The sequence below is a fragment of the Halolamina pelagica genome, from assembly GCF_001307315.1.
GTDB classification, from domain to species: domain Archaea; phylum Halobacteriota; class Halobacteria; order Halobacteriales; family Haloferacaceae; genus Halolamina; species Halolamina pelagica_B.
Map to the genome: position 1 here is coordinate 1343415 of NZ_LGUC01000001.1, position 111954 is coordinate 1455368.

Below are 111954 nucleotides of genomic sequence, written 5' to 3' on the forward strand. Positions count from 1 at the left end.
ACCCCGCTCGCCCGTTGACCGACACCGATGGAGCTGTTCGGCCGGCAGGTCGGCGGGGTCTGGCGACGTGCGGCGAGCCTCGGCTGGCCCGTCGCCGTCCAGCAGACGTTCACGACGCTGATGCGGACCGTCGACATCATCGTCACCGGGCTGTTCTCCCCGGCCGCCGTCGCCGCCGTCGGGCTGGCCGACCTCTACGCACAGCTCCCGCTTCGGGTTGGGCTCGGACTGGGCGCTGGCGCGATCACGCTCTCGAGTCAGGACACCGGCCGTGACGCCGAGGTGAGCCGAGACCGCGCGATCACGCTCGCGCTCGGACTCGGTGCGCTCTGTGGCGTGCCGTTGGTCGCCGCCGGCCTGCTGTTCGGGGGCCACTCATCGCGCTGTTGGGAGCCGAACCCGACGTCGTGCGGCTGGGCGGGCTCTATCTCACGCTCGTCTTCGGCGTCGCGCCGATGCGCATCGTCGGCCTCGTCGGCGCACGGGCGCTGCAGGGGGCGGGCGATACCCGAACGCCGATGCTGCTCAACGGTAGTGTCAACCTCCTGAACGCGCTGCTCACCGTCAGCCTCGGCCTCGGCCTCGGCCCGTTCCCCAGACTGGCCATCGTCGGTGTCGGCCTCGCGACGGCGATCAGCCGGACGATCGAGGCGGGGGTGGTGATCCTCGCGATCTGGACGCCGCGTGTCCCGCTCTCGCTCGACCCGACGTGGGACCCGACGATCGCCAAACAGGTGGTCTCGGTCAGCCTCCCGACGTTCGCGGAGGGATGAGCAGCTCGCTCGCCAACTTCCCGTTCAACTCGCTCATCCTGCTGTTCGGGACGGAAGCGAACGCGGCCTACCACATCGCCCGCCGGGTGTACCAGCAGTTGGCGGGGCCGTTCTACCGCTCGGCGAGCACGGTGACGAGCATCATCGTCGGCCAGACGCTGGGCGACGGCGCGGCGCGCGACGCCCACGACAACGCCGTCGCAGTGGTGGCGCTCGCGTTCGGCCTGCTGACGGCGGCGGGCGTGGTGATGTTCCTCGGCGCCGAGCGCCTCGTCGCGCTGTTCACGGACGACCCCACGACGCGTCGCCACGCCGTCGCGTTCACGCGCGTGTACGCCGTCTCGATGCCGCTGTTCGGGCTGTTCTTCCCCTTCTCGGGGGCGTTGCGGGGCGCCGGCGACACCCGGACGCCGTTCTACGCCCGGTTGGTCGGCGCGTTCGTGTTCATGCTCGGCGGCTCTTACCTGCTCGCGGTGCCGCTCGACTACGGGCTGGTGGGCGTCTACGCGGGGATGGTGCTCTCCTACGCCTGCATGGCGGCGATCGTCGTCGTGGGGTTCTATCGCGGGGGCTGGGCGGCGACGGCGGCGTCGATGATCGCGGAACGAGAAGAGAGCGAGAGCGTCGACGACTGACCTGTGCAGCTAGAGTGCGTCGAGGACGTTCAGGTAGCCGCTGCCGTAGTACTCCTTCCCGTACTCGTCGGGCACGTCGGCAGCGTCCTCGAGCGCCGAGCGGACCTCGTTGGCGTTGTAGTCGGGATTGTTACTCTTGACCAGCGCGGCGGCGCCGGCGACGTTCGGGGCAGCCATCGAGGTGCCGGCTTTCCAGCCGTAGCCGGGAGCGGTCTGGACTTCGCCGTCTTCGACGGATTCGATTTCCGTTACCGTGCTGAACACGAGGTCGTAGGCGTAGGCGGGGACGCCGCCGACTGGGTCCGTCAGGGTTGGATCGAAGTTGCCACCCGGCGCCGCGAGGTCGACAGCGTTGGTCCCGTAGTTGGTGTAGCGGGCCGGCGTCTCCGCCGGTTCGTTTACCGAGCCACCGAGGAGTTCGTTGGCGAACCCGATGGGGCCCGTTGCGGCGACGGACATGACGCCAGCGGCCTCGTTGGGGAGGCTGATCAGGCCGCCGTCGTGTTGGAGATCCGTGGCGTCGTTGCCGGCGGAAGCCACGACCAGCGTCCCCTCCTTCTCCGCGTAGTTCATCGTCTTGTTCAGGACGCCACCGTAGAAGCTCCCGTTGCCCTGCCGGGGGATCGGGTAGGCGCCCAACGAGAGGTTCGCGACGTCGCATTCCTTCTGTACCGCCTCCACAACTGCGGCGACGATGCTTCCGAACGACCCGCTAGTGCCGCCGAATTCCGAGAACACGCGGAAGTCGAGCAGGTCCGTCTCCGGAGCGGTGCCGGCGACGCCGGCCGGGCTCTCGATGGCCGCGGCGGCGATGCCCGCGACGTGGGTGCCGTGGTCGCCGCCGCCGGGGACGCCGGCACCGAGGCCGTCACCGGTGAAGTCCTTCGAGTCTTCGACGTTCACGTCCAGGTCGGGGTGGCTGGCGTCGACGCCGCTATCGATGATGGCGAGCCGGGTGCCTTCGCCCTTGGTCGTCTCGTGGGCTGTGGGCACATCGAGGTCCTGCTTGTCCCACTGGTAGGCGTAAAACGCGTCGTCGAGTGCGTCACTGTCCTGCGGTTCGGTCTCCGCCACCGGGTCACCGACTTGGAGTTCGATGTCCGGTTCGAACGACTTCACCGCCTTGTCCCGCTTGAGCTGCTCCTCGCTGCCCCGCACGACCGCGTAGCCGATCTCCGGCAGGTCGTAGAGCAGTTCGGCTCCGATCGACTTCTTGCCGCGGCGCTTCACGATGAACCGCTCCGTCGACTCCGCGGCGACGACGCCGCCGAACGCCGAGAGCCCCAGGGCCGCACCGGTGAGTTTCGCGAACTGTCGCCGACCGACTGGTGTTCCTGTCGTATCGTCAGTCATTGTGGGTTGCTCACACGACGTGAGTCACCAATTACCAATCTACGCGGGAGGTAAAAACTACTGAAACGTGAAAGAACGCAAAAACCGTGGAAACCGGCTGGGCCTCAGTAGAACTCGCGGACGAGGTCCGTCGCGTTCTCGGGAGCGCCGTCCGGGATGTCGGTCATGTCCTCGGTGACGCCGTGAGCCTCGTGGTACGGCACGGAGTCCTCGTTCTGGTAGAGGATCCCCTGATACTCGTTGCCGTCCATGATGCGGTCGGTGGCCGCGTCCCTGTCGGAGGGGTCGTGGTCGGTCTCCGCCAGGTCGGTGAGGTTGTCGCGGAAGTAGTCGTACGTGTCCGTGTCGTTGAACGTGACACACGGCGAGAACACGTTGACGAAGCCGAACCCGTCGTGTTCGATTGCCTCCTGGACCAGCTCCGCGTGGCGCTGGGAGTCCGACGCGAACGACTGGGCGATGAACGTCCCGCCAGCCGAGAGCGCGAGCGCGAGGGGGTTGACCGGCGGCTGCTTCGGCCCGTCGGGCGTCGTCGACGTCTCGAAGTCCTCGCGCGAGGTCGGCGAGGCCTGCCCCTTGGTGAGGCCGTAGATGCGGTTGTCCATCACGACGTAGCTCATGTCGACGTTCCGGCGCACCGCGTGGATGAAGTGGCCCGAACCGATCGAGTAGCCGTCGCCGTCGCCGCCCGCGACCATCACTTCGAGGTCGGGGTTGGCCATCTTCACGCCCGTGCCCACGGGCAGCGCGCGGCCGTGGACGCCGTGGAGCGCGTAGCTGTGCATGTACGTGCCGATCTTGCCCGAACAGCCGATGCCGGCGACGACGAACGTGTTGTCGGGGTCGTTGCCCGTGTTCGCCAGCGCCTTCATCATGCCGTTCATCGTCCCGAAGTCACCGCAGCCGGGACACCAGGTGGGCTGCTTGTCAGATTTGAAGTCGATGAATCGAGTCTCGCTGCTCATTGGAGCACCTCCGTGATCTCTTCGGCGAGCTCGTCCGCTTTGAACCCGACGCCGTTGTACTTGTTCACCCGGTCCACGCGCTCGAGCGTGTCGTGCTCCAGCACGTCCGCGAACTGCCCCGTTGCGTTACACTCGACGACGACGACCTGCTCCGCCTCCTCGACCGCGTCGGTCAGGTCCGGGCGCGGGAACAGGTACGGCACCGACAGGAACTGGAAGTCGGGGCGTCCTCGTCCATCAGGTCCATCGCCTCGACGATGGTCCCCTCGTTGGACCCCCACGAGACGACGAGGTTGTCCGAATCGGGGTTCCCGAACTCTCGGGGGCTCCAGTCCTCCCGCTCTTTTGCGGTCTCAACCTTCCGCTGGCGCTTCTGGACCTGCTCGACGCGGATCTCGGTGTCCTCGGTCCGTCGGCCGAGCTCGTTGTGCTCGAGGCCGGTGGACATGTGCGCGCCGTCGGTCGTCCCCGGCAGCGCGCGCGGGCTGATGCCGTCCTCGGTGGCGGCGTGGGCCCGGAAGCGACCCTCGTCGTCGAGCCACTCGTCGATCTCGTCCTCGTCGACGATCTTCCCGCGGTCGATCTCGACGTCGTCCATGTCGAACGCTTCCGGCGGGAACGTCTGCTCGGTGACCGCCATCTCGAGATCGGCGATCAGGTACACTGGCGTCTGGTACTTCTCGGCGAGGTTGAACGCCTCGACGGTCTTCCAGAACGCCTCCGAGATCGTCGTCGGCGCGACGACGAACCGCGGGATCTCGCCGTGGCCACCGAACAGCGCCATGTTGAGGTCGCCCTGCTCCTGCTTGGTCGGCATCCCCGTCGAGGGGCCCGAGCGCATCACGTCACAGATGACCAGCGGCGTCTCGCTCTGGGCCACGAGGCCGAACGTCTCGGCCATCAGGTCGATCCCGGGGCCGGAAGTCGCGGTCATCGACCGCGCACCCGCGCGGGCCGCACCCAGCGCCATGTTGATCGCCGAGAGCTCGTCCTCGGCCTGCACGACGTGGCCGCCGTAGCGCTCCAGTCGCCCGGTCAGGTACTCCATCACGTCGGTCGCAGGGGTGATGGGGTAGCCCGAGTAGAAGCGACAGCCGGCGGCGAGCGCGCCCATACCGATGGCTTCGTCTCCGTTGATGAGGACGTAGTCCTCGTCGGTGGTCTCGAGCTCGTACTCGAACTCGGTGCTCTCGGCCTCGTAGTTCTCCGCGACGAACTCGGCGCCGAGTTCGGCCGCCGTTTTGTTGTTCTCGACGATCGACTGGCCCTTGTCGCTGAAGCGTTTCTCCAGCGAGGAGCCCAGGTGCTCGATCGGGAAGTCCGTGACCTCACACGCGGCGCCGAGGGCGACGATGTTGCGCATGATGGCGCCGCCGGCCTCCTCGGCCAGCGACTTGAGCGGCACGTCCATCCCGACCATCCCGTCGGGGATCTCGAGATCGGCCATCGACGTTCGCTCGCCGTCGTAGATGATCACCGACCCCTCGTGGAGCTCGTCGATGTTCTCATCGACGGTGCGCTGGGTCAGCGCGATCAGGACGTCGAGGCGATCGACGGTACTCTCGACCTGATCGATCGACGTTCGTACTTTGTACGCCGTGTACCCGCCGCGGATACGGGAGGCGAAATCTTTCGACGTGAACACGTGTCGACCGGCCCGGGAGAGTGCTCTCGCGAATATCTTCCCGGTCGAGTCGATGCCATCGCCGGCCTCACCGCCGATGGCCCAGTTGAAGTCCGCAGGCATGCTGGGGGAACTACCCCCGGCGCCCGCAAAAGCCTTCTGAAGCGCTGGGTCAAACGGTCAGTTACGACCGGCGAAAACCGGCAAAAGGTGACCGTACGTGTCGATTGTCGCCTCGTCGGAAGGGAAGCGGCTTTCCCCGCCGAGGTGGAACCTCGCGGCATGGACGCCACTGTCGTCGACCGCGAGTCGGTCGGCCCCGACACGTTCACGCTGACGTTCGAGACGCCGGCGGGGTTCGAGGGGCTCGCCGGCCAGTTCGTTCGACTCTCCGCGGAGATCGACGGCGAGAGCTACGCGCGGTTCTACACGCTCTCCTCGCCCGACACCGAGGACACCTTCGAGATCACCGTCGAAGTCGGCGAGGAGGGCGGCCCGTTCAGCGACTACCTCGCGGAGCTCTCGGCCGGCGACGAGGTCGCCGTCGCCGGACCGTACGGCGACGAGTACTACGACGGCGAGACGCGCGCGGTCGTGCTCGCGGGCGGGCCGGGCGTGGGCGCCGCCGTCGCGATCTCCGAGGCCGCGATCGCCAACGACGCCGAAGCCGCCGTCGTCTACCAGTACGACGGCGAGCCGGCACACACGGACCGACTCGACGCGCTCGTCGACGCGGGCGCCGACGTGACCATGCTCGATGCGGGCGACGACGCGTTCGCTGGCGCGGTCGAGGACGCACTGACGACCGCGGCGGGCGAAGGCGTGTTCGTCTACGGCTTCGCGGCGTTCGTGGAGACGGCGACCGACGCCATCGAAGCCGCCGGCGGCGACCCGGACGGGGCAAACGTCGAATCGTTCGGGTAGCTCGGGGTCGGGACCGAACCAAAGTATTCACTATCGGGCGTCTACAACCCCGGTGTATGGATAACGAGGACGCCCTTTCTCGCCGCTCGTTCCTCCGAGCAGGCACCGTCGGCGCCGCGACGGCGGCAGCAGCCGGGACCGCGACGGCACAGGAGGGGACCGAAACGGCAACCCCAACCGGCACGTCCAACGGCACGGCCACCGGGACGTCGACGGGTAACGAGACCGCGACCGGAACGAGCACCGGTGGCGGCGGCGGTGGCGGCACGACCCACACCGTCGACATGACCGACGACCTGATCTTCGATCCCGATGAGATCACGGTCGCAGTCGGCGACACGATCGTCTGGGAGAACGTCGGCTCGGTCGGCCACAGCGTGACCGCCTACGAGGACAACATCCCGGACGGCGCCGAGTTCTGGGCGTCGGGCGGGTTCGACAACGAACAGGCCGCGCGTGACAGCTACCCGAGCAGGGGACGTCCCGGGCGGGGAGAGCTACCAGCACACGTTCGAGACCCTCGGCACGCACGAGTACTTCTGTATCCCCCACGAGAGCGTGGGGATGGTCGCGTCGGTCGAGGTCGTCGAGGAACTCGAAGAGACCGAGGCCGCCGGCGGCGGCGGCCCCGCGGTGCCCGACAGTGCGAAGACCCTCGGCGTCGGCGCCGCGTTCGCGATGGTCGCGACGCTGCTGATCGCCTTTTTCTTCCTGAAGTACGGCGGCGACAACCCCGGCCACGAGGCCGAGTAGGCTACAGCAGGCCGACGCCGCCGAGGCTCTCGTAGCAGTCCAGATACGTGTCGAGCACGGCGTCGTGATCGAACTGTCCGAAGGCGTCGTTGTACTCGCGACGCGGCACGTTTCCGGCCTCGGTGATCACGTCGGCCAGCCCCTCGGGGCTCGTCACGCGTCGCCCACGGTCGACTCCCTCGACGAGTTCGTGTGCGCTGGAGTCGGCCTGGTACTCGACGACGCCGAGACAGCCACACGCCAGCGCTCGGAGCAGTTCGGTCGCGAACACCTCAGTGGACGCTGTCTGGGCGAACACGTGTGCGCCCTTGTAGATACTGACGCGCTCGCGCTCGGAGAGCGAGCCGGTGAACGTGATCCGGTCGTCGATCCGGAGGTCACGCGCGGCGGCCTCGATCGACTCGCGCTCGGGGCCGTCGCCGATTATCGCCGCAGACCAGTCCCGTCGGCGCCGCTCGGCGAGGGCGAGTAACAGCGTACTGACGTTCGCGTGCTCGTCCAGCCGCCGGGCGTACACCACGTCGAACCGGTCGTCGGTCGGCGCCTCACGGATCAGGTCCACGTCGATGCTCTCCGGGACGATCCGGACCGAGCCGTCGTCGGCGCCGTGTTCGCGGACGCGCGTCCGAACCAGTTCGGAGGGGGTCGTCACCAGATCCGCCCCCGAGGCGACGCGGGACTCGCTCCCGGGATCGCTCGGTCCGTCACCGAACCAGTCGACCAGGACGGGCGTCCGGAGCATCGTCCCGACTTTCTCGGCGACGGCGACGTGCCGTGGCGGGCCGTGGACAGCGTGAACCACGTCGGGGCCGGTGCGCCACAACGCCGCCGGGAGCTTCGCGGCGAAGGCGCCGGCTGCGGGCTTGCTGGTCACCCGGCGGTACTCGATCCCCTCGTGTTCGAACGTCGGGACGGCCTCGCCGCCCCACCACTGCGCGCAGAGATACGTCACGTCGTGGCCTCGATCCGCCAGCATGCGCGCGGTTCGCTGCGCTCGCTCCAGCCCCCGCCGATCGACGTGGTGGGCGGTCTCCATGGAGACGAACGCGACGTGCACGCCGAGTGGTTGCTTCCCGGGGGTAAAAACTGCCCCGACTCAGTTCGCGAGGGGTCCCCTTGTAGCGGCTAGTCACCGGTAGCTAAGTAAGGGGGACCCGATAGTACGGGTAATGGCAAACACGACTTCGAACACCGACGGCGCCAACGGCACCACGGCGGAAGAGAAGTACTACGCCAACCGCCTCCTGCTCATCACCCTGCTGTGGCTCGTGCTGGTGCTGGGCGCCGGCGTAGTGATGATCTACTTCCTGTAACAATCAGCCGTTGCCGGCGCACGGAGGCGCCGGCGGGTGTTCGCGGCGTTGAGTACAACACGACGACGGCAGAGTGTTCGAAGTCGAGACACGGAGGTCTCGACGGAACTTGGCGGTCCCGGTTACGACACGACCGCGGCGGAGTAACAGTTGCCGGCGCACGGAGGCGCCGGCGGGTGTTCGCCGCGTCGGTTACAGCATCCCCTGCGCTTCCAGCCCCGCCATCACGTCGTCGACGAGCGACTCGACGTCCTCGTAGGGGAACTCCTGTTCGCCACCGAGCTTCGCGGCCAGCTCCATCGCCGTGAACGACACGTCGCCGGCCTCGAACTTCGTGCTCGGCCCCTGGGGGAGCGCAGGCACGAGATCCATCTGGCTGTCGACCGGGAAGTCGGCGCCCTCGAAGGCGTCGGTGAGCTGTGCACGGAGTTCGGTTTCGGTTTCTTCGTCGGCCATACACCCCAATGCCGCCGAAGGCCGGATAAGCGTTTCCGAAACGTGGGAGAACGTCTCGTCCGTTCCCGACCCCTGGCGAGAAAACCCGCGTGGCTAGCCGGAACCGCCCGGTTTTAGGTCGCTGGGTCGGAGTTTCCGCCATGGCGTTCGAGTTCGACTTCGACCTGCTGCGAGAGTTGACCGAGACCAGCGGCGTCCCCGGGTACGAGGACCGCGTGCGCGAACTCGCGCGCGACGAACTGGCGGCGAACACCGACCACGTCCGCACCGACGCCATGGGGAACGTCGTGGGGACGATCGAGGGCGATTCGGACTACTCCGTCGCCGTCGCCGCCCACATGGACGAGATCGGCTTCATGGTCAAACACATCGACGACGACGGCTTCCTCAAACTCGACGCGCTCGGGGGCTGGGACGCCCGCGTGCTTCGCGCCCAGCGCGTGACTGTTCACGGCGAGGAGGACATCACCGGCGTGTTCGGCTCGGTCCCGCCGCACACGCTCGACGATGCAGAGAGCGGCGAGGAGGAGGTCGGCGACCGCGTCGTCGATCTCGGCCGCGACGCCGAGGAAGTCGAGGAACTGGTGAGCGTCGGCGACGTGGTCACGATGAACCAGTCGACGATCGAGATGGGCGATTCAGTCACGGGGAAGGCGCTCGACGACCGCGTCTGTCTGTTCGCGATGCTCGAAGCGGCCCGTGAGATCGAGGACCCCGACGTGACGATCCACTTCTGTGCGACCGTCCAGGAGGAGGTCGGCATCCGCGGCGCGACCGCACTCGGCGTCGACGTGGCCCCGACCTCGCGATCGCGCTCGACGTGACCGTCGCGAGCGACATCCCGGGCGTCAGCGAGGAGGACCACGTCACCGCGCTGGGCGACGGGACGGCGATCAAACTGAAAGACAGTTCGGTCATCACGACTCCGAAAGTTCACAAGCGCCTCCGTTCGGTCGCCGAAGATGCGGGAATCGAGCACCAACTGGAGGTACTCCCCGCCGGCGGCACCGACACCGCCGGGTTCCAGAACACCAACGGCGCGATCCCCGTGGGCGCGATCTCGATCCCGACGCGCTATCTCCACACGGTGACCGAGACGGCCAACGGCGACGACATCCGCGCCACGATCGATCTCCTGGCCGCGTTCCTCGAGAGTGAGGACGGCGAGCACGACTACTCGCTGTAACCGACTGCGGCAGGAGCCCTGTTCCAGCCTCCGTGCTGGAACGCCGAAACTGTTGCCGGAGTCGTGTGTAACACCAGCGGCACGAGACTTGTTCCAGCCGCCGAGGTGGACGCTTCCGCACGCGCTTTGGCGCCGACGGACCGCGGTTCCTACTGGGTGGGATTTTCCGACACCCACTCCTAAGAGGAAACCCCTTTCCTAGGCAGGGTCGAACCAGTACCAACTCGACCGAGAGAAAACTGATGAAGGAGTACGAGTACGTCTGTCAGGAATGCGGACAGCAGATCGAGGTCAACGGACCGATGCGTGAGGCCATCCTCGAAAACGGCTGTCCGGTCTGCTCTGCGTCCGCGCAGTCCGCCCACTTTTCGGGCCAGTAATCAGGCGTCGCGATCGACTTCCGTTCGCCGACCCGTCAGGTTCGTCGTCTCGAACTCGTACAGTCGGATGTCGAGGTCGTCTTTGGGCTCGCCCCAGATCTCGAACAGCGGTCGTTTTGCCTCGCCGTACTGCTCGATCTGGTCGACGGAGAGCTCGTTCGGATCGATCTCGGTGAGCGTTCCCTCGGCGACGACGCTCCGGTACACTTCCTCGCCCTCGTCGCCGTAGACGACGAAGCGAGCTGTCGCACTGGTGTCCAGAAACCGGCGTTTCTCGCTCTCTGGCGTCGACACTAATCGGAAGAAGAACGAACCTGTCTCAGCACCGTAACCGTACGAGACCGGCGCCGCGTACGGGTCGTCGCCCTCCGCGAGCGAAAGCACTCCCGTCTCGTTCTCGCCGAGAAACGCGTCCGTCTCCTCACGCGTCATCTCGGTCTCTCGGGCGAGTGGCATCCTTACACCGACTCAACGGAGCGTCCGGTTAATCCATTACGATTGGCGTAGCTGAGCCGGTCGCCCCGGCGCCGCTAGCAATCGTCGAACACGTCGCCGAACAGCTTGCGCTGGGCGGCGGTGAGATGTTCGGCGAACGTCGACTGGGAGATACCCAGTTGCTCGGCGAGTTCGGTGGCGTTGGCGGCTCTGGGGCGCTCGAAGTAGCCTTCGCGGTACGCGGTCCGGAGAACCTCCTGCTGCCGGTCCGTGAGCTTCCCACAGTTGACGAACCGCCGATCCTCGGGGGTTCCGGACAACGGCGGCTGCAGGAGCTGCTGTACGTCCATCGAGGGGAAGCGGTCACGCAGCGCGGCGGTCACCTCCTGGAGCTGCTCGAACGTCTCGGCGTGGAAGACGACGGTGAGCTCTCCCTCGCTAACGAGGTAGCGGTGGACCGGACAGTCGAACTGACCCAGACACGTACACGGACAGTCGTCGGCGTGCTCGACCCGGTACACGTCGGCGCTGCCGTAGGAGAACACCGGCTCGGCGTTCGCGACCGGTTCGGACAGCGCCTGGTCTGCAGACGGGTTCGCAGTGGCGTCCCCCCGGTCTCAGCTGTATCCGATTCGCCCGCCGGTGAAACGTCGACGAGAAACTCCGTCACGGGCGTCCCGGTTTTCGAGACGCTCGTGGCGACGCTGTCGATCTCCTTGTCGGCCGCCGCCGAGAACTCGGCGACTGAACAGCCTGCCGGGCAATCGAACGTCACGGTGGCCCGGATACCGGTGCTCATCTCTGTCAGTTTCGTATCGTACTCGGACCCTCTTGAGTGCGGTGGTCGTCGCGACCTGCGTCGTTAGCTTATAAACCTCCCACGATATCGGTGCCCCACGCTTGTGGGGAAGCAGGTCCCAGAGTAGGGTATGAGCTACGCCGTATCCGCCTCACAGAATCAGCGCCCAGGGAGCGACGCTGAGGAAGTCGTTCGATCCGAAAGCGAGATCACCGATCTGCTCGCCGCGCTCGACGATCCCGACTGCCGATCGGTGCTCGAGGTCACCGGCGACGAACCGCTGTCGGCGAAAGATATCGTCGACCGCTGTGACATCCCGTCGTCGACGGCCTACCGAAAGATCGAGCGACTGGTCGACCTCGGCCTGCTGGAAGAGGGCATCCGGATCCGGAGCTCCGGCAAACACGCGAGCGAGTACCGCCGCTGTATCGACGGCGTCGAGCTCTCCATCGGCGACGACGGAACCGAACTCCGCGTGGTCGGCTGCGATCAGTAACGCTATCGGTTTCGTATCGCGGTTAGTAGTTTATTCACTTCCTCCATCGGCGCCGTTGCCTCCCGGTACCCGAACCCTTCATAATCGTTCCGGCGAAACTCTGGACTATGTACGACGAGGAGGATCTCGCGGAGATACGCGAATCCCGTGAAGAGTGGGACGCAGAAACGCTCGACCCGACCCTCGACGCTTACGGTGAGCGCAAGGATCGGTTCGCGACGGTCTCGAACCTCGAGGTCGATCGACTGTACGACCCGACCGACGTGGCGGACCTGGATTACGAGGAGGATCTGGGCAACCCCGGCGAGTTCCCGTTCACGCGTGGGCCGTACCCCACGATGTACCGCGGGCGAACGTGGACCATGCGCCAGTTCGCCGGCTTCGGCTCCGCCGAAGACACGAACGAGCGGTTCCACTACCTGATCGAGGAGGGGCAGACCGGCCTTTCGACGGCGTTCGACATGCCCTCGCTCATGGGGATCGACTCCGACGACCCCATGGCGCTCGGGGAGGTGGGGAAGGAGGGCGTCGCCGTGGACACGTTGCGGGACATGGAGATCCTGTTCGACGGGATCGACATCGGCGAGGTGTCCACGTCGTTCACGATCAACCCCTCGGCCCCGGTGATCTACGCGATGTACCTCGCCCTGGCCGACCAGCAGGACGTTCCCCGTGAGAAGGTCCGTGGTACCCTCCAGAACGACATGCTGAAGGAGTTCATCGCGCAGAAGGAGTGGGTGATTCCCCCCGAGCCGTCGCTCGATATCGTCACCGACACGATCGAGTTCGCGGCCGCGGAGACGCCGAAGTTCAGCCCGGTGTCCATCTCCGGCTACCACATCCGCGAGGCGGGCTCGACGGCCGTCCAGGAGCTCGCCTTCACCCTGGCCGACGGGTTCGCGTACGTCGAGGACTGCCTCGACCGCGGCATGGAGGTCGACGAGTTCGCGCCCCAGCTCAGCTTCTTCTTCAACTCTCACAACTCCATCTTCGAGGAGGTGGCGAAGTTCCGCGCCGCGCGGCGCATCTACGCCCGTGTGATGGACGAGTGGTACGACGCCGAGGCCGACCAGTCCAAACAACTGAAGTTCCACACCCAGACAGCTGGGCAGTCACTGACAGCCCAGCAGCCCCTGAACAACATCGTCCGCGTGACGATCCAGGCGCTTGCGGGCGTCTTCGGCGGGACCCAGAGCCTTCACACCAACTCCTACGACGAGGCGCTTGCCCTGCCGAGCGAGGAGGCGGTCCGGGTCGCCCTTCGGACCCAGCAGATCATCGCCGAGGAGTCCGGCGCCGCCGACAGCGTCGACCCGCTCGCGGGCTCGTTCATGGTCGAGAGCCTCACCGACGAAGTGGAGGAGGAGGCCATGGAGTACATCGAGACGATCAAGGAGATGGGCGACGGCTCGGTCCGTGACGGCGTCCTGAAAGGGATCGACGAGGGCTTCTTCCACCGCGAGATTCAGGAGTCCTCCTACGAGTACCAGGAGCGCGTCGAGGACGAGGAGGAGGTCGTCGTCGGCGTCAACAAGTACGTCTCCGAGGAGGACACCTCGCCGGAGGTGCTCAAAGTCGACGAGGAAGTCGCCGAGCACCAGCGTGAGCGACTCGCCAACGTGAAAGAGGAGCGCGACGACGACGCCGTCGAGGCGGCGCTCGAGGACCTCCAGGACGCGGTCGACAACGACGAGAACGTGATGCCGTACATCATCACCGCCGTCAAGGCGTACGCGACGATGGGCGAGATCATGGACGTGTTCGAGGCCGAGTACGGCGAGTACCGCGAGAAGATCGGGCTCGCCTGATCGGCCAGTATTCACCCGGTTTTCCGCCGCCGGAGGTGGGTTTATGTCCGCGCCGACACACAGTAGTTGTGACTATGTCGGACGATGACACAGAACTCGAAGCGCGGCTCGAAGCACAGGACAGCTTCGAGCCACCGGAATCGTTCGTCGAGCAGGCAAACGTCTCCGATCCCGGAATCTACGAGCAGTTCGACGAGAACTGGCCCGAGTGCTGGGATGGAGCGGCGGACCTCCTCGACTGGGAGACCGAGTACGACCAGACGTTCGACGGCTCGAACCCGCCGTTTTTCGAATGGTTCACCGGCGGCGAACTCAACGCCTCGGCCAACTGTGTCGACCGCCACCTCGAGGACCGCGGCGACGAGGTAGCCATCGAGTGGGTCGGCGAGCCCACCGACGAGGCGAACCGAACGTACACCTACGAACAGCTTCATCGCGAGGTGAACGAGGCCGCCGCGGCGCTGCGGGAGATGGGTGTCGGCGAGGACGACGTCGTCACGATGTACATGCCGATGATCCCGGAGCTCGCGATCGCCATGCTCGCCTGCGCCCGCATCGGCGCGCCCCACTCCGTCGTCTTCGCCGGATTCTCCGCGGACGCGCTCGCGACGCGGATGAACGCCGCGGACTCGGAGTACCTGCTCACCTGCGACGGCTACTACCGCCGGGGCGACCCGCTCGACCACCTCACGAAGGCCAACGAGGGGCTCGATGGCGTCGAACACGACACCGAGACGCTGGTCGTCAATCGACTGCCGGAGGCGGACTCGTTCGATCACGACCTCGACGACTCGCAGACGCTCTGGGCCGACGCCGTCTACGCCCAGAAGGGCGCCGAGGTCGAACCGGTCGCCCGGGACGCCGAGGACATGCTGTTCCTCATGTACACCTCCGGCACCACGGGCCAGCCGAAGGGGGTCAAACACACGACCGGCGGCTATCTCTCCTGGGCGGCGTGGACCTCCCACGCCGTACTGGACATCAAGCCCGAGGACACGTACTTCTGCTCGGCGGACATCGGCTGGATCACCGGCCACTCCTACATCGTCTACGGCCCGCTCGCGCTCGGGACGACGACGATGATGTACGAGGGGACGCCGGATTATCCGGAGCGCGATCGCCTCTGGGAGATCGTCGAGGAGTACGAGGCGACACAGCTCTACACCGCGCCCACCGCGATCCGGGCGTTCATGAAGTGGGGAACGGAGTACCCCGATGCCCACGACCTCTCGAGCCTGCGGCTGCTGGGGACGGTCGGCGAGCCGATCAATCCGCGAGCCTGGAAGTGGTACTACAAGCACATCGGCGACGAGTCCTGTCCGGTCGTCGACACCTGGTGGCAGACCGAGACTGGCGGGATGATGGTCACCACGCTCCCGGGCGTCAAAGAGATGAAGCCGGGGTCGGCGGGCCCGGCGCTCCCGGGCGTTGACGCCGAGATCCTCGACACGACCGGCGAGAAAGTTGATGCTGGACGCGCGGGCTATCTCACGATCCAGAAGCCGTGGCCCGGAATGCTCCGAACGCTGTACCAGAACGACGAGCGATTCGTCAACGAGTACTGGCGGGAGTATTCGGACACCGACAGCGACGACTGGCGGGACTGGACGTACTTCCCCGAAGACGGGGCGAAGATCGACGAGGACGGCTACATCACGGTGCTCGGCCGCGTCGACGACGTGCTCAACGTTTCGGGTCACCGGCTCGGGACGATGGAGATCGAGTCGGCGATCGTCGGCGTCGATGGCGTCGCCGAAGCCGCGGTCGTCGGCGGTGACCACGAGATGAAGGGTGAGGCCGTCTACGCCTACGTCATCACCGAGGACGGCTACGACGAGACCGAGGCGCTCCGCGACGCCATCGTCGCCGGCGTCGAGGACGCCATCGGCCCGATCGCCCGCCCCGAGCAGGTGATCTTCACGCCCGAACTCCCCAAAACCCGCTCCGGCAAGATCATGCGCCGGCTGCTCGAGGACATCGCGAACGGCGAAGAACTCGGCGACACCTCGACACTCCGTAACCCCGACGTGGTCGCGTCGATTCAGGAGCAAGTCGGCGAGTAAACCGTATCGCGCAATACGGAATCCTCTGCTAACCGAATTTTCCGCCGGAAACCAGAACCGCTTTACATGTTTAGGCTGGCCTAATTCGTATGCCCACCGAGTCCGAGGAGCCAGCGTTCGACCACGAGGTCGTGATCGTCGGTGGGGGCCCCGCCGGCTGTTCGGCGGGCGTGTTCACTGCACGCGCCGGCCTCGACACCGTCGTCTTCGACCGTGGTCGGTCCTCGATCCAGCGGTGTGCCCACATCGAGAACTACCTCGGCTTCCCGTCGGGCATCGACATCGGGACGTTCTACGACCTGATGCACGACCACGTCGAGGAGGCAGGCTGTACGCTCGTCCCCGATCTCGTGGAATCGGTCGAGCACGCCGCCGACACCGCGGGGTTCGTCGTTCGACCCCAGTCCGGAGAGCCAGTGACGGCCCGGCGTGTGATCGCCGCCACGCGCTATGACGCCGGCGAGTATCTCCGTGGGCTCGACGACGACGACGCGATGTTCGTGACCCGGGAGTACGAGGGGAGACCCGAAAGCACCTCGACAAGGAGTACGCCGAGGAGGACGGCTCGACGCCCGTCGACGGCCTGTTCGTCGCGTCCCCCACGCCGCGACCAGCGCGCAGGCGATCGCGGCCGCTGGCCGCGGCGCCAGGGTCGGCGTCACCGTCGTCGAGGCAGCACGCCGCGCCCGGGGTACCCAGACAACGTCGCAGCGTACTACGACTGGCGGCGCCGTGAGCGCGACCGCACCGGCGAGTGGGAAGATCGCGACCGCTGGCGGGAGTTCTACGAGGGACGCTTCCCGGACGACCACGACCTCTCGGCGGAGCGGGTCGCCGAGATCCGCGAGCGGGAGATCGACCGCCGGCTCGACCAGTACATCACCGACGAGGCGGCCGAGCGACGGGCGAGGGCGGGCCAGCGCCGGCTCCTGAGGCACATCGACGACGACCTCGTGCTCGAAGCGGCCCGCGAGCTCGAGGGCTACCGATAGGCGTCGAACTCCGTCCCCGGAGGAGGAAGTAGCCCGTCCCGGCGACGCCGATGGCGGCGGCGATGGTGAACGCGAGCTCCGGACTCACGAAGTCCCAGAGATAGCCGCCGAGGGCCGCGCTCGGGATGACGACGGTGTTCCGAACGAGATAGTACGTGCCCGTTACGCGCCCGCCGGCGCCCCGTTCGGCCGGGCCGACGATGAGCGCCTTGTGCGCGGGTAGCCCTGCGAACCGCAGCCCCGAGAACGCGAACAGCAGCACCATCGCCCACTGGAGCGACAGCGCTGGCGCGAGCAGGTCCGGACCGTAGATCAGCACGATCGGGAACGTCCCGTAGACGAGAAAGCCCAGGGCGACGATCGGCTTGAGCCCGACGCGCTCAGCGAGTTTCGCGGCCGGCGCCATCGTCGCCAGCGCGACCAGCATCTCGACGCCCAGCAGGTAGCCGAAGAAGGCTGCCGGGGAGAGGTCGACCGTGTAGGCGGCACCCGCCAGCCCGACGGTGGCGTCGAACCCGACTTCGTAGAACTGCGTGACCACCAGCACGAAGAACACGTACACCATCCCGTTGGCGAACCGGACGAGCGTGTCGCCGACGAGCAGCGGCCGGAGTTCGCCCGGCATCTCCCGGAGGTCGGCGCGGACCTGTTCGAGGCCCGCAAACGAACTCCCCATGCTGTCACCACTGGCGTCGTAGAGGACGTGCTGGACGACCGTCCCGACGGCGCCGAAGACGACGGCCACGGCGAGCACGTACTGGAAGCTCACCGTGAACTGGGGGTGGAGCCCGATCAACAGCGCCGCGAGCACCGGGCCGGCGAAGAAGGCGGTCCGGCGGAACGTCTCCGTGCTCGCGAACCCGGCGGCGAGCTTCGACGGCTCGGTCGCCTGCTTCACGACGGCGAAGGTGGCGCCGAGGCCGAACGACTTCCAGGCCTGGGCGAACAGCAGGCCGACGAAGATCCAGAGCCAGGGCTGGATCGTGACGCCGGCGACTTCGAACGTGCCGACGCTGGGTGCGAGCAACCAGATGCCGAACCCGAGCGTCGAGAGCAGACCGAACAGGGTGAGCGCGTACCGCGAGCCGAGGCGGTCCGAGACAGCGCCGCCGGGGTACGGGTACACCGCCGAGATGACGTTACCGACGGTGCCGTACAGGCCGATGACGAACCCCGAAGCCCCGAGTGCGGCCATGTACTCGGGAGGTAGCGACTGGTCATCTGGAAGCCGAGGCTGAACGCGAACATCGCCAACGAGAGCACCAGCACGTCCCGCTCCAGCGCGAAGAACTGCCTGAACTGATCACGGACCGTCGGGTCGTCCTCGCCTGTGGCCATCGAGTCGCCGTTGTACCGACGCCGAGGAATAGCTGCTGCTTAGAACACCGTCTGGACCACCGCGAGCCCCGCCGTGGCCACCGTCAGTAGCGCGACGAGCACGACGAGTACCGGCCGGAACCCCGTCTCCCGGAGCTCGGCGACACGGATCTCCAAGCCCAGGCCGGCGAACGCCACCAGGAACAGCCAGTCCGCCGCGTTCGCGAGCGAGTCGATGTTGCCGGCGTCGAGCAGGCCGAGATTGGCGACCGCGACGACGGCGACGAAGCCGACGACGAACTTCGGGAACGGGGTCCAGAGCTGGGCCAGCGTACCGCGGTCGGCGTTCGGCCCACCCCCGCGGTGGCGTGCGTAGATCGCCGCGTAGGCGACGGCGACGACGCCGATGGCGGCGTTGCGCGTCAGCTTCACCAGCACCGCCCACTCGCCGGCGGTTTTCGAGACCGCGAAGCCGGCGGCGGCCACAGGGCCGGTGCTGAACATCGTGAGGCCGGCCCAGACCCCGAACACGCGATCCGGGAGGCCAATCCCGGCGGCCACGGCGGGGTAGGCGACCAGCGTCAGCGCGTCGAACAGCAGGATCGTGGTCGCGGCGTAGGCAACCGCCGTCTCGTCGGCGTCGATGCTCTCGGCGACGGCGACGACCGCGGAGACGCCACAGATCCCGGATCCCGCAGCGAGCAGCGACGCCGTTTCCCCCTCGATCCGGAACGCGACCCTGGCCAGCGCCTCGACGAGCAGGATCGTCGCCGCCACGATCCCGCCGACGAGCAGCAGGACCCGCGGCCCCGCCGCCACCACGCGATCGAGCGCGACGCTCGCACCCGTGACCACGATCCCGGTTTTGAGCCAGAGCTTGTGCGTGCCAACACCCGCACGGGCGAGCCCGGGGATGCCGGCCGTGTTCCCTACGGCGGCGCCGAGCAAGATCGCCACGACCAGATGGTTTAGCGGGAAGACGGCCCCCAGAAGGCGGGCGACGAGGCCGAGCCCGAGCAGCAGCGCGAGTCCGGGAAGGAGCGGTCGGGACACGGTCACCACGGGATTGGAAGCCCGAGCCGGACGGCAGCAACGAGCAGGAGCCCCAGCAGGACGGCCTGCCAGCCCTCGCCGAGATCCATCCAGCGGCGCGCCAGGTCGTCGGCGTCGATCACTGTTCCAGGGGATGTGGGAGAGGTAGATACGGTTTGTGTCTGCGGCCGGAGCCGCCGGATGGACACGCGCTCGCCGGTCACCCGCCGTAGACGGCGTCCCAGCGCATCGCCCGCCGGCGGTTCCCGCAGTCGTCACAGACGAACTCGTCCATGGTGCCGACGTTCACGTCGAGGCTGCCACAGACGCTGCAGTACCAGCCGTAGTGTTCCGTTCGCTCCTCGTCGAGGTAGGTCGGGTGGAACGGCCCCTCGGAGCCGCGTTCGCTCTCGTCGTAGGCGATCACCACCGTCTCCCCGTCGCCGGTCTGTCGGCGCTCGGTCCGATCGTCGGACGCTGCCGGGCCACGGTCGCCGACGAGGGTCACCTCGGCGACTCGGTCGCCCGCGAGGCGCACGTGTCGCGTGTGTGCGGGATCGTACCCGTACTGTTCGTAGAACGCGACGCCCGCCTCGTTCGCCTCGATCACGCGGGCCTCGATCCGTTCGGCGCCGGCGTCGTGCAGTGCGGACTCGATCCGGTCGAGCAACTGATCGGCGGTCCCCTCGCTCCGCCGGTCTGGCCGGACGTGGAGCCACTCGATCTGGCCGACACGGGGCGAGTCGCCGGCGACGAACGCCTGGACGAAGCCGACGATCTCGCCGTCGTCCTCGGCGACGATCACGATCGTGTGGTCGTCGGCGAGCTCCTCGGCGATCGTGCCCGGCGAGGACTCCTCCGTTCCGTACCACGATTCGACCGCCATCTGACGGCTCTCGCTGTCGAGCACGTCGTCGTAGGAGGCGGCGAGCGAGCGGTTCGCCACGTCCCTGATGCCGGGGATATCGGTCTCACGTGCGGCTCGCAGGTGCATACCGACCTGTTCGTCGTGCGTGATGTTCAATCTATGCCCGGGTGAGGCGGCGGGCCGCCGCTACGCGGTCGCCGTGGTCTCGGCTGGGTCGGCTTTCGGCAGTTCGACGACGAACACCGCCCCTCGCGGGTCGTTGTCCTCGACGCGAACGTCGCCACCGAACTGCTGGGTTAATGTGTGGACGAGGTAGAGCCCGATCCCGGATCCGGGGCTGTCGAGCCCCTTCTCCCCCTTGCCGAAGATCCGCTCTTTTTCGTCGTCGGGCACGCCCGGGCCGTTGTCGGCGACCCGCACCCGGACGGTATCGGCGTCCTCGATGGCCTCGACGGTGACTTCCGGCGAGTCCGAGTCGTTGTGCCGGACGGCGTTCTCGAGCAGGTTCCGGAACACCGAGGAGAGCATCTCGTTGCCCTGCACCGACACGGTCGGGATATCGCCGTCGAGGCGGCATTCGGCGTCGGGGTGGGTCTCGCGGACGGCCTCCAGTTCCGTCTCGAGGTGGCGTCGGAGATCAGTCGCCCCCAGGTCCGGGGTCTGTTCGCCCGAGAGCGACTCGACGAACTCGCGGGCGGTTTCGGTGAGCTCGATCACGTGTTCGGATTTCCGAAGCACACGGTCCAGCGCCTCCTGTCCGGAGTCGTCGACGTGGGGCGGCAGCGTCTCGGCCCAGCCACGGATCACGGCCATGTCGTTCCGGATGTCGTGGCGGACGACGCGGTTCAGCGCCTCGAGCTGTTCGGTTTTCTCTTCGAGACGCCGACGATACGCCTCCTGTTCGGTCACGTCGGCGATCGTCACCAACTGTCCAGTCGTGACGCCGCCGGTGGTGAACGGGGAGACAGACAGCTGGTAGTAGTGCCGTTCGTCTTCCGGGCCGGTCGCGAACACCCCCGGATCGTCGAGTCGAGCAGCGAACTCGGGATCGACGGTGTCGACGGGTTGGCCGATCGAGTTCTGGAGCGCCGGGAACAGCGTGGCCGCGGCCTGGTTGAAGTCCCGCACGCGCTCATCGCGGTCGAGGAAGACGGCGGGGGCGTCGCTCCCCCGGTGAGCTGGACGGCCTCGAACCGACGCACGTAGACGAACAGCGTCCCGACGGCGAAGACGGCGACGCCAGGCGGCTCGTACATCAGCGGGAGCAGCCAGTCGATCTGGTCGCCGAAGATGGTCACGACCGCCGGCACGCCCGTCACGGTCGCGAGCGTGATCAGCGGCCGGCTGTCGGTTCCGGTGTGGTAGAACCGCTCGAGCAGCATGAAGAAGCCGACGGCGATGACTGCGTAGGACAGCCCCAGCGTGACCCAGTAGAGGATGCCGTGCTGGATCGCGAGGTGGGGGAACGGATCTGTGGTCCACGCGGTCGTGAAGTAGAGATTGTGGAGCGGGTTCGTCAGTTTCAGGAGGACGAACAGGAGGAACACGCCGACCATGCTCCAGCGGTACGGCGCCTGCCGCGGGCGGCGACCGGTGTAGGCGGCACAGAAGTACGTCCACGCCGCGACGGCGACGAACGCGAAGATGAACCCGATGGTGTAGGAGGTCAATCGCAGGCTGTCGGTCGGGGCGACCAGATAGCCGACGTAGCCAAGCGACCACAGCACCACCGCAAGCAGGAGGGCGACGAGCCCCTGTCGCGTGCCCGGGTGCTTGATCCGGAACGCTCGCGGGAGGCTCAGCAGACACGCGACACCGGAGACGCCGAAGAGGGCGACGTGGGCCAGAAGGAGCGGGTCCATCGCGAGTGTGTGTCACTCATTCGCGCTCGGCATAACTGCTTTGGAACCACTGGCGGCAGGTGTCACGGCGCGCCGTCGACGCGGCTACTTCCGGACGATGATGCGGAGTTCGTCCTCGTCGGCGAGTTCGTGCTCCAGTCCGACCTGCTGGTCGTCGTGCTTCGCCGAATCCCCGCGCACGCGGGCGAAGCGGAACCGGTTCAAGAACTCGTCGCCGCCGATGTCGAGGCAGGCGTCCTCGACGGTGGACTCGGGCGGCAGGACCAACGGTTCCTCGTAGTCGACGCCGCGGCCGGGCTTGTCCATGTAGACGCGGATCAGGCCCAGCTCCTCCCAGATCTCCTCTTTGAGGCCGTCAAGCCCCTTCTCCTCGACGGCGGAGATGAAGATCGCGTCCTCGGGGTCGATGTCGTGCTCCCGGAGGTCGTCTTTGACGGTGGGGAGGTAGCCGGGGTCGATCAGGTCGGCTTTGTTGACCGTCACGATCGAGGGGAGGTAGACGCGGTTGTCCATGATCGCGTCGATGAGTTCGTCGATGGAGGGGTCGCCGCGGACGGTCACCTCGGCGTTGACGTAGCCGTGCTCGCGGAGCACGTCCTTGATCGTCTCCTCGTCCATGCTCACCGAGTCGCTGGTGGTGACCTGGAGGCCGCCAGTGTGCGATTTGGTGATCGAGACGCTCGCGGGCTCGGTGTCGAGCCGGATCTTGTTCTTGTACAGCTCCTCGGAGAGTCGTTCGTACTGGTCGATCTCGAACACCGAGAGCACGAACACGACCAGATCCGCCGTCCGGACGACCGAGAGCACCTCCTGGCCGCCGCCGCGGCCGCTGGCGGCGCCCTCGATCAGCCCCGGCACGTCGAGGATCTGGATGTTCGCGCCGCGGTGTTTCAGCATCCCGGGGTTCACGTCGAGCGTGGTGAACTCGTACTCGCCGGTCTTCGACTCGGCGTTGGTCAGGGCGTTGATCAGCGTCGACTTGCCGACGCTGGGGAACCCGACGAGGGCGACGGTGGCGTCGCCGGTCTTCTCGACGGCGTAGCCGTGGCCGCCGCCGGAGGAGGACTGGTTCTCCAGCTTCTCCTTTTTCTCCGCGAGCTTCGCCTTCAGCCGCCCGATGTGTGCCTCCGTGGACTTGTTGTAGGGCGTCTCGGCGATCTCCTCGCGGAGTTCTTCGATCTCCTCCTCGAGTCCCATCGGGCGAAAATCCGCCGTGGGCGTCGTTAAAGCTGTTCCTTCAAGGCCAGTCACGGCGAGCGACCGGCGGCGACCTCCGTGTCGCCGCGATGGAGCTTGACGCCGTGACTGTGCAGAGCCCATCACGGCGCGTGACCTGTGGCGACCTCCGTGTCGCCGCGACGGAGCTTGACGCCGTGACTGTGCAGAGCCACCCACGGCGCGTGACCTGCGGCGGCCTCCGTGCCGCCACCACGACGCTCGACGCCGTGACTGTGCAGAGCCACCCTCGTCCCGTGCCCGGCCGTCGACGCCACGGTGCCACCACCAAGCTCCGTACTCTGCCCAGCCAATCACGGCAGGAAACCGCCGTCTCCGGTAGCCTTTTCGCTCCGTCGAACCCAACCACGAACGTATGAGCCACACGCTGGATCACGTGATGATGCGGGTCGAGGACCTGGAGGAGTCGCTGGAGTGGTACACCACCCACCTCGACTACGAGGAGAAAGGTCGCTGGGAGGCCGACACCTTCACCAACGTCTTCCTCGGGCCCGAGGACGTCCACGAGGACGGCGCGCTGCTGGAGCTCACCTACAACCACGACGGGCGCTCCTACGAGATGGGCGACGCCTGGGGCCACATCGCCGTCCGCGTCGAGGACGTGAACGAGGCGTACTACGAGCTGATGGACGAGGGCGTCGAAGACTACCGCCGGCCCGAGGACAACCCCGGCTACGCGTTCGTCAAGGACCCCGACGGCCACGAGATCGAGATCGTCGAGCGCGACCACGGCGCCCGCTGGAGCATCGATCACACGATGATTCGCGTCGAGGACGCCGACGCCTCGCTCGGCTGGTGGACCCGAAAGATGGGGTACGAGACGACCGGGCGGTGGGAGGCCGACACGTTCGCGAACTACTTCCTCGCGCCCGAGGACGCCGCCGAGGAGGCGATGGCCGTCGAGCTCACGTACAACTACGACGGGCGCACGTACGACCTCGGCGACGCTTGGGGCACCTGGCGGTGGAGTGCGAGGACCTCGAGGAGTTCTGGGGCACGCTGATGACCCGGGAGGCCGAGGAATACCGCGATCCCGAATCGTGTGACTACAACTACGCCTTCACGAAGACCTTCGACGGCCACGAAGTCGAAGTCGTGACGGAGTAAGCGAACTCCCGGGCCTGCCGTTCAGGAACTGTCGTCTAGTTCTTCGAGTACGTCCTCCGGGGATCGACCGACGTGGTCGAGCATCTCCCCGTCGAACGTGACGAGTTCGGCGTCGGCACCGTCGGCAAGCGACGCGATGATCGCGTCCATCGGGTAGTGAAGTGTTTCGTTCTGTCTCTCGTTGGCGTTCATCACGTCGGACGCGTCTGGGATGGTGATCTCCGCATCGTAGACGATCTCGTCTATCGCGTCGTTCGCCGCGTTCAGGTCGGCGGATTTCTTTTTCGTCAGTACTGTCCTGATCTCCATCAGATTCAGTAGTGACGTATGGAGTTCGTACTCGTCAGTACGGTTGAGCAGACGTGTCGCGAACTCGCCGCGGCCTGGTTCGTCCGTCAACGCCGCGACGAACACATTAGTATCCAGAAACAGCCGCATTAGGACTCCCGGATCTCCCGAACGGCGTCGACGGAGTCGACATCCAGTTCTGCGAACCGACCGCGCAGCCGTGTTCCGAGTGGCTCATCCCGCGGCTCGTCGGGGTCTCGCCCGCTGATGAAGGGTTCCACGCGTCCAGCGATGATTCCCATACCTCCCTTTAGCAGCGTTTCCGCATAAGGGTTCGGCCCCTCCGCACTCGCTATGTCGGTCCACGAAGTTGCCAAACGAGGGGTCCCCTTCTCGTTCACAAGGGCCTTCGACGGCCACGAAGTCGAAGTCGTGACGGAGTAGCGGTCGCTCGTTCCCTATCTTTGGTTCTTCGTGCGTGGTCACGCGGGCGAGCGCTGCATCGGCGTCGACGACCCGCTCTCCCGACGGCACGGATAAAGGAGGGGGTGGACCGGCAGAAAGTACTTAACCGGGGTGTCGGGCGAGGACGGCTCTCGCGGCCGTTCCCGGGGTTGTGACGGTGTAACACGCCACTCGACTACCCACAAGACATTTATAACGAGGTGCGTATGTTTCAGACACCCCTACCCATGGTGGCAACAGCGAGTATCGCCGTTCACTTCGGCGTGGAAGTTGGCGCCGCCGCTTGCAGTGCAGAACCCTAACACAACAATGACAGACAACTCAGACAAGATCCGCAGCATCGTTCTGGCTGCGCTGATGGTGTTCAGCGTCTTCGCTGGCACCGTTGCGTTCGCCGGGACTGCTGCTGCGGCTAATTCAGGTTCGTTTACTCCTGCCTCTGACGAGGCAAACGCGGACACGAACCTAGATGCATCGTTCACCGTAAGTAGTGAAGACCCGGACAGTATGCAGCAGTTCCGGATCACGTTCACCGGAGCTAATAACTTTGACAACGGATTCGCGTCTGACATCTCCTCGTCGGACGTGACCGTGGATGTTGCCGGGACATCTGAAAGCGTCTCCACAGTTTCGCGAAGTAACAACGGAAAGACGCTGACCTTCTCGCTCTCGGACTCGGTGAGTCCGAGCGCGGGTGACACCATCACGTTCACGGTCCAGAACTCCCAGTTCCAGAACCCAAGTGGCACGGGTACTTACACTGGTGAGATTGTTGTCGAGCCTCAGAGCACGGCAACTTCGACTGAAGCTGACCTGAACATCAATACGGCTTCCACGGGCGTGCTGGAAGCAACGCACTACAACAACGACACTACGACGGATAACGTTGATCCGATCGTTGAGGTCGCGTTCGACACTGCGCCCAAAGAAACCCCGGCTGCTGAAGACTTCACGGTCAATCTTGCAAACGGTTCGACGCTGACCGTTTCCGGTGCAAGTGCCCCGCAGACAAACCGTGTTGAGCTTCAGGTTGATCGCCTGGTTTCTAACGTAGATAACGTTACTGTTGACAGTTCCCTAGTCACGGGTAGCGACGACGTGACTGTTGACGCCACCAACGCGCCGGTGACCGTCGATGCCTCGAACCAGAACTCTGATCCGGGGAATACCTCTGCGTACCTCGGATCGAACGTTGCTGTCAAGGCATACTCGACTGACGCGACCTTCGACTTCAGTGGGGAATACACCTCACGGTTCGCGTCCGGCACGGGCAGTCAGGTCTTCGTGATCGATACGGACGACCTCAGCAATGGTCTCATTCAGGTAGACACGCAGGACGATGGCTCGATCAACGCGAATATCGAGCTTAGTAGCCTGGGTCTGACCGTCGATGCTGATGATGTCAACGATGAAACTAACATCACCGGAACTGTCCAGGCCGACGACTTCGACCGCCCGGTCGATGTCGAACTGCTTGACAGTGACGATGATGTCGTCGCGACCGACGAGGTCCGACTCGGATCGGCCGGTAACGCCGACTTCGACCTCGGTACGCAAGACGCCGGTAACTACTCTGTCGTCGCGACTGACGTGAACACGGGCGTCGAGACGACGACCGACGTGAACGTCTCCGCGGCTGCTGAAGGTGCCGTCTCCTTCGCCGAGAACACCTACAGCGTCCCGCAGGGTGACGTAGTGAACATCACCCTCGACGTGACGGGTACAACCGACGGTTCGCTGGTCATCGGTCAGAACAGCCAGTCGGGCTACCAGGCCAACGTGACCTTCGTTGACGAGGACGAGGATGGCGAGGTCGTCGTCCAGTTCAACACGTACACGGCTGGTGACACTTCCGAGACGATCGTGACTGCTGCGGGTGAGGACAGCGCGACGCTGGCTTCCGGCAGCACCGAACTGGCCTCTGGCGACCTGCTCGCTCAGGGTGGCTACGATCTTGCCACCGTTCAGGGCCACTACACGAACGGCACGGACGTCTTCGAGAACGATGAGTCCTCGTTCAGTTCGCTCTCGATCGGCGAGCGCTCGACCGACAGCATGCAGCTGTGGACGGCGCCCGCTTCGACCGGGGCTGACTCGCTCCTCGACGACGTGACGCAGGACTCCACGATCGCTTCGGGCGACTGGGTCGTTCACCAGGTCTCGGCGACTGGCCTCGAAGGCCTCGTCGAGTCCCAGGGTGACCTCGAGACTGCGATCACCAACGACGTGCTCAACGTCACGGTCAACCAGACCGAGGAGACTACGCGCCAGAACCGCGACCCCAAGCAGCTCGACATTGGGACGGCTCTGGCTGACGACGAGATCGCACTGATCGCCGACGCGGAGAACGACTCCTACTACATCGCGCTCGACACGAGCACTGACGCGTTCAAGCGCGGTGGCGAGACCGGCTACTCGGCTGACGCCGACGAAGAGTACACGGCCAACTTCACGGTCAAAGACGAGAAGCTCGTTGGTGAGGACCACGAGTCCGTGGAAGCGACCTTCGAGGTCGTTGAAGGTACGGCCTCCCTCGACTCGACGCCGGTCGAAGTCGAAGCCGCGACGAACCAGACGATCTCGGGTACGTCCACGCTCGCGCCGGGCACCGAGATTCAGGTGACCGTCCAGAGTACGGAGGACACCTCGCCGCGGTTCTACAACAACCCGACCGCCACGGTCCAGGCTGACGGTAGTTGGAACATCACGATGGACTTCGACGAGCAGTCCGTCAACGACACCTTCAGCGTGAGTGCAGGCAGCTACTTCGACGCTGACGGTATGGTCGTCGAGAGCACGACCGAGGCGACGCCGACGGCTACGGCGACGCCGGAGCCGACTGAGACGGCAACGCCGGAGCCGACTGAGACGGCAACGCCGGAGCCGACGGAGACCGACGCTCCGGAAACGGACGAGCCGACTGAGACGCCCGAGGACGACACCACCACGACGACGACGCCCGGCTTCGGCGTCGCTGTCGCGCTGGTCGCACTCCTCGCCGCTGCGCTGCTGGCCGGTCGCCGAGAGTAACTGACTCTCGCGACTCCCAGTAGCTAACCACCGGCTTCGCGCCGGTATTCCCGCTTTCACTTCTTTCGAACGCGACACCGGATAGCGACGGCTCTCCGCCGTCGATGTGTCCAACGGCAAGGGATTTACCCGCGGACCGACTCCCTCCGGTATGGCCGGTATCGCAGACGCTGTCCCGCCGTGGCTGCTGAACGTGACCGACGTACTCGCGTGGGTCGTCATCGGCGCGTTCGTCCTCGGCGCGGTGCTGGAACTCACCGCCCGCCGGGGCGACGCCCCCGACGGGTCGCTCGCGGCCGTCGTCGGCGCCGGACGCCGCCGCCTCGAGCACGCGCGTCGCGTCTCCACCGGTGCGTGGGGGCTGTTCGCGCTGTTCTGGCTGCTGCTTTTCCCACACTTCGCGTTCGTCCACAAGAGCTACGTCGAGGGCGTGCTGGCGCTGATCGCCGTCCCCGCAAGCCTCTATGCGGGCTACCTGCTCTGGCAGGGCCGGGACACCCTGTTCGTGCTCTCGCGGGCGACCGCGATCATGGGGCTGATCTACCTCCCCTTCGAGACGATTCCGGCCGTCGAGATCGCCGGGCTCCGGATCCCCGCGCCGCGGCAGGTGCTGATCGAGATCGTTACGACCCAGACGGGCTGGCTGATGGACTTCTTCGGCGCCCACCCCGAACTCATCACGGGCCCACAGGGGTACCAGAACACCTACGAGTTCGTCGCCAGCGACGGGCAGATCCTCCACTTCTCCGTCGTGCTCGCGTGTACGGGGCTGGGCAGCATCGCCATCTTCGCTGGGCTCATCGCCGCCGTCCGCGCGCCGCTGCGCCGGAAACTCCGCGCGCTGAGCGTCGCCGTCCCAGTGATCTACGGGCTGAACCTCGTCCGTACCACGTTCATCGGGATCACCTTCGGTCAGCAGCTCCTCCACGTCTACCCTGATCTCGTGTTGACGATGTTCGGGGCACTGACCCCTACCGCGTCTCCTGGTACGTCTCGGACCGCATCATCAGCCAACTGCTGGCGGTGATGGCGCTGGTCGGCGTCACCTACCTCGTGGTCCGCGAGCTCCCGGAGATCCTCACGATCATCGAGGACGTGCTGTACATGGTGACCAACGAGGAGTACGACCTCTCGAACACGCTGGATCTGCCCCGCAGCCAGGCGGCGTCACAGCTGCAGGGGTCCGGCGACGACTGACGAGCGACTTAGCTGTCGGCCAGCAGCTCCGCCGGCGCGCCGGCCAGCGCTTCGAGCGCCTCAGCTTCCAGGTGGTGCGGCTCGGCCGGTACGACGAGCAGGTGGAGCGGCCCGCCGAACGCTCGTGTCGCGAGTTCCGAGAGCCGATCGGCCGCGACGACCGGCTCCGGGCTCCCCGCCCGGGCGACGACGACCCCGAGTTCGTCGGCCCAGTTCTCCCCGAGCAGGTCGGCGGCGTAGTCGCCGGTCATGTAGCGCTCGTCCTCGCCGAGCCCCGCGGCGTCGGCCGTGGGGTCATCGACTTTGATGTCGAGGTACACAAGCGTATGCAGGTCCCGCTCACGGTTCGCCTCGATCGTCTCGATCACGCTGTCGGGCACGTCGCCGCCGCCGTGTGCGCCCGGGAACGGCAGCGTCGTCGCCTTCCCGAACCGGTAGTTCTGCAGCCCCGTGAGCCCCGCCGCCGCCGACTGGGCGGAGACGCCGTGGATCACGCGGGTCTCGATCCCGCGCTCGTGGGCACGCAGGCGCAGATCCACGTGTGTCGTCGAGATCATCGTGTCCCCCGCGGTGAGGAAGGCGACGTGGTCGTCCTCGGCGGCGTCGAGGATCGGCCCCGGATCGCGCTCGACGCCCGCGCGGTCGCGCACGTCGATCTCGATGTCGTGGAACGCCTCCAACTCCGCGACGGTCGTCCCGACGAGGCGGCTGGTGTAGAACTCCGCGAACGCGCGATCGGCCGCAGCGAGCGCCTCGCGACCCTCGACGGTGATCGACCGCTCGTCGTAGAGTCCCAGTCCGATGAAGGTAAGCATGCTCGGGTCTGGGGCAGCGCGACCCAAAGCGGTGTCCATCGGCGGGCGCGTGACACGGCGGCAAGGAATACGTGCCTCGGGGTTTCAGGGTGTGTATGAGCGACACAGACCCCGTCGAGGAGGGCGCCGCCGACGGGCGGGACCTCTACGACATCGCGACGTGGGAGCCACGGACCCTCCTCGATCGAACGGCCGTCCGCCTCCACAGCGCGCTCGCGGGGGGCGCGCGGCTTTCGATCGTCCTGCTCGCGGCGTTCGTGTTCCTGCTCCAGATCGGCGGCGTCGTTTGGCTGGCGAGCCAGAACCCGACCGTCGGCCTGGTCGCCCTGCTGTCGGCGATCCCCGCGTTCGTGCTCGTCGCGTTCGTCTGGCGCCAGGACGTGGTCGAGAAAGAGCCACTCGACACGCTGGCGGTCACGTTCGTGCTCTCGGTGCTGTTCGCCAGCTTCGCGGCGACGGCGAACACGCTGCTTCAGGACACGTTCCGGATGATCCCGTTGGTGGGGCTCGGGCTGTTCTACTTCCTCGTCGTCGCGCCGGTCGAGGAGACGGTGAAGTGGCTCGCGGTCCGCCTACACGGCTACCGGCGGCCGGAGTTCGACGCCGTGATCGACGGCGCGGTGTACGGCGCCGTCGCCGGCCTGGGCTTTGCGACCATCGAGAACACGCTGTACGTCGTCCAGGGGTTCCTGCGGGCACAGGAGGCCGGCGCCACCCAGGCGGTCGGCGCCGCGATCGGCACGGCGACCTCGCGAGCGCTCGCGGGGCCGGGTCACGTCATCTACTCCGCGTGGGCGGGCTACTACCTCGGCTTGGCGAAGTTCAATCGCGAGCACCGCGGGCCGATCGTCGTGAAGGGGCTGTTGATCGCGGTGGTGCTCCACGGCGCCTACAACACGACGGTCACCTACGTTCCGGCGCTGTTCTCGCCCCCGAGCTGGTGGTACCTGCTCTTCGTCGTCGCCTTCGACGGGACGCTCTTCTACCTCCTCTACCGGAAGCTGGGGCGCTACCGCGACAACTACGCCGCCGTCGATGGCGAGGCACGGGCCCAGAAATCCGCAGACGGGGAGATACAGGGCCAGGAACCCGGCGATGGAGAGACAGGCCCCCTTGACTCCGACGACGGGGAAGCAGTCGACACCGAGGCGGACGGGCAGCCGGTTGACGAGCAGACCGACGACAACGACGCTCCCCAATCCGACGACCGGGGCCCGGTCTGGGACGCGCCGAGCCGGACTGACGGCCTCGAAGCGTCCGACCGAGATCGCGAGGATCCGGACCGCGAGCGCTGACTACTCGACGCGATCGACCCGCGGGTCGACCAGCGCGTAATAGGCGTCCTGGAGGAAGTTCACCCCGACGACGAGCGCGACCGGAAGGAGGACCACGCCGAAGATCAGGCCGGGGATTCGGCTCCCCACGGCGTCGATCGTCAGCGTCCCGAAGCCTGGCGTGCGGGTGACCCACTCGACGGCGTACATCCCGACCAGCACGATCCCGAGCATCTCCGAGGAGAGCACCGTCAGCAGGCGGGCCGCGGAGTGAGGGAACACGTGCCGGCAGATCCCCAGCAGGCCGACGCCTTTCGCGCGAGCGGTCTTGACGAACGGCTCGCCGGCGTACTGCTCCAGATCCGTCCCGGCCGCCCGCAGCTGGATCGCGAACAGGTAGAACGTCATCGTGAGGAACGGCCACAGCGCCGCCCGGAGGTTCCGCGTCGAGAACGGGCCCTCACGGGTGTCGTACCCCAATTCGACGAGCTGGCCGGCCAGCCGGAACACGAACACCGGGAGGTAGAGGTGGACGAGGTACGCCAACAGGAACACCGGGGTCGCGACCGCGGCCGCACCCAGCAGCGTCGTCTTCTTGGTGAGATCGCGGCGCTCGACGGCGACGGCGAGCAGTTGGATGACCGTCCCGGCGACGATAGCGATGATCGCCGCCGGAAGCAGGTAGATGAGGGTGACCACGATCGAGTCGACCAGCAGCGAGGTGATGGAGGCGGTCTCCCCGGTTGTCTCCACCTGCCCCAGATCGAGCGTGAGCAGGCGGACGGCCCACTCGCTGAACTGTGCGAACAGTGGCTCGGCCTGTGCGGCGAAGCGTGGCTCCGAGTACGTCGAGACGAACGACCGCGGGACGTACCCCATCGGGGTGGCGTTGGGGTTCTTCGTGAACGCCATCGCCAGGAAGGCGACGACGAAGGCGATCACCATCGAGAGCACCGCACGCCCCCGCGTCGGAGGAGTGTGAGGGCGTTATCCATCGGTGTGGCGTCGACGGGAGTCGGCTCGATGTGTGGGCATCGGGAGGGGGGACCGCTGCGGGCGGGGCATCTGTTCCGTGTTGGAAACACCCAAGCTATTAGTCGTGTCGGCTCACGACGAATTAGACACCGCTTCGATGAGTGACGAGCCCTCCACGGACACTGATCGGTTCGAGAGCATCGACTGGGGCAAGTTCGACGCCGCCGACTCGACAGTCGGCATCCCCCGGTGGCTGCCGGCGACGGCCGCCCTGCTGATCGTCGCGTTCGCCTACGACTACTTCACCGCCGAGGGGATCCCCCTCGCGATCACCGGCCTCGACTGGCTGTTGATCGCGGGGCTGTTCGTCCTCGGCTCGCTGGTCGTGATCCCGGTGAGCCAGAGCCCCGAGCAGATCGGCACCTACTGGGCGCAGTTCCGCCAGGACCGCCTCGCCGTCGCCGCGGTGGGGTATCTCGCGCTGTTTTTCCTGGTCGGCCTGTTCGGCCCTTTCTTCTTCAACGACCCGCGGCTGCACATCCTCTACTCCTCGCAACCGCCGGTGTGGGGCAGCATCGACGCCATGTACGTCCCGCGCTGTTACGGGCCGATCGTCGACGGTCGGTGTCAGGGGACGTGGGACTTCCCGCTGGGCACCAACGCGATCGCGGGGAAGGACGTAGTGACGCTGCTGGTGCTCGGGACGCGGACCAGCCTGAGCGTCGTCCTCGGGGCCGCGGCGATCGTCGTCCCGACGGGCGTCGGCGTCGGCGTCGCCGCCGAGTCGATCGGCGGCCGCGTCGAGACGGTGTTGATGTGGCTGGCCGAACAGCTCCAGACGTTCCCCGCCATCCTGATCTACTTCCTGCTCTTTTTCTGGATGGTCGAGGGGCGGCTCCGCCTGCTGATCGCCGTGCTTGGGTTCGTCAGCTGGGGTGGGCTCGCCCGCCTCGTCAGAAACGAGATCCGGGTCCGGCGCAGCGAGCAGTACGTCCAAGCCGCCCGGCTCGGCGGCGTCGACGACCGGCGCCTCCTCGGTCGGCACCTGCTGCCCAACATCGCGCCCTCGGTACTGACGAACGTCACCCTCCAGGTACCGCTGTTCGTGCTGATCGAGGTGTCGGTCTCCTTCATCGTGATCGCGCTGGCGGGCGGCACGACGACGCTGGGTGACCCGACGAACTTCTCGTGGGGCGAGCAGATCTACAACGCGCTGTTCTCCGTCGGCGCGCCCGCGGCGTGGTGGCTCGCGGGGTTCCCGATCGCCCTGCTGTTCCTGACGGTGTTCGCGTTCAACGTCGTCGGCGACGCGATGGTCGACGCGCTGGAGCCCCGCAGCGATTAGCCGCTCTCCACCCGGGGGTCGAACAGCGCGTAGTACGTCTCTCGGGCCGTGTTGACGACGGTGACCACCAGCACGGGGAGCAACACCGCGGCGAAGATCAGCCCCGGGCCGCGGCTCCCGGCGGCGTCGATCGTGAGTGCGCCGAAGCCGGGCGTTTTGGTGACCCACTCGACGGCGTACAGCCCCACGAGCACGATCCCGAGCATCTCGGAGGTCAGGACGGTCAGCAGGCGGGCAGCCGAGTGGGGAACACGTGCCGGCAGATCCCCAGCAGGCCGACGCCTTTCGCGCGAGCGGTCTTGACGAACGGCTCGTCAGCGTACTGCTCCAGATCCGTCCCGGCCGCCCGGAACTGGATCGCGAACAGGTACAGCCCCATCGTCACGCTGGGCCAGACCGCTGCGCGGAGGTTCGCCGGGGAGAACGGGCCCGTGGACTCGTCGTACCCCAGATCCGTGATCTGGCCGGAGGTCTCGATCACGAACCCCGGCAGGTAGATCTGGAGGACGTAGGCGACCAGGAACACCGGAACCGAGATGGCGGCCGCGCCGAACAGTTTGGTTTTTGCGCTGGCGTCGCCGTACTCGACGGCGACGGCGAGCAGTTGGATCAGCGTCCCTAGCACGATCGCGAGCAGCATCGCGGGCACGAGGTGGATCAGCGTGACCGTCACCGCCTCGGCGACGACCTCGCGGACGACGACCGCCCGTTCGCCGACGCCCATCTGGCCCAGGTTCAGGGTCACGACCCGGCCCAGCCAGTCGACGTACTGGGCGACCAGCGGCTCCGACTGCGCCGCGAACCGCGGCTCCCGGTAGATCCCGTAGAGCAGCCGTGGCTGGTACGCTTCCGTCGCGGTGTGGGGGTTCGGCACGTACGCCAGCGCGAGGAACACGCCGGTGAACACGACCCACAGCGTCACCGCCACGCGGCCGACTCGGCGGCCGAGCGCGAGGAGGAGGCTACGCATCTGGGCTGCCTGATCGCCATCCATTGGTGTGCGAACTCGGTGCGGTCGACTGGCGTGGAGGGAGAGCCATCTGCGGATTGATAATGACACACAGTCACAACTTATTAGTTCTTGCTGACCACTGGTCGGGGTAGTCCCCCCGCAATGAGCGATCCCTCCCCTCCGGACGCCGGGCGTTTCGCGACCGTCGATTGGGACGAGTTCGATGCCGAGGCAGGCGTACCGGCAGTCCCCCGGTGGCTGCCCGCCGGGGGCGTCGTCCTCCTCGCGGTGTTCGGGTACGACTACCTCGCCGTCGACGGCGTTCCGATCGCGATGGACGGCCTCGACTGGCTGCTGGTGCTCGGACTGTACACGTTCGGCTCGCTGGCGCTGGCGGCGCTGCTGAACGCGCCCGACCAGATCGCCCACTACTGGGGCCAGTTCCGGACGAACCGCGTCGCCGTCGCGTGTCTGGCGTTCCTGACGGCGTTCGTGGGCATCGGGCTGTTCGGCCCGCTCGTCGCGATCGAGCCCGAAGTGAACGTGCTGTACTCCTCGCAGCCGCCGGTGTGGGGCAGCATCGACGTGATGTACGTCCCCTCCTGTGCGGGCGAGGTCGTCGACGGCCGGTGTCACGGCACGTGGCAGTACCCGCTCGGCACGACCGCGATCGACGGCAAGGACCTGATCGCGTTGCTGGTGCTGGCGACGCGGACGAGCCTGAGCGTCGCCCTCGGCGCGGCGACGCTGGTGGTCCCGGCCGGCGTCGGTGTCGGCGTCGCGGCGGTCCGGTTCGGCGGCCGGGTCGAGGCGGCGCTGATGTGGCTGGCCGAACAGCTCCAGTCGTTCCCCGCCGTGTTGATCTACTTCGTGCTGTTCTACTGGCTCGTCGAGGGCCGGCTCCGCATCCTGATCGGTGCGCTCGGTCTCGTCGGCTGGGGCGGGCTCGCCCGGCTGGTGCGTGACGAACTCCGGGTGCGACAGAGCGAGCAGTACGCACAAGCGGCCCGCCTCGGCGGCGTCGGCGACCGACGGCTCCTGGGCCGGCATCTCCTGCCCAACGTCCTGCCGGCGGTGCTCTCGAACGTCACCCTCCAGATCCCGCTGTTCATCCTGGTCGAGGCGAGCATCGCGTTCATCCAGGTCCCGGTGTCGACGGGGACGACGACGCTGGGCGACCCCTCGAACTTCTCGTGGGGCCAGCTGATCTACAGCTCGCTGTTCACCGTCGGCCTGCCCGCCGCGTGGTGGCTCGCGGGCATCCCGCTGCTCCTCCTGTCGGCGACGGTGTTCGCGTTCAACGTCGTCGGCGACGCGATGGTTGAGGCGCTGGAACCCCGCAGCGACTGAGGGGATCGGCGCCAGCTCGCGGTCGGATGACGCCCGCGACCGACACCGCCTTTCGACTCGGGCCCCTGTGACGACTGTGACTGAGCGTATCGAAGGAGAGGTGCTCTACGCGATCCCGCCCGCGGAGCTCGGCGAGCACGATCTCGATCCGGAGCTGCAGTCGCTCGCGGACGCCCGCCACGTCCTGGTCTGTCGGCGCGGCGGCCACCCGTCGATCTTCGAACTCGCGTGGGCGATGCTCCGCCGGAAACCGATCGAGCCGGTGACGATCGTCGCTCGTGACGGCGCCGCCGAGGGCGACACCGTGAGCCTGACCGTCGAGGAGACGACGATGTCGGGCGTCTACCGCCAGGTGTAGCGTCTGAGCGGGCGCGCGGCGAGCAGCCACGCCGACAGCACGAACGCGGCCGTCCCGAGCAGGTACGTCCCGCCGCCGATCGTCGGCGCCGCGCCGACGCCCAGCCCCGCGCCGCCGAGCGCGCCTGCGATGCTGGCGACCAGCGGTAGCGCACAGCTCGCACACGACCCGAGCGCGATGAGCCCCCGAGACCCGCAGAGAGCCCCTCGTCGACCACGTCCCGAAGCGCGAGCGAGACCAGATACCCCAGCGCGACGATCCCGACCACGCGGTAGGGGATCAGCGTGAGCGCGACGTCCACGCCGCTGTACCGGAGCAGCGGCCCCCAACCGGGTGGCAGCAACACGAGGTCGGCGTTACGGCCGGCGTTCATCGCGGTCCCGATCGTTCCGGTTAGCCACGCGAGGCCGACCGCGTAGGCGACGCCGATCCCGCCGGCGACCCACCGACTCGTTCGGCCGACCGCCGGCCGGTGCGCGTGGCGGACCGCGACGACGGCGACAGTGATCCAGACGAACGGCACCGCGAGCATCGTCGGCGCCGTCAGCCCGGCGCCGGTCCACACGAGATACGGCAGCGCCAGCGCCGACTGGATCCCGACTGCCAGCACCGCGGTCCGGACCGGGGCCGGGACCGACCACGCCGGCGCGCTGAGGGTGCGGCTCACCGGCGCTCACCCCCGTCGCTCGCTTCGGCATCACTCGGGTCGGCATCATCCGTTTCGGCATCGTCCACATCGGCGCCGCCGTCGGTCACCGCGTCCGGCGTCGGCCGTCGCGGCTCGGTCCGGGTCGCCGCGTCGTCGCTCCCCGCATCCGGGCCGAGCGGTCGGGTCGTGTTGCCGACCACCAGCAGGCTCGAGGCCGCCATCGCCACGGCGGCGATCAGTGGCGTGATCACGCCCAAAACGGCCGCCGGCACGGCGACCGCGTTGTAGAGGAACGCCCAGGCGAGGTTCTCGCGAACCCGCCGGCGCGTGGCCGCGAGCGTCGCGAGCGCGCGGTCGACCGCCGAGAGGTCACGCCCCACGAGCACCGCGTCCGCGGCGTCGGCGGCGAGCTCCGTGCCGGAGGCGACCGCGATGCCCAGATCTGCCGCCGCCAGCGCGGGGGCGTCGTTGCTGCCGTCGCCGACCATCGCGACGGTGCCCTCCGAACTGAGCCGCCGGACCGTCTCAGTCTTGGCCGCCGGGGGCAGGCCGGCGTACACCTCGTCGATGCCGGGCACGTCGCGGAACCGGTCGGCGGCGGGCCCCTCGTCACCGGTGAGGACGACGACGCGGCGGTCCTCGCTGAGGCGTTCGACCGCTTCCCGCCAGCCGGGCCGCGGATCGTCGCCCGCGACGAGCACCCCGTGGACGCGGTCGTTCCAGCCCACGTAGGCAGCGAGCCGCCCGGACGATTCCGCGCTCGCGTAGCGCTCGCTGAGACTGTCGGGGATCGCGGCGTCCGCGAACAGCGATTCGTCGCCCACCGTGACCCGCTTCTTGCCCGCGACACGGCCGGCGACGCCGCGGCCGGGATGGGTTTCGTAGTCGGTCACCGTCGTGTCCGGGCCGACCGCCGTGTCGGCGTCGTCGGCAGCCTCGACGATCGGCGCGGCGACTGGGTGGTCCGAACGGGCTTCGACCGCCGCGGCGTGGCCCAGCACGGTCTCGCGGTCGCTCCCGTCGGCGGTCTCGACGGCGTGCAGCGCCATCTCCCCAGTCGTGAGCGTCCCGGTCTTGTCCAGTGCGACCACGTCGACCTGTTTCGCGGTCTCGACTGCGCTCCCGTCTGTCAGGACGACGCCGTCTTCGAGCAGCGAGCGCGTGCCCGCGGCGATCGCCAGCGGCGTCGCCAGCCCGAGCGCGCAGGGACAGGAGACGACGAGGACCGCCAGCCCCGTCAGCAGCGCCTCGGTGAGCGAGGCGCCGAGCAGGAGGTGTGCGCCGAACGCCGTCACGCCGAGGACGAGCACCAGCGGGACGAACACCGTCGCGAGCGCGTCGGCCAGCCGCTGGGGGCGCCCTCGCCGCGCACGTCCCAGAGCAGCGAGACCACGCGATCGAGCGTCCGCTCGGCGCCGTCGGCGGCCCGGATCACGATACGGCCGTCGGAGACGACGGTCCCGCCGCGGAGATCGTCACCCTGCCGGCGTCGAACGGGCAGCGACTCGCCGGTGACGAGCGACTCGTCGACGGCGGCGGTCCCCTCGAGCACTTCGCCGTCGACCGGGACACGCTCGCCCGCGCGGACGACCAGTTCGTCGCCGCCCTCGACGGCCTCGACCGGCACGGTCTCGGTTCCATCGGCTGTCCGGACCCGGGCCTCCGAGACGCGATCGCGGGTGAGATCGGTGAGTTCGCCGACCGCGTGCTGCTTGATCCGCTCCTCGTAGTAGCTCCCGACGGTGACGGCCATGATGACGACGATCGTCACGTCGAAGTACACCTCAACCCGGCCGGACGCCACCGCGAGCGCGCTGTAGAGGTACGCCGTCGTCGCCGCGAGCGCGACCAAGAGATCCATGTTGGGCTGGCGCGTCCTGACGGCGACGTAGGCGCCGCGGAGGAGTGGGGCGCCGGTGTACCCCAGCACGACCGTCGCCGAGAGCCAGACGTTCGCGAGGAGGAACCGTCCGGAGCCGTCGCGGAGGTCGAACAGCAGCGCGTCCGGCGGGAGCCCGAAGTAGACGGGGTACAGAAAGAGGATGTACCACAGCATCGCCATCATCCCGAAGAAGCCGCCGACGATGAGGCGACCGACCGTCCCGTCGTCGTCGCCGGGGCTACCGTCCGTGGTGGTCAGTTCGGCGCGATAGCCGACGCCCGAGACAGCGTCGGCGACCTCGCTCGGGTCGGTCGTGTCGGCATCGTACTGGATCCGCATCGCGTCCGCGGGGAAGTTCGCGTCCGCCGCGGCGACGCCGTCGCTGCTGGCCGCCCGGCCTTCGAGGAACGCCTCACAGCTCGCACAGTGCATCCCGTCGACCTGGAGGTAGGCCGTTTCGGCGTCCTCGGGCACTGACTGCGCCACCTCGCGGACCGACTCGCGGGCGTCGTCGGCGTCGACCGCCGCCGGATCGTCCAGGCTCCGGGCGACTTCGAGACAGCCCCGACAGCAGTACTCGCCGTCGATCTCGTCGTCGGTCACCGGCTGCGGCGGCGTCGTGAGGCCACAGAGCGTACAGTCGTCGCTCATGGCGTCGGCCTCACGACTCGGATACCGCTACCACCACCACGAGTGGGCATCGTTCAGACGCCGCTGGGCTCGGTCGTCTCGTGGGGCCGAACATCATGTACAGCGCTGCCAGCGCCAGGAGCACACACGTCGTCGACGCGAGACCGACGACGACGCCGCCACTGACGCCGAGTGCGTACACCCAGACCGGGATCAGCGCCGCGAGTCCGATGGCGATTAACTTCCGTGCAGACATTGGGGGTCGATACGCGCTGGGGTATCTACTGCCCTGTGCCGATTCCTACCCTGTGGGAACTGCCGGGATCGGTTAATGGGTTGGGAGATAAGGCCGCCCCATGGTACGGAACAGGGACAGACAGCCACGGCCGACACGGCGACGGCTCCTCGCCGCCGGTGGTACGGTTGCGACGGGAGCGCTCCTCGGCGCGACTGCGCCGGCGGCTGCGCAGTCGACTGAGTTCGACGGCTGGTTCGACGACGTGGACAACTACGACGGCGTCGTCGACCGCACGGGGCAGTCCGAGGTGACCGTCGAGGTCGGCGTCGACAACGGGGGTCAGCCGTACGGGTTCGGCCCGCCGGCAGTCAGAATCGATCCGGGAGCAACTGTCGTCTGGGAGTGGACCGGCAGAGGCGGATCGCACAACGTCGTCGCCGAGGACGGATCCTTCGAGTCCGAGCTCGTCGGCGAAGCCGGTCACACGTTCAGTCACACGTTCGAGGAAGAGGGGACCTTCAAGTACGTCTGCATCCCCACGAGGCACTCGGGATGAAAGGCGCCATCGTCGTCGGCGGCAGCGGCGGCAGCGGTGGTGGCGGCGTCTCCGAACCGGACTACGACGGCTGGTTCGACGACGTCGACAACTACGACGGCACCGTCGACGAGCGCGGGAACGACGAGGTCACCGTCCAAGTCGGCGTCGACAACGGGGGCCAGCCGTACGGGTTCGGCCCGCCAGCAGTCCGGATCGACCCGGGGACGACCGTCGTCTGGGAGTGGACCGGCAGAGGCGGATCGCACAACGTCGTCGCCGAGGACGGCTCCTTCGAGTCCGAACTCGTCGGCGAAGCCGGCCACACGTTCAGTCACACGTTCGAGGAGGAGGGTGTGTACAAGTACGTCTGTATCCCCCACGAGGCACTCGGGATGAAGGCAGCGATCGTCGTCGGCGACATCAGCGGCGGCGGTGGCGGCGACGGCGATGGTGGCGAGGAGGCCCCTGCCGAAGGCGAGACGGGTGGCGGCGGGATGATCCCCGTCCCCTCGGACTTCATCGGGTGGTTCGCGCTCGTGATCGGCGGGAGCCTCGGGGTCGCGGTGACGACCGTCCTCGGCGCCGAGTCCTACGCGGCGTACCGCGATCACGCGAGCGAGGAACAGGCGTACGTCGGCGAGCAGTCCACCGAGGCAGTCGATCAGGAGCCGGTCGAGGAGATCGGTAGCGAGTACGACCCGATCGGTACGGGCGCACTGGTCGCGGGCTACTTCGTCCTGATCGCCCTGCTGTGGGTGTTCATGTACTTCGTCGAGTTCATCGGCGGTCCCACGATCACTGGCTAACTATGCACGTTCATCGATTTGAGAGACTCTGGTTCGGCGCATCGCTCGTCCTGATCGTCGCGTTCATCGGGACCATCATCTACGGCGCAGTCGGTCCCGGGATCGCGATGGTCGACGACAGTGGCGGCACCGTCGAGCCTTCGGTTATCGCCGACGGGAACTACGAACAGACCGATAACTTCCGCGAGCCCGGTGTGTACGACACCGAGGACGGCGTCGACGTGTACGTCGTCGCGCGCCAGTACCTCTTCCAGCCGGGCACTTCGGAGCCGATCCGGGTGCCGGCCGGCGAGGAGATATCGTTCCACGTCACCTCGCCCGACGTGACTCACGGGTTCAACCTCGCGGGGACGAACGTGAACACGATGGTGATCCCCGGGCAGGTCGCGGAGTTCTCCGTCACGTTCGAGGAGACCGGCGAGCACGGTATCGTCTGCCACGAGTACTGCGGCAGCGGCCACCACACGATGGAGGGCAAGGTGGTCGTCGTCGAGCAGTCGGAGTTCGAGGGAGGTGAGAACTGATGGCTACTGAACACGGCAGCGAGACGGGGTTCGAGACCGAGCAGGAGTACGTCGAAACCGAGGACGGCACGCGCCGCCGACTGGCGTTCGTCGACCGGTTCCCCGAGGCAGCCCGGACCGCCCGCATCTGTCTCTGGATCGCCTTCGCGGCGTTCGGCGTCGGCGCGCTGTTCGGCCTGATTCAGGCACTGCACCGGACGAACACGCTGCGGATCATCCCGTCGGCGGACTACTACACGATCCTGACCGGGCACGGCGTGCTGCTGGCGCTGGTGTTCACCACGTTCGGGATCGCGGGGCTGTTCCACTGGGCGAACACCCGCAGTCTCGGCGTCTCGCCGACGAACCGGCGGCTGACGCAGGGCTGGCTCTGGACGATGACGATCGGTACCCTGCTCGCCGCGGGGACGATCGTCGCGGGGCTGTTCGACGCGATCCCGGCGAGTGCGGACGTGCTGTACACGTTCTACGCGCCGCTCGAGGCCCACCCGCTGTTCTACATCGGCGCCGCGCTGCTGATCGTCGGCTCCTGGGGCGCGGGCTTCGACTGGTTCCTCCAGTACCGCAAGTGGCGCTCGCAGAACCCGGACGCCCGCATCCCGCTGCAGTCGTTCATGGTGATGACGACGATGCTGATGTGGTACCTCTCCTCTGCGGGCGTGGCCATCGAGGTGGTGTTCTTCCTCATCCCGTGGTCGCTCGGCCTCATCAGTCAGGTCGACCCGCTGCTGACCCGGACGCTGTTCTGGTACTTCGGCCACCCCGTAGTGTACTTCTGGCTGCTGCCGGCGTACGTCGTCTGGTACACCGTGCTGCCGAAGCTCTCCGGCGGCCGGCTGTTCAGTGACCCGCTCGCACGGGTGACGTTCGTGCTGTTCCTGCTGCTGTCGACGCCGGTCGGGTTCCACCACCAGTACACCGACCCCGGGATCGCGTCGGGCTACAAGTTGGTCGCGATGACCAACACGATGTTCCTGCTGTTGCCGTCGCTCCTGACGCTGTTCACCGTCGTCGCGAGCATGGAACACGGCGCGCGGCAGGGTGGCGCGAGAGGCTACTTAGCCTGGCTCAAGGATCTCCCGTGGGAGCGCCCGGAGTTCTCCGGCGTCGCCCTCGCGGGGATCATGTTCGCCGCCGGCGGCTTCTCCGGCATGATCAACGCCGGGATGAACATCAACTACCTCATCCACAACACCATCTGGGTGCCCGGCCACTTCCACCTCACCGTGGGGACGGCCTACGCACTGACGCTGATGGCCATCGCCTACTGGCTGGTGCCCCAGCTTACGGGGAAGCGCCTGCAGTTCCGCGGACTGGCGGCGATCCAGCCGTTCGTCTGGTTCGTCGGGATGGTGCTGATGTCGAACGCGATGCACCGCGGCGGCCTCGCCGGCATCCCCCGGCGCACCGCCGAACCTCAGTACGACCAGGTCACCTTCGACGCCGTCGTCGGGACGGTCGGGGAGATGCGACTCCAGATCGCCATCGGGGGCACGCTGCTGTTCCTCGGCGCGATGATGTTCCTCGCCGTGATGGCCGGCACCTGGGCGCTCGGGAAGCCCAACAGCCGACTCCGCGTCAACGGCTCGATCCCCGAGCCGCTCTCTGGGCCCGAGGAGTCGCCGCGCGTGCTCGACAACCTGAAGCTCTGGACCGCGATCGCGATCGCGCTGGTGCTGCTCGCGTACGGGATCCCGCTGTTCGACATGGTCGCCGACGGACTGCTCTCGCCCGGTAGTCTCCCGGTCCCGGCGTAGCGACTCTCCCTCCCGCTCTCTATGAGTAACTCACCTACTGACGACGACGTATCGACGGACGCCGAGGAGCCGACGGCGCCGCCTGACGACGACGAGGATATCGACCGGCGTCGGCTGATCCGCTGGATCGCCCTGATCGCGTTCGGCATCCCCGTCGTCGTCGAAGTGCTGACGTTTGCGAACATCATCGACGACGAGCTCCTCAGTGGCGACGACGAGGAGCCGACGGAGACGGGGACGGCCACGCCGACGGACCGTCCCGGCGCGGTCGGCGTCGGTGACGAACTGCTGTCCGAGACCGCGGCGACCGAGACGATCACCACCTCGGAGATCCGTACGGGGGAGTCGTCCCGGACGTACGTCTTGGGCGTCGAGGTCGAGAACGACACCGACGCGACGGTCGAGCTCCGTTCGCGCCACGTGCGCCTGCGCGACGGCGAGACCATCGACGGCGTCTCGAGTACGGGTTCGGTCGAACCCGGGGCCACGGGGACGATGACCGCGGCGTGGGGGATCCCCGAGGGTGCGACCCCCGACGCCGTCGAAGTCGTTGCGCTCCGAGACGGCGCGCGCGTGTTCGAGGACTACGTGGCCGTGGAGCGGCCGCCGGTCGTCGGGTAGGGGCTCGTCGCCGCTCCGGCGGCGAAACCCGCGGCGATCCGGCTACTCCGCGTAGGGGTTCGGCGGATCGTCGTTGTGGCGGCACTGCTGGGCGTGGAACTGCAGGTCGAACCGGACCTCGTCGGTCTGGATTTCGTTGCCGACCTCGAAGGGGAACTCCCACGAGAACCCGATGTACAGCGTCGTCGAGTTCGGCCAGCAGTTGTCGTGGTGGTTGTCGTCGCCGTTGCCACCGTTCCCGTTGTCGCCATCGCTGTTGTCGTCGTCGCCGTTCTCGCAGTAGTAGAACTGGACGTGACTGACCTCGTAGTACGTCCGGTTCTGGTTGCCCGTGTTCTCGGGCCCGACATCTGCCTTGAGGAACGATTGCGCCGCGGCGTTGGACTGCGGGAAGCGACCGCGGTCATGCGGCCACCTCCGGGGTAGCAACAGGGCTACCCGATCCTCTGAAGGGTTTTCAACAAGCAGTAGAGAGCCGGAGGAGGGATTCTGAACCACGGTCGTTCCGCTCGCTACGCTCGCTTCACTCCCTGGTTCAAATCCCACGTGCCGCTCTTCGTCTCACTTCGTTCGACAGAAGAGCCGGAGGAGGGATTTGAACCCTCGACCTATTCCTTACGAAGGAATCGCTCTGCCAGCTGAGCTACCCCGGCGCGTCCATCCCCTTGTACCGGCAACGCGGACATAAGGGTTCCGAAACCCGGCGCAGTCAGTCGATCCGGTCCAGCCGCGCGTCCAGGCAGACGTTCAGTTCGTGGGGAGCGTAGGATCGCACGACGCGCTCCTCCAGCACCGTCACCGCGTACTCGTCGCCGGCCGCCGTCTCGAGCGCCGTCGTCGCCCGTTCGAAGGGGGCGTCCTCGTGCTGGATGTCGTACAGATGCACCACACACGACTCACCGGCGAACGCCACGGCGGCGTCGGCGAACTCCGCGGCGGTGTGCGGGAGGTTCATCACCAGCCGATCCGCCCAGCCGGCGTACTCCGCAGTCAGCTCCCGTACGTCGCCGACGTGGGTGGTGATCCGGTCGGCGACGGCGTTGCGCTCGGCGTTCTCCTCGAGGTAGGCGATCGCGTCGGGGTTGATGTCGCAGGCCACCACCTCCGCGCCCGCGCTCGCCATCGGGATCGCGTAGGGACCGACGCCGGCGAACATGTCCAGGGCGTGCTCGCCGGGCTCGACCTGCTCGACGACGCGATTGCGCTCGGTGGCGAGTCGCGGCGAGAAGTACACCTCGTCGACGTCGACGACGAACTCGTGGCCGTACTCGCGGTGGACCGTCTCCGTCGGCGATCGATCGCCGTCCTCGTCGGCCAGCACCTCCCAGTCCCGGACGCGCGTCTCGCCTTTCACTTTCGAGTCGCGGTTGAGCACGCTCCGGACCGGGATGTCGGACTCGACGACGGCGTCGGCGATTTCGGCGGCGCGGTCGGGATCGTCCTCGTCGACGAGTACCACGTCGCCCAGTCGCTCGTAGGTGGGTTCGTACCCCAGCAAGTCCGCGGGCGTGCGCTGGGGCGTGCGAGACGGCACGTCGCGCTCGGTGACCGCCATGTCTGCCGGAACCGACTCCGGGTCCGTCACGGGGATGAACAGGTCGCCGTCCGCGACCTCGATGCCGAACGCCTGGTCGATCAGGTCGGCTTCGGCGAGACGCTGTCGAGTCGCCTCGCCCGACTCCCGGGGGACGACGACACAGGGCCGCATCATACCCGGACTCGGCGCCCGGTGGGAGTAAGGATGACGGAACTCAGGCGAGCACGTCGAGCAGCTCCGGCGTCGACGCGGCGACGCCGGCCTCGCCGACGCGGAGCCGGCGGTACGCCGTCGCCGCGGCCTCGGCGACCGTCCGCTCGTTCGTCGGCCGCTCCTCGATGCAGTACGCCGGCGTCTCGCTGTCGGCGACCGCCGACAGCACCGGCGCCAGCCCGGCCGTGAGGTCCACGTCGGCGACCACGACGGCGTCCGCCCGCCCGACCAGCGCGCCCAACCGTTCGAGTGCGCCATCGTCGACGCCCTCGAGCACGCCGACCGCGAGCGTCTCCATCCCCAGCGCGTCGGCGACCGCGGCGTCGGAGTCGCCCGTGGGCACTGGACCGACCGTCGCCTCGAGTCCGGCGCGGTCGAGGCGTGTCAGTAGCGGGCCCGCCCGCCCGCCCCGGCGACGACGTGGACGCGCTCGACGGGGGGGATCTCCGGCACGTCGGCGTCCGGATCGACGTCTGGCAGGGCAGTCACCCGCGGGCGCTCGGTGACGGGGTCGGGCGTCACGACCGCGTCCACGTCGAACGCGTGCCCGATCGTCGAGCCGGTGAGCACCGACGCCGGCGGGCCGTCGGCGACGACTCCGCCGTCGGCGACGACGACGATCCGATCACAGTACCGTGCGGCGGTGTCGAGGTCGTGGATCGCGGCGATCGCCGCCCGCCCCTCGTCGACCAGCGCCGAGACGGTCTCGAACGTCCGGAGCCGGTGGTTCGGGTCGAGGCTGGCGGTCGGCTCGTCGAGGAGCAGCAGCGGCGTTTCCTGAGCGAGCGCGCGGGCCAGCAACACCCGCGAGCGCTCGCCGCCGGAGATCTCGGTCACGGGTCGCTCGGCGAACTCGTCGATGTCGGTCCGTTCCATCGCGCGTTCGACGGCCGCGTGGTCGGCGTCGCCCATCGTCCCGAACCGCGGGACGTGGGGGTCCGGCCCATCTCGACGATCTCCCGGACGGTGAACGCGAAGGAGACGGCGGTGTCCTGCGGGACGGTCGCGACCCGGCGGCCCAGCGCCTTCGCGGAGAGGTCGCCAACGGAGTCGCCCGCGACCCAGACCTGGCCGCTGTCGGGCGATAGCGTGCCGCGAGCGGTCCGGAGCAGGGTCGTCTTCCCGGCGCCGTTGGGGCCGACGAGCCCAACGAGTTCGCCGGTGTCGACGTCGAGGCTCACGCCGTCGAGAACGTCGGTCTCCCCGAGCGTGACCGAGAGGCCGTCGATCGACAGCACAGGACCTGCAGCCGGGGTCGGGATCGCCGTGTCGGTGGTATCGTCGGTCATAGTTCGTGGACCCTCCGTTTGCGCAGGAGAAAGAGGAAGAACGGGGCGCCGACTGCGGCAGTGACGATCCCCACGGGGAGCTCCTGGGGGGCGCTCCGGGCGGCCGTGTCCGCGGCCACGAGGAACGCCGAGCCCGCGATCGCCGCCGTCGGCAGGAGGATGCGGTGATCGGGGCCGACGACGAGCCGCATCACGTGGGGGACGATCAGCCCGACGAACCCGATGACGCCCGAGACGGCGACGCCGGCGCCGGTGACGACTGCCGACACCGCAAGCAGCAGGCGCTTGGTGCGCTCGACCTCGATACCGAGGCCGGCGGCCTCCTCCTCGCCGAGCAGCATGACGTTCAGGTCGCGAGCGTACGCCAGCAGCACGAGGAAACAGCCCAGGACGAACAGCGGGAGCAGCGGCACGCCCGCCACGGGGACGAAGTCCGCCCAGCCGGCGTTGTCGAGGTGGCCCATCAGCCAGTAGACGACGCGGCGCATGCTCTCGCCCGACTGCAGCAGGAGAAACGAGGTGACCGCGCCGAGGAACGTCTGGATGGCCACGCCGGCCAGCAGCAGCGTCGCCACGGGCGTCTGCCCGTTCTCGGTCGCGATGGCGTAGACGGCGAAGGCAGTGAGCAGCGCGCCGGCGAACGCTGCGGGCTCCAGCCCGAGCCCGAACGGGATCACGGCGGGGGCGACGATCGACGCGACGGCGCCGACGGCGGCGCCCGAGGAGACGCCGATGATCGAAGGGTCGGCCATCGGGTTGCGGAAGAACCCCTGCATCACCGTTCCCGCGGCGCCGAGGGCGAACCCCACCAACGCACCCAACAGGATCCGCGGGAGCCTGACCCGCATCACGATCGCGCGGTGGGACGCCCGCAGCGAGAACGCGAAGGGGTGGTGCCAGCCGAACTCGCCGCCGGCGAGCGACGGCACCGCGATCGCTTCGAGAACGGCCTTCAGCGCCGTCTCGGCGGGAACCGGAACCGGACCGATCCCCGCGCTGACGACGACGACGCCGGCGAGGGCGGCAGCTAAGCCAGCCGACCAGCCGGTCGCGCGCCTCGCCACGCTCATGTACCAAAGCTGAGTTGGGTTAGACAAATACTTGTTGCACTAGACGCGAGGAGCAGTCGATGCGAACGCGAACAACGTTACTGATCGTACTGTGTACGCTTCTTGCGGCCGTTGCGCCGGCCGGCGCCGTCGGCGCGTCCGGCGCGTCGGTGACCCACGCGAACGCCGACGCCGACGCGGCGGTACAGCAAGAAGTCCCCGACTGCTCGTTCCCGCTCACCCTGACCGACGCGACGGGTACCGAGGTGACCCTCGAAGAGCCGCCCGAGACGGTGACGACCCTCGGCGCCAGCGCGGCCCAGACGATGTGGGAGATCGGTGGCAAAGACCAGGTGGTCGGGCTCAGTAGTAACGCCGACTACCTCGCCGGCGCCGAGAGCCGGACCAACGTCTCCGCCAGCGGCTTCGGCTACAGCACGGAGGCGGTTGTCGGCACCGAGGCCGACCTCGTGCTCGCGGCCAACATCGTGCCCGCGGAGACCGTGAGCGCGCTGCGGGACGCGGGGATGACGGTGTACCAGTTCGAGGCCGCCACCTCGGTCGAGGACGTGGCGAACAAGACCACGCGGATCGGCAAGCTCACCGGGAACTGTGAGGGCGCCGCCGAAGCGAACGCGTGGATGAACGCGAACGTCGAGACCGCACAGGAGGTCACGGCCGACACGGAGTCGCCCGAGCTGCTGATCCCCCTCAGCGGCGGCTCGCTGGTCGGTGGCAACACGTTCATCAACGCGATGGCCGAGGCCGCTGGCGGCACGAACCTCGCCGTCGAGGCGTTCAACAGCTCCTACCCCTACCAGGTCTCCGACGAGACGATCCTCGAGCTGAACCCCGAGATGCTGGTGCTGCAGGAAGGGCTGACCAGCCTGATCACACAGGAGCCCTACGCGTCGACGACCGCCGGGCAGAACAACGCGAGCGTGGTCGTCGACCCGAACTACCTGAGCCAGCCCGCGCCGCGCTCGGTCGTGTACTCGACGCGGAACCTGACCGAAGGGTTCCACCCCGACGCGGCCGCGAGCGCGGAGTGGACCGCACGGAGTGAGGTCAGCGTCGGCACGGAGACGGCCACGCCGACTGCGACCCCGACCGAAGCGACGACCGAGGCGACGCCGACGCCCGAGCAGCCGACCACGACTGAAGGCCCCGGCTTCGGCGCCGGTGCCGCCGTCGCCGCCCTCGGCGCGGGCGCAGCGCTGCTCGGTCGTCGCGACTGAGCGGCATCAAAACCGCTTTCCCCGACGACGGCGTCTGCTCTCGCATGATCGAGAACGTCGTCTACCCCGCGTACCTCGACGCGGCGTACAGTCGTTCGGAGGGCCGCCGGGTGCCGCTGGACGAGGCCGTCGAGGACCCGACGGTCGACGAGATCGCGAAGGCGGTCCAGCAGGTGGGCTACGACGCCGTCGTCGAACGCGACAAGAGCTACTCCCGCGAGTTCGAACCCCGCGGGCGCGTGCTCGTCCAGGGCGCAGACGACGCGACGAAGAACGACCTCGTGCAGGCGATCGCGGCGTACGTCGCGATCCTTCGGGACTGATGGAGCGAGTCGGTACGGTCGCCCGGACCGCCCAGGGACTCGCGATCGCGCGCTGTCCCGACAGCGACCACCCCGAGATCGGCCAGACCGTCGTCGACGAGAGCCTCGACACCGTCGGGCGCGTCGTCGACGTGTTCGGCCCCGTCTCCCAACCCTACGTCGCGGTGTCGCCCTCGAACCGCGACGGGCTCACCGCGCTGGTGGGCCAGAAGCTGTACGCACGGTAACACGGCCGGACCACAACCGCCAAACCCCGCGCGAGCGAACGGCCGGCAATGACCTCTCGTGCGTTCCGCGGGGCCGCGTTCGCGGCGCTCGTCTTCCTGCTCGTCCAACTGGGCGCGCTCGCACTCGTGCCCTCCTTCGAGGCCAGCGGCTACCAGCAGTTCGAGAACCCACAGAACCCCACGAACAGCCTGGTGTATATCGGGCTGATCCTCGTGATGACGGCGCTGATGCTGGCAGCGTTCAAGTACGAGTTCGACTGGGTGGTCCGGGCGTTCGTCGTGTTCACCAGCGGCCTGCTCGCGTGGTACGTCCTCGGCGTGTTCCTCCCAGCCATCGCCGCGATTCCGCTGTCGGCGCTGGTCGCGGTCGCGCTCTGGGTGTACCCCGAGTGGTACGTCATCGACGCCGCCGGGGTGGTGATGGGCGCCGGCGCCGCCGGCCTGTTCGGGATCAGCTTCGGTATCCTGCCGGCGATCCTCCTGCTCGCGGTGCTCGCGGTGTACGACGCCATCTCCGTCTACGGCACCGAACACATGCTCGAACTCGCGGAGGGCGTGATGGATCTCCGCGTCCCGGTCGTGCTGGTGATCCCGCTCACGCTGGGGTTCTCGATCCTGCCGGAAGACGACGAGCCGGAGGCCGAGAGCGGCGAAGCGAGCGAAGCCGACGACCGGGCGGACGGGACCGACGCCGAGGCGTCCTCGCCGGCCGACGAGGCGGCCGTCGAGGGCGAGGGGCCGGACGTGGCCGACCGCGACGCCTTCTTCATCGGGCTCGGCGACGCCGTGATGCCGACGGTGCTCGTCGCGAGCGCCGCACACTTCTCGCCGGCGGCGCCGCTCGATATCGGCGTCGGTCTGGCGATGAACCTCCCCGCGCTGACGGCGATGGTCGGGACGTTCCTCGGGCTGTTCGTCCTGCTGCGGATGGTGTTCGCCGGGCGTGCCCACGCCGGCTTGCCGCTGCTCAACGGCGGCGCGATCGGCGGCTACCTGCTCGGCTCGGTCGCTGCAGGCGTCCCGATCGTGACCGCGTTGGGGCTGTAAGTCGGCGCCTCGAAGCTACAGCTACGCCTCGGCGTCCACGTACTCCTCGACGCCCTCTCGAACCATCACCGCCATCCCGGTTTGGAAATCCTGCATCCCCGTCGCCGAGAGCTCCGCGCGGCCGACGCCCAGCAGTTCGCCGCCCTCGTGGACCACCAGCACCTCGTCGCCCGGGCGGATCTCCGAGCCGCAGTCGTCGACGAACTTCGCGAACGTGTTCTCGCCGTCGCGGACGAACGGTTCGGACTCGTCGCCGACGTAGACGCGGTAGGCGGGGGCGTCGAGGTGGTCGTGGAGGCGCCGCCCGCCCGCGAAGCCGAGCGTGAACCGGCCGTCGGTACCCATCGACGCCAGCCGGCCGTCCGGGGCGTGGATCTGGCTGGGGCGGCCGCCGGTGGAGTAGTCGATCTCGAGGTGGGCCTCCGCGGGGAACAGCGCGTCGCCGGCGCCGCGGCCGAACTGGTAGTCGGCCGTGGTCCGCAGGTCCGCACGCGAGGTCTTGGCCATGCCCGAACGGGCGGACGCGCCGGGGAAAAGCGTCTCGAAGCCCGGGGGCGGATTACCCTACAGTAGAAACTCCTCCTCGCGCTCGGCCATGTCGTGGAACGCGTCGGCGGCCTCGATCAGCTCCTCGGCGGTCGAGCTCTCGAAACAGAACACCTCGACGCGGACGCCCTCGTGGCGCAGGTGCGAGCAGAGCCGCGCGAAGTCGCCGTCGCCGGAGGCGAGCACCAGCGTGTCGACTTTCTCCGCCAGGGTGACCGCGTCGAGCACGATACCCACGTCCCAGTCGGCCTTCTTCGAGCCGTCGCCGAACGTCTTGATCTCCTTGATCTTGCGCTCGAAGCCGATGTCCTCCAGCGCCTCGAAGAACGACTCCTCCTCCGGGGAGTCCGCGCGGATGACGTACGCCAGCGCCCGCACGAGTTCGCGGCCCATCACCGCCTTCTCCAGCAGCGCGGAGTAGTCGATGTTCCGGGAGTAGATGCTCTGGGCCGTGTGATAGAGGTTCTGCGCGTCGGCCAGCACCGCGACGCGTTGGCCCTCGTGAATCTCGGTCATTATGCGTTCGTTTCCCGGCATCTGTTAAAAAACACCGTCTCGCGGCGGCGGCGGAGCAGAACCGTTATGTTCGTCGACGACCCCGTCCCTGACGTGACCCGGACGGCCGACCTCGGCGCGTACGCCCCCCGCCGAGCCTCGGCCGTCGTCTTCGCCCGCGGTAAACGACGTAAACGCTGATTCTCCCGCTGTCGGCCGGTGTCGCGCCCGGTCGTCGGTGGACTCCCGACTGCACCACGCAGCGACTGCCAACGTCCGTGACCGCGACACACCAATGACGACACCGTTCAGCGGGGTGTTCCCCGCCATGACCACTCCCTTCCGGGAGGACCGACGCATCGACCACGATCAACTCGCCGCCGACGCCCAGCGCCTCGAAGCTGCCGGCGTCGACGGCCTCGTCCCCGTCGGCTCGACCGGCGAGTCCGCGACGCTGACCCACGACGAACACGCACAGGTCGTCGAAACCGTCGTCGACGCCGTCGAGGACGTGCCAGTGATCGCCGGCGCCGGCTCGAACGCGACACACGAGGCGGTCAGCCTCGCCGAGGACGCCGAGACCGCCGGCGCCGACGCCGTCCTGCTGATCTCGCCGTACTACAACAAGCCGGAGGCCGCGGGCTACCTGGACCACTACCGCACGATCGCCGACGCCGTCGACCTGCCGAGCATCGTCTACAACGTCCCTCGCGCACTGGCCGGAACGTCCCCGTCGACGTGGTCGCCGAACTCGCCGAACACCCCACCATCCAGGGGTACAAGGCCGCCAGCGGCGACCTCGGCCGCGTCTCCGAGGTGATCGAGCGCACGAGCGACGAGCAGTTCTCCGTGCTCTCGGGCGACGACGGGCTCACCCTCCCGATCTGTTCGCTGGGCGGGACGGGCACCATCAGCGTCGTCGCCAACGTCGAGCCCGAGCGCACCGGCGCGATGGTTGGCGCCGCGCTGGCGGGACACATGGACCGCGCCCGCGATCTGCATTACGAGCTCGCGCCCCTCGTCCGCGAGTTGTTCGTCGAGACCAACCCGATTCCGGTGAAGGAGGCGATGGCGATCCGCGAGGGCCACCCGCCGCACGTTCGCTCCCCTCTCACCCGGCTCTCCACCGAGAAGCGCGCCGACCTGCGCGAGGCGCTCGCGGCACTCGCCGCGGAGCCGACGCCGGAGGTGCCCGCCTGATGGCGGCCGAAAGCGCCCCGGAGCCGGCCCGGATTGTCGTCACCGGCGCCAGCGGCCGGATGGGCGAGGAACTGCTCGCCGCCGCCGGCGACCGCGCGGACGTGCAGGCCGTCGCCGCCGTCGCCCGGACGCCCGGATCGGTCACCGCCGAAGCCGCGGTCGGCACGCACCTCGACGCGACGCTGAGCGGGGAAGCGAGCGTCGACGCCGTCGTCGACTTCACCGCCCCGGAAGCCACTGCGGAGTACGCCGGAACCGCCGCCGCGCACGGCGTCGCGTTCGTCACCGGAACCACCGGGCTCGAGGGCCACGACGCCGACCCGCTCGGTGCGCTCGACGAGGCGAGCGGGTCGGTGCCGGTGCTCCACGCCAGCAACTTCTCGCGGGGGATCGCCGCGCTCCGCGGCGCGATCCGGGAGGCCGCGGCCTCGCTCCCGGGCTACGACGTGGAGGTCACCGAAACGCACCACAACGGGAAGCGCGACGCGCCGAGCGGCACCGCGCTCACACTCGTCGAGGATGTCGAGCGTGAGCGCCCGGACCTGACTGCGCGCCAACACGGCCGTGCGGGCGAGCAGCCGCGCGACCCCGACGAGATCGGCGTCCATGCCCGCCGTGCCGGCGACGTGACCGGCGAGCACGAGGTGCTGTTCGCGGGCAACCGCGAGACGGTGTCGCTCTCCCACGCCGCCGGCGACCGCGGCGTGTTCGCCCAGGGGGCGCTGGACGCCGCCGTAGCCCTCGTCGATCGCGACCCCGGCCGCTACGAGTTCGCCGAACTACTGCAGGATTGAACCCTCACCAACCCACCATCCACTACCAATGAGCCTCGAACACGAGATTTCGGACCTGTGGCACCGCTACCAAGACGGACTCACCGCCGCCGACGCCGGCAGCAGGGAACTGGAGACGCTCGACGCCTTCCTCGCCGCGCTGGAGGCCGGCGAGCACCGCGCCGCCGAGCAGGTCGGCCCCGCGGAGTGGGAGGCCGTCGAGTGGGTCAAGCAGGGCGTCCTGCTCAACTTCGGCCTGCGTGAGACCCGACCCCGTACGTATGGCGGCGTCGACTACTACGACGTGCTCCCGCTGCGGGCGACCGACGACCTCGGCGAGCGCGGAACGCGGAACACGCCCGACGGCACCGTCCTCCGCCCGGGGTCGTACCTCGGTTCGGACGTGATCATGATGTCGCCCAGCTTCGTCAACATCGGCGCCCACGTCGGCGACGACAGCCTCGTCGACTCCAACGACGTGGTCGGCTCCTGCGCCCAGATCGGCGAGGGGGTCAAGCTCGGCGCGAACACGCTGATCGGCGGCGTGCTCGAACCAGTCGAGGACACACCGGTGGTCGTCGAGGACGGCGTCTCGCTGGGCGCGGGCTGTCGGGTCACCTCGGGCTTCGTCGTCGGCGAGAACGCCGTCGTCGCCGAGGATACGTTGCTCACACCGCGGATTCCGGTGTACGACCTCGTGGAGGACGAGGTTCACTACGGGAAGCTGCCGCCGGAGCGCCGCGCGTTCCAGCGCTACGTCGAGTCCTCGGTCTCCGAGGCGGAGCTTATCCCGGGGAAGGCGTACAAGCCCGCCGTCGTCGCGACGAGCCTCGAACGGGAGACGCTCGAAGCGACCCAGCGCGAAGGCGCACTCCGAGAATGACCGACGACACGATCGACGAGCAGGAGAGCCTCGGCGCCGCCCCCGCCGTCCGCCGGCTCGCGGACTGGGACCGCGAGCGACTAACCAGCCTCGCCGACGAGCACGGGACGCCGCTGTACGTGTTCGATCCGGCGCGAGTCCGCGAGAACTGCCGCCGGCTCCAAAATGCGTTCCCCGACGCCGAGATCCAGTACGCCGCGAAGGCTCACACCGCCCGCCGAACCCTCGAAACCGTTCACGACGCCGGACTGGCGATCGAGTGCGCCTCCGCGGGCGAGGTGGTGCGCGCCCTCGACGCCGGCGTTCCCGGATCGGCGGTGACCTACACCGCGGTCAATCCGCCCGCGAGGGATCTCGCCGTCGTCGTCGACGCCTGGGAGGCGAACCCCGACCTCACGATCACGGCGGGTGCCGCGGACACGATCGACCGGCTCGCCGAGCGAGGCTTCGACGGCCGCCTCCGGCTCCGGGTCAACCCCGGCGTCGGCGCCGGCCACCACGAGAAGGTCGTCACCGGCGGCCACCCGAAGTTCGGCGTCGGCCTCGACCGCGCGCCGGCGCTCGCCGCCCGGATCGACCGCGCGTTCGAGTTCGCCGGCATCCACGCCCACGCCGGCTCGGGCATCTCGGGCGATGATCTCGCCGACCACCGCGAGCTCGTCCGCCGGCTGGGAGAGTTGGCCCGGACGCTCGACGCCGAGGGGATCCCGGTCGGGACGATCGACGTGGGCGGCGGGTTCGGCGTCCCGTACCGGGGGGACGCGCCCGCGCTCGACCTCGACGCCGTCGCTGAAGCGACGCGAGCGGCGCTCGGCGAGGTCGACGCGACGCTCGCGATCGAGCCCGGACGCTACGTCGTCGCGGACGCCGGCGTCCTGCTGACCCGGGTGAACACCGTGAAGGAGACGCCCGAGATGGTGGTCGCCGGCGTCGACGCCGGGATGACGACGCTGCTCCGCCCGGCGATGTACGACGCGTACCACGCGGTTCGGAGCCTGGCACCGGAGGCGAGCGACCGCGGGCAGGTCGGGGTCACCGTCGCCGGCCCGGCGTGTGAGACCGCGGACCTGCTCTGTGAGAACCGACCGCTCCCCCGCCCCGCGCTGGGCGATCTCCTGGCGATCGGGAACGCCGGCGCGTACGGCTACGAGATGGCGTCGACGTACAACTCCCGGCCGCGGCCCGCGGAGGTGACCGTCGACGGCGACCCGCTCCGCCGGCGGGAGTCGCTCGCTGACGTGGCCAGGCTCGACGCCCCGGAAGAGCAAAAGCGCCGGGGCAAGGAGTGTGACCGATGACGGTTCCGTTCGAGAAGTACGACGGCGCGGGCAACGACTTCGTCGTCGTAGACGCCGAGACCGCGTCTATCGAGGACCGCGCGGCGTTCGCCCGCGCTCACTGCGACCGGGAGACGGGCGTGACCGACGGCTCCGGTGGCCGCCGCGGCGCCGACGGCGTGCTGTTCCTCTCGCTCGCGGACGACGGCGACCCCGCGCGGGTGACGATGACGCTGGTCCAACCCGACGGCTCGGTCGCCGAGATGTGTGGCAACGGCGCCCGCTGTGTGGCCGCGTGGGCGGCCGCGCGCTCGGCGGGGTCGAGGGTCGCTATCGACACCCCGGCAGGGAGCCGGCGCGCGGTCGTCGACGATGGGTCAGTGGCCGTCGAGATGGGCACACCGACGTTCGATCCCGAGGCGGTGCCGCTTGCGGGCGACGCGCCCCTGATCGACGCGACACTCGACGAACTCGCCGGCACAGCCTCGGCGGGGCTGTCCGTGACGGCCGTGAACACCGGCGTCCCGCACGCCGTCGTCTTCGTCGGCGACGTGGACGCGGTGCAGATCGACGCCGTCGCGCCGCCGATCCGCCACGCCGACGCGTTCCCCGAGGGCGCGAACGTCACGTTCGCGTCGCCGGCCGCCGACGGCTTCCGCCAGCGGACGTACGAGCGCGGCGTCGAGGGGGAGACCCGTGCCTGTGGCACCGGCGCCGTCGCCGTCGCCGCCGCAGCGAGGCGACTCGGCCGGCTCCCCGACGCCGCCGATGGGGGTGGATCTCCGTGTCCCCGCCGGGTGGCGACCTCGGCGTCGCCGTCCCCGACGACGGCCCGGCGCGGCTGCGCGGGCCCGCTGCAAAGCGCTTCGAGGGAACGCTCCCCGCGGGGGGCGAGCCGTGAGCTTCGACCCCATCGAGTTCCTCGAGGCCGCGGTCAGGGCGGACTCGACGAGCGACGTGGCGGCCGCGCGCGACCTGCTGCTCGACGTGCTCCGGAAGGGCGGCCACGACCCCCGCGTCGACGCTGCCGGGAACGTCCGTGTCAGTCGGGGGGCTGGCAGCCCCCACCTCGTGCTCAACACCCACCTCGACACCGTCTCGCCGCACGTCGCGTTCGAGCGCGACGGCGACATCGTTCGCGGCCGGGGGCCTGCGACGCGAAGGGGCCGTTGGCGGCGCTGGTCGGCGCCTTCCTCGCCGCGGAGATCGAGCAAGGAACGCTCACGCTCGCGGTCACGCCGGACGAGGAACTGCTCTCTACCGGCGCCCACGCGCTGATGACCGGCGAGGTCGCCCCGGGTGGCCCGGGCGAGGCGGGGGCGAGCGTCGACCCGCTCCCGGCGGCGGACCCGGCGCCGGACGCGTACGTCGTCGGGGAACCAACCGGCCTCGATGTCTGTACTGCCGCCCGCGGGCGGTTCGAGGGAACGGTCTCGATCGAGGGGACAGCCGCCCACGCCGCCAGCCCCGAGTCGGGGGTGAACGCCGTGTCGGCCGCAGGGCGTGCCCTCGACGCGCTGGAGTCGTTCGACAACGTGGCCGCCCACTCCCAGTTGGGCGAGGCGACGCTGGTCCCCACCGCTATCGAGGGCGGCGAGTCGACGAACCAGGTGCCCGCGGGCTGTACGATCACCGTCGATCGCCGGAGCGTCCCGCCCGAGACGGCCGCGGGGTTCCGTCGGGCGCTCGAGGCGCAGCTCCGGCGGTCGGTCGGCGCCGACCCGTCGGTGTCCGTCTCGCTGACCGCGCGCGAGACCCCGTTTTTGGAGGCCTTCGCCACCGATCCGGGGGAGCCGGTCGTCGACGCGCTCGCCGACGCCGCGGCGGCTGCGGGCGATGCGGCGGGCTTCGGCCAGCGCGGGGCGGTTCGGCCGTTCGGCGCGGCCACGGAGGCGTCGTACTTCGCGCCGACGCCGACCGTCGTGTTCGGGCCCGGCCACCTCGCCGACGAGGCCGGGGCGGTCGCCCACGCCGAGCGGGAGTACGTCGACATCCCGTCGGTGCGGGCGGCGGCGACCGCCCTCCGAAAGTCGACCGAGCGGCTGCTCGGCGGCGACAGCCCGCTGTCGAACTGAGCGTCACACGCGGATTTTTGGTCGCGCCCCGAGTTCGTCGCCGCATGGGAGCGTTCGCCGACAGTGTGCGCCTGGGCCGCGTGCTCGCGCTGGTTGTCGCCTCGACGCTCGCGCTCACCGCGAGCTTCGTCGGGCTGGTCGGGCTGGCTGACGGCGCGGTCCACCACACCACCACTCGACTGCCGATCTACGTGACCGCGACGGCGGCGGTGTTCGTCGGCGCGGTCGTGGTGTTCGAAGGGTCGAGCGGCGGGTGGCGTGCGCTCGGCGCAGCGGCGGCCGCCGCCGTCGCGACGCTGTTCGTCGTCGGCTTCGGCGGGGAGGGGGTCGTCTACGCGCTCGCCGAGCCGGGCGACGTGTTCGACCTGCAGCTGCTCGGCTACCTGCTCTCGGCGGCGCTGATGGGGACCGGCGTCGGCTACTGGGCGTGGCGGAACCTGGGGTCCCTCCGTACCGGCGGGCTAGGGGACGCCCTGTGACGGGGATCGGCTGAAACGCCCGAAATTGGCGGAATTTCTGGCCCGTCTCCGGCGTTCAGGAATTACTGCGGGTCGCTTATGTGGATCCGGAATAGACCAGATGCGTATGGGAGAGGATGGGACCAGCCCCCGGAACGGGCGACCAGTGCTGGGGACACTGCTCGACCCAACCGGGGACACACAGGCACGCGAACTCTCGTTCGCGCTTGCGAGGGAGGCCGACCGGCCGGTGCGCCTCCTCTCGCCCGGGCGGGTGCCCGACGCACAAGGGTCGTCAACGGCGGCCCGAGCCGACGGGCCGCCGGTCCAGTTCGCGTGTACCGAGAGCGCCGTCGGTACGGGGCGCTCGCCCGCCGATATCGTCGCACAGGAGGCCGTCGACGCCGGCGCCGACGTCGTGACCGTGGAGCGACCGTCGTCCGAGACGCCCGGCACGGGGCTTCGCCGGGAGACGACCGACCGCATCGTCGACAACAGCCCCATCGACACCGTCGTCGCCAACGGCAACGGCGAGTTGGACGATCTGGCGTCGATTCTCGTCCCGGTCGCCGGCGGGCCACACACCGAACTCACGGTTCGGGTGGCGCGGGCGCTGGCCGACCGGGAGAACGCGTGGATCGAACTGTTCACCGTCGTGCCCACCGGGGCCGACGCCGACCGACGCTCGGCGGCGGCGGGCCATCTCGCGGACGCCCGGGGGCATCTCGGCGATTTCGAGGAGTTCGACACCTGGCTGTACGAGGCGGACGACCCGGCGGCGGCTATCGCCGAGCAGTCGGCGTACTACGACGCCATCATCATGGGCGCGCCGACGAAGAGCCACCTCAAGCGCGTGGTGTTCGGCTCGACGACGGACAGCGTCGACGAGAGCGTCGACATCCCCGTCGTCACCGCGGTTTCGAAGTAGCTACCCGAGGAACAGGTCGACCATGTTGCCGGAGCTCGTCCCCTTGTACAGCTCCGAGTAGCCGCAGTTCGTGCAGGTCACTACCTTGAAACTGCGGTTCTGTACGTCGAACATCTTCGAGAGGCCGGTGCCGCTGGTGGCGATCTCGTCGATCTCGGTCTCGGCGTGGCCACACTTCGGGCAGCCGTTCTCACGATCGTGAACTCCCGTATCGTCCGTCGGAGGGCACATGCGACAGCGAGTTTGGCCGAACCGAGCAAAAATCTACCCCCGAAACGGCTTTCCGGCCTGCGGTCCGCCACCCCACTATGCCCGCCGCTGGTGCGCTGTTTGCCCTCCTCGTCGTGCTCTCGATCGCGGGAACGATCGGCCTCTGGTACGCCATCGACAGCGAGACGGCCGCCGGCGAGACGATGAGCCGCGACGAGGCCGAGCGAACGGCGCGGACGGACACGGCCGATGACGAGGCCGAGGAGGCCCCGGAGAGCCATGGGGAGGGGGCAGCGACGCGGCGTGGGGTGTCGACGAGCGTGAGCGGGACGACGAGCGTGACGACGACGCCCGTTAGTCGAGTTCGTCGACGAGTTCGTCGGCGACGCCGGTGTAGCCCGCCGGCGTGAGCGCTCGGAGCTCCGCGCGTACCGCCTCGTCCACGTCGAGGTCGTCGAACAGCTCCCGGAAATCCGCGAGCGTCACGCGCTGGCCCCGGGTCAGCTCCTTCACCCGCTCGTAGGCCTCGGTGTCGCCCTCGCGGCGGAGGATCGTCTGGACCGCCTCGCCGATGATCTCGGGGGTGGTCTCCAACTCCTCGCGCATCACCTGTTCGTTGGGGACGACTTTCCCCAGTCCGGTCGCCGTCTTGCGGTAGCCGATCAGACAGTGGGCGAAGGCGGCGCCGACGTTGCGCTTGACTGTCGAGTCCGAGAGATCACGCTGGAGCCGAGAGGAGGTGACGTAGTCCCGGAGGAACGTCAGATCCGCGTTCGCCTTCGAGAGGTTCCCCTCGCTGTTCTCGAAGTCGATCGGATTGACCTTGTGGGGCATCGTCGACGAGCCGGTCTCGCCGGCCTCGCTCTCCTGGCCGAGGTAGCGATCCGACACGTAGCGCCACACGTCGCGATCGAGGTCGAGCAGCACGTTGTTCACCCCCGAAAGCGCGTCGAACAGCGCCGCGAGATCGTCGCAGGGGTTGATCTGGGTCGCGAGGGGCGTGTGGTCGAGGCCGAGGTCGTCGACGAACGCCGCGGAGAACGCGCGCCAGTCCACGTCGGGGTAGGCGGCGACGTGGGCGGCGTACGTGCCCGAGGCGCCGGCGAGTTTGCCCGAGAGCTCGTCGACGGCCGCACGCAGCCGTGCCTCAGCGCGGCCGAGTCGGGCCGCGAACACGGCCATCTCCTTGCCGAACGTCGTCGGCGTCGCCGGCTGGCCGTGCGTACGGGCGAGCATCGCCACGTCGCGGTGCTCGCGCGCCATCTCGGTCAGTGACGCCCGCAGCGCCTCGATCTCCGGCAACAGCACCTCCTCGACGGCGCCTTTGGCGTTCAGGCGGTGGGCGAGGTTGTTCACGTCCTCGCTGGTGAGGCCGAAGTGGATCCAGGGGTGGAGTCGCTCGGGCGTCTCGGTCCGCAGGAAGTACTCGATCGCCTTCACGTCGTGACGGGTGGCCGCGAACTCCTCGGTGCCCTCGGTTTCGATCTGCTTGACCAGCGCGGCGTCGTCGGCGTCGAACCCGTCGACGACCTCGCGGAGGTGGGCGCGCTCCTCGGCGGTGACCTCGCAGTCGACGCCGTCGGCGTCCGCGAGCGCGAGTAGGTACGTCACTTCGACGCGCAGGCGCGCCTCGATCAGCGCGGCCTCGCTCGCGTACGGCACCAGGTCGGCTGTTTTGGACGCGTACCGGCCGTCGAGCGGTGAGACCGCAGCCAACGGGGATGAACGGGAGAGCTCCGTCATGCCGATGGCTCGCCCGGGCAGTCACAAAACCCTGCCGGAGCCGCGGCGACGACAGCACACACCTGTGCATACGTCCCGGGTTTAAAACCGGATACTGCCGCGAATCTATGCTCGATCATGCGTATCGGTTCGCGTTCGATCGCAACGCTCTTTGGCCGGTCGTACGGCCACTCGAGTATGAAGATCGCCGGTATCGCGGGCAACCGCGGTCGAAACCTTCTGCACATTGCGGACATTTCGCCCGGTGGCGCCGAGCTCTCGGTCGTCGTCGCGAACGGTGAGGACGCGCCGGTGCTCGACGACGCCGCGGCTCGAGGCGTCCCGACCGTCGCAGTCGAGCGCGGCGACGACGAGTCTCGCGAATCCCACGAGGCCCGACTGCTCGACGCGCTGGCTGAGTACGAGTTCGACGTGGTCTGTCTGGACGGGTTCATGCGGGTCCTGAGCCCGGAATTTCTGGACAGTGTCGACACTGTCCTCAACATCCACCCGTCGCTGCTGCCGGCGTTCCCGGGCGCGGACGCCCACGCCCAGGTGCTCGACGCGAACGTCCGCACGACGGGGGCGACGGTCCACGTCGCCACCGAGGCCGTCGACGACGGCCCCATCGTCACCCAGGAGTCCGTGCCGGTGTTCGAGGACGACGACGAGGCGTCGCTGAAAGAGCGCGTGCTCCACGACGCGGAGTTCGAGGCCTACCCGCGGGCGATCCGCTGGTTCGCGGAGGGCGCCGTCGAGGTCGAACGCGACGACCAGGGTCGCCCTGTCGGCGTCGACCTCGCGACCGACGTTCGCGGCGACCTCCCGGCGCGCCGGACCGTCTCGAACCGCCGCGAGGACGACCTCCGCTACGGGGAGAACCCCCACCAGGACGCGGCGGTGTACGCGAGCGACGCGAGCGAGGAGCCGAGCGTCGTCCACGCGCCCCAGCTGAACGAGGGCGCCAAGGCGCTGTCGTACAACAACTACAACGACGCCGACGGCGCGCTGAACCTGATCAAGGAGTTCGAGGAGCCGGCCGCGGCAGTCATCAAGCACACCAACCCCGCCGGCTGTGCGACCGCCGACACGCTAGCCGACGCCTACCGCGACGCACTCGCGACCGACGCCAAGTCCGCCTTCGGCGGCATCGTCGCGCTCAACCGCGAGTGCGACGCCGAGACGGCGACGGAGATCGTCGACTCGTTCAAGGAGGTCGTCGTCGCCCCCGGCTACACCGACGACGCGCTCGACACCCTGACCGAGAAGGACAACCTCCGCGTGCTGGACGTGGGCGACCGAACCGAGGACAACACGCTCGGCCCCGCGGACCGCACCGAGCGCTTCACCGAGAAGGCGCTCGTCGGCGGGCGACTCGTCCAGGAGCGGGACCGCTCGACGATCACCCGCGAGGACCTCGAAGTGGTCACCGAGCGCGAGCCCACGGACGAACAGCTCGAGTCGATGTTGTTCGCCTGGAAGGTGCTCAAACACGTCAAGTCAAACGGCATCCTCATCGCCGACGGCACCGAGACCGTCGGCGTCGGCATGGGGCAGGTGTCCCGCGTCGACGCCGTCGACCTGGCGGCGATGAAAGCCGAGAAGGACGCCGAGGGCAAGTCCGCCGAAGGTGCCGTCGTCGCTTCGGACGCGTTCTTCCCGTTCCCGGACGCCGTCGAGGCGGCCGCCGACGCCGGCGTGGAGGCAGTGATCCAGCCCGGCGGCTCCGTGAACGACGACGACGTGATCGAGGCCGCCGACGAACTCGGCCTGACGATGGTACTGACCGGGCAGCGCGCGTTCCGGCACGACTGAGCGGGCCCCGTCGTTTATTCCACGCATTCCACGTTCGTGGATAGCTATCGGGTAGTGACGGAGGATTTATACCCTTCTGTGCAGGCCATGCATTCGTTCCATGCGAGAACTACTCACGATGTGGCGCGACACGCGGATGGTAATGCTGGTGGCCGTCGTCGCGGCGGTGTACGCGGCACTGTTGATCCCGTTCAAGCTGTTCACGATCCTTCCGGGGCTGACGAGTATTCGCCCCGCGAACGTCCTGCCGGTGTTCTTCGGCATCGCGTTCGGCCCGGCGGCGGCCTGGGGATCGGCGATCGGGAACCTCATCGGCGACGTGTTCGGGGGGACGTTCGGCCCGGGAGCGTCGGCGGGTTCGTCGGGAACTTCTTCTTCGGCCTGGTCGGCTACAAGCTCTGGGGAACCTCGGCCCGCTCTCCAGCGGCGAGGAGCCCGACTTCCGTAGCCAGCGGCTCAGACAGCTGATCGAGTACGTCGCCGTCGCCGTCGCGGCCGCGGCGGCGTGTGCGGCGATCATCGCCTGGGTCGTCGACGCGCTGGAACTCGTCCCGTTCTCGGTGCTGGGGCCGATCATCCTGACGAACAACGCGGTGTCGGCGATCGTGCTCGGCCCGCCGCTGTTCTACCTCGCGTACCCCGCGTCAAGGAGATGGGGCTGCTCTACCCCGACGTGCTCCGGACCGAGGACCTCCCCGGGCGGGCTAACTCGGCCGGCGCGTGGGCGATGCTCGCGGTCCCGCTCGTCTGGATCGGAATCGCGGTGTTCGTTCTCGGCGGTGCGCCCGGATCGACCGCTCAGGTCGGTCTGGGTGCCGCCGGCTTCCTCGTCACCGCCGTCGCGGCGTACGCCGCCGGCGAGAACTTCTCAACCATCGTCAGAGACGCGTGAGAAGGGAAACGGCTTTCGGCGGTCGATACGGGTGTCCACCCAATGAGTGATAGCGAGGAAGCTGCCGTACGTCTGCGGGACGTGGTGTTCTCCTACGTCCGCGACGCGACGCTTCCCGACTCCGAGGCGTTGACCGGGGAGGCCGACCCGGACGAGCGGGCGGGGCCCGTCCTCCGCGGCGTCGACATGTCGGTGCCGGACGGCTCCTTCACTGTCGTGATGGGCGCCTCCGGCGGCGGCAAGTCGACGCTGCTGCGCACGTTCAACGCGATCATCCCGGACTTCATCGACGGCTCGTTCCGGGGCGAGGTTGACGTGCTCGGCGTCGACGCGACCGAGACGCGAGTCAGCGAGATGGCCCGCGACGTGGGGATGGTGCTCCAGGACTACGAGTCACAGCTGTTCGGCACCAGCGTCGAGGCCGAGGTCGCCTTCGGCCCGGAGAACCTCGCGGTGCCGCCCGCGGAGATCGAGCCTCGGATCGAGCAGTCGCTCAGTATCGTCGGGCTCGACGATCTGGAACTCCACCGCGAGCCCTCGGGGCTCTCGGGCGGCCAGAAGCAGCGGTTGGTGTTCGCTGGCGTCGCCGCGACCCACCCGGAACTGCTCGTGCTCGACGAGCCGACGAGCGACCTCGACCCGAAGGGGACCCGTGATATCGTCGACGTGGTGAACACGCTCTCGGCCGGCGACGCCGCCGGCGGCGACTGGTCGGGGCCGGACACCATCGCGATGGTGACCCACAAGATCGAGGAGGCGCTGCTCGCCGACCACGCGGTGTTGCTGAAGGACGGCAAACCCTACCGCTCGGGCACGGTGCGTGAGGTGTTCACCGACACCGACGCGCTCGCGGCGGCCCGCGTTGCCGTCCCCCGCTGGTGGCGGCGTTCGACGAACTCGGCTGGCCCGCGGACGACCTACCGTTGCTGCCCGCGGAAGCCCGGGAACGGGTCGAAGCCGCCGACGTGGCGTACGAGGCGCCAGCCGATCTCGGCGTGGCTCCGGGCGGAACCGGCGCGGACCTTGGCGACCCGCTGTTCGAGCTTTCAGACGTGCGCTTCGCCTACGAGACCGACCGCGGGCCGGTGACGGCCGTCGACGGTGTCGACCTGACGGTCCGGGAGGGCGAGGTGGTGGCGCTGGTCGGTCACAACGGCAGCGGGAAGACCACGCTGGCGAAGCACTTCAACGGGCTCCACGAGGCCGACGAGGGCTCGGTCAGCTACCGCGGCCGGCCCGTCCCCGAGTACGGGATGGGGGAGATCGGCCGCGAGGTCGGCTACGTGTTCCAGAACCCCGACCACCAGATCTTCGCCGAAACGGTGTGGGAGGAGGTCGCCTTCGGGCCGAAGAACTTCGGGCTGGAGGGTCCGGAGCTGGATCGACGGGTGGAACGCGCACTCGAGACCGTCGAACTCGACGGGCTCGACGACGCGGACCCGTTCGCGTTCTCGAAGGGCCAGCGCCAGCGCGTGGCGCTCGCGGGGATCCTCGCGACCGACCCCGAGGTGATCGTCTTCGACGAGCCGACGACGGGGCTCGACGCAACCCAGCAACGACAGTTCATGGATCTCGTCGCGAAGCTCAACCGCGAGGAGGGAGTGACCGTGGTGATGGTGACCCACGACATGGGCACCGTCGCACGGTACGCCCCGCGGACGGTCGTCATGCGGGACGGCGCCGTCGTCGACGACCTCCCGACCCGGGAGCTGTTCGGCGACGGGGCCGCGCTGGCGGAGTACGACCTCGTGCCGCCCCACCCCGCGGCGTGTGCAAACGCCGTCCGCGGTGACGAACCGACCGCGCTGACCGCCGAAGAGCTCGCGACGGCGCTCGGCGGCACCGACGCGCTCGCGGACGCGGAGCCGGTCGGCGACACAGCTTCGGCGACCACGGAGGGGGAGGGCCGATGAGCAGCACCTCGCTCTACGTCGACGCCGACAGCTTCCTCCACCGGCTGGATCCGCGGGCGAAGCTGGCGCTCCTGCTGGCGATGGCGGTGCCGGCGTACACGTTCGGCCGCCCCGAGTTCATCGCGATCCCGTTCGTCGCGGCGCTGGTGGGGCTCTGGATCGGCGGGGGTTGCGCAACCTCCGGCGGGTCTGGTTCATCATCGTCGCGCTGTTCGTCGTCGGCCTCGTCGTCTGGCCGGGGTTCGTCGAGCGGGGCGGCCCGGTGGTCGTCGACGTCGGGCCACTGTTCCTCACCGAGCAGCAGACGCTGTTCGCGCTCGGACGCTCGCTGCGGATCACCTCCTTCATCCTCGGGGGCTGGTGTACGTCTCCACCACCTCGAACGAGGAGATCGTCCGGGGATGCGCGGGCTGGGCCTCCCCTACGCGTTCTGTTTCGCCGTCGGCACGGCACTCAGGCTGTTCCCGACGTTTCTCGACGCGGCGGGGACGGTGCGGCAGGCCCAGGAGGCCCGCGGGCTGGAACTCTCCTCGAAGAACCCGATCGAGCGGGCCCGCAGCTTCATCCCGCTGCTGATCCCGGTGTTCATGACCGCCTTCAGAAACGTCGAAACGCAGTCGATGGCGCTGGAGGCCCGCGGCTTCGACACGCGAAGCGAGCGGACGTTCTACCGGCAGTCCGCCTTCGAGTTCCGTGACTGGCTCGCGGTCGCGTTCACCGTCGCCGTCTCGGTCGCGTCGATCACGCTGTCGACGATGGGTGTCGGGACGTTCTGAGACGGGACTCGCAGCTCTCGCTCAGAACGCGCTGTCCTCGTGGCGCCAGTCGTCGGCGTACTGCTCCTGTGCGTCGGTGACGGCGTCGATGTCGATATCCAGGGTGTCGAGCTTGCGCTCGGCCACGTCGCGGTCGAGTCGGTCCGGGATCGCGTACAGCCCCGGGCCGAGCCCGTGGTCGCGGGTCAGCAGGTCGTAGGCGGTCACGAACATCATCGCGTGAGTGGTGTCGATGATCTCCGCCGGGTGCCCCTCGCTCGCGGGGCCGGTGAGGTTCACCAGCCGCCCGTCGGCGAGCAGGTTGACGTGCCGACCGTCGGGGGTGGTGTAGCGGGTGATCCCCTCCCTGGGTTCGGTGACCGACTCGGCGTACTCCGCCAGCCCGTCGAGGTCGATCTCCACGTCGAAGTGGCCGGCGTTGGCGAGTTGGGCGCCGTCGCCCATCTTCTCGAAGTGCTCGCGGCGGATCACGTCGCGCGTGCCGGTGCTGGTGATGAAGATGTCGCCGATCTCGGCGGCCTCGTCCATCGACATGACGCGGTGGCCGTCCATGTGCGCCTCCAGCGCCTTCCGGGGCTCGACCTCGGTGACGACGGTCTGGGCGCCCATCCCGCGGGCCTTCCGGGCGATGCCGCGGCCGCAGTAGCCGTAGCCGGCCACGACGACCGTCTCGCCCGTGATGACGGTGTTGGTGGTGATGGAGACGTTCACCAGCGCGGACTCCCCGGTGCCGTGGACGTTGTCGAAGTAGTGCTTCATCGGCGTGTCATTGACGCCGTACACCGGGAACTCCAGGACGCCCTCCTCGTCCATCGCTTCGGCGCGGGTGATGCCGGCAGTGGTCTGCTCGCCGCCGCCGAGCACGGTCTCAGCGACCTCGGGATGATCGGCGACACACTTCGAGATCAGCTCGCAGCCGTCGTCCAGCAGGAAGTCCGGCTCCCGTTCGAGCAGTTCGTGTTGGGCGGCGTCGAACTCCTCGTCGGTCATCCCCTCCCAGACGTAGGCGGTGATGCCGGGCTGGTCGTCGAGATACTCCACCACGTCGCCGTGGGTGGACTGGGGTTCGGAGGCGGTGAACAGCACCTCCGCGCCGGCGCGGTTGAGCGCCTCGACCAGACAGCCCGAGACGGCCTCCATGTGGGTGGCGAGACCGATGGTGTAGCCGGCGAGCGGTTCGTCGTCCTCGTGTTCGTCGCCGAGGGACTGGAGCACCGGCGTGTACTCCCGTGCCCACGCGAGCGGATCGTCAGTGGTTGACACGCGTGAGGGGTGCGCGCATGGGGCGATAAAGCGACCGGAGACGGAGAGTGTCGCCGATCGTCCCGGGGCGGCCCGTGGCTCGTTCGGAAGTCGGATCATCAACAGCTTTCACGGTTCCCCGGGTGGATCGGGTCCATGACGGCCTCCATCGACGACGACACGCTCTACACGCTCGGTGAGCGCGCCGTCGAACTCGACGGCGACGACCCCGAGGCCTGGCGACTCGACCCCGTCGCCGACGCGCTCGCGGACGCGACGGTGATCGGGATGGGCGAGGCGACCCACGGCACACACGAGCACTTCCGGCTGAAGGCCGCGCTGTTCCGGCGACTGGTCGCAGACCACGGGGTGCGGCTGTTCGGCCTCGAAGCGAACTACTCGGAGACGCTGGCGATCGACCGCTACGTCCGCGGCACCGACGACGCCCCGGATTCCGCGGCCGACGCGCTCGCGGCGACGTACTTCTGGCCGTGGTACGTGGCCGAACTGGCCGACTTGGTCGAGTGGCTGCGGGAGTTCAATGCCGGTCGACCTCCCGCCGAGCAGGTCCGGTTTTTGGGGTTCGACGCACAGTACGCCGTGGGCGGGGCCGAGGCGCTCCAGCCGTTCCTCGCCGAGGCGGACCCCGAACTGCTCGACAGCCACCGCGGGACGTTGGAGATGCTGGCTGACTGGGGGTTGGATACAGACGAGGAGCGTGAACTCGCCTCCCGGATCGAGGACGCACAGCGGTTCCTCGACGCCTTCCGGGACCGACTCGCCGACCGGCGAGCGGAGTACGTCGCGGCCACCTCGGAGCGGGCGGTACAACGCGCCGAACGCCACCGCTCGACGATGGCCGACGCCGTCGATCTAGAGCTGACGGACTCGGACGCCGAGCTGCTGGAGCGACGGGATCGCGCGATGGCCGACGGTGTCGACCGGCTGCGCGACGCCACCCCCCACGACCGGATCGCGCTCTGGGCGCACAACGCGCACGTCCAGCGCGCACCGTTCGACTTCGAGGGCGAGGGGACCCGGACGATGGGGCAGCATCTCGCGGAGCGCTACAGCGAGGACTACGTGGCGATAGGGTTCTCCTTCACCGAGGGGTCGTATCAGGCGATGGCGGCGGACCACGACGGCGAGTACGGGCTTCGGGACTGCGTGGTCGACGCCGCCGAGGGATCTATCGGCGGGACGCTCGGCCGCGCCGACGGCTCACCGCTGTTCCTCGATCACCGGGCTGTCGACGCCGAGGGACTCGAGACCTTCCTCCGAGAAGAGCGACCGCTCCGTCAGCCTGGCGGGATGTACGATCCGGACGAGTCCTACGAGTCCGATATCGTGCTTGCTGACGCGTTCGACGCGCTGTGCCACGTCGACGAAACGACGCGGGCGGTGCCACTGGGCCACCCGGCCGAGATCGATAGCTGGGGCTAACGGGATCGCGGCAACCCCGCGCTCGTCCGAAACGGCCAAACGCCCACCGGTCGCAACGTCGCCCATGCACTACCACGAGGCCGCGAACTTCCTGTTCGATCTCCGGCGGTTCGGCGTGGACCCCGGGGTCGAGTCGGTACAGGAACTGCTCGCGGCAGTCGACGTATCCCCGAACGAAGGCGATGGCCCCGCCTACGTCCAGGTCGCGGGCACCAACGGCAAGGGCAGTACCGCGCGGATGGTCGAGTCGGCGCTGCGGGAGGCCGGCCTCTCGGTCGGCCTGTACACCTCGCCCCACCTCGAACACCTGACCGAGCGCGTCCACGTCGACGGCCGGGAGATGCCCCGGTCGGCCGTCGCCGAGTTCGTCGAGGCGGCGAAACCGTGGCTGGTCGACCGCGCCGCCGACGGCGCGCCGCTGACGTTCTTCGAGGTCGTCACCGCGCTGGGTATCTGGTGGTTCGAACGCGCGGGCGTCGACGTGGCGGTCCTCGAGGTCGGTCTCGGCGGCGAACTCGACGCCACCTCGGCGGTCGATCCGATCGCGAGCGCGGTTACGAACGTCTCGCTCGAACACACGGGCGTCCTCGGCGACACTGTCGAGGAGATCGCCGAGACGAAAGCCCACGTCGCCCCGGTAGGTCGGCCGCTCGTCACCGGAACCGAGGGCGCCGCGCTCTCGACAGTTCGGGACGTGGCCGACGAGGTCGGGGCTAGCGGCGTGATCACGGTCGGCGAGGACGAGTGGATCGGCGAGGGAGCCACAGGAACCGCCGACTACGCTGGCGGCGACGATGCTGCCAGCGGCGTGCACCCGGACGTGACGGTCGCCTACAACGGCCGCATCACCCACCAGCAGGCCGGGGTCAGCGTCGCCGCCGAGGGCTGGGCTGTCGACGCGCGGATCCCGCTGCTCGGCGAACACCAGGCGATGAACGCCGGGATCGCGTGCGTGCTCAGCCGGCAGATCGGGGACGAACTCGGCGTCGACGTGGGGCGCGGGGCGCTGGAGCGCGGGCTCGCGAAGGCGGACTGGCCCGGCCGCTTCGAGGTGATGAGCCAGTCGCCGCTGACCGTGCTCGACGGCGCGCACAACCCCGAGGCTTGCGAGACGGTCACCGAGACGCTGTCGACGTTCGAGTACGACGACTGCCACCTCGTCGTCGCGGCCATGCACGACAAGGACACGGTGGCGATGGCCGCGGCACTGCCCGACGACGCGAGCGTCACCACCTGCGAGCCCGTGACCGACCGCGCGGAGGACTCGGAGGTGCTCGCCCGAACGTTCGAGGATGCCGGCTACGACGACGTGCGGGCGACCGGCTCGGTCGCGAACGCGCTCTCGATGGCCCGGGAGGACGCCGACGGTGACGACGCGCTGCTCGTGACTGGCTCGCTGTACGCCGTCGCGGAGGCCAGAGCGACGTGGACGCGGCTGCAGGTGCCCAAACGCGTCGACTCCATCGACGAGGCCGAGACCGTCCTGCGGGACGCGCAGGTCTCCGAACCCGGCATCTGGCGGATGCGCGGGAAGGCCGACCACCGCGTGCTCCACACCCGCGTCCAGCAACGCCAGGCCGAGTACCTCAAACAGGAGATGCTCTCGCTGGACGGGGAGTGTTCGGCCTCCGCGCTGCGTTCGGGCGGCGAACTCCACGACGTGGTGCTCTCGGGGACGATGGCGCAGTTCAAGCGGCTGGCGGAGAAGCTGCAGGGCCAGCCGTGGGGGCTCTCCGGACTGGGAGAGAGATCCGTGAGCAGTTGGGGATCCAGCACAGCCCGCCAGAGCGCGACCTGCCGTGGCCACAGGATCGGACGGCGGTCATGGGCGTGCTGAACGTCACGCCGGACTCGTTCCACGACGGCGGCGAGTACGAGCGCATCGAGGACGCCGTCGAACAGGCCAAGGCGATGGTCGCCGCCGGCGCCGACCTCATCGACGTGGGCGGCGAGAGCACCCGCCCCGGCGCCACCCCCGTTGAGATCGAGGAGGAACTGGACCGCGTGGTTCCCGTCGTGGAACGGCTCGACGACCTCGACGTGCCGATCTCGGTCGACACGCGCCGCCCCGAGGTGGCCCGCGCGGTCGTCGACGCCGGCGCCGACGTGCTCAACGACGTGGAGGGGCTACAGGACCCGGAGATGCGCCGTGTCGCGGCCGAAACCGGCGTCCCGGTCGTGCTGATGCACTCGATCGAGGCACCGGTCGACCCGAGCACCGAGGTCCACTACGACGACGTGGTCGAGGAGACGATCCGCGAACTCCACGAGCGCCTGCTGGCCGCCGAGAAGGCCGGCGTCGACCGCGAGCAGGTCGTGATCGACCCCGGGATCGGCTTCGGGAAGACGGCGCGGGAGTCGTTCGCACTGCTCGACCGGCTGGGGGAGTTCGAGGCGCTGGGCTGCCCGCTGCTGTTCGGCCACTCCCACAAGTCGATGTTCGAACTGACGGGGAGGAGGCCGGGGACGCGCCCCACTCCACGGTCGCGGCGTCGGCGCTCGCGGCGAGAAACGGCGCCGACATCGTCCGCGTCCACGACGTGGCCGAGAACGTCGCCGCGGTGAACGTCGCCGACGCCGCCGCGGATCCGGAGGGGTTCGAACCGTGAGCGACGACGCGGGCGACGCGGCTGGCAGCGATCCGGAGACCGCTGCGACCGATGACCCGGGTGATGATGGGAGCGACGAGGAGGCGACGGCTAGCGGCCGAGCCGGCGAGGTCGGCCCGTACGAGGCCGTCTATGCCCACCCCGAGGGCGACGCCACCGTCGCCCGGCAGGTGAAAACCGCCGCGGAGTACGGCTTCGAGGGCGTGGTCGTTCGCACGCGTGAGGCCGCGTACGACCCGGGAACGCTGGCGGGTCGCCACGGCGTCGACGTGGTCCGCGGGGTGGAGATCGACGCCGAGGACCCCCAGGCGGCGAGCGGCGCCGTCGGGAATCACCGGCGCGACTGTACGCTGTTGCTGGTCCGGGGCGGGACGGATGCACTCAACCGCTTCGCGGTCGAGCAGGACCGCGTCGACGTGCTCACACAGCCCTTCGACGGCACGGGCGACGTGAACCACGTGCTCGTCAAGGAAGCCGTCGCCCACGGCGTGCGCATCGAGTTCGACCTCGGCGCCGTGCTTCGGGACGACGGCGGCACGCGGGTCCGCCGACTCCGGAAGCTCCGAAAGCTCCGGGAACTGGTGGCGTACTTCGACGCCCCGTACGTCGTGAGCGCGACGGCGACCTCTCACCTCCGCCTGCGTGCGCCCCGCGACCTCGTGGCGGTGGGCGAACAGATCGGCTTCGGCGCCGACGCGGTGCGTGCGGGGCTGGCCGAGTGGGGCCGGCTGGCCGCGCGCAACCGGGCGCGCCTGGCCGAGTCGTTCATCTCCCCGGGGTCCAACGTGGGAGAGACGACGAATGAAGCGCTCCATCGACGATCACGCCGAACGGTTCTCCGCGGTCGCCGAAGAGTACGACGAACAGCAGGACAGCGACGAGTACGCCGCCTGCGCGTCGATGGTGATCGACGCCGCCGACCCCGGGCCAGAGGAGACGGTGCTCGATCTGGGCACGGGCACGGGCGCCATCGCCCTCGCGCTCGCGGGCGACGCGGGAACGGTGATCGGCCGAGACATCAGCGAGGGGATGCTCGCGGAGGCGCGCCGGAAGGCCGAGGCCGCGGGCCACGAGAACGTCAGCTTCGGCGAGGGGCGGTTCCGCGAGCCGAACGTCGACACCGAGGTCGACGTGGTCGTCTCGAACTTCGCGATGCATCACCTCGCGGACGACGAGAAGCGGGCGGCGATCGAGGCCATCGCGGCCCTCGCGCCGCGGCGGTTCGTCCTCGGCGACGTGATGCTCTCGGCGCCGATCCCCGAGGGCGAGGAGCAGTACGCTCCCGAGGTCGACGATCCGGCGGCCGTCGGCGTGTTGGTCGAGGCACTGACCGACGCCGGCTTCACCGTCTCGGACGTGACACTCGTGAGCGATCAGTACGGGGTACTCGTGGCTGACCGATGAAACACCTCCCCAAACACCTCCAGCCGCGATGGCGGTACCTCGCGGTCGCGATCGAGACGTGGCCCGATGCCGGCGTCGGCCGGCGCGCGTTCCAGCGGGAGCTGTGGTACGCCGGCCAGAACCTCCTGGGCGACCCGGGCAGCGCCGACGCCGACCTGCGCGTGATGCGGTTCGAACTCGAGGACGGTAGCGGCGGGGCGATCGTCCGGGTGCGCCGAGGCGAGGTCGACACCGCGCGCGCCGCGATCGCCTGTGTCGACGAGGTGGACGACCACCCGGTCGGCCTGCGGATCTCGGGCGTCTCCGGCAGCGTCGCCGCCTGTTCGGAAAGCTATTTAGGCGATCCAGCCCCCAGTTCGACACAGAGAGAGGTCGCGTTCGACGGTGCCGAACTGTCGGCCCGACGCCGGAACGGCGCCGTCGACGTCGACACCCCGACGGGGTGGGTCGGCGCGACCGTCCACGACACGGAGTAACCATGCAAGGACAACAACAGCAGGCCTACGACCGCGGTATCACTATCTTCTCACCCGACGGGCGGCTCTACCAGGTCGAGTACGCTCGCGAGGCGGTCAAACGCGGGACGCCGAGCGTCGGCGTCCGAACGCCGGAGGGCGTCGTGCTCGCGGCGGACAAGCGCCGCCGCTCGAAGATGATCGAACCGGACTCGGTCGAGAAACTCCACAAGGCCGACGACCACATCGGCATCGCGAGCGCCGGACACGTCGCCGACGCGCGCAAGCTGATCGACGTGGCGCGACGGGAGGCCCAGACCAACCGCCTGCGCTACGGCGAGCCGATCACCGTCGAGACGCTCGCGAAGACGGTGACCGACTTCATCCAGCAGTACACGCAGTACGGCGGCGCTCGCCCGTTCGGCGTCTCGCTGATCATCGGCGGCGTCATCAACGGGCGCCCGCGCCTGTTCGAGTGCGACCCCAGCGGCACCCCCTACGAGTGGCAGGCGCTCTCCGTCGGCGCGAACCGCGCCGACATCCGCGACCACCTCGAAGCCGAGTACGAGGACGACATGACCCTCGAGGACGGCGTCGACCTCGCGCTCTCGGCGCTCACGGTCCACGACGACGAGGAGATGGACCCCCACGGCGTCGATCTCGCGACTATCGACGTGGAGAGCGAGGAGTACGTCCACCTGCCCCCGAGGAGATCGAGACCCACCTGGCGCGACAGGATCTCCTCGCGACGGACGAGGACGAGGAAGACACCGAGGAGTAGTCGGGCGGACTTTTCGATGCCGTACGAACTCCGCGAGTCGCCGCCGACGGTCGAGCGATTCCTCGAACTCCGGGACGCGGCGGGGATGGCCGAACGGTCCCGCGAGGCAGTCGAGCGCGGGCTCCCGAACAGTAGCTACGCCGTGACCGTCGTCGACGGGGCGGGCGAGACTGTCGGGATGGCCCGCGTCGTCGGCGACGAGGGGTCGGTGTTCCACATCTGCGACATGGTCGTCCACCCGGATCACCAGCACCAGGGGCTCGGAAGCCGGATGATGGACGCGCTGATGGCGTGGATCAACGAGACCGCGCCGCCGATGGCGTACGTGAACCTGATGGCCGACGTGGACGGCTTCTACGAGCAGTGGGGGTTCGAACGGACCGCGCCGGCCTCGACGGGGATGTACTACCGCGTCGAGAGCTGAGTCGGGTGGTTCGCCGTCGGCGGTGTCGGCTCACGATCACGACAGGCGGTTCAGTGGCCACGACACGGCGGTCGCGGCTGGTTACGAGCCGTGATTGGCTTAGAACACGATCACGGCATCCGCTTCGTCACGGCGGCACGGAGGCCGCCGTGGGTCGGTCGCCGTAATTGGCTAGAACACGATCACGGCATCCGCTTCGTCACGGCGGCACGGAGGCCGCCGTGGGTCGGTCGCCGTAATTGGCTAGAACACGATCACGGCATCCGCTTCGTCACGGCGGCACGGAGGCCGCCGTGAGTCGCTCGCCGTGATCGGTTAGTACTCCTCGTAGGCGAGGTTCATCAACCACTGCGAGAAAGCGTCGGACTGTGGGTCGACCTCCTCCTCGCCGATGAAGGGAGTGAGCATGTCCCCGGCCATCAGCAGCGAGAAGTCGAGGTCGCGCGTTCGGGGCTTCAGCAGGTAGGTGTTGTGCCCGCTGTAGACGGCTTCCTCCCGTTGGATCAGCTCCTGTTCGGCGAGTGACTCCGCGATCCGACTGCCCTTTCGCGAGGAGATGTCCAGCTCCTTCCAGAAGTCGCTCTGGTAGATCCCGCCGCTCTCGCGGATCAGCTCGAGGGCCTTCCGCTCGTCGTCGCTGAGGTCGTAGTCGGCCGCGCTCATGTGCTCATGGGTTTTGCGGCCGGAGGTTAAAGGCTACCGTCCCCGCGGCGCAACCGTTATCCGCGCAAGCCACCTACCTCGTACCGAAATGAACTCCCAGAGCGAACTCACTACGGAGGAAGTCCGCGAGCGGGTCGAGGATGTTCTCGAGGAGAACGAAGTCGTCCTGTTCATGAAGGGCAACCGGCTGATGCCCCAGTGTGGCTACTCCCAGCGCGCGGTCCAGCTGATCTCCCAGCACCGCGCGGAGTTCGAGACCGTCGACGTGCTGCCCGCGCTCCCGCAGTACCGGTCCGTGCTCGAGGAGAAGTCCGACTGGGAGACGATCCCGCAGACGTACGTCGACGGCGAGTTCGTCGGCGGCAGCGACATCCTGGCCGAGCTCGACGAGCGCGGCGAGCTCGCGGAGACCGTTCACGCCAGCGCGTGAACGCAGGCAAGAACAGCTAAAAGGCTAGACGGCCTAGAACCGGCATACTCGTACGGTTATCGCCACGGGCCGCCCACCGAACCCCCACACCAATCCCATCCCACACCAACAAATGACAGGTCGCGTATTCCGACTTCACTCGACCCTCGAACTGCCACTCGAAGACCTCGAAGAGTTTCTGGAGAACCCGGATCTCCCGCCCGAACTCGACGACGTCGAACTCACCCGCCGGAACAACACCCTGATCCTGAAAGCCGTCGCGGAGGACGCCGACATCGGGAAGTACACCCCGACAGCACAGCTCAAAGCCAGCGTCTCCGAAACGCGGGTGTACGAGGAAGAACCGCCGAAAACCGCTCCCACCTGGGGCCAGGAGGAGGAAGAGGAGGAGATCCCCTCCGAACTCGTCGAGTTCGCCTGCTTCAAGGGCGACCGCGAGACGGTGCTCCAGAACAGCGCGCTGCGGTTCCCGATGTTCCTCGTGCTCCGTGAACTGGCACTGATCTCCGAGAAAGGTACGCTGACTGCGGTGCTCGAGAAAGACGACGATCTGCAGGCGGTCCGCATCGTCGAAGGCGAAGAACGCCCCGCGAGCGTCGAAGTCGTCGAGAACCCCGACAGGGCAACGGCGAGGACGGCGGCGTCAACTGGCGGGACAACGAGTTCATCTCGGACTAACGGTCCATCGTCGTTCTCAGCGAGTTCGCGTCGGTCTTTTCTGCGAGCCGGCCAGGCCGGTCACCGAAACGAGAGCCCACAGCCACACTGCTGGCCGGCGTTGGGGTTCTCGATACGGAACCCCGTGCCGTGAGCCGACCGCGTGTGGTCGATCGCGGCGCCGTCGACGTACTCCACGGCCGCCGGATCGACGAACACGTTCACGCCGTCGCGGTCGTCGACAACATCGTCCGATTCGGGCGAGGCCACGAGATCGAACCGGTAGGAGAGGCCCGCACAGCCGCCGCGCTCGACGGCAATCCGGAGTCCGGCGGAGGCGGGGTCCAGGTCCTGAGCGTCGAGCAGCGACGCCAGCCGACCGTCTGCGTCGGCCGTGAGCGAGAGCAGTCCGGGCTCGGAGGGGCGACTCATCGTCCCTCGTCTACCGAGGTGGCCCGCATAAACCTCGCGACTCCACACGGGGGCGGGGCCCGACCCCCGTGTCGCCGCCGCCGGGAACCGAACCTTTCTCGTGGCGACGGGGCGGAGCCTGTCCCCATGTGTATCGCTCGCGGCCCGACCGGGGCCGGCCACGCCGCCGACCGCACTCGCCTCGGAGGGCGCCGATGACCGACGAGGACGGGGCCGACGACCCCGAGCACGGGCTGCCGGCAGCCGACCTCCAGTACCCAACCCTCGAGTTCGACGAGGGGCGTATCGACGACGACGGCTCGTTCGACCTCGCCACGGAAGCCGATCGGGAGACGATGAGCGAGGTGGCCGAGGGCGTTGCCGGCGCGCTGGCGAGCCACGATCTCGCGGTCGAGACCGAGGCGGGGTACGTGGCGTTCGGGGTGGGCCCGAAATCGGCCGCCGCGTCGTTCGACGCCGAGGAGGGCGAACTGACGGTGACGCTGCAGCTCTCGGCGAAGGCGATGGCCGTCGACGACGGAACCGGCGAGGCGGCCGGCGCCCGGGGTGATGCCGGGTTCGTTCCGGAGTCGATGCTGACCGACGACGGCGACAACCGGTGCTACGGCTGGATCGACGACCCCGAGTCCCCGGAGTGATCGGCGGCCGATCGCCAGCGGGAGGCGACCCACCGGCGTCACGGGTCGAGTCGGTCGGTCGGCGCCGCCGTTCGAACACAAGAACTTTGACGGTTCGTAATTAGATCTAATTAGACGATGAGCGAGTTCCCCGACTACTTGGACGTCGACTACACGGACGGTGAAGGCGAATCGCCGGAGGACTACCCGAGCCTCGAACACAAGATCGAGAAGGCCATCGAGGTCACGCGACAGGGGCTCGAGGAGTACGAGAACCCCGCGATCATGTGGACCGGCGGGAAGGACTCCACGCTCACGCTGTACTTCGTGAAGGAGGTCGCCGAGCGCCACGATCTCGAGGTGCCGCCGGCGGTGTTCCTCGACCACTACCAGCACTTCGACGAGCTGATGGACTTCGTCGACCACTGGGCCGAAGAGTGGGATCTCGACGTTCACTTCGCCCGCAACGAGGACGTGGGTGCCTACGTCGACGAGCACAACCTGACCCCCGGTGACGACATCGAGATCTCGGCGCTCAACGAGCAGAACCAGCACCACATCCGGAACATCCTCGAGTACGAGGAGGACACGTTCCCGTTCCTGCTGGACACGTACGTCGGCAACCACCTGCTGAAGACGGTGCCGCTCAACAACGCCATCGAGGAGCTGAACATCGACGGCATCATCTCCGGCGTCCGTTGGGACGAACAGGAGGCTCGCGCCGACGAGACGTTCTTCAGCCCGCGCCACGACCCCGACATCTACCCGCCCCACGACCGCATCCAGCCGATCCTGCAGTTCGACGAACGCGCGGTCTGGGACTGCTTCTGGCACTACGTCGTGCCCGACACCGTCGAGGGCTACCCCGAGGAGGGCTACGTCCCCGAGGACGCCGACGACCTGCCCAACGGGCTGACCCAGGACGACATCCCGGTGTCGCCGAAGTACTTCGCCGGCTTCCGCTCGCTCGGCTCGGAGGTCTCCACCGAGAAGAGCGAGGAGGAACCCGCCTGGCACCAGGACCTCGAGAACACCACCGAACGCGCCGGCCGCGCCCAGGACAAGGAGGACCTCATGGAGCGCCTCCGCGACCTGGGCTACATGTAACGCCCGGCGAGCCGCTCTTTGGACGGCTGTGATGCCGATCACGGCCGTCACTTCTGTTACACTCTTTCTTATCGGAATTTTTACGGTATATTTTTTACCATCTCAATTCAGGAACGGAACATGGAATCCAACAGTTCCAGCATGGCCGCGTACCTCGCGGAGCACCCGAAGATGGTTGGCGTGCTGTTCACGATGCTGGTGGTGCTGTCACAGGGCGCCGGCGTCGTGGCGGCCGGACAGGGAACTACTGTCGGTCCCTGAGCGTCGATAGATCGATCGAGTTCGTCCACCACAGTTCGCCGTCGACGACGATGGGGATCCGGTGGTCGCTCAACCGTTCCACCAGCCGTTCGTAGCTGACGGTGAACGTCGCCATCTCCCCCACAGCGAGATACTGCGTCCCGTTCTCTTCGATGTACGGCCGGGTCATCGAGCCGACGTTGAACGTCGCCGTCGGGTACTCGTGGTACGTGACGGTCACCTGGTCCGGGCCGCGCTCGTCGCAGGTGAGCAACAGCGGCGTACCGGAGTCCGACTGCGAGATCGTGACGCGCCCGTCGCCGACGACGACGTAGTTCTGCCGCGAGATCCGGATGCGGCGGATCACGTCGAGCGCGCCGTGGAAGTCGAACCCGGCGTCGAGCAGGTGGGCCAGATGCCGACCGGTCGTCGTCGCTTTCGCGTTGCTCACGCTGGTCAGCGTCGCCACCCCGCCGAAGGCGCCGGCGTCGACGAGCGCCTGGCCCTGCTCGTAGGAGCGACAGCCGTTGAGGAGGAACGCCTCGACGCCGGTCTCAGAGAGCGTCCGCAGGTCGAGATAGCCGTCGGCACACTGGACACCCTCGTCTTCGACGTGGCCGACGTAGTGGAGGAAGCTCGTCTCCGTCTCCAGCACGGACCGGAGCTCTCGCTTGGTCAGGTCGTGGTGACTCCGCACGTCGAAGGTGAGCATGTCGAAGAATCCGTACAGCTCCTCGTCGACCTCCTCGAGCATCGCTTCGTCGTTACAGACGAGCGTGACGGTCGTCGTGCTGTCGTCGGCTGGCTGGCGGTCGAGCCGCCGCCGGTAGGCGTCGACCGTCGGCTTCGAGGCGCCCATCGGGAACTGTTCGCCCACCCAGATGTGGCCGTACGTGTCCGTCTCGACCGGGGAGCGGACCGAGTCGGCCGCCGCATGGGCGTTCTGGGTCGACCGACGCCCGCGGCGCTCGGCCCGCGCGTCGTCGGCTCGGAAGAACTCCTCGAGTTCGTCGGGCTCCGCCGCCGACGTGGACTGTTCCGCGAGCGGCGTCGGGGACCGAACGATCGCGAGGTCGTCGGCGACGAACGGCAGGATCGCCGCGTTCTGGGCTGCCGGCGTCACGTCCGCGGTCAGGTGCCAGTCGAGGAGATCCTCGGTCGCCTCCCGCGGCACCGAGAGGTACGCGGCGGTCCGGCGGTCGATCGGGAGGTCGTACCACCGTTCGGGCTCGATCGTCGTTCGGTCTGCCAGCGCCGCCCGCTCCTGGAGCGACACCGGGTAGAGCCCCGCCGTCCGGGCGACACAGTCGAGCAGGAAGCAGTGTCGTAGCGTGGCGGCGGCTGCCTCCCCCAGATCGCCGCGGAGGAGCGTCGTCTCGTCGGCAGCGACGAGCCGCGGCGTGCCGGCCCCGGTGCGGACGGCGGCACCGAGGTAGTACGAAAGCGGGGCGACGCTGAACACGCTCGCGTAGTCGTGGGGCACCTGGATCTCGATGCCCGTCGCCGGCCGTTCGAAGCCGCCGGCGTCGAACGTGTCGCCGAACTCGAGCAGGGGCGGATGGCCGCGGAGCGTGGGGAACGAGCGCTCCGGCGACGTCGTTTTGAGCGCCGAGGCGAACAGCGAGATCCCGCGAGCGACGCCGGCCGGCGTCTCCGGGACGGTGATGGTGCCCGCGGGGCGCCGATGGAGCGAGCGCGCCCCGACGAGCACTGTCGACGGGGCGTCGAAGCTGATCCGCGTGCCGGCTTCCGCGGTGCTGATCGTCGCCGGCGGCTCGATCCGGAGGTAGAGCTTCATCGGCGTGTTCGTCGCCTCGACGAACGTCGGTTCCGTTACGGACTGCTCCTGCCCCGCCACCGCCCGGCGCGCGCTGCCGTCTGCGTCCCGGAGGTGGTAGTCGACTACCGTCGGCAAGGAGAGACGATCAGTCCGGATCCGGACCGCGTCGTCGACGGGGGTGGGGAACTGATCGGTGCTCGCCCGTGCCGGGGAGACACCGGCGGTGTCGACGACGTACTCGACCTCCTCGAGCGTATCGACGATGCGGAGGCCGCGGTCGGCGCTTTCGAACTCGATCACGGTTCACCGAGCGCTACCCAGCCCGTGGCACCGCGGCCCGGGAGATGCCAGCGTTGTTCGGGGCCAGTCCCGGCGCGGCGAAGCTCCAGCCGGGCGTCGAACACGGGTTCGAGCTCGGCGACGGCGTCGGTGTCCGGCGCTCGTGGTAGGTGGTAGTGCCCGATCCCGCGCACTCGACGGACCACACTCGTCAGGCGGTCGGTGAGCGTCCGAACGGCGCCGACCCCGTGGGCTTCGAGCAGCGTCTCGAGCGAGTAGACGCCCACGCGGAGCACGGCGGGCGGCGGCGTCTCCGCGGGCTCCCACTCGCGGATCTCGGCGTCGATCCGGCGGAGGACGGTGGTTTCGGGGCGACTCGGTTCGGTCGGGGTGTCGGCGACCGTGGCCCCCCTGAGTTCGCGCTCGTCGACCAGCGCCACCTCGTCGTCGTCGGGCGCGTACGCGCCCGGGAACCACGCCGCGTCGTCGACGCCACTGTCGGTCAGCGCGAGCACGCGGTAGCGGTCTTCGTCGGGATGGCCCAGCAGGCGCCGCGTCGCTCGGCGGGAGACGGCCTCCGGAACGTCGCCGATCACGAGCACCTGCGCCCCGCGGCGTTTGAGCTCCTGGAACGTCCGGCGGACGTTCCCACCGCCGCGGTACGTCGTCACGGGCCGGCTCATGGCCCAAGATGGCGGCTCAGGCATGAAAAACTTCGTGATGGTCGAGGTGGACCCGTCCCCGAACCGGAGACGGTATGGCCACGGACCGACTGGTCGCCCCCATGACCTGGGTGAGCCTATTCTCGGGCGGGAAAGACTCCGCGTGGGCGCTGTATCGCGCCCAGCAGGAGGGACTGGACGTCGGGCGGCTACTCACTGTCCACCCGACGGGTGACTCGTACATGTACCACACGCCCGCGACCCACCTCGCGGGCCTCGCCGCCGAGAGCATCGGTATCCCGCTCGTCGAGGTGGAACCCGATTCGTTCGGCGCCCACGACGTCGTCGACGCCGGCGCACAGGGCGACGCCGAGCTCGAACCGCTGGAGGCCGAACTGCGCCGACTGGCCGAGGAGCCGGGGTTCGATCTCACTGGCGTCACCGCCGGTGCGGTGGAGAGCGAGTACCAGACGTCCCGGATCGAGGGGCTCTGTGACCGGCTCGGTATCGATCTGTTCGCGCCGCTCTGGCAGCGCGATCCGGGGACGCTCGCCGAGGAGATGCTCGACGCGGGCTTCGAGATCACGATCGTGCAGGTCGCCGCCGCGGGGCTCGACGAGTCCTGGCTCGGCCGGACGCTCGACGCGGACGCGTTGGCGGAACTCCGGCGCCTCAACGAGGAGTACGGCGTCCACGTACTGGGCGAAGGCGGTGAGTTCGAGACGTTCGTCGTCGACGGCCCGCATATGGCCCGGCGGATCGAGTTGGAGCTGGCCACCGAGTGGGAGGGAACCCGCGGCCACGTCGTCGTCGAGGACGCCCGACTCGAGTGAGCGACGGCCTGCGGAGCTGAGTTGACAACCTGGTAGCGGTGGTGAAACGGCCGAACACCGTGGTTTTGGCCGTTGGGTTTATTTATGCGTGCTCAGAGTGCAAACCTGACTCGGTGAAAGGTAACACATGACACAATCACGCACCAACCCCGAGCACGTAGGCGTAACGGATCGGTCCGCACAGTACCGGAGCCTTTCCTCGACACGGAGCGGTGGAGGTGAGGCGGATGGGTGACCCCGGCGCGTTGGTACTGCCCCTGCAGAGCTCCGAGTTCGGGGCACTCTCGCTGCTGCCGCCGCTTTTGGCCATCTTCCTCGCGATGATCACCCGGCGGGCGATCATCTCGCTGTTCCTCGGGATCTGGTCCGGGGCGGTGATCTACACCGGCGGCCACGGGGTCGTGACGACGCTGACGTGGACCGCCGAGTCGATCGGTGCCAGCCTGTTCAACGCGAAGATCCTGATGATCGTGATGTTCCTGGGTGCCGGCGTCGCGATGATCTGGCGGCTGGGCGGGGCGCTGGCGATCGCCAACGCCGCCACGTCCCGGCTCGACTCCCAGCGCAAAGTCGGGCTCGCGACCTGGATCTTCGGCATGCTGTGGTTCTTCGGGGACTACTCCAACACCGCCATCGTCGGCACGACGATGCGGGATATGGCCGACGAGATGCGGATGTCCCGCGAGAAGCTCTCCTACATCATCGACTCCACCGCCGCGCCGGTGGCGACGTTCGGCATCTCCAGCTGGGTCGTCTACCAGCTGAGTATGATCGACCAGGGGTACGAGTCCGCAGGGATCACGGGGGAGGCGCCGGGGTCGTTCACGGTGTTCCTCCAGAGCATCCCGTTCAACATGTACTGCATCTTCGCGGTCGTGATGGTCGGGATCATCGTGCTCACCCAGCGTGACTTCGGCGAGATGCTCGACGCCGAACACCGCTCCTGGAAGGAGGGGAAGGTGCTCCGGGAGGACGCGACGCCGATGCAGAGCGCCGAGGAAAGCCTGGGCGACGTGGTGACCGACGCGCCCAGCCTTCGGTTCTTCCTCATCCCCGTCGGCTCGCTGATCACCGTCGTCTTCGTCGGCGCCGCCTTCACGGGCGTCACCGGCGCGGGCGAGGGCGCCTCGTTCATCGAGATCGTCGACAACGCCGCGTTCGTCGACGCGCTGCTGTGGGGCTCGTTCACCATGGTGGCGATGGGGATCATCTCCGGCACCATCGCCGGCCTGATGGATTTAGAGGAGGCGATGGACACGGTGATCGACGGGTTCGGCATGATGTTGACCGCCGCCTCGATCCTGATCATGGCCTGGACCATCGGGAGCGTCACCACGGTGCTCGGCACCGGGACGTACGTGACCAACGTGGCGCAGTCGTTCATCAGCCCCACGCTGTTGCCCGTGGTGATCCTGCTCGCCGCGGCGCTGATCGCGTTCTCGACCGGGACCTCGTGGGGGACGATGGCGATCGTGACGCCGATCGCGATCCCCCTGGCCTGGAACATCGGCGGCACGACGCCGGAACTGCTGCCGGTCGCCGTCGGGACGGTGTTCAGCGGCGCCATCTTCGGCGACCACTGCTCGCCGATCTCGGACACGACGATCCTCTCCTCGACGTTCACGGGCGCGGACCACATCGATCACGTCCGGACCCAGATCTACTACGCGATGACGGTGATCAGCGTCGCGCTGGTGATGCTGTTGGTCTGGGGGGCGACCCGGATCACGCCGCTGGTGCTCCTCCCGATCGGCGTGGGGACGCTGTACGCGGTCGTCTACGCGCTCTCGGAGTGGGACGCCAGGAGGAAGGGTGTCGAACCGAAGGCGTCGACGACCGACAAGCGAGTGGTGCCGTCGGATGACTAATCCGCGGCAGAAGGCAGTCGCGGATTTGTGACGACTACTCCGCGGCGACGGTCAGTCGCGGGCCGGTGACAGCAGTATCCGGGGCCACGCCCGGGTCCGGTTTTTACTGCTCTTCGCCCTGATACAGCGGCGAATCGGTGTCGGTACAGCCGGGGCGCCCGCAGACCCCCGCCTCGTTGCCGGCGCGCTGGACCCCGGCAGCGAGTTGGGGCAGCTCCCACGTCGGGTCGTGGCCCGTCTCGACGCGGTGCTCCTCGACGGCCTCGCGGGCCGCCCCCAGCGAGTCGAACGTCTCGCGCAGGTCACAGGCCGGGCAGGTGACGATCGTCCGGTTCTCGCTCATAGCCAGCGTAGCGCCCGGACGCACTTACCGCTCCCGGTGGTCGCGTGACGACGAGCGCCGAACCACCCGTGGCTTCGGAACGAGGCAGGTGAAAACGGGGGCGAGGCGTCGATTCCCCGTCGCTACTCCCGGTCAGCGATCTCGGAGTGGGCGCCGACCAGCGCACCCGAGAGGTCCAGCCCCGCCACGTGACTCTGGGTGTCGACGATCGATTCCCGGAGCGTGGAGTCGACGACGGTCGCGTCCTCGAACACGATGCTCCGGTCGAGTTCGCTGCCCTCGACGGTCGCACCGGACATCACGTGGACGTTCTCGCCCAGTTCGGCGTCGACGGTCGCGTCGTCGGCGATCATGTTCTCGCCGTCGAGCTTCCAGGCGACCGCTTCGAGGTAGCTCTCCGGCGTGCCGATGTCGAACCACGCGCCGTCGAAGGTGAACGCGTGGACGGCCTCCCGTGACTGGAGCCACTGGATGAACCACCCGGGCTCGTCGGGGTTGTTCTCGCCGGCGAGGTACGTGTCGAACTCCGGCAGGGTCTCCTCGGGGAACGCGTAGCAGGCGATGGAGACCAACGTGCTCTTGGGCTCCTCGGGCTTCTCCTGGAAGTCGACGATGCGGTCGCCGTCCAGATCGACCAGGCCGTAGGCGGCGGCTTTCTTCTTCGAGCCAACGTCGTAGGCGGCGATACAGGGGGTGCCCTTGGCTTCGAAGAAGTCGCCGAAGTCGGCGAGGTCGAAGGAGATGAGGTTGTCGCCGGCGACGACGAGCAGGTCGTCGTCGATGTGTTCGCGGTCGATCAGCTGAGCAAGCGCGCCGACGACGCCGAACTTCTCGTCCTCGTCGACGGTCTCCTCGACGGAGACGACGGGTTTCTCGAACTCGCTGTCGGAAATGTACTCTCGGAAGTCGTCGGCGAAGCGCTCGTTGGTGGAGACGTACACCTCGTCGACGCGGTCGTCGGCCTCCAGATCCGCGAACACGTCGTCGATAACCGTTCCCTCGCCGACGGGGAGGAACATCTTCGGTCGATTGCGGGTGATCGGCCAGAGTCGCGTGGCGTACCCGCCCGCGAGGACGATTGCCTTCATGCCGCCGTGGTCGGGGGGCAGGCGGTAAACCCTTTTTCCATTTCGCTGCACACGAAGCGGAAAGGCGTTTGTTGCTGTCCGTCTATGGAGCCGTATGGAGGAAGCGACCACCCGCCAGCGCATCGTCGACGCGCTCCGCGAGGCGCCGGCGACGCCGCGGGAGCTCTCGAAACGCCTCGGCGTGCCGACCAACGTCGTCTACGACCACGTCCGCCACGTCGCGAAGTCGCTGGATACCGCCGACGAGCAGCTGTTGGTCGCGCCGCCGACGTGCAAGGACTGTGGCTTCTCAGGGTTCGACGATCCGCTCGCGGCACCCAGTCGGTGTCCGGAGTGCAAGTGCGAGCGACTGACGGAGCCGGAACTGGTGATCGAGTCCGCCTAACCCCAAGCTGGCCCCAGGGCTGCACTTCGCGACGGTAAGGCTTTCCCGCACTCACCCACAGCAGACAGTATGGTCACCCGGCTGGTGCTGGGCTGTGGCGCGGTCGGCTTCGACCTCCTCAAACGGCTCCCTGACGGGGGGACGACGGTCGTCACCGACGACGAACCTCGCGCCGAGAGCCTCCGCGAGGCCAACATCGCCGCCGTCGACGGCGACCCGACCGACCCGCGGGCCCACGCGCCTGACGCCGACATCGTTCTCGTCGCCAGCGACGACCCCGAGCGAAACCGAGCGGTCGCCGTGGCCGCTCGCGAGACGTTCCCCGACGCGATGCTGATCGCCTACGCCGGCGAGGCCGCACGCCCCGAAACCGTCGACGCGATTCGGTCAGTCGCCGACCGCGTCATCGACCCGACGGCGGCGCTGGCCGACCGGGTGCTCGACCGCACGGTCGGCTTCGAGAGCGACCGCGCGCGTGGCCTGCGTCGGGCGCTGCTCGACGCCGAGGAGCCGCTCGCCGTCGTCACCCACGACAACCCCGACCCCGACGCCATCGCGAGCGCCGTCGCCCTCTGTCAGCTGGCCGAACGGGTCGGCGTCGACGCCGAAGCCTGCTACCACGGCGAGATCAGCCACCAGGAGAACCGCGCCCTCGTGAACCTGCTCGATCTGTCGCTCGTCAGGCTCGACCCCGGCGACATCGAGGCGTACGGCGGCGTCGCGCTGGTCGATCACTCCCGGCCGGGCGTCAACGACAGCCTCCCCGAGGACACCGAGATCGACATCGTCGTCGACCACCACCCGCCACGAGGGGCCGTCGGCGGGGAGTTCGTCGACCTGCGCAGCGGCGTCGGCGCCACGAGCACGCTGCTGACGGAGTACCTCGACCGGTTCGACGTGTCGCCGGGCACGACGACGGCGACGGCGCTTTTGTACGGGATCCGGATCGACACCAAGGAGTTCACCCGCGAGGCGTCGAAGGCCGACTTCGCGGCCGCGGCGTCGCTGGTTCCGCACGTCGACGCCGACACGCTCTCGCGGATCGAGACGCCCAGCCTCTCCATCGAGACGGTGTCGGTGCTGGCGGCGGCGATCGAGAACCGCACCGTCCGGGAGCGCGCGCTGTCGACGTGTGCCGGGGAGATCCGCGACCGCGACGCGCTGGCGCAGGCTGCCGAACGCCTGCTGGACATGGAGGGCGTCAACATCACGGTCGTCTTCGGCTTCATGGACGAGATGATCTACGTCTCGGGGCGGGCGCGTGGCTCCGACCTCGATCTCGGGGAGACGCTGCGGGACGCCTTCGGCGCCATCGGCGACGCCGGCGGCCACGCCGACATGGCCGGCGCCCAGATCCCGCTGGGAATCCTCGGCGCGGCTGGGCCGGATCGAAACGGCTCGCTGACGGAGATCGTCAGGGATGTCGTCAACGAGCGCTTCTTCGACGCGCTCTCGGACGCGCCGGACGCCCCCTCGATCGAGCAGAGTCTGGAGTACGACTACGCCCACGAGGGGCAGCCTCGATCGCGCTCCCCTCCGACGACACCGGCCAGGACTCGGCGGCCGGCGACGCTGTCGACCCCGAGGACGTCGACCCGGACGACGCCTGAGCCTGTCCCTTTTTCGTCGCCGGGGTCCAACCAGGGGTAATGAGTGCCAAAGCACGGGTCAAGGAGTACATGACCCGCGAGGTGGCGACGGTCGACGCCGACGACACGGTCGCCGACGTGGCCCGCCGGATCGCCGAAAGCGACCACAACGGGTTCCCGGTGACGGACGGGCGCAAAGTCGAGGGGTTCGTCTCCGCGCGGGACCTGCTGTTGGCCGACGAGAACGCCCCGATCTTCACCGTGATGGTCGAGGACATCGTCGTGGCCCACCCCGAGATGGACGTGATCGACGCCGCACGCGTCATCCTGCGGTCGGGGATCCAGAAGCTCCCGGTCGTCGACGACGCGGGGAACCTGACGGGGATCATCTCGAACACCGACGTGGTGCGGAGCCAGATCGAGCGCGCCACCCCCGAGAAGGTGGGCGAACTGATGGAGACGCTCCAACACATCCACGACGTGGCGGTTCGGGAGGAGCGTCGCCGCGTCCGCCTCGACAACCTCGTCCCCACACAGGACCGCGTGTACGCCGACGAACTCGAAGGCCGGCGGTACGAACTCGAACATGGGCTCGCCGAACCGCTGGTCGTCATCGCCAACGCGACCGGCGAGAAGGAACTACTCCTGCTGACCGACGGCCACCACCGCGCGCTCGCCGCCGACCGGCTGGGAATCGAGGAGATGGACGCCTACGTCATCGTCGTCGAGGCCGACGAGCCCGTGACGTTGGGGATGGAGAACACCGCACGGAACGAGGGGCTCTCCTCGATCGACGACGTGGCGGTCGTCGACTACGCCCGCCACCCGCTGATCGAGACCACCAAACGCCTGCAGTAGTCACTCCGCCGGCGCGCGCTGGACCGCTCTGGGGCGGTCCCGGTGTTGTGGCACGCGACCGCACGGCGTTCTCTTCAGCCGCCGGAACCCTTTTCTTTCCACCGTGGCTCCCGAACGTTAATGTCCGCCGGATCCACGGTCACGGACCGACTCGAACAGTCGGAATACATCGGTGAGAACCGGTGTCTGCCATGTACGGTGCTCAACGTCGCGCTCGCAGTCGTGCTGGCGGCCGTCGCCGCCGTCGTCGCCACGCCGTTGGTGGGCGTCGCGGTGCTGTTCGTCTCGCTGTCGGCGATCTACTTCCGGGGGTATCTTGTTCCCGGGACGCCCGAACTCACGAAGCGGTACCTCCCGGACCGCGTGCGCCGCAGGTTCGGGAAGGCGCCGGCGCTCCCCGACCCCGGCGAGACAGTCGACGTGGAGGCGTACCTGCTCGATGCCGGCGTCCTGGTGGACCCGCCGGCGGGCGACGATCTCGAACTCGCCGATCGAGCCGCCACCGAGTGGCGCGAGCGGATCGACGCGGCACGCGAGGATCCTGCCGCGGCCGCCGGCGACGTGCTCGCCCTCGACGACCCGGGCGTCGAGAGCCGCGACGGCGCGACGGTCGTGACCGACGGCGGCCTCGCTGCGGCGGACTGGCCCTCGCAGGCGGCGCTACTCGCCGATCTCGGCGCGGTCGACGTGCTGGCCGCCCGCGACCCCGAGTGGGCGACCCGGGACCGCGAGGAACAGGGGCGGGTCCTCGCCGGCATGCGGCTGTTCGTGGCGCACTGTCCGGACTGCGGGGCGGCGCCGGAGCTCGGCGAGGAGACTGTCGAGTCCTGCTGCCGGCGTGCACAGGTGTACACGTACGCGTGCCCGGACTGCGGCGCGCGCCTGCTGGAGATCGAGCAGTAGTCGCCGGGGCCGGCAGCTATTCGTTCTCGCCGCCGTATACCCGGGCATGACCGACACCGAAGCGTTCGAGCGTCGCGTCCGCGGGGCGAAACGGCGACTCGACGATCGCGGCGACGACGCGCTCGTCCTGTTCCCAAGCCAGAACCTCCAGTACCTCACTGGCTTCGCCGAGGAGCCGGGGGAACGACACCTACTGCTGTTCGTGCCCGCCGCGGGCGAGCCCGTCTTCTTCGTGCCCGAACTGTACGGCGAGCAGATCAGCCAGGAGTCGTGGGTCGGCGACGTGCGGACGTGGGGTGACGCCGACGACCCCGTCCCGCGGATCGCCGACATCGCCGCCGAACTCGGCCTCGGCGGCGGCCACCTCCTCGTCGACGACACGATGTGGGCGCTGTTCACGCAGGACCTCCGGACGGCGCTCCCCGAGGCAACGTTCGGGCTCGCGAGCGAGGTCCTGAGCGAACTCCGCATCCGGAAAGACGACGCCGAACTCGACGCCATGGCCCGTGCGGCGGCCGTCGCCGACGAGACCGTCCGCGATCTGCGGGCGATGGGCGCGGACGCGATCGGCCTGACGGAGGCCGAACTCGCCGCGGAGATCCAGACCCGCCTCGAACAGCACGGCGGCACGGGCGTCTCCTTCGACACCATCGTCGGCTCGGGGCCGAACGGCGCGAAACCCCACCATCACCACGGCGACCGCGATATTCGGCCGGGAGAGCCGGTCGTGCTCGACTTCGGCACTCGCGTGGACGGCTACCCCTCGGATCAGACCCGGACGCTGGTGTTCGGCGGTGAGCCCAGTGAGCAGGTCCGGGAGGTCCACGACGTGGTTCGAGAGGCCGAACAGGCCGGCGTCGACGCCGTCGAGCCGGGCGTCACAGCCGAGTCCGTCGACGCCGCCGCTCGCGAGGTGATCGAGGCGGCCGGGTACGGCGAGCAGTTCATCCACCGCACGGGTCACGGGGTGGGTCTCGACGTGCACGAGGCGCCGTACATCGTCGAGGGGAACGAGCGCGAACTCGAACCGGGGATGGTGTTCAGCGTCGAACCGGGGGTCTATCTCCCGGGGGAGTTCGGCGTCCGGATCGAGGACTTGGTGGTCGTCACCGAGGACGGCTGCCGGCGGCTGAACGACACGGACCGGGGCTGGCGCTGCTGACCTCCGTCAGATGAGGTCGTCCGGCTCGTGCTCGGCGGCCATGCGCTTCGCTTCGCTGGCGTACTGCTCGCGTTTTTCCGCATTGGTCTCGCCGAGGTTCCGCGGGTCGGCGTCGATGCCCGCGGTGGTGTCGCGGTGGTCGCCGAACGAGGTGAGCGCTCGCTCCTTCCGGAGGTAGCGCTCGCCGTCGGGCGTCGCGTACACGAGGATCACGATGTTCTGCTCGTCGTCGGAGTACGTCCGCTCGACGAGCCAGACACGGGCGGTGTCGTCAGTACTGTCGGTCATAGGCGAAACGACGGTCGGGGTGGAGAAAACTGTTCAGGGCGTCCAGGGGGTGGATCACCGCACCGTCACTCCTCGTCGATCGCCCGGCGGGGCACGATCGTCGGCCCCTCGGGCCCGAAGCCGACCTCGGCCTCGACGCCGAACACCGCCTCCAGCAGGTCCGGCGTCACCACCTCGTCGGGCGGCCCCCACTCGTAGGGGGTGCCGTCCCGGAGCGCGATGAGGTTGTCCGCGAAGCGTGCCGCCTGCCCGATGTCGTGGAGGACGACACAGACCGTGACGCCGCGCTCCTGGTTGAGCGCTTTGGCGGCGTTGAGAACCCGAAGCTGGTGGTGGAGGTCGAGATGGTTCGTCGGCTCGTCGAGCAGCAGCGCGTCGGTCTCCTGGGCGAACACCATCGCGAGCCAGGCCAACTGGCGTTGGCCCCCGAGAGGTCGCCGACGTTTCGGTCGGCGAGGTGGTCGATCCCCACACGGTCGATCGCGCGGTCGATCGCGGCCTCGTCGCTCTCGCTGAGCCCCTCGAAGAAGCCGCGGTGGGGGTAGCGACCGTAGGTGACGAGCTCCCGGACGGAGGTGGAGTCGGGGGCAGTGTTCTCCTGGGAGAGCAGCCCGAGCCGGGTGGCGAGCTCGCTCGTGCTGTACTCGGCGACGCGCCGCCCGTCGAACCGGACGCTTCCGCGGTCGGGTTCGAGTTCGGCGTCCATCGCCTTCAGCAGCGTCGACTTCCCGCTGCCGTTCGGGCCGACGAGCGCCGTCACCTCGCCCGCGGGGACGACCAGCTTGTCCGTCTCGACGACCGGGTCGCCGTCGCCGTAGGAAAGCGCCACGTCCTCGACGCTGAGTTCGGGCGGCTCGTCGTCGCCGTCGGTCGGCGTCGACGCCGCAGCCGCCGTCTCGCGTTCCGTGGTGCCGGCCGCACCGATGCCGAACAGGCTCATAGTTCACCCAGCGCGTCCTGTCGACGCATCAGATAGAGGAAGTACGGCCCGCCGATGAGTCCGGTGAGGATCCCGACGGGGAGCTGTGTGGGCGAGAGCGCCAGCCGCGCGCCCACGTCCGCCACCGCGACGAGCGCGGGCCCGGCGAAGGCCGAGCCGACGACTAGCCGCTTGTAGTCCGAGCCGACCAACTGCCGGACCATGTGGGGAACGATCAAGCCGACGAAGCCGACGATGCCGGCGACGGCGATGGCCGTTCCTGCTGCCAGCACCGCGACCCCCGAGAGCGCGAAGCGAACGCGCTCGACGCTCATCCCCAGCGAGCGCGCAGTCCGCTCGCCGAGCAGCAGGACGTTCAGTTGCCGCGCACCGATCAGCGTCAGCGGTACAGTCACCAGCGTCCACGGGAGTGCCATCCGGACCTGTTCCCAGTCGACGCCGGTCAGCGAGCCGGTGGTCCAGGCGATCGCGGTCTGGACGACGCCGAGGTCGTCCGCGAAGAAAAACAGCGCCGTCTGGAGGGAGCCGAACACGGTGGAGACGATGACGCCAGCGAGCACCAGCCGCACCGGGGTGGTGCCGCCCTTCCAGGCGATGGCGTACACCAGCGCGAACGCGACCGCCCCGCCGCCGGCGGCGATCAGCGGCAGCATGAACGCGAGTTCCGCGAACACGATCAGCGTGAGCAGGATCGCCAGCCCTGCGCCGGAGGAGACGCCCAGGATGTAGGGCGAGGCGAGCTCGTTCCGCGTGACCGCCTGGAACACCGCGCCGGAGACGGCGAGGTTGGCGCCGACGAGCACGGCGACGAGCACCCGCGGCATCCGGATTCGCCAGACGATCAGCGTCTCCTTGGGTAGGTCGACTTCGTGGGTCGACAGCCCGAGCATGCGTGCGGCCTCCGTGCCGAGCCCATCGCCGAGGAACAGCCGCAACAGCACCTGCGGGTTCGTCCAGACGACCGGGTCGAACACGGCGCCCCAGGCCGCCGAAAGCGACATGGTGAACGTGCCGAAGCTCACTTGGACGAGTCCTGAGATCAGTACGACGGCAAAGCTCCCCAGACAGACCGTCAACAGCGGCGTGTCGACCCACGAGATCGCGTCCCGGAACCTGGGGGACGCGGTACCTGTCTCACCGGCCATGGTCTGTCGCTCCGTACATACGTTTTAGGCCGACCTAAGGAGTGAAAACCGTGTCGGTGTCGACAGCGGGCCGTGAGCCGGTGACATCCTGTGGAAAGCCACGGCAGCCGACGATACGCGCCCGGGTTGTCGACGCCACTGGGCGACGCTGCCGGCGCAGGGCGTGTTCGCCCGCGCTACTCGGTGATGATCGACGCCAGCTCGTCGCGGTCGAACAGCTCCCCGGAGAAGCTCTCCGGGAAGTAGCCCGTCGCGAAGCGCTCGACCAGGAACAGGTGGTGCAGCGGGCCCGGGTAGATCGGGCCGCCGCGGAACACCATGTCGTTCTGGACGGCGGTGAGCTCGCTCGCCACGTCGTCGTTCTTCATGAACTCCAGCACGGTGTTCTCGAACTCCTCGCGGCTCTTGCCCTCGTGGCCGCGCAGGAGGATCGAGTCGGGGTCGACCTCGAGCATCGTCTCGTAGTCGATGGTGCCCCGCTCGGACTCGGAGAGCCCCTCGATACCCGTGTCCGACAGGGCGTCGCCGATGCCGAGGTCGCGGAACGCCTTTTTGTTCGACCCTTTGTCGGTGAGCCGGTAGGGGTAGAACTCCTCGGGCTCGTTGCTCGCCCCGAAACAGAGCAGCGCGTTGGGTCGGCTGTCCGCGGAGGGAAGGTTCGTCTGTACCTCGGCGATGTACTCGTCGTGGAACGACTGCAGCGACTCGAACGTCTCGGTCTCTCCGTACACCGTCGCGACCTTCTCGAAGGCCTCGTACAGCGTGTAGTAGCGGTAGTCGTGCCACTTGTCGGTTCGCCGGAAGATCGCGTTGCCGAAGAACGGGGCGACGCCCTCGCTGATCTCGGTGATGTCCTCCTCGGCCAGCTTGAACGCGCCGTTGTGGATCAGCCACTGCGGGTCGATCATGTGGAGGTCGCTTTCCAGCTCGTAGAACACCTCCTTGCTGATGCCCGCGTCGCCGACCAGCGCGGTCATCGATTCCTTGTCGACGCTCACGCCGTCGAGCTCGTCGTAGTGGCCCGTGTGGTAGCGCGAGGGCAGCCCCATGCTGTTGATGCTGTCGCCGTGACCCAGCGCGACCGCCATGTCGCCGTAGTCGGGGAAGTAGTGGGCGACCGACTCCGGCACCGTATCCAGAGTCACGTCGCCGGCCGGGGCCATGGAGACCGTGTAGCTCGTGTCGGTCGGCGCCGCCGTCCCGCCGTCGGTCGCCGTCGCGCTCTCCGTCGGCGTCCCGTCGCCGCCGGCACAACCCGCCAGCCCGCCGGCCAGCGCTGCACCAGTCAACCCAAGGAAGCGTCGTCGATCGTGTGTCACATGATTTTGGGGAGCCTAAACGAGCTTAAGTCCTTCGAAGTTTAGGCCCACCAAAAGACTTGCTCGTGTGAACGTTTTCCACCGTCCGTCACTCGGTCACGTCGACGGCTTCGGCCGCGGCGATCGTCCGGAGTCGCTCGGGATCGATCTCCCACATCGACGTTGGCGTCCCGGCGGCTGCCCAGACCGTCTCGCGGGAGGACAGCGCCGGATCGAACAGCGTCTCCAGGTCGGTCTCGTGACAGATCGGCGGGACGCCGCCGATAGCCCAGCCGGTCGCCTCGCGCACCTGCTCCGGATCGGCCATCGAGACGGCGTCGGCCTCGACCTCGGCCCACGCGGCGAGGGCGCTCTCGCTCACGCGGTTGCTGCCGGCGGTGAGACAGAGCACCGGCTCGCCCCCACGTCGAACACCAAACTGTTCACGACCTGATCGATGCGGCAGTCGACTGCGTCGGCGGCGTCGGCGGCCGTCGGCGTCCCCTCTTCGGGAAACTCGACCGGCTCGATCGCCAGCCCGTAGCGCTCCTCCGCGAGATCGACGAACTCGGCGACGCGTGCGTGCACACCCGTAGCTGGCACCCCGGGGGTATCTGTCTGGCGGGGAGCCCGTCGATAGATTCATTATCGTGTGTATTGTTAACCATCAACATGGTTCGACCGGCGGACAACACGACCGACCGACGGCTGAGCGCGCTCGAACACGCCTGCCGGGGCGTCGTCGGCGACCGACTGCGGAGTGTCAGCGTGGACGGCCCGGACCACAGCGGCACGCTCTACCGCCGCAGCGACCTCGATCCGGGGGCCGACGGCCCAGTTCACGAGGCCATGGTCGAGGGAGCCTCCTGCCAGTCGCCCGTGTTGGCGGACGGCGGCCGTACTGTCTGCACGTTCGAGAACGGCTACGTCACCAGGATCCGTGTCGGTGACACCGACGTCGTCGCCACGACAGACGGGATCAAGATGGATCGCGATACGGAGCTCTCAGCGGCGGTGCGTGGCGTTCTCCGCGAGTAAAAGGAAGCGTGTCGCCGGTCAGGCGAACAGCGCCGTCGCGGCTTCCTGCGCCGTCTCGATCACCGGCCCGAAGCCGGGGAGCAGCAGCACGGTGCCGATCAGCGCGATCGCCAGCGCGGCGTACAGCGCGGTCGGCGCCGATCCGAGATCGTGTTCGCCCTCCTCGAACCACAGCGCCCGCACGACGCGGGAGTAGTAGAACAGCGAGAGCGAACTGTTGATCACGGCGATCACGACCAGCCACCAGAGGCCGGCCTCGACGGCGCCCGCGAACAGGAACAGCTTCGAGAAGAAGCCGCCCAGCGGCGGGACGCCCGCCAGCGAGAACAGGAACGCCGTCATCGCCACCGCGGCGAACGGCTTCTCGGCGCCCAGTCCGTTGTAGTCCTCGAACCGGCGGCCGACGCCCCAGTTCTCCGCCAGCGCCACGAACAGGAACGCGCCCGTGTTCATGAAGCCGTAGACGAACAGGTGCGCCATCGCGGCGCCCATCACGTCGCCGTTGGTGCTCGCCCCGCCGAGAGCGCGGCGAGGCCGATCAGCACGTAGCCGGCGTGCCCGATCGAGGAGTACGCCAGCATCCGCTTGACGTTCTCCTGGGTGGCGGCGGCGAAGTTACCGAGCACCATCGTCGCCACCGCGAGCACCTGGAACAGCAGCGCCCAGTCGATCCCGGCGTTGGCCGCGGGCCCGAGCGGGAACCCGACGACGAACACGCGGAACGCGAGCGCGAAGCCGGCCGCCTTCGACGCCGAGGAGAGGAACGCCGAGACGGGCGCGGGCGCCCCCTCGTACGCCTCCGGCGCCCAGAAGTGGAACGGCACGGCGGCGGCCTTGAACGCGACCCCGCCGGCGACCATCAGCACGCCGACGCCGGCGATGCCGACGCGGTCACCGAGCCCGGACTCGAACGCCGCCGCCACGTCGGGCAGCAGCAGCGAGCCCGTGGCGCCGTAGATCAGCGAGACGCCGAAGACGAAGATCGCCGAGGAGAGCGCGCCGATCAGGAAGTACTTCAGACCGGCCTCGCTGCTCCCGCGATCGTTCTTGAGGAACGCCACCAGCGCGTACGAGGGCAGGCTGACCAGCTCCAGCGCGACGAAGGCGGTCGCCAGCGAGTTCGCACTCGCCATCAGCGACATCCCCGTCGCCGCCAGCAGCATCAGGCCGAACAGTTCGCCCTGGTTGTTCTTGCCGGCGAAGTAGTCGAACGACGCTAGCGACACCAGGATCGTCACCGCGGCGAACAGCGCGGTGAAGAACAGCGACATGCCGTCGACGACGACCGCGTCCGCGTACAGCGAGACGCCGTCAGTCGCCAGTCCGGTGCCGGCGGTGAGGAACCAGCCCGCGGCGCCCAGCGACGCCAGCGACCCGATCACGGAGATGCCCGTGAGGACGCTCCCGTCGGTCGAGTCGGGCCAGACGCTGTCGTAGGTCAACACCGCAAGCGCCGTGAGCCCCAGCAGGAAGGTCGGGGTGAGCGGCGGTGCCGTCACCATCAGGCACCACCTCCGACCAGCGGGGCGATCGCGTTCAGGATCATGTCGAAGAACAGGTCAGGGGCGACGCCGAGCGCGATCACTGCCAGCAGCAGTACCGCGAGCGGCGCCACGTCGTGGAACGGGGCGGCGCCGACCTCGTAGTCGGCGTCGAGCTCGAACGGCCCGAACAGGGTCCGCTGCATCGCGAGCAGCAGGTAGCCCGCCACGATGACGATGCCGAACATCGCCGCCGCGGTGAACAGCGGCGCGCTCGGGATCACTGTCGAGTGGAACGAGCCGACGAAGATGAAGTACTCCCCGGCGAAGCCGGCCATCAGGGGCAGCCCCATGTAGCCGAACGCGCCGGCGACGAAGATGCCCACCGTCACGGGCATCCGGTCGGCCAGCCCGGACATGTCGCCCACCATCCGCGTGTGGGTCGTGTTGTAGATGACGCCGACGGCCATGAACATCAGCCCGGAGATCAGACCGTGGGCGATCATCTGGAACGTCGCGCCCGCGACGCCGAACTCGGTGTAGGCGATCAGGCCCAGCAGCACGTACCCCATCGACGACACGGAGGAGTACGCGACGATGCGCTTGAGGTCCTCCTGTGCCAGCGCGAGGATCGCGCCGTAGATCACCGAGAACGCGCCGAGGGCGGCGATCAGGACCGCCAGATCCGACGCGATGTCGGGCAGCATGGTGAAGTTGAACCGCAGCATCGCGTACGTCCCCATCTTCAGCAGCACCCCCGCCAGCATCACCGACGCCGGCGTGGGCGCCTCGACGTGGGCGTCCGGCAGCCACGTGTGCAGCGGTGCCACCGGGACCTTCACCGCGAACCCGACGAACATCGCGAGGAACGCGACCAGCTTCAGCGTCCCCGGAGCGAGCCCCATGAACGAGCTCACGTTACCGCCAGCGTTGAGCGCCATCGCGACCTCCGGCAGCGCCAGCGTGTCGATGCTGTCGCCGAGGCCGCCGAAGGTGAGCGCGACGAAGCCCACGAACATCAGGAGGCTCGCCACGTTCGTGTAGACGAAGAACTTGATCGCCGCGTACTTCCGGCGCGGGCCGCCCCAGACGCCGATCAGGAAGTACATCGGCACCAGCGTCGCCTCCCAGAAGACGAACCAGACGAAGAAGTCAAGCGCGGTGAACATCCCCAGGAGGTTCGCCTCCATCAACAGCATCAGCCCGTAGAACTGCGACTGGCGGTCGTCGATCGGCGTCCACGCGCTCACGATCGCGAGCGTGGTGAGGAACGCCGTCAGCACCACCAGCGGCAGGCTGATGCCGTCGACGCCGGTGAACCACTGCACCTGATAGCCCGACAGCGTCAGCAGATCGAACTGCGTCTCGAAGGATAGCGTCCCGCCCGTGAGGGCGTTGCCGCTCCCGTCGAACTGTGTCCACATCCAGAGCGTCCCCACCAGGGGGACGAGGCTCAGCGCCGCGCCGACGCGGTTCGCGACCTCGTCAGGCACGAGGAGCGTGAGCAGCGCGGCGACGAACGTGAAGCCGATAAGCGTCTCGATGATCATCTCAGAACCACCCTCCGTAGATCGCAAAGCCGACGAGTAGCACGGTCAGCCCGATCGTGAGCATCGCGGCGTAGTGGGTTACGAGCCCGTCCTGGATCCGCTTGATCCGGGAGCCGCCGAACAGGCTCACGCTGGAGACGCCGTTGACCACGCCGTCGACGACCGCCTGATCGAACACGTCGGCGGCCTTCGACAGCGGGAGCACGACGCCCTCCGCGAGCCAGACCTGATACTCGTCCTGGTAGTAGTTGTTGTACAGCACGTCCTTGATACTCCCCAGCTTGTCGGTGTGGGGGTCGGGGTCGGCGCCGCCGTAGAGCGCGTACGCCGCGCCGGCGCCGAACAGTGCAAGCGCCAGCGAGAGCAGTCCCACGAGGTACGACGGCAGCTCCGCCGCCGCCATGCCGGCGCCGTAGTCGGCGAACAGCAGGTGGTGGTAGTGCTCGCCGCCGGTGCCGAGCGCCGCGGGCCAGCCGCCCTCGCTCGGTCCGTAGAGCCACTGATGCAGGAAGTCGATGTGCATGCCCGTCAGGTCCTTGACCGGGACCATGTTGACGAACCCGACGGTCGTCGCCAGGATCCCCAGGACCACCAGCGGGAGCTTCACGTTCCAGCCGGGCTCCGTCGCCTCCCGAGCCGTCTCGGTCCGGGGCTCACCGTGGAAGGTGAGCATCACCATGCGGAACGTGTAGAAGCCGGTGAACAGCACCGCGATCAGGCCCATCCCGTAGGCCACCAGCAGCGCGGTGCCGAGCCCGCTCGTCGTGCCGAGCCCGTGGACGAGCGCCTCGTACAGCACCTCGTCCTTGGACCAGAAGCCGGCGAAGGGGACGATGCCCGCGAGCGCGAGCGAGCCCGCGAGGAACGTGTAGTAGGTCACGGGCATCCGGTCTTTCAGGCCGCCCATGTCCCACATGTCCTCGTTGTGGTGCATCGCGATGATGACCGACCCGGCGCCGAGGAACAGCAGCGCCTTGAAGAACGCGTGCGTGAGCAGGTGGAACGTTCCGGCGACGTAGCCGCCGGCACCGAGCCCCAGCATGATGTAGCCGTACTGGGAGATGGTGGAGTACGCGAGCACCTGCTTAATCTCCTTTTTGACCAGCCCCATCGTCGCCGCGAACAGGGCGGTGAACGCGCCGACGAGGGCGATGACCGCCATCGCCGTCGGCGAGACCGCGTAGAACCCGTACATCCGCGCGACGAGGTAGACGCCGGCCGCCACCATCGTCGCCGCGTGGATCAGCGCCGAGACGGGGGTCGGACCCTCCATCGCGTCGGGCAGCCACGTGTGCAGCGGGAACTGGGCGGACTTGCCGATCACGCCACCCAGCACCAGCAGGCCGACGACGGTGAACCACGCCGCCGGCTCGAGGCCGAGGAACGTGTTCACCGTCGCCTCGCCCTGGATCGCCTGCTCGGCCAGATGCGGGAACGAGTGATCGCCCGCGAACTTCGCCGTCCCGAACGTCGCGAAGACGGCGACGACGCCGATCAGGAAGAAGTAGTCACCGAAGCGGGTGACCAGGAACGCTTTCTTCGCCGCGCTGGGCGGGCCGGCCTGGCGGAACCAGAAGCCGATCAGCAGGTACGAGCAGAGCCCGACCAGTTCGAAGAACATGAACGCCATCAGGAGGTTGTCGGCGACGACGAACCCCAGCATGGAGGCGGTGAACAGGCCGAGCCCGGCGTAGTACCGGGGAGGCCCGTCTCGCCCTCGTCGTTCATGTAGCCAAGTGAGAACACGTGGACGAGCAGCGCGACCAGCGAGACGATGAGCAGCATCATCGCCGACAGCGGGTCGAGCAGCAGCCCGAACGTCAGTTCGAGCGGTTCGCTCAGGCTCCCGGTGGCTTCCGCCCCCGCAGCCCACGTGTAGATCGTCTCGTTGTACGTCTCGCCACCGCTGACGGTGAGGAACACCCATGCGGAGAGCAGCAGCGAGCCGGCAGTGGCCGCGATCCCCGGGAGTGCGCCGCCCTTGGGCAGCAGGTCCCGCCCGGAGAGGGCGACCCCGACCGCGAGACAGAACGAGAGGAACGGTAGCAGTACGATCGCCGGTGCGTAGTCGAATGCTCCTACCATCTTACCACCTCATCGACTGCGGGACAGTCACGTCGACGTCCTTGAAGTTGCGGTACAGTACGAGGATGATGCCGATGCCGACAGCGACTTCAGCGGCTGCGAGCCCCATCACGAACAGGCTCATCACCTGTCCGGTGAGGTTGCCCCACTGGAGACTGAACGCCACGAAGTTGATGTTCGCGGCGTTGAGCATCAGCTCGACCGACATCAGGAACAGCAGCGCGTTCTCGCGAGTCAACAGGCCGTAGAGGCCGATGGAGAACACGGCCGCCGACAGCACGAGGTAGTACTCGACGGGGACCATCAGTTCTCCACCTCCGTCTCGTCGGATGCCGAGGAGCGTGGCTCCTCGCGCCCCCGTCGGTGAGCGCCGTCGACAGCCCCGGGCTGTCACCCTGTCGGCGCGCCAGCGTCACGGCGGCGACCGTCGCGACCACCAGCACGAGGCCGATGATCTCGAACGACGCGAGGAACCCTTCGACGGAGACGGCCGCCATCGACTGCAGGTCGATCAGCGCGTAGCCGATCCCCGCGACGAGCGACGCGTCCTCGGGAAGCCGGCCGACTCGCCGAAGCTCGCGGTGAGGAACACCGCGGCGAGCACGACGAACAGGATCGACGCCGCCAGTCCGTTGACGTAGTTCGTGTCCTCTTTGAGCTCTGGTCGACTGACCATCTAGCTGTACACCTCCGATTTCGGCTTCTCGGTTCGCGTGAGCATGACGGCGAACGTGATGAGCACGAGCACGCCCCCGATGTAGACGAGGATCTGCATCGTCGCCGGGAACGTGGCCTGCAGCATCACGTAGTGCACTGCCAGGCTCGTCAGCGCGCCGCCGAGCAGGAGGGCGCTGTGCCAGGGGTCCTTCACGAGGACGACCCCGAGGGCACAGGCCACCGTCACGGCGGCGAACAGCGCGAACGTGATTGTCTCTGTGACCATTGTGTTACTGGTAGTCGACCTCGCCCGCCCCTCGCCGACCCACGCGGCTCGGTCGGGGTTCCGGGCTTCGAGGGGGTCGCTCCCCTTGTACCACGGGACGTTCTTCAGCTGTTCCTTGTTGTAGGCGAACTCGTCTTTCGTGTCCGCCGTGAACTCGAAGTTCTGGGTCAGGATGATGGCGTCGACGGGGCAGACCTCCTCACACAGTCGGCAGTAGATACACTGGCCGACGTGGAGGTTGTACTCCTCGCCGTTGCGCTGATCGTCCATCACGATCTGGATGGTGTCGTTCGGACAGACGTTCTCACACTGCCGACACCAGATACAGCGCTCCTGGCTGAACTTGTGGACCCCGCGGAACCGCGGGCTCACTTCGGGCGCGACCTCCGGGTACTCCACGGTGAAGGTGTTGCCGTCCAGTGCGTGCTTCATCGTCGTCGCCATTCCTTTCAGAATTCCGATCATGCTACCACCCCCACGATTACGGCCGTGAGCACCAGGTTGAGGAAGGAGAGTTCGAGCATCCCCTTCCAGCCGACTTCGATCAGCTGGTCGATACGCAGGCGCGGTGCCGCCGAGCGCAGCCACTGCGTGAGCAGGAAGAACGCCCAGATCTTGACCACGAACCAGAGGAAGCCGATGCTCTCCGGCCCGGGGCCGGCCGCGCCGCCGAGGAACAGCACCGCGGTGATGGCGCCGCCGAGGAAGATGTGGAGGAACTCGCCCAGGTACAGCAGTACGAAGTACACCGACGAGTACTCCGTCTGGAACCCGGCGACGATCTCCGTCGGCGCCTCCGGGATGTCGAACGGGTTACGCCCCACTTCCGCGATGTTCGCGGTGAGGAAGAGGACGAACGCGAACGGGTTGACGATCGCGAACCACGAGGGGATCGCGATGCCGCCCACGCTGATCAGCGTCTCCTGCTGGGCGGCGACGATCTCGCTCATCCGGAGCGAGCCCGTGAACAGCACCACCGAGACCCCCGTCACGACGAGCGGGATCTCGTAGGCGAGGTTCTGGGCGACCGCACGCAGCGCACCCAGCATCGAGTACTTGTTGTTCGACGCGTAGCCCGCCATCACCATACCGAGGCTGGCGATGGAGGCGACGGCGAACACGTAGGCAAGCCCTACTTCGGGATCGGCAAGCTGGATGCCGCTCCCCATCGGGATGACCGCGAAGCCGAGCATCGCCGAGCCGGCGACGATCAGCGGCGCGATGTCCCACGCCGGGCGATCGGCGCCCTCGGGGACGATCAGCTCCTTCGACAGCAGTCGGAGCGCGTCGGCCGGGATCGTCCCGATACCGGCGGGACCGATCCGGTCGGCGGCGATGCGGTCAGTGAACTTCGCGGTGATCTTTCGTTTCGCCCACGGGCCGGCGACGCCGGTCATCGCGAGCATCACGTTGCCGACGATGAACGCCGCGATCAGCGCGGCGACGAACTCGCCGGCGACGCCGAACCCGCTCAGCCCGAGCAGGTCCGCGAGCACGTCGGGCAGCGGGCTCTCCGTCTGAAGGATCACCGGTCCACCTCCCCGAGCACGATGTCCAGGCTACCCAGCGCGGCGATCATGTCGGGGATGTACTCCCCGTTGCTCATCTCCGGCAGCGTCTGGAGGTTGGAGAAGCACGGACTCCGGATCTTGAACCGGGCGGGCTTCTCGGTGCCGTCGGCGCGGATGTACACGCCGAGTTCACCCTTCGCGCCCTCGACGGTGCGGTAGATCTCCTTGTCGTCGTCGGGACGCAGCGTCCGCGGCACGTTGGCCTGGATGTTGCGCTCGTCCTCGGGCCAGTCCTCGAGCAGGTCGACACACTGCTCGATGATCTTCGCGGACTCCTCGACCTCGCGCATGCGCACGAGCAGGCGGCTGAAGTTGTCACAGCCGTCCTCGACGGGCACCTCCCAGTCGAGCTCGTCGTAGTAGCCGTAGGGGTCGTCCCGGCGGATGTCGTAGTCGATGCCGGAGCCACGGGCGACCGGGCCGGTGGCGCCGTAGTTCTTCGCGACCTCCTCGGGCAGGATCCCCGTGCCCACCGTCCGCATCTGGAGGATCTCGTTGCTCGTGATGAGGTCGTGGTACTCCTCCAGGGCGTCCGGGATCTCGTTCACGAACGTCCGAACCTTCTCGAAGAACTCCTCGCGGGGTTCGGGCAGGTCCCAGACGACCCCGCCGAGCCGGAAGTAGTTGAACATCAGCCGCTGGCCGGTGAGGTCCTCGAGGATGTTCTGGGCCTTCTCACGGTCCCGGATCGCGTACATGAAGATCGCGGTGAAGTCGCCGTAGATGTCGAGCGCGAACGTCCCGACGGCGAGCATGTGCGCGGCGATCCGGCAGAGCTCCGCACCCATGGTGCGGATGATCTGGGCGTACTCGGGCACCTCGATGTCCGCGAGGTCCTCCGCCGCGCGGGCGTAGGCCCACTCGTTGAGCAGCCCCGCCGAGATGTAGTCCCAGCGGTCGGGGTAGGGCATGATCTGGTGGCGGTAGGTGCCGTTCTGGGCCATCTGCTCCTCGTTGCGGTGGAGGTAGCCGATGTCCGGTTCCACGTCGACGACCTGCTCCCCGTCGAGCGTCGTCTCGAGGTGGAGCACGCCGTGGGTCGCCGGGTGGTGCGGCCCGATGTTGACGAACATCGTGTCCGAGTCGGCGTCGGACCGGTGGTCGTCCTGCAGCGGGTTCGCGTTCTCGCGCAGCGGGACCATCTGCGGCCGGTCCTGGTCGTAGTCCAGCCCCATCGGGTGGCCCTGCCACGTCTCGGGCAGGAGGATCCGGCGCAGGTCCGGGTGGTCGTCGTACTCGATGCCGACGAGGTCGTACGCCTCCCGCTCGTGCCAGTCGGCGGTCCGGAACACGGGTTCGGCCGACTCGCTGACCGGGTTCTCCGAGTCGGTCGGGACGACGATGCTGACCTCGTCGGTCGGATCGTCGAACTTCTTGAGGTGGTAGATCGACTCGTAGCGGTCCGGGTACTCCTCGGCGGTGACCAGCGAGAGGTGGTCGTAGCCGGCCTCGTTCTTGAGGCGGCCGAGGGTCTCCTGGACCGTGTCGGGCCGGATCACGAACGCCGGCGCGTTCTCGTGATCGTCGGTGTCGACGATCAGGTCGTCGAGCAGCGCCTCCAGTTCGGTCTCGCCGGACTCGATCTCCGGCGTCTCCGACTCTTCCTGCAGGCTCATGGCGAATCAGCCCAGTTGTAGCGCATCACGAGGTCCTCTTCGTCGATCTCGGACGCGAGTTCGTCGACGATCTCGTCGCGTTCGAGGTCGCCGAACTGTTCGAGCTCGTAGGGCTTGACCGTCACCGGGGCGGCCTCGCCGTTGGCGATCCGCTCCTGGAGCTTCGCGACGCCGTAGACCAGCGCCTCGGGGCGGGGCGGACAGCCCGGGACGTGGATGTCGACCGGGATGACCTCCTCGGCGCCCTTGATGACGTTGTACCCCTCCTGGAACGGGCCGCCGGAGATCGTACAGGAGCCCATGCCGACGACGAACTTCGGCTCGGGCATCTGGTCGTACACGCGCTTCATCCGCGGGGCGAACTTCGAGACGATCGTCCCCGGGACGATCATCACGTCGGCCTGTCGGGGCGAGGCCCGCGGCACGCCGGCGTGGAAGCGGTCGAGGTCGTGCTTGACCGCGTACGTGTGCATCATCTCGATGCTGCAGCAGGCGATACCGAACTGCAGCATGAACATCGACGAGCCCCGGACCCAGTTCATGAACTTGTCGAACTTCGTGAGGATGAACGGCGAGGAGCCGAACGCCTCGCGAAGTTTGGAGTTGAACCGGTCGCCCTGCCCGCTCATACGGGCGTCGCGGGTCTCAGTCAGTACTTGTGAGTCGTCGGTTCGGAAGAGTTCTCGTTCGCTACTCATTGGTTTGCCTCCGTCTTCTCTTCGAGCGCACGCGGACTGGACACCCACTGCACGGCGCCCTGTCGCCACGCCCAGACGAGTCCGACGACCAGCACCCCGATGAACACGAGCATCGGCGCGAGCACCTCCATCATGGAGGCACCCCCTTCGAGGGCCGGTCGGTAGATGACCGTCCACGGAAAGATCAGGACGGTCTCGATGTCGAAGACGACGAACAGCAGCGCAACCATGTAGTACTGGATGTTGAACCGGATGCGCGTCGTCCCCGTCGGGATCTCGCCGCTCTCGTAGACGGCGCTTTTCCCCTGTTCGGGCACGCTGGGACGCAGTAGCGACGACACCACCATCATGGCGACGGGGATGCCGACGCTGACCACCGCCAGCGCGCCGATAGCTATCCATGGATTCATGTCGGGTTCTCCGTAACGTTTCCGAGGTTCGACCCCACGGCTCTTAAGCGTTCATTTCCCCACGCGGGCGAGCGTGCGGATCAGTACCACGTACGGACCGCATATTACCCCTTCCGCTCGCGGAACCCCTTCACCCGAGGTCGTGTAACGATGACGACACGTCGCCGACGCCCTCGCGGCGGTCGGCGTGGAGCTCTTCGAGCCGATCCCGGACTGTTGGGTGCTCTCGGGCCAGAATCTGGGCCGCCGAGAGCGCGGCGTTGTAGGACTTGCCGGCGTCGACGGCCGTGATCGGGGCGCCCGTGGGCATCCCGATGACGGAGTCGACGGACTTCTCCTGGACGGGGACGCCGATGACCGGCAGCGGGAACGCGATCGAGGCGGTCATGTTCGGCAGGTCGGCGGACTTCCCGCCGGCGCCGGCGACGATCACGTCCAGCCCGCGATCGGCGGCGGTCTCGGCGTAGGCGTACATGAGGTCGGGCGTCCGGTGGGCCGAGACGACGTAGGACTCGTAGCTGAACTGTCCCTCGGGCGGGTGGGCGTGGTCGGTCTGCTCGGCGAACCCCAGCGCGTCGAGCGCGTCGAAGGCGCCCTGCATCGTGTCGAGGTCGGAGTCCGAGCCCATGATGATCCCCACGTCGGGGGTTGCTTCGGCCGGCCGGTCGGCGGCGGCGTCCGATTCGAGTCGGTCGATCAGGTCGGTGACTGCGGGCATGGTGGGAGTCGTTACTTCGTGAAGGTCAGCGAGTCGCGCAGCGATTCGGCCGTTTCGAGCGCCGATGCAGCGTCCGCGGCGCCGGGGTCGGTGACGGTGAGGTGGCCCATCTTCCGGAGCGGCCGGGCCTCCCGCTTCCCGTACCAGTGGAGGCTGGCGTCGGGCTCGGCGAGCACGCTGTCGACGCCGGACAGCGTCGCCGGTTCGGGCGCGCCCACGTCGCCGAGGATGTTTGCCGACGCCGTCGGGGCGACGCGCTCGACCGGGCCGAGCGGCCAGCCCAGCACGGCTCTGACGTGCTGCTCGAACTGCGAGGTCGCCGCGCCCTCGATCGTCCAGTGGCCGGAGTTGTGGGGCCGCGGGGCGATTTCGTTGACGAGGATCTCCCCGTCCACGTCGAACAGTTCGACGCCGAACACCCCGCGGCCGTCGAGTTCGGCGAGCACGTCGGCGACGACCTCGCGGGCGCGCTCCCGGGTCGCGTCGTCGACGCGCGGCGGCGACACGGTGCCGCGCAGGATCTCCTCGCGGTGGATCGTCTCCGTCACCGGGAACACGCGGGTCTCGCCGTCCGCGCCGCGGACGCCGATGGCGGCGAGTTCGCGGTCGAAGTCGAGCAGTTCCTCGGCGACGGCGTCGCCGCCGACGGCCGCCAGCGTCTCCCCCGCGGCGTCGGCGTCGGTGACGGGCTCGTTCCCCCGGCCGTCGTAGCCGCCTTCGCGCGCTTTCAGCATCGTGCCGCCGAAGCGATCGACGGCGTCCGCCGCCGCGGTCGCCGTGTCCGCGGGGGCGAACGCGGGAACCGGAATGCCTGCCCCGTCGAGCATCTCCTTCTCCAGGAGCTTGTCGCCCGTGGCCCGCAGCGTCTCGGGATCGGGGTGGACCGGCGTCCCGGTCTCGGCGCGCACCTCGGCCAGTAGTTCGGGGTCGGCGGTCTCGATCTCGAACGTGAGTACGTCGGCGCGCTCGGCCAGTTCGCTGACTGATTCGGGGTCGTCGAGGTCGCCCTCGATCTGGTCGGCGACTCGTGCGGCCGGGCAGTCGGGGGTCGGATCGAGGACGACCACGTCGACGCCCAGCGGCGACGCAGCCTCACCGATCATTCGGCCGAGCTGGCCGCCGCCGACGACGCCGAGCGTGGGTCCGGGCAGCGTGACGCTCATGCGCGACGCTTCCGGAGGGACGTGCATAAGGATTGCTGCATCGACCGCGAGATACGCACGTTCGTGCAGTTACTGTGCGGCCGAGCGGGCCAGCGCGTCCCGGTCGAGGAACACGACGATCTCCTCGCTCCAGAGTTTGAACCGGTGTTCCCGGACCGCGTAGCCGTCGAGTTCGCCCTCGATCTCCGGGCGGGCGTCGTCGTGGGCGATCACGACCGGGGGCGCGTCGGCGAGCGCCTCCGCGGCCGGGATGTCCGGCGCGCTGGAGGTCACGTTCGCACCAGCGCCTTCCAGGTACCACGGCAGCGGGAGCCGCGAGTGCCACGATGGCCCGCCCGGCGGCGGCTGGTCGAGGCTGGACTCGTTCGCGACGTAGAACTGCGTCCCACCCCCGACCTGGGTGCCGTAAAACAGCACGTCGGTCCCCTCGTTCGCGGCAGCGATCGCCCCCACGTCAGCCATCGTGTCCCCCAGATCGTTTTCGGGCTGAGCCCACTGGAGCACCTGCCGGTCCTCCTGACTCGCGCTGTTCCAGTAATCCGCGTTGAGGCCGACGACGCCCACCGCCCCGGCGGAGAGCAACAGGACGGCGATCATCCCCGGCACCGCCAACTCCAATCCGCGGCGATCGTTCGCCGCTGCTTCTCGGAGCGCGTCGACGACCGACTCGGTCTCGCTCGTAAACTCCTGCTCGACGACGCCGACGAGCGCGGCGGCGCCGACGGCGGCCGGCACTGTCAACGGGAGGACGACGTGGGTCACGGCCCACGGGGCCTGGATGTCCGTCGCGATGGGGTAGCCGACGACGCTCGCCGCGGCCCAGTAAAGCGTGAAAGCGACCAGTGTGCGGCGGCGGGCGTCCCCACCGACGCCGTAGCCCTCCGTGAGAGCGCCGACCGCTGCCAACCCGACCACGACCGGCGCGCCGAACGCCAGCGTCTCCAGCGTGTCGTGGAAGAAGGCGAGGTAGGAGCGACCGCCGCCGTCGCGGTCGAGCCACGTGTCGATCAGTTCGGTCCCAGTGTCGATCAGCGCGGCGTCGAGGACGGCCTGCAGGCTCCCGAACGAGGAGAGGGCGCCCCAGATCTCGGGACGCGGGGCGTACATGACGACGGTGACAGCGAGAAACGTTCCGAGCAGTGTCGCGAGCCCGGAGGTGGCCCAAACCGCTGTCGGGAGCCGACCTGCGCGGCCGTCGATCCAGCCCCTGAGGGCTGCGAGATCACGCCGGATCCGCCGGCTCACCCCGTCGCCGTCGACTGCCGCGCGAACGAGTCGGTGGTCGTAACACACGGCCGCGGCGCCGCCGAAGCAGGCGACGTAGAGCACCGCGTTCTCCTTGCTCGCGAACGCCAGCGCGAGCGCGCCGCTGGCGGCGACGGCGAACCTGAACTGTCGGGTGTCGTACGCCCGCACGAGTAGCGCGAACGCGCCGAACGCGAACGCGCCCACGAGCATGTCGGAGCGCATGAACCGCGAGTAATAGAGCAGCAGCGGCTGGCCCGTCAGCAGCAGGCCGAGCGCGACCGTCTCGCGATCGTCCAGGTGGCGACGGAACAGCCACGCCGAGAGGGGAAGCGCCGCGGTGACGACCGCGACGGGCGCCCGTGCCCAGAAGTCCGTCGCGGGGACGACGTGGAACAGCAGTGCGTCGACGTGTTGGATGAACGGCCCGTGGATGATTGGCCGGTAGTGGAACTGCCCCGTCTCGTGGTAGCGCAGGATCCAGTAGCCCACGCGTCCCTCGTCCCAGTGGAACACCCGGCCACCGAGGCCGACCACCCGGAGCAGTAGCGAGAGGACCGAAAGCCCGGCGAGCGCGCGCAGCGCCCGGCGACCCGCCCGCTCAGGCTGGGTTCCCCGCGTGCCGCCGGTGACATGCGCAGGCGTTCCGAGTCGAGGTTTGAAGCTCTGTGGGTTTCGGTGCCGGCCGGCCGCTCAGTCGCCGCCGACCGTGACCACCGGCACGTCCGCCGAGCGAACCACCTTCTCGGCGATGCTGCCCAGCAGCACGCGGTCGAGGCCGCTCCGCCCCGTCGACCCGATGACGACCGCGTCCAACCCCTCCCGGTCCACGCAGGCGAGGATCTCCTCGTCCGTCTCGCCGGTCTCGATGTGGGGAGTCACGTCGACGCCCCGGCTCTCGGCGGCCGCCGTGATCTCGTCGATGGCTTCCTGGGCGGCGCCTTCACCCTCGCCGACGGCGTCGCCGGCGCTCGCGAGCACCGAGTCCTCGCGAACCGTGATCACGTGGGCGTCGGCGCCGAGCTCGGCCGCGAAGTCAAGGCCGTGTCGGGCGGCCCGGAGCGCGGTCTCGCTGCCGTCGGTGGGGAGGAGGATCCCTCCGTAGGGGAACTCGAACCCCTCCTCCTCGATCGGCGCGGTCAGCACCGGCATCGGCGCCAGGCGCACGACCTTCCCCGTGACGCTGCCGAGCAGGTAGCGAGAGAGCCCCTCGCGGCCGTGGGTCGGCATCGCGATCAGGTCGTGGTCCTGTCGCTCGGCGTAGTCGACGATCGTTTTCGCCGGCGATCCCTGTTCGATGCTGGTGGTGTACTCGACGCCCAGCGAGTCCAACAGGCTGGCCGCCTCGTCGACGACCTCCTCTCCCTCGTGAACGAGCGCGTCGACGATCTCGCCCTCCGCGACGGTGACGCTGTCGCGGCCGGTGTCGGCGACGAACAGGAGTTCGACGGTCGCGTCGTCCCAGGTGGCCAGTTCGGCGGCGTGGTAGAGCAGGCTGCTCTCGGCGGCGGCCTCGTCGATCGGGAGGAGGATACTGTCGTACATGGGCCCCGATTGGGGCGGGAGGTAGGTAAGCCCTGTTGCGGTCCCCGGCGCTCAGCCGTGGCTCACGCCGTCGCGATCGTCGGCTTTCTTCCGCCGGATCGCGGCCTGGGCGTTGCTGGCGTCGTAGCCGAAGAACACCTTGTCGGCGTAGCTCTCGGCGACCTCTGTCGCGTGGACGAGGTTGTCCACGTCCACGTCGACTGCGTACAGTTCGATGGAGAACGGCGTCCCCGCTTCGGGCGTCTCGGGCGACCAACCCAGCAGGTCCTGGAACCCCGAGGCGATGCTCTCCAACCAGTACGTCGTGCTGTAGTGGGTGTCGTACAGCGGCACGACGAACTCGTCGACGTACGCCGAGAGCACCGAGAGGTCGAGACCGGCGCGCTCGAACAGGTGGCCCGGATACGGATCGGGATAGAGGGTTAGATACGTTTTCCCGGGGATGCGGTCGCTGGCTTCCGACACGAACTCGGTGATGACGCTCGCCCGCCAGTCGAACCGGTCGTCGTACTCGCTCTCGGCGAACAGACGTTCACAGCGGTCACACCGACAGTACTCGGCGCGGGGGAACCCCACGTCGTCGAGGCGCACGTCCTCGTTGGCCGCGGCGGCGTCGGCGATCGTCTCCAACAGCCCCTCGCGGTACCCCTCGTGGGTCGGGCAGACGTACGCCCAGTCGAAGTAGGGCTGCTCGCGGGTCGCCCGGTTCCCGTCGTCGTCGACGGGCACCAGCTCCGGGCTCGACTCGCCGGCGGCGTTGTCGCCGAAGCAGGAGACCATGTTCACCGCGTTCGGCAGCGGTTCGGCGGCCCGGCCGGTCACGTCTTTCACCTCGTAGAACCCGCGGTCGAACGCCGGCCACTCCACCTCCTCCTCGTTGCGCGTGACGACGCCGTACATGGCCGAGGGGAGTGTGCCCCTGCGGGTAAGTCGTTCGCTCCCGGCGGCGCCGCAGCTGGGGTGGGTAGTCGACAAAAGAACCGCGCGACGGAACGCGCGGGAGTGCGCA

The 111954-nt window shown here is 68.4% G+C and carries 101 protein-coding genes, 1 tRNA gene and 25 pseudogenes; 63 read left to right on the plus strand and 64 right to left on the minus strand.

The annotated features are described in order from the left end of the window. The first annotated feature begins 27 nt into the window (after nt 1–27). Nucleotides 28–1408: pseudogene (locus SY89_RS19560) on the plus strand (MATE family efflux transporter). Between the two features lie 9 nt (nt 1409–1417). Here SY89_RS19560 and SY89_RS07105 read toward each other — a convergent pair. From SY89_RS07105 to SY89_RS07115, 3 genes and pseudogenes are all read right to left on the minus strand, one after another. Continuing rightward, the gene (locus SY89_RS07105; RefSeq protein ID WP_054583683.1) at nt 1418–2761 is read right to left on the minus strand and encodes a S8 family serine peptidase; all 1344 of its coding nucleotides are present in this window, start codon (nt 2759–2761) and stop codon (nt 1418–1420) included. 104 nt (nt 2762–2865) lie between these two features. Beyond that, nucleotides 2866–3726 carry a 2-oxoacid:ferredoxin oxidoreductase subunit beta gene (locus tag SY89_RS07110; RefSeq protein WP_054583684.1) on the minus strand — a complete coding sequence of 287 codons (861 nt, stop codon included), beginning with the start codon at nt 3724–3726 and terminating at the stop codon, nt 2866–2868. Further along, nucleotides 3723–5473: pseudogene (locus SY89_RS07115) on the minus strand (2-oxoacid:acceptor oxidoreductase subunit alpha). The gene SY89_RS07110 and the pseudogene SY89_RS07115 overlap by 4 nt, the downstream one beginning before the upstream one ends. Before the next feature lie 159 nt (nt 5474–5632). Between SY89_RS07115 and SY89_RS07120 the strand changes: the two are divergent. The 3 genes and pseudogenes from SY89_RS07120 (at nt 5633) to SY89_RS19045 (ending at nt 7027) form a co-directional block, all read left to right on the plus strand. After that, complete coding sequence (locus SY89_RS07120; RefSeq protein WP_054583685.1) at nt 5633–6274, plus strand: FAD-dependent oxidoreductase; 642 nt, start codon at nt 5633–5635, stop codon at nt 6272–6274. A gap of 284 nt (nt 6275–6558) precedes the next feature. After that, nucleotides 6559–6630, plus strand: a pseudogene (locus SY89_RS19040) (plastocyanin/azurin family copper-binding protein); the annotation flags it as partial. A 100-nt stretch (nt 6631–6730) separates the two neighbouring features. Then, complete coding sequence (locus SY89_RS19045) at nt 6731–7027, plus strand: plastocyanin/azurin family copper-binding protein (protein ID WP_054583686.1); 297 nt, start codon at nt 6731–6733, stop codon at nt 7025–7027. Nucleotide 7028: 1 nt separating this feature from the next. Here SY89_RS19045 and SY89_RS07130 read toward each other — a convergent pair whose 3' ends face one another. Next, nucleotides 7029–8084 (minus strand): glycosyltransferase, encoded by a 1056-nt coding sequence (locus SY89_RS07130; RefSeq protein ID WP_054583687.1) that lies wholly within the window; start codon nt 8082–8084, stop codon nt 7029–7031. 112 nt (nt 8085–8196) lie between these two features. On the opposite strand from SY89_RS07130, the gene SY89_RS17165 reads away from it, so the two are divergent. After that, entirely contained in the window at nt 8197–8340 is a 144-nt protein-coding gene (locus SY89_RS17165) for a hypothetical protein (protein WP_189319125.1), read from the plus strand. Between the two features lie 192 nt (nt 8341–8532). On the opposite strand, the gene SY89_RS07135 is transcribed toward SY89_RS17165, so the two are convergent. Continuing rightward, nucleotides 8533–8796 carry an MTH865 family protein gene (locus tag SY89_RS07135; protein ID WP_054583688.1) on the minus strand — a complete coding sequence of 88 codons (264 nt, stop codon included), beginning with the start codon at nt 8794–8796 and terminating at the stop codon, nt 8533–8535. Between the two features lie 140 nt (nt 8797–8936). Here SY89_RS07135 and SY89_RS07140 point away from each other — a divergent pair. Both SY89_RS07140 and SY89_RS07145 read left to right on the plus strand, forming a co-directional pair. Beyond that, nucleotides 8937–9982: pseudogene (locus SY89_RS07140) on the plus strand (M42 family metallopeptidase). 242 nt (nt 9983–10224) lie between these two features. After that, nucleotides 10225–10362 carry a DUF7560 family zinc ribbon protein gene (locus SY89_RS07145; protein WP_054583689.1) on the plus strand — a complete coding sequence of 46 codons (138 nt, stop codon included), beginning with the start codon at nt 10225–10227 and terminating at the stop codon, nt 10360–10362. On the opposite strand, the gene SY89_RS07150 is transcribed toward SY89_RS07145, so the two are convergent. The 3 genes and pseudogenes from SY89_RS07150 to SY89_RS19825 all read right to left on the minus strand — a co-directional run. Further along, nucleotides 10363–10818: a pyridoxamine 5'-phosphate oxidase family protein gene (locus SY89_RS07150; protein ID WP_054583690.1), complete on the minus strand. Its 456-nt coding sequence runs from the start codon at nt 10816–10818 to the stop codon at nt 10363–10365. 74 nt (nt 10819–10892) lie between these two features. After that, entirely contained in the window at nt 10893–11342 is a 450-nt protein-coding gene (locus tag SY89_RS18220; RefSeq protein WP_239685535.1) for a helix-turn-helix domain-containing protein, read from the minus strand. A gap of 131 nt (nt 11343–11473) precedes the next feature. Continuing rightward, nucleotides 11474–11596, minus strand: a pseudogene (locus tag SY89_RS19825) (helix-turn-helix domain-containing protein); the annotation flags it as partial. A gap of 130 nt (nt 11597–11726) precedes the next feature. On the opposite strand from SY89_RS19825, the gene SY89_RS07160 reads away from it, so the two are divergent. The 4 genes and pseudogenes from SY89_RS07160 (at nt 11727) to SY89_RS07175 (ending at nt 16955) form a co-directional block, all read left to right on the plus strand. Continuing rightward, the gene (locus SY89_RS07160; RefSeq protein WP_080506627.1) at nt 11727–12092 is read left to right on the plus strand and encodes a winged helix-turn-helix domain-containing protein; all 366 of its coding nucleotides are present in this window, start codon (nt 11727–11729) and stop codon (nt 12090–12092) included. Nucleotides 12093–12199: 107 nt separating this feature from the next. Then, a complete protein-coding gene (locus tag SY89_RS07165) occupies nt 12200–13900 on the plus strand; it encodes an acyl-CoA mutase large subunit family protein (RefSeq protein ID WP_054583691.1) in 1701 nt (566 codons plus the stop codon). 74 nt (nt 13901–13974) lie between these two features. Beyond that, entirely contained in the window at nt 13975–15963 is a 1989-nt protein-coding gene (gene acs, locus SY89_RS07170; protein WP_054583692.1) for an acetate--CoA ligase, read from the plus strand. An 89-nt stretch (nt 15964–16052) separates the two neighbouring features. Further along, a pseudogene (locus tag SY89_RS07175) lies at nt 16053–16955 on the plus strand (NAD(P)/FAD-dependent oxidoreductase). On the opposite strand, the pseudogene SY89_RS07180 reads toward SY89_RS07175, so the two are convergent. From SY89_RS07180 to SY89_RS07200, 6 genes and pseudogenes are all read right to left on the minus strand, one after another. After that, nucleotides 16946–18293, minus strand: a pseudogene (locus SY89_RS07180) (MFS transporter). The pseudogenes SY89_RS07175 and SY89_RS07180 sit on opposite strands and share 10 nt — an antisense overlap. Nucleotides 18294–18332: 39 nt before the next feature. Next, nucleotides 18333–19334: a YeiH family protein gene (locus tag SY89_RS07185; RefSeq protein ID WP_054583693.1), complete on the minus strand. Its 1002-nt coding sequence runs from the start codon at nt 19332–19334 to the stop codon at nt 18333–18335. Nucleotides 19335–19524: 190 nt separating this feature from the next. Further along, nucleotides 19525–20298, minus strand: coding sequence for a GNAT family N-acetyltransferase (locus SY89_RS07190; protein WP_054583694.1), 774 nt, complete (start codon nt 20296–20298; stop codon nt 19525–19527). Nucleotides 20299–20358: 60 nt separating this feature from the next. After that, nucleotides 20359–21186, minus strand: coding sequence for a sensor histidine kinase (locus SY89_RS18225; protein WP_239685536.1), 828 nt, complete (start codon nt 21184–21186; stop codon nt 20359–20361). Further along, nucleotides 21093–22034 (minus strand): histidine kinase N-terminal 7TM domain-containing protein, encoded by a 942-nt coding sequence (locus SY89_RS18230; RefSeq protein ID WP_239685537.1) that lies wholly within the window; start codon nt 22032–22034, stop codon nt 21093–21095. Before SY89_RS18230 ends, SY89_RS18225 begins: the two co-directional genes overlap by 94 nt. Before the next feature lie 84 nt (nt 22035–22118). Beyond that, nucleotides 22119–23231: an OBG GTPase family GTP-binding protein gene (locus SY89_RS07200; protein WP_054583695.1), complete on the minus strand. Its 1113-nt coding sequence runs from the start codon at nt 23229–23231 to the stop codon at nt 22119–22121. Nucleotides 23232–23320: 89 nt separating this feature from the next. Here SY89_RS07200 and SY89_RS17170 point away from each other — a divergent pair, with 89 nt between their 5' ends. Together SY89_RS17170 and SY89_RS07205 are read left to right on the plus strand one after the other, a co-directional pair. Beyond that, on the plus strand, nt 23321–23629 hold the full coding sequence (locus SY89_RS17170) for a hypothetical protein (RefSeq protein WP_189319126.1): 309 nt from the start codon (nt 23321–23323) through the stop codon (nt 23627–23629). After that, nucleotides 23626–24377 (plus strand): annotated as a pseudogene (locus SY89_RS07205) (VOC family protein). Before SY89_RS17170 ends, SY89_RS07205 begins: the two are co-directional and overlap by 4 nt. A gap of 21 nt (nt 24378–24398) precedes the next feature. On the opposite strand, the gene SY89_RS07210 reads toward SY89_RS07205, so the two are convergent. Further along, nucleotides 24399–24815: a type II toxin-antitoxin system VapC family toxin gene (locus SY89_RS07210; RefSeq protein WP_054583696.1), complete on the minus strand. Its 417-nt coding sequence runs from the start codon at nt 24813–24815 to the stop codon at nt 24399–24401. Then, nucleotides 24815–24967 carry a hypothetical protein gene (locus SY89_RS17175; protein WP_189319127.1) on the minus strand — a complete coding sequence of 51 codons (153 nt, stop codon included), beginning with the start codon at nt 24965–24967 and terminating at the stop codon, nt 24815–24817. The genes SY89_RS07210 and SY89_RS17175 overlap by 1 nt, the downstream gene beginning before the upstream one ends. Nucleotides 24968–25439: 472 nt before the next feature. Here SY89_RS17175 and SY89_RS07215 point away from each other — a divergent pair, with 472 nt between their 5' ends. Continuing rightward, nucleotides 25440–28160, plus strand: a complete 2721-nt coding sequence (locus SY89_RS07215) for a DUF7827 domain-containing protein (RefSeq protein ID WP_080506628.1) — start codon at nt 25440–25442, stop codon at nt 28158–28160. A 151-nt stretch (nt 28161–28311) separates the two neighbouring features. Continuing rightward, nucleotides 28312–29357 (plus strand): annotated as a pseudogene (gene artA / locus SY89_RS07220) (archaeosortase A). An 8-nt stretch (nt 29358–29365) separates the two neighbouring features. On the opposite strand, the gene dph5 reads toward artA, so the two are convergent. After that, complete coding sequence (gene dph5, locus SY89_RS07225; protein WP_054583698.1) at nt 29366–30172, minus strand: diphthine synthase; 807 nt, start codon at nt 30170–30172, stop codon at nt 29366–29368. 95 nt (nt 30173–30267) lie between these two features. Here dph5 and SY89_RS07230 point away from each other — a divergent pair, with 95 nt between their 5' ends. After that, nucleotides 30268–31467: a PrsW family intramembrane metalloprotease gene (locus SY89_RS07230; RefSeq protein WP_080506629.1), complete on the plus strand. Its 1200-nt coding sequence runs from the start codon at nt 30268–30270 to the stop codon at nt 31465–31467. Here SY89_RS07230 and SY89_RS07235 read toward each other — a convergent pair whose 3' ends face one another. After that, the gene (locus tag SY89_RS07235) at nt 31468–32391 is read right to left on the minus strand and encodes an ABC transporter permease subunit (RefSeq protein ID WP_239685646.1); all 924 of its coding nucleotides are present in this window, start codon (nt 32389–32391) and stop codon (nt 31468–31470) included. Nucleotides 32392–32578: 187 nt separating this feature from the next. Here SY89_RS07235 and SY89_RS07240 point away from each other — a divergent pair, with 187 nt between their 5' ends. Continuing rightward, on the plus strand, nt 32579–33766 hold the full coding sequence (locus SY89_RS07240) for an ABC transporter permease (RefSeq protein ID WP_054583700.1): 1188 nt from the start codon (nt 32579–32581) through the stop codon (nt 33764–33766). Here SY89_RS07240 and SY89_RS07245 read toward each other — a convergent pair. Together SY89_RS07245 and SY89_RS07250 are read right to left on the minus strand one after the other, a co-directional pair. Continuing rightward, on the minus strand, nt 33763–33972 hold the full coding sequence (locus SY89_RS07245) for an ABC transporter permease subunit (protein WP_054583701.1): 210 nt from the start codon (nt 33970–33972) through the stop codon (nt 33763–33765). The two genes, SY89_RS07240 and SY89_RS07245, sit on opposite strands and share 4 nt — an antisense overlap. Nucleotides 33973–33989: 17 nt before the next feature. Further along, nucleotides 33990–34760, minus strand: a complete 771-nt coding sequence (locus SY89_RS07250; RefSeq protein ID WP_054583702.1) for an ABC transporter permease family protein — start codon at nt 34758–34760, stop codon at nt 33990–33992. A 120-nt stretch (nt 34761–34880) separates the two neighbouring features. On the opposite strand from SY89_RS07250, the gene SY89_RS07255 reads away from it, so the two are divergent. Together SY89_RS07255 and SY89_RS07260 are read left to right on the plus strand one after the other, a co-directional pair. Next, nucleotides 34881–36068: an ABC transporter permease gene (locus tag SY89_RS07255; protein WP_054583703.1), complete on the plus strand. Its 1188-nt coding sequence runs from the start codon at nt 34881–34883 to the stop codon at nt 36066–36068. 76 nt (nt 36069–36144) lie between these two features. Then, nucleotides 36145–36426, plus strand: a complete 282-nt coding sequence (locus tag SY89_RS07260; RefSeq protein WP_054583704.1) for a DUF7526 family protein — start codon at nt 36145–36147, stop codon at nt 36424–36426. Here the strand turns inward: SY89_RS07260 and SY89_RS19830 are convergent. From SY89_RS19830 to SY89_RS07270, 4 genes and pseudogenes are all read right to left on the minus strand, one after another. After that, a complete protein-coding gene (locus SY89_RS19830; protein WP_463467455.1) occupies nt 36411–36605 on the minus strand; it encodes a DUF7546 family protein in 195 nt (64 codons plus the stop codon). The two genes, SY89_RS07260 and SY89_RS19830, sit on opposite strands and share 16 nt — an antisense overlap. Nucleotides 36606–36622: 17 nt before the next feature. Beyond that, nucleotides 36623–37093: pseudogene (locus SY89_RS19835) on the minus strand (DUF7546 family protein); the annotation flags it as partial. Nucleotides 37094–37182: 89 nt separating this feature from the next. Next, a pseudogene (locus tag SY89_RS18235) lies at nt 37183–39608 on the minus strand (heavy metal translocating P-type ATPase); the annotation flags it as partial. 10 nt (nt 39609–39618) lie between these two features. Next, the gene (locus SY89_RS07270) at nt 39619–39843 is read right to left on the minus strand and encodes a hypothetical protein (RefSeq protein WP_054583705.1); all 225 of its coding nucleotides are present in this window, start codon (nt 39841–39843) and stop codon (nt 39619–39621) included. A gap of 100 nt (nt 39844–39943) precedes the next feature. Here SY89_RS07270 and SY89_RS19840 point away from each other — a divergent pair. The 4 genes and pseudogenes from SY89_RS19840 to SY89_RS07290 all read left to right on the plus strand — a co-directional run. Beyond that, nucleotides 39944–40803 (plus strand): annotated as a pseudogene (locus tag SY89_RS19840) (halocyanin domain-containing protein); the annotation flags it as partial. A gap of 368 nt (nt 40804–41171) precedes the next feature. Beyond that, on the plus strand, nt 41172–41693 hold the full coding sequence (locus SY89_RS07280) for a cytochrome c oxidase subunit II (protein ID WP_054583706.1): 522 nt from the start codon (nt 41172–41174) through the stop codon (nt 41691–41693). A gap of 80 nt (nt 41694–41773) precedes the next feature. Beyond that, a complete protein-coding gene (locus SY89_RS07285; protein WP_054584686.1) occupies nt 41774–43450 on the plus strand; it encodes a b(o/a)3-type cytochrome-c oxidase subunit 1 in 1677 nt (558 codons plus the stop codon). 21 nt (nt 43451–43471) lie between these two features. Continuing rightward, nucleotides 43472–44071: a hypothetical protein gene (locus SY89_RS07290; RefSeq protein WP_054583707.1), complete on the plus strand. Its 600-nt coding sequence runs from the start codon at nt 43472–43474 to the stop codon at nt 44069–44071. 42 nt (nt 44072–44113) lie between these two features. Here the strand turns inward: SY89_RS07290 and SY89_RS07295 are convergent, their stop codons facing one another. The 7 genes from SY89_RS07295 to btuC form a co-directional block, all read right to left on the minus strand. Beyond that, a complete protein-coding gene (locus SY89_RS07295; protein ID WP_054583708.1) occupies nt 44114–44500 on the minus strand; it encodes a hypothetical protein in 387 nt (128 codons plus the stop codon). A 151-nt stretch (nt 44501–44651) separates the two neighbouring features. Next, a tRNA-Thr gene (locus SY89_RS07300) sits at nt 44652–44724 on the minus strand. A 56-nt stretch (nt 44725–44780) separates the two neighbouring features. Next, nucleotides 44781–45782, minus strand: coding sequence for a class I SAM-dependent methyltransferase (locus SY89_RS07305; RefSeq protein WP_054583709.1), 1002 nt, complete (start codon nt 45780–45782; stop codon nt 44781–44783). Between the two features lie 40 nt (nt 45783–45822). Next, complete coding sequence (locus SY89_RS18240; protein WP_239685538.1) at nt 45823–46164, minus strand: hypothetical protein; 342 nt, start codon at nt 46162–46164, stop codon at nt 45823–45825. Between the two features lie 41 nt (nt 46165–46205). Next, nucleotides 46206–46733, minus strand: a complete 528-nt coding sequence (locus tag SY89_RS19050; RefSeq protein WP_275575399.1) for an ATP-binding cassette domain-containing protein — start codon at nt 46731–46733, stop codon at nt 46206–46208. Beyond that, entirely contained in the window at nt 46655–47110 is a 456-nt protein-coding gene (locus tag SY89_RS19055) for an ATP-binding cassette domain-containing protein (RefSeq protein ID WP_275575400.1), read from the minus strand. Before SY89_RS19055 ends, SY89_RS19050 begins: the two co-directional genes overlap by 79 nt. Continuing rightward, a complete protein-coding gene (gene btuC, locus SY89_RS07315; protein ID WP_054583710.1) occupies nt 47107–48180 on the minus strand; it encodes a vitamin B12 ABC transporter permease BtuC in 1074 nt (357 codons plus the stop codon). Before btuC ends, SY89_RS19055 begins: the two co-directional genes overlap by 4 nt. 59 nt (nt 48181–48239) lie before the next feature. Between btuC and SY89_RS07320 the strand changes: the two genes are divergently transcribed. Genes SY89_RS07320 through SY89_RS07335 form a run of 4 tightly spaced genes read left to right on the plus strand, consistent with a single transcriptional unit; the run spans nt 48240 to nt 50994 of the window. After that, complete coding sequence (locus SY89_RS07320) at nt 48240–49397, plus strand: PGF-CTERM-anchored ABC transporter substrate-binding protein (protein ID WP_054583711.1); 1158 nt, start codon at nt 48240–48242, stop codon at nt 49395–49397. A gap of 44 nt (nt 49398–49441) precedes the next feature. Beyond that, nucleotides 49442–49720, plus strand: coding sequence for a signal recognition particle subunit SRP19 (gene srp19, locus SY89_RS18245; RefSeq protein ID WP_054583712.1), 279 nt, complete (start codon nt 49442–49444; stop codon nt 49718–49720). Continuing rightward, nucleotides 49720–49947: an H/ACA ribonucleoprotein complex subunit GAR1 gene (locus SY89_RS18250; protein WP_054583713.1), complete on the plus strand. Its 228-nt coding sequence runs from the start codon at nt 49720–49722 to the stop codon at nt 49945–49947. Before srp19 ends, SY89_RS18250 begins: the two co-directional genes overlap by 1 nt. Before the next feature lie 48 nt (nt 49948–49995). Next, the gene (locus tag SY89_RS07335; protein ID WP_054583714.1) at nt 49996–50994 is read left to right on the plus strand and encodes a presenilin family intramembrane aspartyl protease PSH; all 999 of its coding nucleotides are present in this window, start codon (nt 49996–49998) and stop codon (nt 50992–50994) included. Between the two features lie 21 nt (nt 50995–51015). On the opposite strand, the gene SY89_RS07340 is transcribed toward SY89_RS07335, so the two are convergent. Both SY89_RS07340 and SY89_RS07345 read right to left on the minus strand, forming a co-directional pair. Beyond that, the gene (locus SY89_RS07340; protein WP_054583715.1) at nt 51016–51501 is read right to left on the minus strand and encodes a PUA domain-containing protein; all 486 of its coding nucleotides are present in this window, start codon (nt 51499–51501) and stop codon (nt 51016–51018) included. A 57-nt stretch (nt 51502–51558) separates the two neighbouring features. Further along, nucleotides 51559–52056: a LabA-like NYN domain-containing protein gene (locus tag SY89_RS07345; RefSeq protein ID WP_054583716.1), complete on the minus strand. Its 498-nt coding sequence runs from the start codon at nt 52054–52056 to the stop codon at nt 51559–51561. A gap of 274 nt (nt 52057–52330) precedes the next feature. Here SY89_RS07345 and dapA point away from each other — a divergent pair. From dapA to SY89_RS07385, 8 genes and pseudogenes are all read left to right on the plus strand, one after another. After that, nucleotides 52331–53235, plus strand: a pseudogene (gene dapA, locus SY89_RS07350) (4-hydroxy-tetrahydrodipicolinate synthase). Continuing rightward, nucleotides 53235–54029, plus strand: coding sequence for a 4-hydroxy-tetrahydrodipicolinate reductase (gene dapB, locus SY89_RS07355; RefSeq protein WP_054583717.1), 795 nt, complete (start codon nt 53235–53237; stop codon nt 54027–54029). The pseudogene dapA and the gene dapB overlap by 1 nt, the downstream one beginning before the upstream one ends. A 28-nt stretch (nt 54030–54057) precedes the next feature. Further along, nucleotides 54058–54891 carry a 2,3,4,5-tetrahydropyridine-2,6-dicarboxylate N-succinyltransferase gene (locus tag SY89_RS07360; protein WP_054583718.1) on the plus strand — a complete coding sequence of 278 codons (834 nt, stop codon included), beginning with the start codon at nt 54058–54060 and terminating at the stop codon, nt 54889–54891. Continuing rightward, nucleotides 54888–56189: a diaminopimelate decarboxylase gene (gene lysA / locus SY89_RS07365; RefSeq protein WP_054583719.1), complete on the plus strand. Its 1302-nt coding sequence runs from the start codon at nt 54888–54890 to the stop codon at nt 56187–56189. The genes SY89_RS07360 and lysA overlap by 4 nt, the downstream gene beginning before the upstream one ends. Then, nucleotides 56186–57069 (plus strand): annotated as a pseudogene (gene dapF, locus SY89_RS15855) (diaminopimelate epimerase). The gene lysA and the pseudogene dapF overlap by 4 nt, the downstream one beginning before the upstream one ends. Beyond that, a pseudogene (locus SY89_RS07375) lies at nt 57066–58243 on the plus strand (M20/M25/M40 family metallo-hydrolase). Before dapF ends, SY89_RS07375 begins: the two co-directional pseudogenes overlap by 4 nt. 44 nt (nt 58244–58287) lie before the next feature. Further along, a complete protein-coding gene (locus tag SY89_RS17190; RefSeq protein WP_054583721.1) occupies nt 58288–58722 on the plus strand; it encodes a hypothetical protein in 435 nt (144 codons plus the stop codon). A gap of 106 nt (nt 58723–58828) precedes the next feature. Further along, on the plus strand, nt 58829–59629 hold the full coding sequence (locus SY89_RS07385; protein ID WP_054583722.1) for a universal stress protein: 801 nt from the start codon (nt 58829–58831) through the stop codon (nt 59627–59629). Here SY89_RS07385 and SY89_RS07390 read toward each other — a convergent pair whose 3' ends face one another. Next, nucleotides 59630–59860, minus strand: coding sequence for a zinc ribbon domain-containing protein (locus tag SY89_RS07390; RefSeq protein WP_054583723.1), 231 nt, complete (start codon nt 59858–59860; stop codon nt 59630–59632). A 77-nt stretch (nt 59861–59937) separates the two neighbouring features. On the opposite strand from SY89_RS07390, the gene SY89_RS07395 reads away from it, so the two are divergent. Continuing rightward, complete coding sequence (locus tag SY89_RS07395; RefSeq protein WP_054583724.1) at nt 59938–60249, plus strand: hypothetical protein; 312 nt, start codon at nt 59938–59940, stop codon at nt 60247–60249. On the opposite strand, the gene purB is transcribed toward SY89_RS07395, so the two are convergent. Continuing rightward, complete coding sequence (gene purB, locus SY89_RS07400) at nt 60194–61582, minus strand: adenylosuccinate lyase (RefSeq protein ID WP_054583725.1); 1389 nt, start codon at nt 61580–61582, stop codon at nt 60194–60196. The genes SY89_RS07395 and purB overlap by 56 nt on opposite strands. Nucleotides 61583–61759: 177 nt before the next feature. Between purB and purH the strand changes: the two genes are divergently transcribed. The 6 genes from purH to SY89_RS07425 all read left to right on the plus strand — a co-directional run bounded on the left by purH (nt 61760) and on the right by SY89_RS07425 (nt 66957). Beyond that, nucleotides 61760–63376, plus strand: a complete 1617-nt coding sequence (gene purH / locus SY89_RS07405) for a bifunctional phosphoribosylaminoimidazolecarboxamide formyltransferase/IMP cyclohydrolase (RefSeq protein WP_054583726.1) — start codon at nt 61760–61762, stop codon at nt 63374–63376. A gap of 100 nt (nt 63377–63476) precedes the next feature. After that, nucleotides 63477–63824 (plus strand): QueT transporter family protein, encoded by a 348-nt coding sequence (locus SY89_RS17640; RefSeq protein ID WP_054583727.1) that lies wholly within the window; start codon nt 63477–63479, stop codon nt 63822–63824. Nucleotides 63825–64028: 204 nt separating this feature from the next. Continuing rightward, a complete protein-coding gene (locus SY89_RS17645; RefSeq protein WP_054583728.1) occupies nt 64029–64268 on the plus strand; it encodes a hypothetical protein in 240 nt (79 codons plus the stop codon). Nucleotides 64269–64310: 42 nt separating this feature from the next. Continuing rightward, entirely contained in the window at nt 64311–65357 is a 1047-nt protein-coding gene (locus SY89_RS17650; protein WP_204374431.1) for an energy-coupling factor ABC transporter ATP-binding protein, read from the plus strand. Further along, on the plus strand, nt 65321–66181 hold the full coding sequence (locus SY89_RS17655; protein ID WP_204374432.1) for an energy-coupling factor ABC transporter ATP-binding protein: 861 nt from the start codon (nt 65321–65323) through the stop codon (nt 66179–66181). The genes SY89_RS17650 and SY89_RS17655 overlap by 37 nt, the downstream gene beginning before the upstream one ends. Beyond that, nucleotides 66178–66957 carry an energy-coupling factor transporter transmembrane component T family protein gene (locus SY89_RS07425; RefSeq protein ID WP_204374433.1) on the plus strand — a complete coding sequence of 260 codons (780 nt, stop codon included), beginning with the start codon at nt 66178–66180 and terminating at the stop codon, nt 66955–66957. Before SY89_RS17655 ends, SY89_RS07425 begins: the two co-directional genes overlap by 4 nt. Nucleotides 66958–66978: 21 nt before the next feature. Here SY89_RS07425 and SY89_RS07430 read toward each other — a convergent pair whose 3' ends face one another. Continuing rightward, on the minus strand, nt 66979–68220 hold the full coding sequence (locus SY89_RS07430) for an adenosylhomocysteinase (protein WP_054583729.1): 1242 nt from the start codon (nt 68218–68220) through the stop codon (nt 66979–66981). Nucleotides 68221–68355: 135 nt separating this feature from the next. Here SY89_RS07430 and SY89_RS07435 point away from each other — a divergent pair, with 135 nt between their 5' ends. From SY89_RS07435 to SY89_RS07460, 7 genes and pseudogenes are all read left to right on the plus strand, one after another. Then, the gene (locus tag SY89_RS07435) at nt 68356–69642 is read left to right on the plus strand and encodes an erythromycin esterase family protein (protein WP_054583730.1); all 1287 of its coding nucleotides are present in this window, start codon (nt 68356–68358) and stop codon (nt 69640–69642) included. A gap of 64 nt (nt 69643–69706) precedes the next feature. Further along, nucleotides 69707–72251: pseudogene (gene folP / locus SY89_RS07440) on the plus strand (dihydropteroate synthase). Between the two features lie 170 nt (nt 72252–72421). Then, nucleotides 72422–72910 (plus strand): annotated as a pseudogene (locus SY89_RS15865) (RNase P subunit p30 family protein); the annotation flags it as partial. Nucleotides 72911–73052: 142 nt separating this feature from the next. Next, nucleotides 73053–73655 carry a class I SAM-dependent methyltransferase gene (locus SY89_RS07445; RefSeq protein WP_054583731.1) on the plus strand — a complete coding sequence of 201 codons (603 nt, stop codon included), beginning with the start codon at nt 73053–73055 and terminating at the stop codon, nt 73653–73655. After that, on the plus strand, nt 73652–74131 hold the full coding sequence (locus tag SY89_RS07450) for an Rpp14/Pop5 family protein (protein ID WP_054583732.1): 480 nt from the start codon (nt 73652–73654) through the stop codon (nt 74129–74131). Before SY89_RS07445 ends, SY89_RS07450 begins: the two co-directional genes overlap by 4 nt. 2 nt (nt 74132–74133) lie before the next feature. After that, nucleotides 74134–74891, plus strand: a pseudogene (psmA, locus tag SY89_RS07455) (archaeal proteasome endopeptidase complex subunit alpha). Between the two features lie 112 nt (nt 74892–75003). Beyond that, nucleotides 75004–75315 (plus strand): annotated as a pseudogene (locus tag SY89_RS07460) (GNAT family N-acetyltransferase); the annotation flags it as partial. A gap of 315 nt (nt 75316–75630) precedes the next feature. Here SY89_RS07460 and SY89_RS07465 read toward each other — a convergent pair. Continuing rightward, nucleotides 75631–75978 carry a helix-turn-helix transcriptional regulator gene (locus SY89_RS07465; RefSeq protein ID WP_054583734.1) on the minus strand — a complete coding sequence of 116 codons (348 nt, stop codon included), beginning with the start codon at nt 75976–75978 and terminating at the stop codon, nt 75631–75633. Nucleotides 75979–76066: 88 nt separating this feature from the next. Here SY89_RS07465 and SY89_RS07470 point away from each other — a divergent pair, with 88 nt between their 5' ends. Together SY89_RS07470 and SY89_RS07475 are read left to right on the plus strand one after the other, a co-directional pair. Beyond that, nucleotides 76067–76408 carry a glutaredoxin family protein gene (locus SY89_RS07470; RefSeq protein WP_054583735.1) on the plus strand — a complete coding sequence of 114 codons (342 nt, stop codon included), beginning with the start codon at nt 76067–76069 and terminating at the stop codon, nt 76406–76408. 112 nt (nt 76409–76520) lie between these two features. Next, a pseudogene (locus tag SY89_RS07475) lies at nt 76521–77086 on the plus strand (DUF7110 family protein). Between the two features lie 60 nt (nt 77087–77146). On the opposite strand, the gene SY89_RS07480 reads toward SY89_RS07475, so the two are convergent. Then, nucleotides 77147–77497 (minus strand): HesB/IscA family protein, encoded by a 351-nt coding sequence (locus SY89_RS07480; protein WP_054583736.1) that lies wholly within the window; start codon nt 77495–77497, stop codon nt 77147–77149. A 194-nt stretch (nt 77498–77691) separates the two neighbouring features. Between SY89_RS07480 and SY89_RS07485 the strand changes: the two genes are divergently transcribed. From SY89_RS07485 to SY89_RS17195, 3 genes are all read left to right on the plus strand, one after another. After that, complete coding sequence (locus SY89_RS07485; RefSeq protein ID WP_054583737.1) at nt 77692–78135, plus strand: hypothetical protein; 444 nt, start codon at nt 77692–77694, stop codon at nt 78133–78135. Nucleotides 78136–78252: 117 nt separating this feature from the next. Beyond that, on the plus strand, nt 78253–79221 hold the full coding sequence (locus SY89_RS07490; protein WP_054583738.1) for a phosphoadenosine phosphosulfate reductase family protein: 969 nt from the start codon (nt 78253–78255) through the stop codon (nt 79219–79221). Between the two features lie 120 nt (nt 79222–79341). Next, entirely contained in the window at nt 79342–79482 is a 141-nt protein-coding gene (locus SY89_RS17195; protein WP_189319130.1) for a DUF7503 family protein, read from the plus strand. Here the strand turns inward: SY89_RS17195 and SY89_RS07495 are convergent. Together SY89_RS07495 and SY89_RS07500 are read right to left on the minus strand one after the other, a co-directional pair. Beyond that, nucleotides 79466–81541 carry a hypothetical protein gene (locus SY89_RS07495; protein ID WP_054583739.1) on the minus strand — a complete coding sequence of 692 codons (2076 nt, stop codon included), beginning with the start codon at nt 81539–81541 and terminating at the stop codon, nt 79466–79468. The genes SY89_RS17195 and SY89_RS07495 overlap by 17 nt on opposite strands. Beyond that, nucleotides 81538–82203 carry a DUF7504 family protein gene (locus SY89_RS07500; RefSeq protein WP_054583740.1) on the minus strand — a complete coding sequence of 222 codons (666 nt, stop codon included), beginning with the start codon at nt 82201–82203 and terminating at the stop codon, nt 81538–81540. The genes SY89_RS07495 and SY89_RS07500 overlap by 4 nt, the downstream gene beginning before the upstream one ends. 101 nt (nt 82204–82304) lie before the next feature. Here SY89_RS07500 and SY89_RS07505 point away from each other — a divergent pair, with 101 nt between their 5' ends. Both SY89_RS07505 and SY89_RS07510 read left to right on the plus strand, forming a co-directional pair. Next, nucleotides 82305–83015 carry a diphthine--ammonia ligase gene (locus SY89_RS07505; RefSeq protein WP_054584687.1) on the plus strand — a complete coding sequence of 237 codons (711 nt, stop codon included), beginning with the start codon at nt 82305–82307 and terminating at the stop codon, nt 83013–83015. 227 nt (nt 83016–83242) lie between these two features. Then, nucleotides 83243–84883 (plus strand): Na+/H+ antiporter NhaC family protein, encoded by a 1641-nt coding sequence (locus SY89_RS07510; protein ID WP_054583741.1) that lies wholly within the window; start codon nt 83243–83245, stop codon nt 84881–84883. Nucleotides 84884–84986: 103 nt separating this feature from the next. Here SY89_RS07510 and SY89_RS07515 read toward each other — a convergent pair whose 3' ends face one another. Together SY89_RS07515 and SY89_RS07520 are read right to left on the minus strand one after the other, a co-directional pair. Continuing rightward, nucleotides 84987–85226, minus strand: a complete 240-nt coding sequence (locus SY89_RS07515) for a DUF7542 family protein (RefSeq protein ID WP_054583742.1) — start codon at nt 85224–85226, stop codon at nt 84987–84989. A gap of 122 nt (nt 85227–85348) precedes the next feature. Continuing rightward, nucleotides 85349–86314: a nucleotidyltransferase family protein gene (locus tag SY89_RS07520; RefSeq protein WP_054583743.1), complete on the minus strand. Its 966-nt coding sequence runs from the start codon at nt 86312–86314 to the stop codon at nt 85349–85351. Between the two features lie 94 nt (nt 86315–86408). Here SY89_RS07520 and SY89_RS07525 point away from each other — a divergent pair, with 94 nt between their 5' ends. The 5 genes from SY89_RS07525 (at nt 86409) to SY89_RS07545 (ending at nt 91211) form a co-directional block, all read left to right on the plus strand. Further along, nucleotides 86409–86699: a transcriptional regulator gene (locus tag SY89_RS07525; protein ID WP_054583744.1), complete on the plus strand. Its 291-nt coding sequence runs from the start codon at nt 86409–86411 to the stop codon at nt 86697–86699. A 69-nt stretch (nt 86700–86768) separates the two neighbouring features. Next, the gene (locus tag SY89_RS07530; protein ID WP_080506631.1) at nt 86769–88349 is read left to right on the plus strand and encodes a DHH family phosphoesterase; all 1581 of its coding nucleotides are present in this window, start codon (nt 86769–86771) and stop codon (nt 88347–88349) included. Continuing rightward, on the plus strand, nt 88349–89146 hold the full coding sequence (locus SY89_RS07535; RefSeq protein ID WP_054583745.1) for a CBS domain-containing ParB/RepB/Spo0J family partition protein: 798 nt from the start codon (nt 88349–88351) through the stop codon (nt 89144–89146). Before SY89_RS07530 ends, SY89_RS07535 begins: the two co-directional genes overlap by 1 nt. Nucleotides 89147–89266: 120 nt before the next feature. Beyond that, the gene (locus SY89_RS07540) at nt 89267–90049 is read left to right on the plus strand and encodes a hypothetical protein (RefSeq protein ID WP_054583746.1); all 783 of its coding nucleotides are present in this window, start codon (nt 89267–89269) and stop codon (nt 90047–90049) included. 46 nt (nt 90050–90095) lie between these two features. Continuing rightward, on the plus strand, nt 90096–91211 hold the full coding sequence (locus tag SY89_RS07545; RefSeq protein ID WP_054583747.1) for a M24 family metallopeptidase: 1116 nt from the start codon (nt 90096–90098) through the stop codon (nt 91209–91211). Nucleotides 91212–91217: 6 nt separating this feature from the next. On the opposite strand, the gene SY89_RS07550 is transcribed toward SY89_RS07545, so the two are convergent. From SY89_RS07550 to SY89_RS18260, 6 genes and pseudogenes are all read right to left on the minus strand, one after another. Further along, nucleotides 91218–91499 carry a hypothetical protein gene (locus SY89_RS07550; protein WP_054583748.1) on the minus strand — a complete coding sequence of 94 codons (282 nt, stop codon included), beginning with the start codon at nt 91497–91499 and terminating at the stop codon, nt 91218–91220. Nucleotides 91500–91564: 65 nt separating this feature from the next. After that, a pseudogene (locus tag SY89_RS07555) lies at nt 91565–92439 on the minus strand (ABC transporter ATP-binding protein). After that, the gene (locus tag SY89_RS07560; RefSeq protein WP_054583749.1) at nt 92436–93584 is read right to left on the minus strand and encodes a FecCD family ABC transporter permease; all 1149 of its coding nucleotides are present in this window, start codon (nt 93582–93584) and stop codon (nt 92436–92438) included. The pseudogene SY89_RS07555 and the gene SY89_RS07560 overlap by 4 nt, the downstream one beginning before the upstream one ends. Before the next feature lie 176 nt (nt 93585–93760). Further along, nucleotides 93761–94873, minus strand: a complete 1113-nt coding sequence (locus tag SY89_RS07565) for an ABC transporter substrate-binding protein (RefSeq protein ID WP_239685540.1) — start codon at nt 94871–94873, stop codon at nt 93761–93763. Nucleotides 94874–94991: 118 nt separating this feature from the next. Continuing rightward, nucleotides 94992–95294 carry a YbaK/EbsC family protein gene (locus SY89_RS18255; RefSeq protein WP_239685541.1) on the minus strand — a complete coding sequence of 101 codons (303 nt, stop codon included), beginning with the start codon at nt 95292–95294 and terminating at the stop codon, nt 94992–94994. Then, a complete protein-coding gene (locus SY89_RS18260; RefSeq protein WP_239685542.1) occupies nt 95261–95470 on the minus strand; it encodes a YbaK/EbsC family protein in 210 nt (69 codons plus the stop codon). The genes SY89_RS18255 and SY89_RS18260 overlap by 34 nt, the downstream gene beginning before the upstream one ends. 84 nt (nt 95471–95554) lie before the next feature. Between SY89_RS18260 and SY89_RS07575 the strand changes: the two genes are divergently transcribed. Further along, complete coding sequence (locus SY89_RS07575; protein WP_054583751.1) at nt 95555–95920, plus strand: DUF7522 family protein; 366 nt, start codon at nt 95555–95557, stop codon at nt 95918–95920. Between the two features lie 18 nt (nt 95921–95938). Here SY89_RS07575 and SY89_RS07580 read toward each other — a convergent pair. The 4 genes and pseudogenes from SY89_RS07580 to nuoK all read right to left on the minus strand — a co-directional run bounded on the left by SY89_RS07580 (nt 95939) and on the right by nuoK (nt 101340). Beyond that, a pseudogene (locus SY89_RS07580) lies at nt 95939–97422 on the minus strand (NADH-quinone oxidoreductase subunit N). Further along, nucleotides 97422–98951, minus strand: coding sequence for a complex I subunit 4 family protein (locus tag SY89_RS07585; RefSeq protein WP_054583752.1), 1530 nt, complete (start codon nt 98949–98951; stop codon nt 97422–97424). Before SY89_RS07585 ends, SY89_RS07580 begins: the two are co-directional and overlap by 1 nt. Nucleotide 98952: 1 nt before the next feature. Continuing rightward, nucleotides 98953–101036, minus strand: a pseudogene (nuoL, locus tag SY89_RS07590) (NADH-quinone oxidoreductase subunit L). A 1-nt stretch (nt 101037) separates the two neighbouring features. Next, on the minus strand, nt 101038–101340 hold the full coding sequence (gene nuoK / locus SY89_RS07595; RefSeq protein WP_049981727.1) for an NADH-quinone oxidoreductase subunit NuoK: 303 nt from the start codon (nt 101338–101340) through the stop codon (nt 101038–101040). A gap of 59 nt (nt 101341–101399) precedes the next feature. Here nuoK and SY89_RS17200 point away from each other — a divergent pair, with 59 nt between their 5' ends. After that, nucleotides 101400–101558 (plus strand): hypothetical protein, encoded by a 159-nt coding sequence (locus SY89_RS17200; protein ID WP_189319131.1) that lies wholly within the window; start codon nt 101400–101402, stop codon nt 101556–101558. Here SY89_RS17200 and SY89_RS17205 read toward each other — a convergent pair. The 12 genes and pseudogenes from SY89_RS17205 to SY89_RS07655 form a co-directional block, all read right to left on the minus strand. Then, nucleotides 101548–101712: a hypothetical protein gene (locus SY89_RS17205; RefSeq protein WP_189319132.1), complete on the minus strand. Its 165-nt coding sequence runs from the start codon at nt 101710–101712 to the stop codon at nt 101548–101550. The genes SY89_RS17200 and SY89_RS17205 overlap by 11 nt on opposite strands. Next, nucleotides 101713–101979 (minus strand): NADH-quinone oxidoreductase subunit J, encoded by a 267-nt coding sequence (locus SY89_RS07605; RefSeq protein WP_054583753.1) that lies wholly within the window; start codon nt 101977–101979, stop codon nt 101713–101715. Nucleotides 101980–101983: 4 nt separating this feature from the next. After that, a pseudogene (locus SY89_RS07610) lies at nt 101984–102444 on the minus strand (NuoI/complex I 23 kDa subunit family protein). Next, nucleotides 102441–103508 carry a complex I subunit 1/NuoH family protein gene (locus tag SY89_RS07615; RefSeq protein ID WP_054583754.1) on the minus strand — a complete coding sequence of 356 codons (1068 nt, stop codon included), beginning with the start codon at nt 103506–103508 and terminating at the stop codon, nt 102441–102443. Before SY89_RS07615 ends, SY89_RS07610 begins: the two are co-directional and overlap by 4 nt. Next, nucleotides 103505–105166 carry an NADH-quinone oxidoreductase subunit D gene (locus tag SY89_RS07620; protein ID WP_054583755.1) on the minus strand — a complete coding sequence of 554 codons (1662 nt, stop codon included), beginning with the start codon at nt 105164–105166 and terminating at the stop codon, nt 103505–103507. The genes SY89_RS07615 and SY89_RS07620 overlap by 4 nt, the downstream gene beginning before the upstream one ends. Continuing rightward, nucleotides 105163–105864 (minus strand): NADH-quinone oxidoreductase subunit B, encoded by a 702-nt coding sequence (locus tag SY89_RS07625; RefSeq protein WP_054583756.1) that lies wholly within the window; start codon nt 105862–105864, stop codon nt 105163–105165. Before SY89_RS07625 ends, SY89_RS07620 begins: the two co-directional genes overlap by 4 nt. Next, entirely contained in the window at nt 105861–106274 is a 414-nt protein-coding gene (locus tag SY89_RS07630; RefSeq protein WP_054583757.1) for an NADH-quinone oxidoreductase subunit A, read from the minus strand. Before SY89_RS07630 ends, SY89_RS07625 begins: the two co-directional genes overlap by 4 nt. 104 nt (nt 106275–106378) lie before the next feature. Next, nucleotides 106379–106992 (minus strand): annotated as a pseudogene (gene purE, locus SY89_RS07635) (5-(carboxyamino)imidazole ribonucleotide mutase). An 11-nt stretch (nt 106993–107003) separates the two neighbouring features. Further along, the gene (locus tag SY89_RS07640) at nt 107004–108155 is read right to left on the minus strand and encodes a 5-(carboxyamino)imidazole ribonucleotide synthase (protein ID WP_054583759.1); all 1152 of its coding nucleotides are present in this window, start codon (nt 108153–108155) and stop codon (nt 107004–107006) included. Between the two features lie 69 nt (nt 108156–108224). Beyond that, complete coding sequence (locus SY89_RS07645) at nt 108225–109982, minus strand: flippase activity-associated protein Agl23 (protein WP_054583760.1); 1758 nt, start codon at nt 109980–109982, stop codon at nt 108225–108227. Nucleotides 109983–110093: 111 nt separating this feature from the next. After that, entirely contained in the window at nt 110094–110945 is an 852-nt protein-coding gene (locus SY89_RS07650) for a universal stress protein (protein ID WP_054583761.1), read from the minus strand. A 51-nt stretch (nt 110946–110996) separates the two neighbouring features. Further along, nucleotides 110997–111845: a hypothetical protein gene (locus SY89_RS07655; protein ID WP_054583762.1), complete on the minus strand. Its 849-nt coding sequence runs from the start codon at nt 111843–111845 to the stop codon at nt 110997–110999. Between the last annotated feature and the right edge of the window lie 109 nt (nt 111846–111954).

Excerpts from the sequence above, each read along its gene's own strand:
- SY89_RS07585 (WP_054583752.1), bottom strand. The coding sequence starts at position 98,951 with ATGATCATCGAGACGCTTATCGGCTTCACGTTCGTCGCCGCGCTGCTC.
- SY89_RS18230 (WP_239685537.1), bottom strand. The coding sequence starts at position 22,034 with ATGGACCCGCTCCTTCTGGCCCACGTCGCCCTCTTCGGCGTCTCCGGT.
- SY89_RS07605 (WP_054583753.1), bottom strand. The coding sequence starts at position 101,979 with ATGGTCACAGAGACAATCACGTTCGCGCTGTTCGCCGCCGTGACGGTG.
- SY89_RS07200 (WP_054583695.1), bottom strand. The coding sequence starts at position 23,231 with ATGGGACTCGAGGAGGAGATCGAAGAACTCCGCGAGGAGATCGCCGAG.
- SY89_RS07340 (WP_054583715.1), bottom strand. The coding sequence starts at position 51,501 with ATGGCCAAGACCTCGCGTGCGGACCTGCGGACCACGGCCGACTACCAG.
- SY89_RS17195 (WP_189319130.1), top strand. The coding sequence starts at position 79,342 with ATGGAATCCAACAGTTCCAGCATGGCCGCGTACCTCGCGGAGCACCCG.
- SY89_RS07575 (WP_054583751.1), top strand. The coding sequence starts at position 95,555 with ATGGTTCGACCGGCGGACAACACGACCGACCGACGGCTGAGCGCGCTC.
- btuC (WP_054583710.1), bottom strand. The coding sequence starts at position 48,180 with ATGAGCGTGGCGAGGCGCGCGACCGGCTGGTCGGCTGGCTTAGCTGCC.
- SY89_RS07215 (WP_080506628.1), top strand. The coding sequence starts at position 25,440 with ATGACAGACAACTCAGACAAGATCCGCAGCATCGTTCTGGCTGCGCTG.
- SY89_RS07490 (WP_054583738.1), top strand. The coding sequence starts at position 78,253 with ATGAGCGAGTTCCCCGACTACTTGGACGTCGACTACACGGACGGTGAA.
- SY89_RS07450 (WP_054583732.1), top strand. The coding sequence starts at position 73,652 with ATGAAACACCTCCCCAAACACCTCCAGCCGCGATGGCGGTACCTCGCG.
- SY89_RS07480 (WP_054583736.1), bottom strand. The coding sequence starts at position 77,497 with ATGAGTCGCCCCTCCGAGCCCGGACTGCTCTCGCTCACGGCCGACGCA.
- SY89_RS07190 (WP_054583694.1), bottom strand. The coding sequence starts at position 20,298 with ATGCACCTGCGAGCCGCACGTGAGACCGATATCCCCGGCATCAGGGAC.
- lysA (WP_054583719.1), top strand. The coding sequence starts at position 54,888 with ATGACCGACGACACGATCGACGAGCAGGAGAGCCTCGGCGCCGCCCCC.
- SY89_RS17175 (WP_189319127.1), bottom strand. The coding sequence starts at position 24,967 with ATGGGAATCATCGCTGGACGCGTGGAACCCTTCATCAGCGGGCGAGAC.
- SY89_RS07235 (WP_239685646.1), bottom strand. The coding sequence starts at position 32,391 with ATGGTGATCGCCTTCGTCGTCGCCTTCCTGGCGATGGCGTTCACGAAG.
- SY89_RS07335 (WP_054583714.1), top strand. The coding sequence starts at position 49,996 with ATGACCTCTCGTGCGTTCCGCGGGGCCGCGTTCGCGGCGCTCGTCTTC.
- SY89_RS07470 (WP_054583735.1), top strand. The coding sequence starts at position 76,067 with ATGAACTCCCAGAGCGAACTCACTACGGAGGAAGTCCGCGAGCGGGTC.
- SY89_RS07620 (WP_054583755.1), bottom strand. The coding sequence starts at position 105,166 with ATGAGCCTGCAGGAAGAGTCGGAGACGCCGGAGATCGAGTCCGGCGAG.
- SY89_RS07515 (WP_054583742.1), bottom strand. The coding sequence starts at position 85,226 with ATGAGCGAGAACCGGACGATCGTCACCTGCCCGGCCTGTGACCTGCGC.
- SY89_RS07500 (WP_054583740.1), bottom strand. The coding sequence starts at position 82,203 with ATGAGCCGGCCCGTGACGACGTACCGCGGCGGTGGGAACGTCCGCCGG.
- acs (WP_054583692.1), top strand. The coding sequence starts at position 13,975 with ATGTCGGACGATGACACAGAACTCGAAGCGCGGCTCGAAGCACAGGAC.
- SY89_RS07535 (WP_054583745.1), top strand. The coding sequence starts at position 88,349 with ATGAGTGCCAAAGCACGGGTCAAGGAGTACATGACCCGCGAGGTGGCG.
- SY89_RS07505 (WP_054584687.1), top strand. The coding sequence starts at position 82,305 with ATGACCTGGGTGAGCCTATTCTCGGGCGGGAAAGACTCCGCGTGGGCG.
- SY89_RS07655 (WP_054583762.1), bottom strand. The coding sequence starts at position 111,845 with ATGTACGGCGTCGTCACGCGCAACGAGGAGGAGGTGGAGTGGCCGGCG.
- nuoK (WP_049981727.1), bottom strand. The coding sequence starts at position 101,340 with ATGGTCCCCGTCGAGTACTACCTCGTGCTGTCGGCGGCCGTGTTCTCC.
- SY89_RS07145 (WP_054583689.1), top strand. The coding sequence starts at position 10,225 with ATGAAGGAGTACGAGTACGTCTGTCAGGAATGCGGACAGCAGATCGAG.
- SY89_RS07640 (WP_054583759.1), bottom strand. The coding sequence starts at position 108,155 with ATGAGCGTCACGCTGCCCGGACCCACGCTCGGCGTCGTCGGCGGCGGC.
- SY89_RS07160 (WP_080506627.1), top strand. The coding sequence starts at position 11,727 with ATGAGCTACGCCGTATCCGCCTCACAGAATCAGCGCCCAGGGAGCGAC.
- SY89_RS07530 (WP_080506631.1), top strand. The coding sequence starts at position 86,769 with ATGGTCACCCGGCTGGTGCTGGGCTGTGGCGCGGTCGGCTTCGACCTC.
- SY89_RS07290 (WP_054583707.1), top strand. The coding sequence starts at position 43,472 with ATGAGTAACTCACCTACTGACGACGACGTATCGACGGACGCCGAGGAG.
- SY89_RS18250 (WP_054583713.1), top strand. The coding sequence starts at position 49,720 with ATGGAGCGAGTCGGTACGGTCGCCCGGACCGCCCAGGGACTCGCGATC.
- SY89_RS07165 (WP_054583691.1), top strand. The coding sequence starts at position 12,200 with ATGTACGACGAGGAGGATCTCGCGGAGATACGCGAATCCCGTGAAGAG.
- SY89_RS07395 (WP_054583724.1), top strand. The coding sequence starts at position 59,938 with ATGCCCGCCGCTGGTGCGCTGTTTGCCCTCCTCGTCGTGCTCTCGATC.
- SY89_RS07245 (WP_054583701.1), bottom strand. The coding sequence starts at position 33,972 with ATGCTCGGGATCGTGCTCGTGGGGCTGTACGCCGTCGAGTGGGTCACC.
- SY89_RS07250 (WP_054583702.1), bottom strand. The coding sequence starts at position 34,760 with ATGGATGGCGATCAGGCAGCCCAGATGCGTAGCCTCCTCCTCGCGCTC.
- SY89_RS07280 (WP_054583706.1), top strand. The coding sequence starts at position 41,172 with ATGCACGTTCATCGATTTGAGAGACTCTGGTTCGGCGCATCGCTCGTC.
- SY89_RS17170 (WP_189319126.1), top strand. The coding sequence starts at position 23,321 with ATGGAGCTTGACGCCGTGACTGTGCAGAGCCCATCACGGCGCGTGACC.
- SY89_RS07465 (WP_054583734.1), bottom strand. The coding sequence starts at position 75,978 with ATGAGCGCGGCCGACTACGACCTCAGCGACGACGAGCGGAAGGCCCTC.
- SY89_RS07360 (WP_054583718.1), top strand. The coding sequence starts at position 54,058 with ATGAGCCTCGAACACGAGATTTCGGACCTGTGGCACCGCTACCAAGAC.
- purH (WP_054583726.1), top strand. The coding sequence starts at position 61,760 with ATGAAGATCGCCGGTATCGCGGGCAACCGCGGTCGAAACCTTCTGCAC.
- SY89_RS07510 (WP_054583741.1), top strand. The coding sequence starts at position 83,243 with ATGGGTGACCCCGGCGCGTTGGTACTGCCCCTGCAGAGCTCCGAGTTC.
- srp19 (WP_054583712.1), top strand. The coding sequence starts at position 49,442 with ATGATCGAGAACGTCGTCTACCCCGCGTACCTCGACGCGGCGTACAGT.
- SY89_RS17205 (WP_189319132.1), bottom strand. The coding sequence starts at position 101,712 with ATGGTCAGTCGACCAGAGCTCAAAGAGGACACGAACTACGTCAACGGA.
- SY89_RS07305 (WP_054583709.1), bottom strand. The coding sequence starts at position 45,782 with ATGATGCGGCCCTGTGTCGTCGTCCCCCGGGAGTCGGGCGAGGCGACT.
- SY89_RS07425 (WP_204374433.1), top strand. The coding sequence starts at position 66,178 with ATGAGCAGCACCTCGCTCTACGTCGACGCCGACAGCTTCCTCCACCGG.
- SY89_RS17650 (WP_204374431.1), top strand. The coding sequence starts at position 64,311 with ATGAGTGATAGCGAGGAAGCTGCCGTACGTCTGCGGGACGTGGTGTTC.
- SY89_RS07485 (WP_054583737.1), top strand. The coding sequence starts at position 77,692 with ATGACCGACGAGGACGGGGCCGACGACCCCGAGCACGGGCTGCCGGCA.
- SY89_RS07270 (WP_054583705.1), bottom strand. The coding sequence starts at position 39,843 with ATGTCTGCACGGAAGTTAATCGCCATCGGACTCGCGGCGCTGATCCCG.
- SY89_RS07445 (WP_054583731.1), top strand. The coding sequence starts at position 73,053 with ATGAAGCGCTCCATCGACGATCACGCCGAACGGTTCTCCGCGGTCGCC.
- SY89_RS07630 (WP_054583757.1), bottom strand. The coding sequence starts at position 106,274 with ATGAATCCATGGATAGCTATCGGCGCGCTGGCGGTGGTCAGCGTCGGC.
- SY89_RS07135 (WP_054583688.1), bottom strand. The coding sequence starts at position 8,796 with ATGGCCGACGAAGAAACCGAAACCGAACTCCGTGCACAGCTCACCGAC.
- SY89_RS17165 (WP_189319125.1), top strand. The coding sequence starts at position 8,197 with ATGGCAAACACGACTTCGAACACCGACGGCGCCAACGGCACCACGGCG.
- SY89_RS07345 (WP_054583716.1), bottom strand. The coding sequence starts at position 52,056 with ATGACCGAGATTCACGAGGGCCAACGCGTCGCGGTGCTGGCCGACGCG.
- SY89_RS19055 (WP_275575400.1), bottom strand. The coding sequence starts at position 47,110 with ATGACCGACGATACCACCGACACGGCGATCCCGACCCCGGCTGCAGGT.
- SY89_RS07650 (WP_054583761.1), bottom strand. The coding sequence starts at position 110,945 with ATGTACGACAGTATCCTCCTCCCGATCGACGAGGCCGCCGCCGAGAGC.
- SY89_RS07435 (WP_054583730.1), top strand. The coding sequence starts at position 68,356 with ATGACGGCCTCCATCGACGACGACACGCTCTACACGCTCGGTGAGCGC.
- SY89_RS07625 (WP_054583756.1), bottom strand. The coding sequence starts at position 105,864 with ATGAGTAGCGAACGAGAACTCTTCCGAACCGACGACTCACAAGTACTG.
- SY89_RS07110 (WP_054583684.1), bottom strand. The coding sequence starts at position 3,726 with ATGAGCAGCGAGACTCGATTCATCGACTTCAAATCTGACAAGCAGCCC.
- SY89_RS07150 (WP_054583690.1), bottom strand. The coding sequence starts at position 10,818 with ATGCCACTCGCCCGAGAGACCGAGATGACGCGTGAGGAGACGGACGCG.
- SY89_RS07105 (WP_054583683.1), bottom strand. The coding sequence starts at position 2,761 with ATGACTGACGATACGACAGGAACACCAGTCGGTCGGCGACAGTTCGCG.
- SY89_RS07520 (WP_054583743.1), bottom strand. The coding sequence starts at position 86,314 with ATGAAGGCAATCGTCCTCGCGGGCGGGTACGCCACGCGACTCTGGCCG.
- SY89_RS07255 (WP_054583703.1), top strand. The coding sequence starts at position 34,881 with ATGAGCGATCCCTCCCCTCCGGACGCCGGGCGTTTCGCGACCGTCGAT.
- SY89_RS17640 (WP_054583727.1), top strand. The coding sequence starts at position 63,477 with ATGCGAGAACTACTCACGATGTGGCGCGACACGCGGATGGTAATGCTG.
- SY89_RS07210 (WP_054583696.1), bottom strand. The coding sequence starts at position 24,815 with ATGCGGCTGTTTCTGGATACTAATGTGTTCGTCGCGGCGTTGACGGAC.
- SY89_RS07120 (WP_054583685.1), top strand. The coding sequence starts at position 5,633 with ATGGACGCCACTGTCGTCGACCGCGAGTCGGTCGGCCCCGACACGTTC.
- SY89_RS07320 (WP_054583711.1), top strand. The coding sequence starts at position 48,240 with ATGCGAACGCGAACAACGTTACTGATCGTACTGTGTACGCTTCTTGCG.
- SY89_RS17190 (WP_054583721.1), top strand. The coding sequence starts at position 58,288 with ATGGGAGCGTTCGCCGACAGTGTGCGCCTGGGCCGCGTGCTCGCGCTG.
- SY89_RS07390 (WP_054583723.1), bottom strand. The coding sequence starts at position 59,860 with ATGTGCCCTCCGACGGACGATACGGGAGTTCACGATCGTGAGAACGGC.
- dph5 (WP_054583698.1), bottom strand. The coding sequence starts at position 30,172 with ATGCTTACCTTCATCGGACTGGGACTCTACGACGAGCGGTCGATCACC.
- SY89_RS07540 (WP_054583746.1), top strand. The coding sequence starts at position 89,267 with ATGTCCGCCGGATCCACGGTCACGGACCGACTCGAACAGTCGGAATAC.
- dapB (WP_054583717.1), top strand. The coding sequence starts at position 53,235 with ATGGCGGCCGAAAGCGCCCCGGAGCCGGCCCGGATTGTCGTCACCGGC.
- SY89_RS07550 (WP_054583748.1), bottom strand. The coding sequence starts at position 91,499 with ATGACCGACAGTACTGACGACACCGCCCGTGTCTGGCTCGTCGAGCGG.
- SY89_RS07230 (WP_080506629.1), top strand. The coding sequence starts at position 30,268 with ATGAGCGACACAGACCCCGTCGAGGAGGGCGCCGCCGACGGGCGGGAC.
- SY89_RS07240 (WP_054583700.1), top strand. The coding sequence starts at position 32,579 with ATGAGTGACGAGCCCTCCACGGACACTGATCGGTTCGAGAGCATCGAC.
- SY89_RS07385 (WP_054583722.1), top strand. The coding sequence starts at position 58,829 with ATGGGAGAGGATGGGACCAGCCCCCGGAACGGGCGACCAGTGCTGGGG.
- SY89_RS07560 (WP_054583749.1), bottom strand. The coding sequence starts at position 93,584 with ATGGCCGGTGAGACAGGTACCGCGTCCCCCAGGTTCCGGGACGCGATC.
- SY89_RS07525 (WP_054583744.1), top strand. The coding sequence starts at position 86,409 with ATGGAGGAAGCGACCACCCGCCAGCGCATCGTCGACGCGCTCCGCGAG.
- SY89_RS17645 (WP_054583728.1), top strand. The coding sequence starts at position 64,029 with ATGGGGCTGCTCTACCCCGACGTGCTCCGGACCGAGGACCTCCCCGGG.
- SY89_RS19050 (WP_275575399.1), bottom strand. The coding sequence starts at position 46,733 with ATGGGCGACGCCGACCACGCGGCCGTCGAACGCGCGATGGAACGGACC.
- purB (WP_054583725.1), bottom strand. The coding sequence starts at position 61,582 with ATGACGGAGCTCTCCCGTTCATCCCCGTTGGCTGCGGTCTCACCGCTC.
- SY89_RS07545 (WP_054583747.1), top strand. The coding sequence starts at position 90,096 with ATGACCGACACCGAAGCGTTCGAGCGTCGCGTCCGCGGGGCGAAACGG.